The sequence below is a fragment of the Gottfriedia sp. NPDC057991 genome, from assembly GCF_042886615.1.
Lineage (GTDB): Bacteria > Bacillota > Bacilli > Bacillales > Bacillaceae_G > Gottfriedia.
The window spans coordinates 1-115,343 of the sequence record NZ_JBHVQN010000002.1 but is presented as its reverse complement, the minus strand read 5'-3'; the positions used below and the strand labels follow the sequence as shown (position 1 = coordinate 115,343).

At 32.7% G+C, this 115,343-nt stretch carries 108 protein-coding genes, 1 pseudogene and 1 other annotated feature (1 of these 110 running past the window's edge); of the genes and pseudogenes, 41 read left to right on the top strand and 68 right to left on the bottom strand.

What is annotated here, in order from left to right:
* Both opp3C and opp3b read right to left on the bottom strand, forming a co-directional pair.
* Nucleotides 1-922 carry the 5' portion of an oligopeptide ABC transporter permease gene (gene opp3C, locus ACFVR2_RS08315; RefSeq protein WP_387360662.1) on the bottom strand. It extends 98 nt beyond the left edge of the window, so 922 of the gene's 1,020 nt are visible here — the first part of the coding sequence; the start codon lies at nucleotides 920-922; its stop codon lies off the left edge, out of view.
* 3 nt (nucleotides 923-925) lie between these two features.
* Nucleotides 926-1,852, bottom strand: a complete 927-nt coding sequence (gene opp3b / locus ACFVR2_RS08310; protein ID WP_387360660.1) for an oligopeptide ABC transporter permease — start codon at nucleotides 1,850-1,852, stop codon at nucleotides 926-928.
* Between the two features lie 810 nt (nucleotides 1,853-2,662).
* Here opp3b and ACFVR2_RS08305 point away from each other — a divergent pair.
* Both ACFVR2_RS08305 and trpS read left to right on the top strand, forming a co-directional pair.
* Complete coding sequence (locus ACFVR2_RS08305; protein ID WP_387360658.1) at nucleotides 2,663-3,037, top strand: DUF3899 domain-containing protein; 375 nt, start codon at nucleotides 2,663-2,665, stop codon at nucleotides 3,035-3,037.
* 58 nt (nucleotides 3,038-3,095) lie between these two features.
* Nucleotides 3,096-3,324 (top strand) — a binding site (T-box leader).
* A 60-nt stretch (nucleotides 3,325-3,384) separates the two neighbouring features.
* A complete protein-coding gene (trpS, locus tag ACFVR2_RS08300) occupies nucleotides 3,385-4,383 on the top strand; it encodes a tryptophan--tRNA ligase (protein WP_387360656.1) in 999 nt (332 codons plus the stop codon).
* Nucleotides 4,384-4,555: 172 nt separating this feature from the next.
* Here the strand turns inward: trpS and ACFVR2_RS08295 are convergent, their stop codons facing one another.
* The 6 genes from ACFVR2_RS08295 to ACFVR2_RS08270 all read right to left on the bottom strand — a co-directional run bounded on the left by ACFVR2_RS08295 (nucleotide 4,556) and on the right by ACFVR2_RS08270 (nucleotide 10,537).
* Nucleotides 4,556-5,308, bottom strand: coding sequence for a YjbA family protein (locus tag ACFVR2_RS08295; RefSeq protein ID WP_387360654.1), 753 nt, complete (start codon nucleotides 5,306-5,308; stop codon nucleotides 4,556-4,558).
* A gap of 216 nt (nucleotides 5,309-5,524) precedes the next feature.
* Nucleotides 5,525-6,166, bottom strand: a complete 642-nt coding sequence (locus ACFVR2_RS08290; protein ID WP_387360652.1) for a DUF2268 domain-containing putative Zn-dependent protease — start codon at nucleotides 6,164-6,166, stop codon at nucleotides 5,525-5,527.
* A 275-nt stretch (nucleotides 6,167-6,441) separates the two neighbouring features.
* Entirely contained in the window at nucleotides 6,442-7,680 is a 1,239-nt protein-coding gene (gene fabF, locus ACFVR2_RS08285) for a beta-ketoacyl-ACP synthase II (RefSeq protein WP_387360650.1), read from the bottom strand.
* Nucleotides 7,681-7,705: 25 nt separating this feature from the next.
* Nucleotides 7,706-8,641 carry a beta-ketoacyl-ACP synthase III gene (locus tag ACFVR2_RS08280; protein ID WP_387360648.1) on the bottom strand — a complete coding sequence of 312 codons (936 nt, stop codon included), beginning with the start codon at nucleotides 8,639-8,641 and terminating at the stop codon, nucleotides 7,706-7,708.
* A gap of 316 nt (nucleotides 8,642-8,957) precedes the next feature.
* Entirely contained in the window at nucleotides 8,958-9,764 is an 807-nt protein-coding gene (locus ACFVR2_RS08275; protein WP_387360646.1) for a hypothetical protein, read from the bottom strand.
* Between the two features lie 47 nt (nucleotides 9,765-9,811).
* A complete protein-coding gene (locus tag ACFVR2_RS08270; protein WP_387360644.1) occupies nucleotides 9,812-10,537 on the bottom strand; it encodes an alpha/beta hydrolase in 726 nt (241 codons plus the stop codon).
* Between the two features lie 164 nt (nucleotides 10,538-10,701).
* Here ACFVR2_RS08270 and ACFVR2_RS08265 point away from each other — a divergent pair, with 164 nt between their 5' ends.
* Entirely contained in the window at nucleotides 10,702-10,890 is a 189-nt protein-coding gene (locus ACFVR2_RS08265; RefSeq protein WP_387360642.1) for a YjzD family protein, read from the top strand.
* A 237-nt stretch (nucleotides 10,891-11,127) separates the two neighbouring features.
* Here ACFVR2_RS08265 and ACFVR2_RS08260 read toward each other — a convergent pair whose 3' ends face one another.
* Nucleotides 11,128-11,310, bottom strand: a complete 183-nt coding sequence (locus ACFVR2_RS08260; RefSeq protein ID WP_056473610.1) for a YjzC family protein — start codon at nucleotides 11,308-11,310, stop codon at nucleotides 11,128-11,130.
* A 152-nt stretch (nucleotides 11,311-11,462) separates the two neighbouring features.
* On the opposite strand from ACFVR2_RS08260, the gene ACFVR2_RS08255 reads away from it, so the two are divergent.
* Both ACFVR2_RS08255 and ACFVR2_RS08250 read left to right on the top strand, forming a co-directional pair.
* Nucleotides 11,463-12,278, top strand: a complete 816-nt coding sequence (locus tag ACFVR2_RS08255; RefSeq protein ID WP_387360640.1) for a Cof-type HAD-IIB family hydrolase — start codon at nucleotides 11,463-11,465, stop codon at nucleotides 12,276-12,278.
* A gap of 190 nt (nucleotides 12,279-12,468) precedes the next feature.
* Nucleotides 12,469-12,612 carry a hypothetical protein gene (locus tag ACFVR2_RS08250; protein ID WP_387360638.1) on the top strand — a complete coding sequence of 48 codons (144 nt, stop codon included), beginning with the start codon at nucleotides 12,469-12,471 and terminating at the stop codon, nucleotides 12,610-12,612.
* Nucleotides 12,613-12,715: 103 nt separating this feature from the next.
* Here the strand turns inward: ACFVR2_RS08250 and ACFVR2_RS08245 are convergent, their stop codons facing one another.
* Nucleotides 12,716-13,219 (bottom strand): BsuPI-related putative proteinase inhibitor, encoded by a 504-nt coding sequence (locus ACFVR2_RS08245; RefSeq protein WP_387360636.1) that lies wholly within the window; start codon nucleotides 13,217-13,219, stop codon nucleotides 12,716-12,718.
* Between the two features lie 283 nt (nucleotides 13,220-13,502).
* On the opposite strand from ACFVR2_RS08245, the pseudogene ACFVR2_RS08240 reads away from it, so the two are divergent.
* Both ACFVR2_RS08240 and ACFVR2_RS08235 read left to right on the top strand, forming a co-directional pair.
* A pseudogene (locus ACFVR2_RS08240) lies at nucleotides 13,503-13,664 on the top strand (cytochrome P450); the annotation flags it as partial.
* Between the two features lie 81 nt (nucleotides 13,665-13,745).
* Nucleotides 13,746-14,117 carry a YetF domain-containing protein gene (locus ACFVR2_RS08235; RefSeq protein WP_387360634.1) on the top strand — a complete coding sequence of 124 codons (372 nt, stop codon included), beginning with the start codon at nucleotides 13,746-13,748 and terminating at the stop codon, nucleotides 14,115-14,117.
* A 47-nt stretch (nucleotides 14,118-14,164) separates the two neighbouring features.
* Here ACFVR2_RS08235 and ACFVR2_RS08230 read toward each other — a convergent pair whose 3' ends face one another.
* The gene (locus tag ACFVR2_RS08230) at nucleotides 14,165-14,974 is read right to left on the bottom strand and encodes a YitT family protein (RefSeq protein WP_387361725.1); all 810 of its coding nucleotides are present in this window, start codon (nucleotides 14,972-14,974) and stop codon (nucleotides 14,165-14,167) included.
* Between the two features lie 213 nt (nucleotides 14,975-15,187).
* Between ACFVR2_RS08230 and ACFVR2_RS08225 the strand changes: the two genes are divergently transcribed.
* Nucleotides 15,188-15,316, top strand: a complete 129-nt coding sequence (locus ACFVR2_RS08225) for a DUF3941 domain-containing protein (RefSeq protein WP_082459548.1) — start codon at nucleotides 15,188-15,190, stop codon at nucleotides 15,314-15,316.
* Nucleotides 15,317-15,552: 236 nt separating this feature from the next.
* On the opposite strand, the gene ACFVR2_RS08220 is transcribed toward ACFVR2_RS08225, so the two are convergent.
* The gene (locus ACFVR2_RS08220; RefSeq protein ID WP_387360632.1) at nucleotides 15,553-16,404 is read right to left on the bottom strand and encodes a YitT family protein; all 852 of its coding nucleotides are present in this window, start codon (nucleotides 16,402-16,404) and stop codon (nucleotides 15,553-15,555) included.
* 99 nt (nucleotides 16,405-16,503) lie between these two features.
* Nucleotides 16,504-17,379, bottom strand: coding sequence for a CvfB family protein (locus ACFVR2_RS08215; protein WP_387360630.1), 876 nt, complete (start codon nucleotides 17,377-17,379; stop codon nucleotides 16,504-16,506).
* 124 nt (nucleotides 17,380-17,503) lie between these two features.
* On the opposite strand from ACFVR2_RS08215, the gene ACFVR2_RS08210 reads away from it, so the two are divergent.
* Complete coding sequence (locus ACFVR2_RS08210) at nucleotides 17,504-17,995, top strand: YajQ family cyclic di-GMP-binding protein (protein WP_387360628.1); 492 nt, start codon at nucleotides 17,504-17,506, stop codon at nucleotides 17,993-17,995.
* A gap of 62 nt (nucleotides 17,996-18,057) precedes the next feature.
* Here ACFVR2_RS08210 and ACFVR2_RS08205 read toward each other — a convergent pair whose 3' ends face one another.
* Nucleotides 18,058-19,101 (bottom strand): LacI family DNA-binding transcriptional regulator, encoded by a 1,044-nt coding sequence (locus tag ACFVR2_RS08205; protein ID WP_387360626.1) that lies wholly within the window; start codon nucleotides 19,099-19,101, stop codon nucleotides 18,058-18,060.
* 227 nt (nucleotides 19,102-19,328) lie between these two features.
* Nucleotides 19,329-20,831, bottom strand: coding sequence for an alpha-amylase family glycosyl hydrolase (locus ACFVR2_RS08200; protein WP_387360624.1), 1,503 nt, complete (start codon nucleotides 20,829-20,831; stop codon nucleotides 19,329-19,331).
* Between the two features lie 216 nt (nucleotides 20,832-21,047).
* Here ACFVR2_RS08200 and ACFVR2_RS08195 point away from each other — a divergent pair, with 216 nt between their 5' ends.
* The 3 genes from ACFVR2_RS08195 (at nucleotide 21,048) to ACFVR2_RS08185 (ending at nucleotide 25,183) form a co-directional block, all read left to right on the top strand.
* Complete coding sequence (locus ACFVR2_RS08195) at nucleotides 21,048-22,820, top strand: glycoside hydrolase family 13 protein (protein ID WP_387360622.1); 1,773 nt, start codon at nucleotides 21,048-21,050, stop codon at nucleotides 22,818-22,820.
* A 761-nt stretch (nucleotides 22,821-23,581) separates the two neighbouring features.
* Complete coding sequence (locus ACFVR2_RS08190) at nucleotides 23,582-24,808, top strand: ammonium transporter (RefSeq protein ID WP_387361723.1); 1,227 nt, start codon at nucleotides 23,582-23,584, stop codon at nucleotides 24,806-24,808.
* 12 nt (nucleotides 24,809-24,820) lie between these two features.
* Nucleotides 24,821-25,183 carry a P-II family nitrogen regulator gene (locus ACFVR2_RS08185; protein WP_387360620.1) on the top strand — a complete coding sequence of 121 codons (363 nt, stop codon included), beginning with the start codon at nucleotides 24,821-24,823 and terminating at the stop codon, nucleotides 25,181-25,183.
* 469 nt (nucleotides 25,184-25,652) lie between these two features.
* Here the strand turns inward: ACFVR2_RS08185 and asnB are convergent, their stop codons facing one another.
* Nucleotides 25,653-27,500, bottom strand: a complete 1,848-nt coding sequence (gene asnB / locus ACFVR2_RS08180; protein ID WP_387360618.1) for an asparagine synthase (glutamine-hydrolyzing) — start codon at nucleotides 27,498-27,500, stop codon at nucleotides 25,653-25,655.
* 438 nt (nucleotides 27,501-27,938) lie between these two features.
* On the opposite strand from asnB, the gene ACFVR2_RS08175 reads away from it, so the two are divergent.
* Nucleotides 27,939-28,502, top strand: coding sequence for a DUF2777 family protein (locus ACFVR2_RS08175; protein WP_387360616.1), 564 nt, complete (start codon nucleotides 27,939-27,941; stop codon nucleotides 28,500-28,502).
* Nucleotides 28,503-28,543: 41 nt separating this feature from the next.
* Here ACFVR2_RS08175 and ACFVR2_RS08170 read toward each other — a convergent pair whose 3' ends face one another.
* Nucleotides 28,544-28,918, bottom strand: a complete 375-nt coding sequence (locus ACFVR2_RS08170; RefSeq protein ID WP_098427745.1) for a DUF1516 family protein — start codon at nucleotides 28,916-28,918, stop codon at nucleotides 28,544-28,546.
* A 464-nt stretch (nucleotides 28,919-29,382) separates the two neighbouring features.
* On the opposite strand from ACFVR2_RS08170, the gene ACFVR2_RS08165 reads away from it, so the two are divergent.
* The 7 genes from ACFVR2_RS08165 to ACFVR2_RS08135 all read left to right on the top strand — a co-directional run bounded on the left by ACFVR2_RS08165 (nucleotide 29,383) and on the right by ACFVR2_RS08135 (nucleotide 31,879).
* Nucleotides 29,383-29,538 carry an aspartyl-phosphate phosphatase Spo0E family protein gene (locus tag ACFVR2_RS08165; protein ID WP_088012099.1) on the top strand — a complete coding sequence of 52 codons (156 nt, stop codon included), beginning with the start codon at nucleotides 29,383-29,385 and terminating at the stop codon, nucleotides 29,536-29,538.
* A 204-nt stretch (nucleotides 29,539-29,742) separates the two neighbouring features.
* Complete coding sequence (locus tag ACFVR2_RS08160) at nucleotides 29,743-29,964, top strand: spore germination protein (protein WP_098427746.1); 222 nt, start codon at nucleotides 29,743-29,745, stop codon at nucleotides 29,962-29,964.
* Nucleotides 29,965-29,977: 13 nt separating this feature from the next.
* Nucleotides 29,978-30,175 (top strand): spore germination protein GerPB, encoded by a 198-nt coding sequence (locus ACFVR2_RS08155; protein WP_098844317.1) that lies wholly within the window; start codon nucleotides 29,978-29,980, stop codon nucleotides 30,173-30,175.
* Between the two features lie 37 nt (nucleotides 30,176-30,212).
* A complete protein-coding gene (gene gerPC, locus ACFVR2_RS08150) occupies nucleotides 30,213-30,824 on the top strand; it encodes a spore germination protein GerPC (protein WP_387360613.1) in 612 nt (203 codons plus the stop codon).
* The gene (locus ACFVR2_RS08145) at nucleotides 30,821-30,997 is read left to right on the top strand and encodes a hypothetical protein (protein ID WP_056473579.1); all 177 of its coding nucleotides are present in this window, start codon (nucleotides 30,821-30,823) and stop codon (nucleotides 30,995-30,997) included. The genes gerPC and ACFVR2_RS08145 overlap by 4 nt, the downstream gene beginning before the upstream one ends.
* A complete protein-coding gene (locus ACFVR2_RS08140) occupies nucleotides 30,997-31,647 on the top strand; it encodes a spore germination protein GerPE (RefSeq protein ID WP_387360611.1) in 651 nt (216 codons plus the stop codon). Before ACFVR2_RS08145 ends, ACFVR2_RS08140 begins: the two co-directional genes overlap by 1 nt.
* 16 nt (nucleotides 31,648-31,663) lie before the next feature.
* Nucleotides 31,664-31,879: a spore germination protein gene (locus tag ACFVR2_RS08135; protein ID WP_335407552.1), complete on the top strand. Its 216-nt coding sequence runs from the start codon at nucleotides 31,664-31,666 to the stop codon at nucleotides 31,877-31,879.
* A gap of 38 nt (nucleotides 31,880-31,917) precedes the next feature.
* On the opposite strand, the gene addA is transcribed toward ACFVR2_RS08135, so the two are convergent.
* The 8 genes from addA to ACFVR2_RS08095 all read right to left on the bottom strand — a co-directional run bounded on the left by addA (nucleotide 31,918) and on the right by ACFVR2_RS08095 (nucleotide 44,066).
* Nucleotides 31,918-35,655, bottom strand: a complete 3,738-nt coding sequence (gene addA / locus ACFVR2_RS08130; protein ID WP_387360609.1) for a helicase-exonuclease AddAB subunit AddA — start codon at nucleotides 35,653-35,655, stop codon at nucleotides 31,918-31,920.
* Nucleotides 35,648-39,154: a helicase-exonuclease AddAB subunit AddB gene (gene addB, locus ACFVR2_RS08125; protein ID WP_387360607.1), complete on the bottom strand. Its 3,507-nt coding sequence runs from the start codon at nucleotides 39,152-39,154 to the stop codon at nucleotides 35,648-35,650. Before addB ends, addA begins: the two co-directional genes overlap by 8 nt.
* 141 nt (nucleotides 39,155-39,295) lie before the next feature.
* Nucleotides 39,296-39,847: a signal peptidase I gene (gene lepB / locus ACFVR2_RS08120; RefSeq protein ID WP_335407548.1), complete on the bottom strand. Its 552-nt coding sequence runs from the start codon at nucleotides 39,845-39,847 to the stop codon at nucleotides 39,296-39,298.
* Nucleotides 39,848-39,880: 33 nt separating this feature from the next.
* Nucleotides 39,881-40,522: a TVP38/TMEM64 family protein gene (locus ACFVR2_RS08115; protein ID WP_387360605.1), complete on the bottom strand. Its 642-nt coding sequence runs from the start codon at nucleotides 40,520-40,522 to the stop codon at nucleotides 39,881-39,883.
* Between the two features lie 830 nt (nucleotides 40,523-41,352).
* Nucleotides 41,353-41,724, bottom strand: coding sequence for a hypothetical protein (locus ACFVR2_RS08110; RefSeq protein ID WP_107900123.1), 372 nt, complete (start codon nucleotides 41,722-41,724; stop codon nucleotides 41,353-41,355).
* 15 nt (nucleotides 41,725-41,739) lie between these two features.
* Nucleotides 41,740-42,258, bottom strand: a complete 519-nt coding sequence (locus ACFVR2_RS08105; protein ID WP_107900124.1) for an acyl-CoA thioesterase — start codon at nucleotides 42,256-42,258, stop codon at nucleotides 41,740-41,742.
* Between the two features lie 245 nt (nucleotides 42,259-42,503).
* Nucleotides 42,504-43,400 carry a cidABC operon transcriptional activator CidR gene (cidR, locus tag ACFVR2_RS08100; protein WP_387360602.1) on the bottom strand — a complete coding sequence of 299 codons (897 nt, stop codon included), beginning with the start codon at nucleotides 43,398-43,400 and terminating at the stop codon, nucleotides 42,504-42,506.
* A 141-nt stretch (nucleotides 43,401-43,541) separates the two neighbouring features.
* Nucleotides 43,542-44,066 carry a hypothetical protein gene (locus ACFVR2_RS08095; protein ID WP_387360600.1) on the bottom strand — a complete coding sequence of 175 codons (525 nt, stop codon included), beginning with the start codon at nucleotides 44,064-44,066 and terminating at the stop codon, nucleotides 43,542-43,544.
* Between the two features lie 295 nt (nucleotides 44,067-44,361).
* Between ACFVR2_RS08095 and ACFVR2_RS08090 the strand changes: the two genes are divergently transcribed.
* Genes ACFVR2_RS08090 through ACFVR2_RS08070 form a run of 5 tightly spaced genes read left to right on the top strand, consistent with a single transcriptional unit; the run spans nucleotide 44,362 to nucleotide 46,677 of the window.
* A complete protein-coding gene (locus tag ACFVR2_RS08090) occupies nucleotides 44,362-44,607 on the top strand; it encodes a spore gernimation protein GerQ (protein ID WP_335538550.1) in 246 nt (81 codons plus the stop codon).
* Nucleotides 44,608-44,623: 16 nt separating this feature from the next.
* The gene (locus ACFVR2_RS08085) at nucleotides 44,624-44,992 is read left to right on the top strand and encodes a spore coat protein (protein WP_387360597.1); all 369 of its coding nucleotides are present in this window, start codon (nucleotides 44,624-44,626) and stop codon (nucleotides 44,990-44,992) included.
* Nucleotides 44,993-45,010: 18 nt separating this feature from the next.
* On the top strand, nucleotides 45,011-46,147 hold the full coding sequence (locus ACFVR2_RS08080) for a zinc-dependent alcohol dehydrogenase (RefSeq protein ID WP_387360595.1): 1,137 nt from the start codon (nucleotides 45,011-45,013) through the stop codon (nucleotides 46,145-46,147).
* A 17-nt stretch (nucleotides 46,148-46,164) separates the two neighbouring features.
* Nucleotides 46,165-46,359, top strand: coding sequence for a hypothetical protein (locus ACFVR2_RS08075; protein ID WP_387360593.1), 195 nt, complete (start codon nucleotides 46,165-46,167; stop codon nucleotides 46,357-46,359).
* An 18-nt stretch (nucleotides 46,360-46,377) separates the two neighbouring features.
* Nucleotides 46,378-46,677, top strand: coding sequence for a spore coat protein (locus ACFVR2_RS08070; RefSeq protein ID WP_387360591.1), 300 nt, complete (start codon nucleotides 46,378-46,380; stop codon nucleotides 46,675-46,677).
* A gap of 153 nt (nucleotides 46,678-46,830) precedes the next feature.
* Here ACFVR2_RS08070 and ACFVR2_RS08065 read toward each other — a convergent pair whose 3' ends face one another.
* The 9 genes from ACFVR2_RS08065 to ACFVR2_RS08025 all read right to left on the bottom strand — a co-directional run bounded on the left by ACFVR2_RS08065 (nucleotide 46,831) and on the right by ACFVR2_RS08025 (nucleotide 59,080).
* Nucleotides 46,831-47,928: an L-dopachrome tautomerase-related protein gene (locus ACFVR2_RS08065; RefSeq protein ID WP_387360589.1), complete on the bottom strand. Its 1,098-nt coding sequence runs from the start codon at nucleotides 47,926-47,928 to the stop codon at nucleotides 46,831-46,833.
* Nucleotides 47,929-48,527: 599 nt separating this feature from the next.
* Nucleotides 48,528-48,866 carry a DUF5655 domain-containing protein gene (locus tag ACFVR2_RS08060; protein WP_387360587.1) on the bottom strand — a complete coding sequence of 113 codons (339 nt, stop codon included), beginning with the start codon at nucleotides 48,864-48,866 and terminating at the stop codon, nucleotides 48,528-48,530.
* 277 nt (nucleotides 48,867-49,143) lie between these two features.
* A complete protein-coding gene (locus tag ACFVR2_RS08055; protein ID WP_098427758.1) occupies nucleotides 49,144-49,719 on the bottom strand; it encodes a competence protein ComK in 576 nt (191 codons plus the stop codon).
* Nucleotides 49,720-50,028: 309 nt separating this feature from the next.
* Nucleotides 50,029-51,318: an isocitrate lyase gene (aceA, locus tag ACFVR2_RS08050; protein ID WP_387360585.1), complete on the bottom strand. Its 1,290-nt coding sequence runs from the start codon at nucleotides 51,316-51,318 to the stop codon at nucleotides 50,029-50,031.
* 18 nt (nucleotides 51,319-51,336) lie between these two features.
* Nucleotides 51,337-52,923, bottom strand: a complete 1,587-nt coding sequence (gene aceB / locus ACFVR2_RS08045) for a malate synthase A (RefSeq protein ID WP_387360583.1) — start codon at nucleotides 52,921-52,923, stop codon at nucleotides 51,337-51,339.
* An 809-nt stretch (nucleotides 52,924-53,732) separates the two neighbouring features.
* The gene (locus ACFVR2_RS08040; RefSeq protein WP_387360581.1) at nucleotides 53,733-55,010 is read right to left on the bottom strand and encodes a M48 family metallopeptidase; all 1,278 of its coding nucleotides are present in this window, start codon (nucleotides 55,008-55,010) and stop codon (nucleotides 53,733-53,735) included.
* Between the two features lie 654 nt (nucleotides 55,011-55,664).
* Nucleotides 55,665-57,197 (bottom strand): fatty acid--CoA ligase family protein, encoded by a 1,533-nt coding sequence (locus ACFVR2_RS08035; protein ID WP_387360579.1) that lies wholly within the window; start codon nucleotides 57,195-57,197, stop codon nucleotides 55,665-55,667.
* Between the two features lie 148 nt (nucleotides 57,198-57,345).
* Complete coding sequence (lplA, locus tag ACFVR2_RS08030) at nucleotides 57,346-58,335, bottom strand: lipoate--protein ligase (RefSeq protein ID WP_387360577.1); 990 nt, start codon at nucleotides 58,333-58,335, stop codon at nucleotides 57,346-57,348.
* A gap of 10 nt (nucleotides 58,336-58,345) precedes the next feature.
* Nucleotides 58,346-59,080, bottom strand: a complete 735-nt coding sequence (locus ACFVR2_RS08025; protein WP_387360575.1) for an MBL fold metallo-hydrolase — start codon at nucleotides 59,078-59,080, stop codon at nucleotides 58,346-58,348.
* 180 nt (nucleotides 59,081-59,260) lie between these two features.
* On the opposite strand from ACFVR2_RS08025, the gene yhfH reads away from it, so the two are divergent.
* Nucleotides 59,261-59,392, top strand: coding sequence for a protein YhfH (gene yhfH, locus ACFVR2_RS08020; RefSeq protein ID WP_387360573.1), 132 nt, complete (start codon nucleotides 59,261-59,263; stop codon nucleotides 59,390-59,392).
* A 146-nt stretch (nucleotides 59,393-59,538) separates the two neighbouring features.
* Here yhfH and hemY read toward each other — a convergent pair whose 3' ends face one another.
* From hemY to ACFVR2_RS08000, 4 genes are all read right to left on the bottom strand, one after another.
* Nucleotides 59,539-60,960: a protoporphyrinogen oxidase gene (gene hemY / locus ACFVR2_RS08015; protein WP_387360571.1), complete on the bottom strand. Its 1,422-nt coding sequence runs from the start codon at nucleotides 60,958-60,960 to the stop codon at nucleotides 59,539-59,541.
* Nucleotides 60,961-60,987: 27 nt separating this feature from the next.
* Entirely contained in the window at nucleotides 60,988-61,920 is a 933-nt protein-coding gene (gene hemH / locus ACFVR2_RS08010) for a ferrochelatase (RefSeq protein ID WP_387360569.1), read from the bottom strand.
* Between the two features lie 23 nt (nucleotides 61,921-61,943).
* Nucleotides 61,944-62,987, bottom strand: a complete 1,044-nt coding sequence (gene hemE, locus ACFVR2_RS08005) for a uroporphyrinogen decarboxylase (RefSeq protein ID WP_387360567.1) — start codon at nucleotides 62,985-62,987, stop codon at nucleotides 61,944-61,946.
* Between the two features lie 851 nt (nucleotides 62,988-63,838).
* The gene (locus tag ACFVR2_RS08000; protein ID WP_387360565.1) at nucleotides 63,839-65,974 is read right to left on the bottom strand and encodes a transglycosylase domain-containing protein; all 2,136 of its coding nucleotides are present in this window, start codon (nucleotides 65,972-65,974) and stop codon (nucleotides 63,839-63,841) included.
* A 197-nt stretch (nucleotides 65,975-66,171) separates the two neighbouring features.
* Between ACFVR2_RS08000 and ACFVR2_RS07995 the strand changes: the two genes are divergently transcribed.
* Entirely contained in the window at nucleotides 66,172-67,371 is a 1,200-nt protein-coding gene (locus ACFVR2_RS07995) for a M20 family metallopeptidase (RefSeq protein ID WP_387361721.1), read from the top strand.
* Nucleotides 67,372-67,414: 43 nt separating this feature from the next.
* Here ACFVR2_RS07995 and ACFVR2_RS07990 read toward each other — a convergent pair whose 3' ends face one another.
* The 3 genes from ACFVR2_RS07990 to ACFVR2_RS07980 are packed head-to-tail and all read right to left on the bottom strand — an operon-like array spanning nucleotide 67,415 to nucleotide 70,110.
* Nucleotides 67,415-68,143, bottom strand: coding sequence for an EcsC family protein (locus ACFVR2_RS07990; RefSeq protein ID WP_387360563.1), 729 nt, complete (start codon nucleotides 68,141-68,143; stop codon nucleotides 67,415-67,417).
* A gap of 12 nt (nucleotides 68,144-68,155) precedes the next feature.
* Nucleotides 68,156-69,376, bottom strand: coding sequence for an ABC transporter permease (locus ACFVR2_RS07985; protein WP_387360561.1), 1,221 nt, complete (start codon nucleotides 69,374-69,376; stop codon nucleotides 68,156-68,158).
* A complete protein-coding gene (locus ACFVR2_RS07980) occupies nucleotides 69,373-70,110 on the bottom strand; it encodes an ABC transporter ATP-binding protein (protein WP_098233652.1) in 738 nt (245 codons plus the stop codon). The genes ACFVR2_RS07985 and ACFVR2_RS07980 overlap by 4 nt, the downstream gene beginning before the upstream one ends.
* A 1,924-nt stretch (nucleotides 70,111-72,034) precedes the next feature.
* On the opposite strand from ACFVR2_RS07980, the gene ACFVR2_RS07975 reads away from it, so the two are divergent.
* Nucleotides 72,035-72,472 carry an HIT family protein gene (locus ACFVR2_RS07975; RefSeq protein WP_387360559.1) on the top strand — a complete coding sequence of 146 codons (438 nt, stop codon included), beginning with the start codon at nucleotides 72,035-72,037 and terminating at the stop codon, nucleotides 72,470-72,472.
* A gap of 353 nt (nucleotides 72,473-72,825) precedes the next feature.
* Nucleotides 72,826-73,386: an HTH-type transcriptional regulator Hpr gene (locus tag ACFVR2_RS07970; protein ID WP_097973757.1), complete on the top strand. Its 561-nt coding sequence runs from the start codon at nucleotides 72,826-72,828 to the stop codon at nucleotides 73,384-73,386.
* A 279-nt stretch (nucleotides 73,387-73,665) separates the two neighbouring features.
* Here ACFVR2_RS07970 and ACFVR2_RS07965 read toward each other — a convergent pair whose 3' ends face one another.
* Together ACFVR2_RS07965 and ACFVR2_RS07960 are read right to left on the bottom strand one after the other, a co-directional pair.
* Nucleotides 73,666-73,755 (bottom strand): YjcZ family sporulation protein, encoded by a 90-nt coding sequence (locus ACFVR2_RS07965; protein ID WP_097973758.1) that lies wholly within the window; start codon nucleotides 73,753-73,755, stop codon nucleotides 73,666-73,668.
* 98 nt (nucleotides 73,756-73,853) lie between these two features.
* Complete coding sequence (locus ACFVR2_RS07960; protein WP_387361719.1) at nucleotides 73,854-73,937, bottom strand: YjcZ family sporulation protein; 84 nt, start codon at nucleotides 73,935-73,937, stop codon at nucleotides 73,854-73,856.
* Nucleotides 73,938-74,356: 419 nt separating this feature from the next.
* Between ACFVR2_RS07960 and ACFVR2_RS07955 the strand changes: the two genes are divergently transcribed.
* Entirely contained in the window at nucleotides 74,357-75,178 is an 822-nt protein-coding gene (locus ACFVR2_RS07955) for a peptidylprolyl isomerase (protein WP_387360557.1), read from the top strand.
* A 215-nt stretch (nucleotides 75,179-75,393) separates the two neighbouring features.
* Here the strand turns inward: ACFVR2_RS07955 and ACFVR2_RS07950 are convergent, their stop codons facing one another.
* Complete coding sequence (locus ACFVR2_RS07950; RefSeq protein WP_056472082.1) at nucleotides 75,394-75,597, bottom strand: sporulation YhaL family protein; 204 nt, start codon at nucleotides 75,595-75,597, stop codon at nucleotides 75,394-75,396.
* A 68-nt stretch (nucleotides 75,598-75,665) separates the two neighbouring features.
* Nucleotides 75,666-76,604 carry a 3'-5' exoribonuclease YhaM gene (gene yhaM, locus ACFVR2_RS07945; RefSeq protein ID WP_248266758.1) on the bottom strand — a complete coding sequence of 313 codons (939 nt, stop codon included), beginning with the start codon at nucleotides 76,602-76,604 and terminating at the stop codon, nucleotides 75,666-75,668.
* Nucleotides 76,605-76,942: 338 nt separating this feature from the next.
* Here yhaM and ACFVR2_RS07940 point away from each other — a divergent pair, with 338 nt between their 5' ends.
* Entirely contained in the window at nucleotides 76,943-77,128 is a 186-nt protein-coding gene (locus ACFVR2_RS07940; RefSeq protein ID WP_056472075.1) for a YhzD family protein, read from the top strand.
* A 188-nt stretch (nucleotides 77,129-77,316) separates the two neighbouring features.
* Here ACFVR2_RS07940 and ACFVR2_RS07935 read toward each other — a convergent pair whose 3' ends face one another.
* The 5 genes from ACFVR2_RS07935 to ACFVR2_RS07915 form a co-directional block, all read right to left on the bottom strand.
* A complete protein-coding gene (locus ACFVR2_RS07935) occupies nucleotides 77,317-77,865 on the bottom strand; it encodes a YrrS family protein (RefSeq protein ID WP_387360555.1) in 549 nt (182 codons plus the stop codon).
* 388 nt (nucleotides 77,866-78,253) lie between these two features.
* Nucleotides 78,254-79,042 carry an enoyl-CoA hydratase gene (locus ACFVR2_RS07930; protein WP_387360553.1) on the bottom strand — a complete coding sequence of 263 codons (789 nt, stop codon included), beginning with the start codon at nucleotides 79,040-79,042 and terminating at the stop codon, nucleotides 78,254-78,256.
* A 72-nt stretch (nucleotides 79,043-79,114) separates the two neighbouring features.
* The gene (locus ACFVR2_RS07925; RefSeq protein ID WP_387360551.1) at nucleotides 79,115-80,602 is read right to left on the bottom strand and encodes a coproporphyrinogen III oxidase; all 1,488 of its coding nucleotides are present in this window, start codon (nucleotides 80,600-80,602) and stop codon (nucleotides 79,115-79,117) included.
* 254 nt (nucleotides 80,603-80,856) lie between these two features.
* The gene (locus ACFVR2_RS07920; protein WP_387360549.1) at nucleotides 80,857-81,726 is read right to left on the bottom strand and encodes a Cof-type HAD-IIB family hydrolase; all 870 of its coding nucleotides are present in this window, start codon (nucleotides 81,724-81,726) and stop codon (nucleotides 80,857-80,859) included.
* A 212-nt stretch (nucleotides 81,727-81,938) separates the two neighbouring features.
* Nucleotides 81,939-82,295: a YlbF/YmcA family competence regulator gene (locus tag ACFVR2_RS07915; RefSeq protein ID WP_387360547.1), complete on the bottom strand. Its 357-nt coding sequence runs from the start codon at nucleotides 82,293-82,295 to the stop codon at nucleotides 81,939-81,941.
* A 173-nt stretch (nucleotides 82,296-82,468) separates the two neighbouring features.
* On the opposite strand from ACFVR2_RS07915, the gene ACFVR2_RS07910 reads away from it, so the two are divergent.
* From ACFVR2_RS07910 to ACFVR2_RS07885, 6 genes are all read left to right on the top strand, one after another.
* The gene (locus tag ACFVR2_RS07910) at nucleotides 82,469-83,563 is read left to right on the top strand and encodes a YheC/YheD family endospore coat-associated protein (RefSeq protein WP_387360545.1); all 1,095 of its coding nucleotides are present in this window, start codon (nucleotides 82,469-82,471) and stop codon (nucleotides 83,561-83,563) included.
* 18 nt (nucleotides 83,564-83,581) lie between these two features.
* Nucleotides 83,582-84,667: a YheC/YheD family endospore coat-associated protein gene (locus ACFVR2_RS07905; RefSeq protein WP_387360542.1), complete on the top strand. Its 1,086-nt coding sequence runs from the start codon at nucleotides 83,582-83,584 to the stop codon at nucleotides 84,665-84,667.
* Nucleotides 84,667-86,022 carry a YheC/YheD family endospore coat-associated protein gene (locus tag ACFVR2_RS07900; protein WP_387360540.1) on the top strand — a complete coding sequence of 452 codons (1,356 nt, stop codon included), beginning with the start codon at nucleotides 84,667-84,669 and terminating at the stop codon, nucleotides 86,020-86,022. Before ACFVR2_RS07905 ends, ACFVR2_RS07900 begins: the two co-directional genes overlap by 1 nt.
* Entirely contained in the window at nucleotides 86,019-87,194 is a 1,176-nt protein-coding gene (locus ACFVR2_RS07895) for a YheC/YheD family endospore coat-associated protein (protein ID WP_387360538.1), read from the top strand. The genes ACFVR2_RS07900 and ACFVR2_RS07895 overlap by 4 nt, the downstream gene beginning before the upstream one ends.
* A gap of 229 nt (nucleotides 87,195-87,423) precedes the next feature.
* Nucleotides 87,424-88,344 carry a PucR family transcriptional regulator gene (locus ACFVR2_RS07890; protein ID WP_387360536.1) on the top strand — a complete coding sequence of 307 codons (921 nt, stop codon included), beginning with the start codon at nucleotides 87,424-87,426 and terminating at the stop codon, nucleotides 88,342-88,344.
* 134 nt (nucleotides 88,345-88,478) lie between these two features.
* Nucleotides 88,479-89,576: an ABC transporter ATP-binding protein gene (locus ACFVR2_RS07885; RefSeq protein WP_387360534.1), complete on the top strand. Its 1,098-nt coding sequence runs from the start codon at nucleotides 88,479-88,481 to the stop codon at nucleotides 89,574-89,576.
* A 54-nt stretch (nucleotides 89,577-89,630) separates the two neighbouring features.
* Here ACFVR2_RS07885 and ACFVR2_RS07880 read toward each other — a convergent pair whose 3' ends face one another.
* From ACFVR2_RS07880 to ACFVR2_RS07845, 8 genes are all read right to left on the bottom strand, one after another.
* Nucleotides 89,631-89,882, bottom strand: coding sequence for a hypothetical protein (locus ACFVR2_RS07880; protein ID WP_387360532.1), 252 nt, complete (start codon nucleotides 89,880-89,882; stop codon nucleotides 89,631-89,633).
* 77 nt (nucleotides 89,883-89,959) lie between these two features.
* Nucleotides 89,960-90,154: an alpha/beta-type small acid-soluble spore protein gene (locus tag ACFVR2_RS07875; RefSeq protein WP_056472044.1), complete on the bottom strand. Its 195-nt coding sequence runs from the start codon at nucleotides 90,152-90,154 to the stop codon at nucleotides 89,960-89,962.
* Between the two features lie 190 nt (nucleotides 90,155-90,344).
* Nucleotides 90,345-91,079, bottom strand: coding sequence for an amino acid ABC transporter ATP-binding protein (locus tag ACFVR2_RS07870; protein WP_069033859.1), 735 nt, complete (start codon nucleotides 91,077-91,079; stop codon nucleotides 90,345-90,347).
* A 14-nt stretch (nucleotides 91,080-91,093) separates the two neighbouring features.
* Nucleotides 91,094-91,780, bottom strand: a complete 687-nt coding sequence (locus tag ACFVR2_RS07865) for an amino acid ABC transporter permease (protein WP_387360530.1) — start codon at nucleotides 91,778-91,780, stop codon at nucleotides 91,094-91,096.
* Nucleotides 91,767-92,564, bottom strand: coding sequence for an amino acid ABC transporter substrate-binding protein (locus tag ACFVR2_RS07860; RefSeq protein ID WP_387361717.1), 798 nt, complete (start codon nucleotides 92,562-92,564; stop codon nucleotides 91,767-91,769). The genes ACFVR2_RS07865 and ACFVR2_RS07860 overlap by 14 nt, the downstream gene beginning before the upstream one ends.
* Nucleotides 92,565-93,195: 631 nt before the next feature.
* Nucleotides 93,196-94,077 (bottom strand): hemolysin family protein, encoded by an 882-nt coding sequence (locus tag ACFVR2_RS07855; RefSeq protein ID WP_387360527.1) that lies wholly within the window; start codon nucleotides 94,075-94,077, stop codon nucleotides 93,196-93,198.
* A 403-nt stretch (nucleotides 94,078-94,480) separates the two neighbouring features.
* Nucleotides 94,481-95,797, bottom strand: coding sequence for a hemolysin family protein (locus ACFVR2_RS07850; protein ID WP_387360524.1), 1,317 nt, complete (start codon nucleotides 95,795-95,797; stop codon nucleotides 94,481-94,483).
* Between the two features lie 163 nt (nucleotides 95,798-95,960).
* Complete coding sequence (locus ACFVR2_RS07845) at nucleotides 95,961-96,377, bottom strand: MerR family transcriptional regulator (RefSeq protein ID WP_097973794.1); 417 nt, start codon at nucleotides 96,375-96,377, stop codon at nucleotides 95,961-95,963.
* A gap of 467 nt (nucleotides 96,378-96,844) precedes the next feature.
* Between ACFVR2_RS07845 and ACFVR2_RS07840 the strand changes: the two genes are divergently transcribed.
* Together ACFVR2_RS07840 and ACFVR2_RS07835 are read left to right on the top strand one after the other, a co-directional pair.
* Nucleotides 96,845-97,141, top strand: coding sequence for a hypothetical protein (locus tag ACFVR2_RS07840; protein WP_387360522.1), 297 nt, complete (start codon nucleotides 96,845-96,847; stop codon nucleotides 97,139-97,141).
* A 13-nt stretch (nucleotides 97,142-97,154) separates the two neighbouring features.
* Complete coding sequence (locus tag ACFVR2_RS07835) at nucleotides 97,155-97,643, top strand: aminoglycoside phosphotransferase family protein (protein ID WP_387360520.1); 489 nt, start codon at nucleotides 97,155-97,157, stop codon at nucleotides 97,641-97,643.
* Nucleotides 97,644-98,276: 633 nt separating this feature from the next.
* Here the strand turns inward: ACFVR2_RS07835 and ACFVR2_RS07830 are convergent.
* Entirely contained in the window at nucleotides 98,277-98,585 is a 309-nt protein-coding gene (locus ACFVR2_RS07830) for an HD-GYP domain-containing protein (protein ID WP_387360518.1), read from the bottom strand.
* A 10-nt stretch (nucleotides 98,586-98,595) separates the two neighbouring features.
* Nucleotides 98,596-98,937 (bottom strand): hypothetical protein, encoded by a 342-nt coding sequence (locus ACFVR2_RS07825; protein ID WP_387360516.1) that lies wholly within the window; start codon nucleotides 98,935-98,937, stop codon nucleotides 98,596-98,598.
* Nucleotides 98,938-99,197: 260 nt separating this feature from the next.
* Between ACFVR2_RS07825 and serC the strand changes: the two genes are divergently transcribed.
* Entirely contained in the window at nucleotides 99,198-100,292 is a 1,095-nt protein-coding gene (gene serC / locus ACFVR2_RS07820; protein WP_387360514.1) for a 3-phosphoserine/phosphohydroxythreonine transaminase, read from the top strand.
* Complete coding sequence (locus tag ACFVR2_RS07815) at nucleotides 100,289-101,449, top strand: phosphoglycerate dehydrogenase (protein WP_387360512.1); 1,161 nt, start codon at nucleotides 100,289-100,291, stop codon at nucleotides 101,447-101,449. The genes serC and ACFVR2_RS07815 overlap by 4 nt, the downstream gene beginning before the upstream one ends.
* A 221-nt stretch (nucleotides 101,450-101,670) precedes the next feature.
* Here ACFVR2_RS07815 and ACFVR2_RS07810 read toward each other — a convergent pair whose 3' ends face one another.
* From ACFVR2_RS07810 to ACFVR2_RS07775, 8 genes are all read right to left on the bottom strand, one after another.
* Nucleotides 101,671-102,861 carry an acetyl-CoA C-acetyltransferase gene (locus ACFVR2_RS07810; RefSeq protein WP_387360510.1) on the bottom strand — a complete coding sequence of 397 codons (1,191 nt, stop codon included), beginning with the start codon at nucleotides 102,859-102,861 and terminating at the stop codon, nucleotides 101,671-101,673.
* 53 nt (nucleotides 102,862-102,914) lie between these two features.
* Nucleotides 102,915-104,333: a sigma-54 interaction domain-containing protein gene (locus tag ACFVR2_RS07805; RefSeq protein WP_387360508.1), complete on the bottom strand. Its 1,419-nt coding sequence runs from the start codon at nucleotides 104,331-104,333 to the stop codon at nucleotides 102,915-102,917.
* A gap of 86 nt (nucleotides 104,334-104,419) precedes the next feature.
* Nucleotides 104,420-105,196 carry a 3-hydroxybutyrate dehydrogenase gene (locus ACFVR2_RS07800; RefSeq protein ID WP_387361715.1) on the bottom strand — a complete coding sequence of 259 codons (777 nt, stop codon included), beginning with the start codon at nucleotides 105,194-105,196 and terminating at the stop codon, nucleotides 104,420-104,422.
* 30 nt (nucleotides 105,197-105,226) lie between these two features.
* Nucleotides 105,227-105,883: a 3-oxoacid CoA-transferase subunit B gene (locus ACFVR2_RS07795; protein ID WP_387360506.1), complete on the bottom strand. Its 657-nt coding sequence runs from the start codon at nucleotides 105,881-105,883 to the stop codon at nucleotides 105,227-105,229.
* A gap of 12 nt (nucleotides 105,884-105,895) precedes the next feature.
* Entirely contained in the window at nucleotides 105,896-106,597 is a 702-nt protein-coding gene (locus tag ACFVR2_RS07790; protein WP_025568519.1) for a CoA transferase subunit A, read from the bottom strand.
* 40 nt (nucleotides 106,598-106,637) lie between these two features.
* The gene (locus ACFVR2_RS07785; RefSeq protein WP_387360504.1) at nucleotides 106,638-108,068 is read right to left on the bottom strand and encodes a GntP family permease; all 1,431 of its coding nucleotides are present in this window, start codon (nucleotides 108,066-108,068) and stop codon (nucleotides 106,638-106,640) included.
* Nucleotides 108,069-108,440: 372 nt separating this feature from the next.
* Nucleotides 108,441-109,316, bottom strand: a complete 876-nt coding sequence (locus ACFVR2_RS07780; RefSeq protein WP_387360502.1) for an NAD-dependent epimerase/dehydratase family protein — start codon at nucleotides 109,314-109,316, stop codon at nucleotides 108,441-108,443.
* Between the two features lie 572 nt (nucleotides 109,317-109,888).
* Nucleotides 109,889-115,072, bottom strand: coding sequence for a S8 family serine peptidase (locus tag ACFVR2_RS07775; protein WP_387360500.1), 5,184 nt, complete (start codon nucleotides 115,070-115,072; stop codon nucleotides 109,889-109,891).
* Nucleotides 115,073-115,343 lie beyond the last annotated feature (271 nt).

Here is a 115,343-nt window from a genome sequence, read left to right as displayed (position 1 = left end):
TATGTGGGAAAGTTTGTAATGACTTGAAGCCATCACTTACTAAAGAACCTAATGATGCTTTCGGAGGTGCAATACCTAGACCGATAAAGCTTAAGAATGCTTCAGAGAAGATTGCACTTGGAATCGTGAACATCATCATTATGATGATTGGACCCATAATATTTGGAATTAAGTGTTTTGCAATTAATTGAGCATTTGTTGCACCTAATGTTCTTGATGCTAATACGAATTCTTGATTTTTTAGTTTTAGCATTTGACCACGTACGATACGGGACATACCTACCCAACCAGTAATTACCATCGCTAAAGCGATAGAAAGTATACCTGGGTTTTTAAATACTAAGATGAATAAGATTACTACGATTAGATATGGAACACCCATTAGGACTTCAGCAATACGCTGCATGATTGTATCTGTCCGGCCACCAAAGAATCCTGAAATACCACCGAAAGCTACACCAATTACCATATCAATTACTGCTGCTAATAAACCGATTAAGATTGATACTCGAGCACCAGCCCATGTTCTTGTGAAAAGGTCACGACCTAAATCATCTGTACCAAACCAATAGTTTTCTTTAATATTTTTGTTTTTATATACATCGTTTCCATATTGATCAATTCCGTCAAATGGTAAGAACTTTACATTTTCTAATACACCAATTTTTGGTGGTAATTTCGATCTTTTTAAATCTTGGTCTTTATAAGAATGTCCACTCATCATTGGACCAAATAATGTGAAGAATAATAAGATGCCTAGGACAATAAAGCCTAACATTGCACCTTTATTTTTTCTAAAACGTCTACGAGCGTCTTTCCAGAATGAATCTGAAGGTCTAGAAATTTTATCCGCGTTATTCAAATCTACATTTGCAGGTTGGAATAAATCAGATGAAATTTTTTGAGCTGTGTTGTTATTCATTATTTATTTACCTCCTGCTAAACGGATACGTGGATCAATTACACCGTATAAAATATCTACTAAGAAAATTACGATTAATAATAATGCACTATAGAAAATTGTTGTACCCATAATTACTGTATAGTCATTTGTTACGATTGATTGAACGAATTGAGAACCTAATCCAGGTACAGCAAACATATTTTCAATAACTAACGTACCAGTCATTAAGTTTACAGCCATTGGACCTAAAATTGTAACAACTGGGATTAATGCATTTCGCAGGGCATGTTTAATGATTACGCCTACTTGAGAGATACCTTTTGCTTTTGCTGTTACGATATACTCTGAGTTCATAACTTCAATTAACTCAGTTCTTGAGAATCGAGCTACAGTTGCTGTTACGAATACTGACAATGCAATTGTCGGTAAAATCGTGTATTTAAAGCTTTCCCAATATGCTACCGGGAACCAATGTAATTTTACTGCTAAATAATACTGTAAGATTGCCCCGAATACGAATGATGGTATCGAGATACCTAAAACTGCTAGAACAGTAGAACCATAGTCCCATATCGTATTCTTTTTTAATGCAGCAACAATACCGAAGATTAATCCGATAAATGTTCCTAATAATAGTGCCTGTGCACCTAATTGAGCTGATGGACCAATACGAGTTTTGATCATATCAGTTACTTGACGATTATCGTATTTATATGAAACACCTAAATCACCTTTTGCTAGATTCTTCATGTAATTTGCATATTGAACTGGAACCGGCTTATCAAGCCCAAATTTAGCAAAGATAATTTGTTTTTGTTCAGGCGTTAATTTCTCTGGATTTTTCAAAGGTGAACCAGGTAACAACTTCATTAAGAAAAATGTAACAGAACAAATCAAAAATAGTGTGACCAACATGTAAATAAATCTTTGTAGCACGTAACGTCCCACAACAGCACCCCCTTATTTATTTAAAAAATATTTATTTTTTTTATTTTTTGATAATTCTCTTGTAAAAATGAGAGCATTTGGATTTTTCCACATACTCTTAATATCAATTATAAATCTGTAACATTTTCGATCGATTTAATTCCTTGTCCATATTATTCTCAAACATGGGTTTTATCATTTAATCCAGTTTTTTCATTTCTTGTAAAAATGGTGTAGATTTTTGCTTAAGCTTTTTTTTCCAACAATGTAAGCGTATTCGCAATGACGCTTTTGGTCAATATTTTTTTTACTGGAAAATTCTAAATTATTATTCTAAACTGATTTTTTCTGGCAATTTCTCCCTATTTAAATTGACTGGGAACCTTATAAAAAATTGTTTATTTAGATATTTATTCATAAATTTAGTAAATAAATGAATGTCTAATTTGAATTCCAATTTCCGATATCAATATAGCAAATTTATTTATCGTAACATATCTCACAATCCATGATGTATACCCCCTAAGATGCTAATGCAATGTAGGTTAAAATACAGAAAGTTAATATACAATTCTGAATTTTTATTGTAGAATTTTCGATAAGTATCGATTTTTTTCTACAAATTTTATTATACAGTTTTATTAGAGTTTTACAACAATTTTGACAAATAAAATTAAATAATTTATTAAAATAAAGAGAATTGTCTTAAAAATGCTAACAATTTAAAAATATTTTGTAATGATTAGTTGAAACTGTTTACAATATTATTATAGTATAGCATTATTAAGTCTACAATATATAATTCTTTCCAATAGGAGGATCACAAATTAAATGTCGAAACACTTTATTATTGTCGTATTATCAGCGATAGTACTAGCAGCAATCTTTTCTCTTATCCAAGGAACATTAAACTTTTTCCTTCATTTCACGAACACAATATTCTATATTGGACTAACATTATTTGTTATTGGTGGTTTTTTATTAATTGTACAAAGTGGATTTTTTAATATCACTCGCTTTGGAATGCGTAAAGTTTTCGGAACGAGAGACCAACAGATGGCAGAAATGACTGGTGATGAATCACTTACTGTTAAAAAGGATATGATTTATAGAAGATATAAGTTTTCAGTTACAAAACCATTACTTATGGCTTCAATCACGTTAGTTATTGTTTCATTTTTATTCAGTTTTATCATTATTTCTTAAATGATGTATCAACATCTTGAAAGTTGAATATAATTAAGATATTATCTATAGAAAGTATATATTAGCTATGATGAAGAGTAGTACACAGATTTAGCATGTTAAGAGAGCTTGTGGATGGTGAAAACAAGTCATGCTCCCTGTCGAATGGACTTCTGAGCTTCGAACCGAACATATAGTATAAGTAGGCTTCGACGTAACTCAAACGATAGATGAGAGCATGATTTCATGCATGAGTGATTCCTTATTTGGAATAACTAGAGTGGTACCGCGGTTTAATCGTCTCTATGTAATAGAGAGATTATGCCGCTTTTTTTATTTTATTTAGCTTTATTTAGGAGGATTTTAAGATGCAAACTATTTTTAGTGGAATTCAACCAACATCATCTGGAGGTATTACTTTAGGAAACTATTTAGGTGCCGTAAAACAATTCATTGAATTACAAAATGATTATAACTGTTATTTCTGTATTGTTGATCAACATGCAATAACAGTACCGCAAGACAGACTTGCTTTACGTAAAAATATTCAAAGTCTATCTGCAATCTATGTTGCTGCTGGATTAGACCCAGAAAAATCAACTATTTTTATCCAATCTGAAGTACCTGCACACGCACAAGCAGGATGGATGATGCAATGTGTATCTTATATCGGTGAATTAGAGCGTATGACACAGTTTAAAGATAAATCTTCTGGTAAAGATGGTGTATCAGCTGCTTTGTTAACTTACCCACCTTTAATGGCCGCAGATATACTTTTATACGGTACTCACTTAGTTCCAGTTGGAGATGACCAAAAGCAACATCTAGAGCTTACTCGTGACTTAGCGGAGCGTTTTAATAATAAATTTAATGAGATCTTTACGATTCCTGAAGTCAGAATTAGTAAAGACGCAGCTAGAATTATGAGTTTAGCTGATCCAACTAAAAAAATGAGTAAATCCGATGAAAATCAAAAAGCTACAATTTTTGTTTTAGATGATCCTAAAGTAATTGAAAAGAAAATTAAAAGTGCTGTAACTGACTCTGAAGGCATTGTTAAGTATGATAAAGAAAATAAGCCTGGTATTTCAAATTTATTAAGCATTTACTCAGCATTTACTAGTGAAACAATTCAAGAATTAGAAAATAAATACGCTGGTAAAAATTACGGAGAATTCAAACAAGATGTTGCAGATGTAGTAGTAAACGGATTACGTCCATTACAAGAACGCTATAAAGAAATTATTACATCGACTGAATTAGATGATATTTTAGATGCCGGAGCTGCAAAAGCAAATGCCGTTGCAACTAAAATGATTAAAAAAATGGAAAATGCTATGGGATTAGGTCGCAAGAGAAAAAAATAATCCCGGTTTTCCGTATAAATGAAAAATAGGAATGGGTGTCTTAAAAGTCAAAGAACTTTTGGACACCTTTTTCTTTATTTGAGGAAAATCAAGAAATCACTAAAAAACCCACAAGGAACTTATATCACCTTGTGGGTCTGCTTCGTTTTGAGGCCCTTTAAAATAACCTCTTTTAGTTTACTTTTTGTTCGTGTTCCATTTCCCATAGTTTTTCAAAGAAAGGTTGACCTTTAACGATTCTTCCACATAATTGCTCATGTTGCTCTGACCAACCACTCTTTATTTCGTCATATAACTGGGACCAAATATCCTCAAATGACAAATCCTGAATTTGTTGATACGATCTTGGATTCCACTCAGTGTACCAATATCGAATCTCCGAAGGATTTTTTGATGAATGGAGTTGATCTAACGCCATAAATAATAACTGCTTTAGTTGTCTTTCTTTTCTTGTTAGTCCGCTCATAATAATTGGCGACGGTGACAGTATATGATGTTCTTTTGTTTCATCATTTACTATGTTTTGAAGATTATAGTGACATTCTTCAATCTCGGCTGTCATATCATACACCATTTGTTCTTGCCTTGGTATTAAACGACTTTTTCGAATTGGAATATTATACCCAATTGTGTCAACCGCAATAATACCATTACCGTCAGTTACTACAAAGCAATAATCTAGCTGAATACGCTCATGATTCTTTCTTACATAAGACTTTTGAAACACTTCAGTTAATAGACCGGAAGGAAGCTCTAATAGTTCATTTTCAATATACTGATATATCTCCGGAGTAACTTTAATGACTGGAACTTGGTCTAATAATTCAACACTATCATCTTTTCTCCATTCAAAAAAATGACAGACATTGTAACCATTTTCTTCACCTTCAAACCAATTGACCCATACATCATGTAAATACAACATTTACTACCCCTCACTTCACAACTGTATGTAACTTTCAGTATGGTCAGTGATTCACTAATTTATTCCATTTTCCACTGAATTACAAAAAGTGTTTAACAAACAGAATGAAAAATCGTCAATAAATCATTAAAATATCACAGATTAAAGCTTCTCTGATACATTAATTACAAAGCAATACACTAAATACAATCTGATGTGCCCTGGAATCGTTTGCATTCAAATCGAAATATAATGTATTGCATTTTCCTTAATCTTTTTACTTGGCGTTCGTAAAAGGATATCAGTTGACCATTGTGTCTGCTCTGTACAACTTTTAACAATGTCATATCCAACACTGTAACCCAATAATTTTGGAATTCCGTTCCCACCATACAAGTATCTTGAAAAATTATCATCATTACTTGTTATCTCAAGTTTATCAATTAAATATTTTTTATAATATAATTCACATTGCTTGGAAGAATACTGATTTGTCCATGGTGCTTGAACTACTTCTCCATACTTATCTAAAACTGCAGTTTCGGCTAAACCTTCTAAAATCATTGCATCAAGTAATGTGACTTTTTTGTTTTTATATAACTTTGACAATCTTACAATATGATGATACTCATGTAATAATACTGCTTTATGTTGTAAAATTCCTTCTAAAGGGGACAAAAATAAACAAATACAATTTTTATGTGCGATCCCACCTCTTTGATAAGTCATGTTTCTAAACATATTTCCTGTTCTATGACAAGGTAAAATAAATATAGGTAGGTCAGGTCCATTAAATTCTCTTTTTAACTTCTCAAACTCTTCAGAAAGGCTTTTCCATATACTTTTTTCATCTAGTTGTTTCAGATCATCTTTACTCAAGGTTGACAACCTCGATAAACCGTGGGAAAGAAGATATTTATATAAACTCTCCTCATTATATTTCGGAAAATATGGTAAAAGTTTTTTCATTACCATTTGTTTATCTTCAATAAAATCAATCCATTTATAAGTTGGTATTATCCCAAGTTACTCACCTCAATTTACTATAAAGTATGATAATCAACTAGTGAAAGTTACTTTTTTTTACATTATGATTTCAAATAAAAAAAAGCTTAGGTACAGACCTAAGCTCTTCGTATTTGAACATTTTAAACTTATTTAGAGAATTCTTTAAATGCTAGGGTTACATTATGTCCACCAAAACCTAATGAATTAGAAATTGCTGCTTTTACATTAAATGGTCTAGCAACATTTGGAACATAATCTAAATCACATTCGCTATCAGTTTCTTGGTGATTAATCGTTGGAGCAATTACTTTATTATGAATTGTTAATGCTGTAATAATTGCTTCAATTCCACCTGCTGCTCCTAGCATATGACCAGTCATAGATTTTGTTGAACTAATTGGTACATTGTATGCATGTTCGCCAAATACTTCTTTAATTGCCATCGTTTCAAATTTATCGTTTAATTCAGTACTTGTTCCATGTGCATTAATGTAATGAATATCTTCAACTGATAAACCAGCATCATCAAGTGCCATTCTCATAGCACGTGCGCCACCTTCTCCACCTGGAGCTGGTGCTGTAATATGGTGTGCATCACCAGTTGTTCCGTATCCAACGATTTCAGCATAAATCTTCGCTCCACGAGCTAATGCGTGTTCTAATTCCTCAAGGAATACAATACCAGCACCTTCACCAATGATAAAGCCATCACGAGCATTGTCAAATGGACGACATGCTTTCTCTGGATCTGGATTTAATGATAAAGCTCTTGCAGCACAGAATCCAGCAAGGCCCATATCAGTAATCGGTGCTTCTGCGCCACCACTAATCATTGCAACTGCATCGCCACGTTGAATAATTTTGAAAGCATCACCAATCGAACTTGCACCAGAAGCACAAGCTGTAACTGTACAACCATTTGGACCTTTAGCACCTGTTAAAATAGATACTTGTCCAGATGCCATATCAGGGATTAGCATTGGAATAAAGAATGGGCTTACTCGACGTGCACCTTTTGTTTGGAAAGTATTAAACTGTTCTTCATATGTTTCCATACCACCGATACCAGAACCAATCCAAACACCAACTTTTGGCGCAATTTCTTCATCAATCGTAAAGTTTGCATCTTCTAAAGCCATTTTTGAAGCTGCAATCGCATAGTGAGTAAAACGGTCCATGCGTTTTATTTCTTTTTTATCAATATATTTTTCAGGATCAAAGTCTTTAACTTCTCCCGCAACTTTAACAGGGAAATTATCAGGATTTTTTCGAGTCAGAACACCAATCCCACTCTTTCCATTCATTAAACTTTCCCATACTGTATTTATATCATTACCAATAGGTGATACCGCACCTAAACCTGTAATAACAACTCGTTTTTTCATATCAAAAAATCCTCCTTCAATTAGATTATCTTCCGAATCGAAGTGCAATTGCACCCCAAGTCAATCCGCCGCCAAATCCAACTAATACTAATACATCGTCTTCTTTAACATTTCCGTTTTTATATTCTTCAACTAATGCAATTGGAATTGAAGATGAAGATGTATTTCCATGACGATCAATAATTACACTCATTTTTTCTTTAGGAAGCTGTAATCTTTCTCTTGCTGCGTCCATTATACGAGTATTCGCTTGGTGTGGAATTAAGAAATCCACTTCTTCTTTTGTTAATCCTGCTAATTTTAATACAGTTTCACAAGAATCTCCCATTTGACGAACTGCAAATTTAAACACTTCTCGTCCGTTCATTATTAAGTGATCTCCACCTTTATAAAGATGTTTACCACCAGTACCGTCCGCTCCTAGTTCATAAGAAAGAATTCCTCTACCTTCACTTACTGGACCGATAACCGCAGCACCTGCACCGTCACCAAATAAAACTGCCGTATTTCGATCTTCCCAGTTAACAATTTTAGTTAACTTTTCAGCTCCGATTACTAGAATTCTACTGTAAGTACCAGTTTTTACAAACTGAGCTGCTGTAACAACTCCATATATAAATCCAGCACAAGCAGCACTAATATCCATTGCAGCAGCATTTTTAGCTCCAAGTTTTTCTTGAATTACACATGCCACTGATGGAAACGACTTATCTGGAGTAACAGTTCCAACTAAAATTAAGTCAAGTTCTTCTGCTTTTACATTTGCATCTTTTAAAGCTTCTACCGCAGCTTCGTATGCTAAATCAGAAGTGTCTTGTTCGTCACTAGCAATTCTTCTTTCTTTAATTCCTGTACGACTAACAATCCACTCATCTGAAGTATCCATCATTTGTTCTAAATCATAATTGGTTAATTTTTTTTCGGGTACGTATGAGCCAATACCTAAAATTCCAGCATTCATGAATATCCCCGCCTTACTTTATTATTTTTATGTCTTCTTATTATTACCTGGTACTAATTTTATGAAATAATATGTACTTTGTCTACATTTTTATCTTTTAAAAGCTAGGCTATGTAAAAAAGTTTGATCATTTCTTAAAAAGAATACCACTTTGGAAGAACTTCAAATCCAAAGCAAATTTTTAAACGAATAGTATTCTACTACAAAAAAGGAAATAGTTCAAAAATGAACTATTTCCTTTTATCATTCTTTAAATATTAGATAAGTAAGTATTTTCTTCTTACTCCTGAACCATATATCCAGTATTGTATTTTCATTAGTAAAGATGAAAATGCTGTTGAATTTGCTGTTTTTGCTTTTGGATACCGTCCTCAAGTGAAGTTGTATTAATAATAACAAAAGGAGTTGCATCTATATAGTTTCTCATTTGAGCGAACTTTATTCCATCAATCATATTTTGTAATCCAGTGAAATTCCCTTCTTCTGGTAAGCACATACATTGTTTAGCTGTAATGATATATTTATGTTCTTTTAATTCCTTTTCAGAAATAATCCGAATTGCTTTACCTACATCTTCTACAAATAGAATTTCATTAGAACCGTATACATTTTTTATGGAAACATTTCTCTTTCCTAGGTCTTGAACAATCAATTCATGTAATAAACCTGCCGATGGCTCCCAAGGTCCATATAAAGATGGAATTTCAATATAAGTAATCTTGCAATCAGTATCTTTACTCAATTCATTAACAGTTCTTTCTAAATCTGCTAATTCTTTTTTTGTAGATAATAAAAAGATAATATCCTTACTTTTACCAATCATCTTGTTAAATAGTTTTTCTGTAAACTCTATACTATTAATTGTCCCTTTTAACTTTAGTTCGTCATAAAAATGACAAATAAAAATGGTATCATATTTCTCATCCTCTAATAAAAATTGCTCTTCATCCAAAAAGATGACCTTTGCATTTCTTCCAATTGAGAAGATTTTTTCTTCACTTATTAAATCACTTTCATTTCCTTTTTCCATCACAACGGCTGAAACATCATTATATTCCATTAGTTGGCAAACCAATTCATATCCTATAAATCCACTTGATCCAATAACAGCACACCTTTTCATTATTAACCTCCTTCTTTTAGGAAATTTATTCAAAAAAAATATAGAGACTATAAAACATCCTGATATTTTTTTAAAAACCTTATTAAGTTTTTTCCACAATCAAATTTTTTCTCTTCTAATGAAATCAAAATCGAAAGCGGTAAATTATTTTTATGTCGTTCTTCTTCTAATAGTCTAATATCGCTTTTCCATTTATAATGATTTCTTGTTGTTGTGTAAATTTTAATTGGTGAGATTGTTTCATAAAAAAAACATTCTCTATCTATAACCATATATATATCCGACGCTTTATATGCTTTTAAAATTTCATGAACTGTTCTTTTATAGAACAGTTTATTTTCTCTTTCTAAATCTAATTCATTTTTTAAATTTAACGAAGGATTTAATAATGAAATACTTCTGACTTTTCCCTTTAAGAGGCCAAGTAATTTACAAACGACTAATGCTCCAGTACCTTCCCCAATTATATGAATTGATGAATTCAAAATTTCTTTTCTCATAACTGAATGATATAAGCTTTCTGCTAAATCGACAGCGTCATCTGAACCCCAATTTTTCCCATATAAATTTGAAGTGAATACTGTGTACCCTTCATCCGTTAATGTTGATAATAGCTTTCTTTTATCAAAATGCTGCAATAAGCAACTATGTGCATTATCTACGTAATGTGTATTCCCACCGACATAGAGTACTCCGAAACCATTCGGTCTAATAGGTAGATGAATAACTGCATATTGATCCTCTTGTTTAAAAAATCTCTCAGTTACAGGCATTCTTATCACCTTATTATTAATGTAGTATTTTTGGGTAATTATAAAATAGGTATAAAAAAATTCTTAAGTTACTTTTTTTAATTAAAACTTTTTAATTATAACTTCAATTATCAAATTTCTAGGTATATAATATGATAAGAACTAACTAGATAGGAGTGATTAGAGTGCGTTTTATTATGACATTGTTCTGGAGCTTTGTTTTATGCCAAATGGGAGCTTACGTTTTAAGTTCAATGACTGGCGGAGAATATAATTTCACATCTGCTTCAGTTATGGCTGTAGTATTATCTATAGCTATTTCAGTTCTTAGCGAAGCAATAATTCCTAATGAACCTGTTGCAAAACACCACTAAAATCTATATATAACATATGTTGTCGCACCCAAAAACGTTCAACTTGGTATATACATATGTCATCATTTATGGATTTAGATAATTTATAAAATACTAAAATTTTGATAAATACATTCAATATTTTGTATATTGTAAACGCATAAAAGAGCGCCCTCGATCAATTAATCGAAAGCGCTTTTTTTATATCTCTTTTAAGGTTTTAATGTTACTGACCCCATTACACAAGTTTACAATCAATTATTTAAATTTAGATTTATATGTCCATTTTCTGTTATGGTTTTGTGTATCTGGAAAAACTTCTCCAGCCTGAAGCTTAATTTGTTTTGGACGAGTTACGTTGCTTCCTGTTTCACCGATTTCCACGTATACCCCATTATTTGGTGCTTTGTCGCCTGGTCGAAATTGATGTGCTTGACCCATAATCCATTCCTCCTTCTTTTTAGGTTCTTATTGTTCCTCTAAAAATAAAGTTTTTTCTTTTAAAAAGATGGTATTATTAGTAATTATTGGCTTTTTACCCAATAATATTTTTTCTTAAAAAGATTCACATTAAAAAATAAAAGGTGATGAATATGAAAACAAAACACTTAATTGCACTAGATTTAGACGGCACCTTATTAACGGATGAAAAAATAATATCCGAACGTACTTTAAAAGTGATCCAACAGTTAAAGAATCAGGGTCATGAAGTATGTATTTCAACCGGTAGACCTTTTAGAGCTAGTAAAATGTATTATGAACAATTAAAACTTACAACTCCAATTGTAAACTTTAATGGTGCTTATGTTCATCACCCTCTAGATGATTCATGGGGAGTTTATCACGAATCATTACCTTTAGAAGTTGCCAAAGAGGTAATTAGTTCTTGTAGAGAGTATGAATTAAAAAATATGTATGCGGAAGTAATGGACGATGTATACGCAGATAAACACGAAGAAGAGATTCTCCCACTTTTCCACTACTTAAAAGAAGATATAATCCACGGAGATTTAGTTATAAATCTTTCTCAAGCGCCAACATGTCTTCTAATCGATAGTGAAGAGTCTCATGTTGCAAGTATTCGTGAGCACTTATCAAATGTCCACGCTGAAGTAATTGATCACCGTCGCTGGGCAGCACCTCATCATATAATCGAAATTGTTAAAGCTGGAATGAATAAGGCAATAGGACTACAAAAAGTAGCGTCTTACTATAATATACCTCGAAAAAACATTATAGCTTTTGGGGATGAGGACAATGATTTGGAAATGATTGAATATGCGGGTCATGGTGTTGCAATGGATAATGCAATTCATCAATTAAAGAATATTGCAAACCACACAACATTATCTAATCAAGATGAAGGAATCGCGATTTTTCTTGAAGATTTTTTTAACTTAAAATTATAATTATCAGCACTTTCTTTGTCATTAATTTCAAAGATAACTAATAATAACCACTAATAACAATTTGCTAATTGTGCATTCTATTAAGGACTTCACCAAACAGGATTATCCACTTTTTGATATTGATCAATTACTATTGGAAATTCTTGAGAAGTCAAAAACAAAAAGCTTTCCTATTTAGGAGGGAATCACGATGGGCAAAGGTAATAAGTCTAAGCGCTTTATTCAACAAAGTTCTGATTCTGTTACAAAGTACTCTGAAAAATTCCCTTATCACTTTACATTAGCTGAAGCAGAAGAGCGAAAAGCTAATAATAGACAAAACTTTAATGCTTAATTTAAAGCATTAAAAACAAAAAACAACCATTGGAATAATCCTTTGGTTGTTTTTTTATTTATGAAATGCTCTGTTTTATATCATTATTTACTGGAGAAAGTTTCTAGTAAGAAACTGTTTGAGTAACTGGTTTAATTTCTCCATTAAGATCACTCTCATTGACCTTTGATGCAACGAAATTTGCAGTTATTTCATAATTCCCTTTTGGAAGGTTTTTATTTACAAAATTAACTTGCTCTTGCCAAACTTGCGCTTTTCCACTAGGAACCGCAACATTTGTAATGACTTGTGCATATGCCATTTCTCGGGATGATTGATAAACTACTTGTCCACTCTCATCTTTAATTGTAAAATCAACTGTTTGTGATGAAGGGAATGTAAAATTTGCAGGGATTTTATTATCATTACGTATTGAATATTTCATCGTTACAAGCCCATTCGCTTCTGTAACTTCAAGATTTGGTGAAAGCTTCTCCACATCAATCTCATTAATTTGACCTACAGTTTGTTTTGTACTTGGTGTTGGTTTTATTTCCTTGTCACTCTTTGCACCACAACCAGAAAGAAGTAATGAACAAGCTAATAAGAGAATCGATCCCTTTTTCAAAATAATCTCCACCTTTTTAGTTTCCTTCCTAAATTATACCAAAAAGCTGAGAAATTACTTGAACAAAAAATTAGTTATTAAACCACCTTCTCACACAAAAGTAAAAAATTAAGCTCCTACTATTGCCACCTTATACAATTCCAATCATATTCCATATACCGCTATCTTGTACTCTATAAAAAATACTCTGACTAGATTAATGTAGATTAGGGAGTAATGAAGTTATGATGATCCTAAAAATATAATTTGGGTTACGTAATCCAATTTTAAAGGGGAACACAGTATGAATAAAGAAGTCATTCCAGTTAATGAAATCACAAATTTCAAATCACGTTCAGAAGAGTTTTTTCCAATTAAATGGTATAAAAATATGTTACTACATCAACCAATTTATTATCATGAAAAAACGAACACATGGAATTTATTTAAATATGAGCATGTTAAACATTATTGAAAAAGTTTAAGTAAAACAATTATTGCTGCATCAGTTTTTGTGATCACTCTAATTGTATTAGAATATTTGCAGATGAAATCGAATACGCTTGAAAAATTTTTTACAGGAAAATCAAAAATTGTAGTAGAAAACGGCAAGTTAAATATTAAAAATTTAAAAAAGTTACGTTTAACGGTTGATCAATTAGAAATGCGTATTCGAAATGAAGGAATTAATAAATTTGATGACATTAAGTTTGCTACAATTAAACCAAATGGCTTATTAGGATTCGAATTAGCCGAGGATGCGAAACCATTAACAATTAGAGAGTTTAAAACACTAATGGAGTCGTACGGATTTCAACCTAATAATAATCATTTAAGCGAGAATACTCAAAGTTGTTCTGTTTCAATTTTTAATGAAATAAAAGGAAAGCAAAAGCCCGAAAATCCTAAATTTAAATAATTCAAAAAAAGACTAGCAAATTTCAAATTTTGCTAGTCTTTCTCTATTTAAATCTTTCTAAATTCCCCTAATACATCAACGGTTTGTACTACATTCGTAAAAGCTTTCGGGTCTACCCTTTTAATAATTCTTTCCAAATCATATAATTCATAACGAGATAATACGATCATTAAGATATCTTTATCTTGCTTAGTAAATGCTCCAGTAGCATTCATTTGCGTAATGCCTCGCACAAGTTTCGCATGAATTTCTTTTCTAAGCTCTTCACCTTTTGTAGTGACAATCATTGCCGTTAGCTTAACATGACTTGTATGAACACTATCGATCACACGAGTAGTAACATATAAATTGATTAAAGTATAAAGAGCTTTTTCCATTCCATATAGCTGGCCAGCTGTAATGATAATAATTGCATTAAACAAAAAGAAATACGTTCCAACCGGTTTCCCTTTTGATTTTGAAAGAACTAAGGCGATTATATCTAACCCACCTGTAGATCCACCAAATTTTAATGTCATTCCAATACCAATCGCAGCAATTAAACCACCAAAAACTGCATTAAGAAGAATATCATCAGAAAAAATCGGTTTAACAGGTAAAATTTCCAAAAATAACGTCATTATCCCTACACTAAAGAAACTAAAATACGTAAAGGAACGTCCAACTTTTTTCCATGCTAAAACGATAACAGGAATATTTAATAACGCTAAAAGAATCCCCGTCGTTGCTGTAAACGGAGTGTAGTCAGTAATAATATTTGAAAGTAACTGCGCTAGACCTGCAAAACCACTTGAATAAACATTAGCAGGAATTAAAAAACAATTCATTGCAAACGCATTTAAGAAACCACCAACCATTACTACAACCAGCTTAAATAAAAGCTCTTTATTTCTTTCCACCAACTCTGCTTCCTCCTCAAAAAAATAAAACTTCTCTCTATATTAAAAAATTGCATCTGTAAAAACATCATACTTGTTTAACAAAAGCTAAATGTAAAAACGAACACTCATACATAATTAAGGTGATAAAGGCAAACCTAACATTATCATTTCTTATAAAGGAGCTTAAATATGCCTACTAGTGATAATGACAAAAAAGCAAAAGATAATAACGCTGTAAGAGAAAAGAAAAATGCACAAGAAAGTAAAAATGCACAGGCTGGTAAGAAATCTTTTTCTAAAAGTGTCGATCATCTTTAATATTTTAAAAATGTTTTAATTGATTAAAAAACATGTAAAATTTCATCTATTAGTTTAAGTATATTTAAATCTTTCTGAAAGACAATAAGAACTTTCTAAACTTGAAAAAGCCTTATTATTAATAAGATTCAAAAAATAAAACTGTTCAACTTTTCCATTAATTTTGGTAAAGGTTGAACAGTTTTTTATGAATTTTTTTAATAAATAGATCAGAGCTTAAGTTCATATTCCCATTCTTAAAACTTCCTAAATTCTCCAAATATATCAATTGTTTGAACGATATTCGTAAACGCCTTTTCATCAACTGATTTAATGACTTTCGATAGATGATATAGCTCATAACGCGATAACACCATCATTAAAATTTGTTTATCTTGATTCGTAAAGGCACCTTTTGCATTGATTGCAGTAATTCCACGCACTAGCTGCGAGTGGATTTCTTTACGCAATTCATCACCTTTTGTTGTTACAATAAAGGCAGTTACTTTAATATGACTAGTATGGATTGCATCAATGAATCTAGAAGTTACGTATAGGTTAATTAATGTATAAAGTGCTTTTTCCATTCCATAAATATAGCCTGCTGTTAATATAATTAACGCATTAAACAAGAAGAAGTATGTACCAACTGGTTTTCCTTTCGAACGTGATAATACTAGAGCAACTATATCTAACCCACCTGTTGAAGCACCAAACTTTAATGTATATCCAATCCCAACTGCTACAATTAATCCGCCAAATACTGCATTTAGTAAAATATCTTTTGAGAATAGAGGCGTTACTGGGATTACTTCTAAAAATAACGTCGTGATTCCAACGCTTAAAATCGTAAAATACGTAAAAGATGGACCTATTTTTTTCCATGCTAAAATGATTACAGGAATATTTAATATCGCAAGTAAGATACCAGTAGAAGCCGAAAAAGGTGTAAAATCATTTAATAAATTAGTAAGCAATTGAGCTAAACCAGAAAAACCACTTGAATAAACACTCACAGGAATTAAAAAACAATTCATCGCAAATGCATTCATAAATGCACCAAATATTACTACAAGAACTTTTATTAACAATTCTTTTTTGTCATTCACCTACAAGCCTCCTAAACATTCATATGTTTAGTATGCCTGTAAATTGTAAAAAAATAGCAAAAAAACCACTTCACTCAGTGAAATGGTTTCAAATCCTAATTATTGCTCTTTCTTCTCAAACAGTTCTTTTGCGTATGTCCAACCGTCTTCTTGATAGATTTTATTTTCCTTTAATAATCTACCCATCGCACGTTTAAACGAAGCCTTACTAAGATTAAATCTTACTTTAATATCCTCTGCATCACTCTTATCCCAGTAAGGCATTGCCCCACCACGGCTCATCATATATTCATAAATTTCATTTGCTTCTTGATCTAATCCTTCATGCACCCTTGGTAAAAGTGACACGTTAATACTACCATCATCTTTCACATCAATAATACGTCCACTTACCCTTTCACCAATGCGAGGTTCAGTTTTTCTCTGTGATTCATGGATAAATCCAATGAATCGTTCATCAGTTAAGATATAAGAACCCACTCTTAAAGTACGATAAATAATTCCTGTAACATTTTTATTAAGCATACTAGGTTCAGCCTCTACAGAAAACTCTTTCATGACTGGTTCGGTAGCAATTTTAATTAATAGTCTACCTTTGTTTGTTTGCTTTAACGTACAAAAAATTTCATCGCCTTCTTCTGGCCAAACTTCTTGAAGCGGTGGAAGGTCACCTTTTTCTAATAGAATATCTTTTGAAATGCCGATGTTTACAAAAACACCCACTCCATCAAGTTTATCTACTACTTTTGCAAATCCATAACCTTCTGTTGTAATGAATGGCATTTCCATCGTTGCAGAAAGTCTACCTTTAGAATCATGATATAAAAATACAGTTACTTCTTGATCTATTTCAACTTCACCAGATGCCTCATTTTTATGTAAAAAAACTTCTTCTTGATCTTGGACAAGCATATACCCAATATCCGTTTCTCGACTGCAAACTAATGTTACAATCTCTCCTGCTTGTAAACTCATTTTTTGTTACATCCTCTCTTAACTTTCAAACTAAAAATTATTATATCACGCTTACCTGAATGTTTGTTACTTCGTCTATCATACACTATAATACAAGTATTAACGAATTGGAGGGATTCTATCTATGTCAAAAGAAAGTTCATTTGATATTGTTTCAAAAGTAGACTTACCAGAAGTCTCGAATGCGATTCAACTTGCTACAAAAGAAATCGCAACTCGCTATGACTTTAAAGGAAGCAAAAGCTCAATTACATTAGAAAAAGAAGAACTAGTTTTAGTTTCTGATGACGATTATAAATTAGAGCAATTAAAAGACGTATTAATTAATAAATTAATTAAGCGTAATGTTCCTATTAAAAACTTAGACTACAGTAAGGTTGAAGGTGCTTCAGGTGGTACTATAAGACAAAGAGCTAAATTAGTTCAAGGGATTGATAAAGAAAATGCAAAAAAAATCAATACAATCATTAAAAATAGCGGATTAAAAGTAAAATCACAAATTCAAGATGATCAAATCCGAGTAACTGCAAAAAGTAGAGATGATTTACAAGCAATTATCGCTGCTGTAAAAGGTGCAGATTTATCTATTGATATTCAATTCCTGAATTACCGATAAACTTATACATAGAAAAAGAGGATGAAAGTAATCATCCTCTTTTTTAATTTTTATATATTTAATTAGCTACTAACTAACGTTAATCTCTCATTCTTTACACATGTATCACGGACTACTATTTTATACGGAACGATAATACTTTTTTCAGTACCATCTGGTTCTTCAACTTTTGAAATAATATTTTTTGCTGCTTCATTGCCTAATTGATAAATATTAATATCTACAGATGTTAATGGTGGATTTGCTAATTCTGCAAAAATTGCATTATTAAAACTAATAATTGAAATATTATTCGGGACTGAAATGTTATGTTCGCTTAATACACTTATAATTCCTAATGCCAATACATCATCAGTTACAACAATTGCAGTTGGAAGCTCCTTTAGTTCGAGCATTTGATTTACTGCTTTCCTTCCACCGTCTCTCGTAAATGATGTAAATAGTATTTCTTCTTCATTTACAGTAAGTCCGTTTAATTGCATTGAATCTTGGAAACCACGTAATCGGTTTTGAGTTACTAGAAGACTACTGTCTCCTCCAATAAATGCAATTTGTCGATGTCCAAGATCAATTAAATAATTAGTCACATCTCTAGAAGCTCCATAATTATCATTGTCAATATACGTTATATCATCCATTGAATGAACAGGCTTCCCTACTAATACAAAAGGAAAATTATTTTCATTCAAATAATCAATAATCTTATCATTTTCCTTAGAGTAAAGTAGAATAATTCCGTCGACTCTTCTACCCCTGATAGTTTTAATCACAGTTTGCTCAACTTCATCCTCGTTGTTACCTGTAATAAAATAAAGAGAGTAATCTTTTTGATTCGAATACGCTGTCACACCTCTAATTACTTCTGCAAAAAAAGGATTATGAAATGATGTATCTAATGCTGGTGGCAAAACTAATCCAATTGATTTCGTAGATCGATTAGCCAATGACCTTGCATTTAAATTTGGATGGTAATTTAGTTCATCCATTACTTTTCTAACTTTTCTTTTTGTTTTTTCACTAATTCTTGGGTTGTTTGAGATAACTCGAGACACCGTTGAAGGCGCTACATTCGCTTTCTTCGCAACATCCTTAATTGTAATAGTCATTTTTATTCCCCTTATTTACGAATGAATGTAAACGTTATCATTTTTTCTTTAGATGTAGACTCTATTTAAAAGATTATTGATTCTTGATAAAATCCACATCTTCCTCACAAGTCGATGTCCCGTTAATTTTACTGGAATCTAGTGGATTAAATCTTTTACTAATTTGCTTAGAATACTAAAAAAGACAGCAATCATTTCAAGTATTCTAAGCTTAGGCAAACTAGTATTTATTTCACTTCATTATTACGTCTTCTTGCAAACCATAAAAAGATGATAAACGCAACAAAAATAGATGGAATTGCAATAATCACTCCAATGTTTAAACTAGTTTTAGGTGCAACTGCATAAACATTTGAAGATTCTCTTTTAAGGACTATATCAAATCCTTTTTTATTTGGACGAACCAAATCATCATTTAACATCCCTCTTAATTCATTAGATTTTTTAACGACATCAAAATCTAAATGAACCTTTTGATCAAGAGAAGTATTATTTATTGCAACGATCGTAGTTTCATCATTATAATGTCTCTTAATTAAAGTCATACCTTTAGAATCATCATAAAGCACTTCAAAATCCCCTTCAGAAAGAGACGGTAAAGTTCTTCTTAATTCAGTCAGTTTTTTTATATATTTTGAAAAATCTTCATCCGTACGGAAATCCATTCCTTTTCGATTATCAGGGATGTTTCCACCATTTAGTGCAATTTCTGTCCCATAATACGTCAATGGGATTCCTGGTGTTGTAAATAAATAAGCAAGTGCCAACTTTAATCTTGAAGGTGGATACTGCCCTTTTGATACAGCTATTGAGACAAAGCGCTTAGTCATTTCATCATCTAAATAGTTAATCATTAATGTCGAGCCTAACTGCTTACTTAAATCCGCTTGTTGCTTCATTATGTCAGTTAATGATTGATTTTGTGAAGAAAATGTATTTGCTAAATCGGCTACTGAATCAACATTATAAATTCCATTAAAACCTAAATTTTTATATTTATTTAGATCTATATCACTTGAATCATTTAAATCAGCAAATAAAATGAAATTTGGATTTTTCTTTTTTATTTCTTTGTTAAATGATTCCCAAAATGAAACAGGTACATTATTTACTTCTTGTAAATTATATCCGTCAAAATTAGCTTGATCCATCCAATACTTAGCTGTTTCGATTAAGTAATTGGCTACTTCATTGTTTTCTTGATTAAAGTCAGGTAACCCATTTATCCATTTCTTTTCTGAACTTGTACTATTTTCAGGATTAAACCAATCCGTTTTTTTAGCAAGTTCACTATTTGGCGAAGCATTATTTGTAACAAAATCAATATAAACTTTTATTTTACGTTTATGCGCTTCTTTAACTAACTTCTTAAGTTCTTTATTTGTTCCGAACCTTGGATCAATTTTTCTAAAATTAACGACTGAGAATCCATCATATGAATTTAAGTCATTCTCAAAAATAGGTGAAATCGAAATAGCATTATATCCAAAATCCTTAAGATAATCTAATTTTTGGGTAATACCATCTAAATCCCCACCCTGAGATTTATTTAAATCTTTCGGGTCTGTATTTTTATCATTCATAGGATTACCATCAAAAAAACGATCAACTAAAATTCGATAAATCATTTCTTTGTTTAGATCTGTTGTATTTTTTTCTGCAAAACTAATACTTGGTAATGTACTAAAAAATAGTACAGACGCTAGTATTAATAAACCAAATCGCCTCATTTTTTCTCCCCCTGCAAGACACTCGCATGTACATAAATTTCACTCTCTACATTATTTTGCAAAATATTACAATGAAATTCAAATGTTAATTTAAATTTCATAAAAATGGAAGCGATTGCACACACTATTTAATTATACTGTTACTAAATTAGATAGCAAGTTAATTCCTTAAAGACATTTATAATAACATTTTACTAAAAAATAAAGGGTGGGATCATGCAAATTGAATCAATATATCATCAGCCATATGATCATTATGCTTTTTCAATAGATGATAAAACCTATCGGTTAAGAATTCGAACAAAAAAAGGTGATTGCACAGAAATTATTTTTTATTTCGGAGATCCATTCAAATTTAATGATTCAGGTTGGCAAATAGAATCATCACTCTCCATGTATCTTGCATTTTCCACAGAACTTTTTGACTACTGGGAAGTAAATGTTATCCCTCCAAATAAACGAATGAAATATCAATTTCTTTTAAAAAATGAGCAAGATTCTCGATTTTATGGTGAGGGTGGATTTTCAAACAATTTTAATCCCAATGATCAGTCGAACTGTTTTACATTGCCATTTCTTCATAAAAATAATTTAATATCACCTCCAAGTTGGATTAATGGTACGATTTGGTATCAAATTTTCCCCGATCGTTTTGCTAGTGGAAATAACAAGAATAATCCTAAAAATTCTACTCCATGGGGCTCTACTCTCCCAACGAGTTCAAGCTATTTTGGTGGTGATTTAGAAGGTGTTATTCAAAAAATAGATTATCTTAAAAATTTAGGAATATCCGGAATTTATTTAACTCCTATTTTTGAAGCAAATTCAAATCATAAATATAATACAATTAATTATTTTAGAATAGATCCTACTTTTGGAGATGAAAAAGTCTTAAAAACATTAATCGAAAAATGTCATGAAAATAATATTCGAGTAATGCTTGATGCAGTATTTAACCATACAAGTGCATCCTTTCCCCCATTTCAGGATGCCTTGCAAAACGGAAGGCAATCCGCCTTTTTTGAGTGGTTTCACTTTTTTAAAGATGAACAAAACAATGCAGCATATGAAACTTTTTCTTTTGTAAAGGAAATGCCAAAACTAAATACAGAAAATAAAGAAGTACAGAATTTTTTAATCGAAATAGGTTCTTATTGGATAAAAGAATTTAATATAGATGGTTGGCGTTTAGATGTAGCAAACGAAATCGATCATTATTTTTGGAAACTATTTAATAAAAAAATGAAGGAACTAAAAAATGATTTATTTATTGTAGGTGAGATTTGGCACCATGCAATGCCTTGGCTAAGAGGTGACGAATTCGATTCTGTTATGAATTATCCTCTTATGCAATCACTTTTTGCTTATTTCGGTTATCAATCGATTTCAAAGATACAATTTCAATATTCGATTAACGATTTAATTGCTCAGTACCCATTACCTGTAATCAAAGCACTCTTCAATGTATTAGGTTCACATGATACACCAAGAATACTGACACAATGTAATCAAAATGAAAAAAGAATGATACTATTATATGTCTTTTTATTTACTTTCTTTGGAACTCCTTGTATCTACTACGGAGATGAAATTGGTCTACAAGGTGGAAATGACCCTGAATGCCGAAGCTGTATGCTTTGGGACAAATCACAATATAACTTAAGTATCTTTGATTCAATCAAAAAATTGATTTCTATAAGAAAAAAGTACCCAGTTTTAGAAAATGACGGTGAGTTTAATTGGGTACAAACTGACCAACCTGACATTGTTATGTATGAAAGGAAAAATAATCAATTTCATTTTTTAATCTTAATTAATAACTCAAGCGAAAAACAGTCAGTTAAAGTACCAATAAATTTAGGTAAGAAAAGAATTACAAATGTATGGAATGGCGAACAGTTTGCAACTGAATCTGATTCAATTGGTGTTGATCTACTAGAAACTGACTTTTTAATTTTACAAATTGAAGATACAGACTCATTTACGTGAGTCTGTATTTTTACGTTGTTGAAAAACAACCTTGTCAATTAAACTACCAAATTTTCGCAAAAGGAGTATAGTGATGTTGATTTCCACTACAGGATGCTCGCTTTCCATGGGGCGAGATTCTTTTGCCTCCTCGGCAAGCCTGCGGGGTCTCAGCCTTCCCGCTTATCCCATAGGAGTCGAGCACCCCTTTTGTTCCAATCAACTTATTCTTAAAAAAAGTCTGCATTAAATCCTAATCAAATAGCCTTTACTTAGAGAAACCTAACAGTTATTTATTAATCAGTTCGTTGGTCAATTAATATCGAACATTAATTAAACTAATCAATTGAATTTGTTTTTCTAAAAGTTAGCTCATAATTTTTCAACTTCTGAAAAAAAACATTTCTAGTGTTATTGGAATCATAAATTGCTCAAACAAATTAACATTTAAAACCATTATTTATCATCCAAAAAATGATAATTTCATCATTAAAAATGTTCATTTAATTTCCGTTTTCCCTATTGACCAATTTATATTTCAACACTCTGAAGATACAGACTCATATAATTTGAGTCTGTATTTTTATTCACTCATTTACGTAACGTTAGATTTTCTAACAAATTAGATGTATGTTAGCGTTTTCATAATTATTTTATATATTTTTTTGGATTTTTCGTGAAATTATTATTGAATTTTGCATATATTCTGAATATGATAACTTATATAACATTCAATGTTATAAAAACTAACATTAAAGAAATGGGGAATGAAGATGAATAGTATTCAAGCTGCGGATAGTGTATTTCTTTTTATTTCAACTGTTTTAGTCATGATCATGACACCTGGTTTAGCACTTTTTTACGGCGGTATGGTTAAAAGTAAAAACGTTTTAAGCACCACAATGCATAGCTATTCTGCCCTGGCAATTGTATCAATCCAGTGGGTGTTAATTGGTTACTCTTTAGCATTCGGTCCAGATTTTCATCATTTGATTGGTAACTTTTCTTGGGCAGCATTAAAGGATGTTGGTTTTACTCCAAATGAAAACTACAGCGCAACAGTCCCTCATAATCTTTTCATGATGTTCCAGCTAATGTTTGCAATTTTAACTCCTGCTCTTATCTCAGGTGCCTTCGCTGAGCGCATGAAATTTTCAGCGTTTCTATTATTCACTCTTTTATGGACAACATTTGTTTACGATCCATTAGCTCACTGGGTTTGGGGCGTGGATGGCTGGCTTCGTAATCTAGGTGCTTTAGACTTTGCTGGCGGAACAGTTGTCCATATTTCCTCCGGTGTTTCAGGTTTAGTTCTGGCTCTACTTCTTGGTAAAAGACGAGATTTCGGATCTACATCACCTCATCATTTACCACTAACTGTTTTAGGCGCTGGACTATTATGGTTTGGATGGTTCGGATTTAATGTTGGTAGTGCTTTAACATTAAATGATGTGGCATTAACTGCATTCATTAATACAAATACTGCAGCTGCTGCAGCTTCAGTTGCTTGGGTGCTTGTGGAATGGTACGTAAATAAAAAACCGACTATTTTAGGTGGAGTTAGTGGTGCCGTAGCTGGATTAGTTGCAATTACACCTGCTTGCGGATTCGTCACTCCCCTCTCTTCAATCGTGATTGGATTTTTAGGTGGCGTCATATGCTTTTTAGCAGTAACATACTTAAAATACAAATTCGGATATGATGATGCTTTAGACGCATTCGGTTGTCACGGAATCGGAGGGACATGGGGAGCTATTGCAACAGGATTATTCGCCACAAAATCAGTAAATAGTGCTGGTGCAAACGGACTTTTTTACGGTGACATATCACTTCTTTGGAAACAACTACTTGCTATCGGAGCAACCTATCTTTTTGCAGGAGTTATTACTTTTTTAATTGTAAAAGTTATAGGCTTTTTCATCAGCATACGCGTCGATCAAGAGGAAGAAAACCTTGGCCTTGACTTAAGCATTCATGGAGAAAAAGCATATCACGACGCAAGTATTTAAGGAGGGATAAAAATGACTGCAAAATTAACGAAAATTGAAATCATTACTCGGCCAGATAAATTTGATGTATTAAAAGATGCCCTTTCAAAAGTAGGGATCACAGGAATGACCGTAACGAACGTTTTAGGATGCGGAATGCAATCAGGTTATACGGAAGTGTATCGAGGAAAAAAACGAACGATCAATCTACATGAAAAAATTAAAGTTGAAATAGTCGTATGTGACGTACCTGTTCAAGCCATAATCGATGAAGCAAAAAGAGTTTTAAAAACAGGAAAACCTGGAGATGGAAAAATATTTGTATACCCTATCGAAAACGCGATTAAAATCCGCACTGGGGAAGAAGGAAGAGACGCATTACAAAACGATTATTAGAATTTTAAAGCCTAGTCGTTCTATATGACTAGGTTTTTTATTTGTTAGTTCACGATTTTCATATGAGTAACCACTACTCCAAGGATTTTGTAGATGTGATTGGTGACCAAAATTTTTATTGAATATAAGATTTTTTTGCGAAAAGTGCATTGATTTTTAATATAGGTATTTGCTTTCAATCTGTTTCTTGCAATTTTCCATTGAAATCTTATTAAAGACTAAATGAAATTTATGTTTATTTGCAGTTACGGGCTTTTTAATTGCACTTATCACGTTTTTAATTGCACTTTCTGACTTTTTATTTGCAGCTCTCCCCTTTTATTTGCACTTTCAAGCTTTTTATTTGCAGTTATCATGTTTTTAATTGAACTTTCCGACTTTTTATTTGCAGTTCCACGTTTGGCTCTGCTCTAGCTTCTTTATTTAATCAAAAACAAAAAAAAGAGGTGAAAAAGATCACCCCTATACTTTAAGCTTTCACATTAATATTGAATTTTTTAAACCAAACATGAATTTGATATAAATGAGCAAGTAATTGAGGTCCAGACATTAATTGTCCGTACCATGGAACTTGAAATGCTTTTCCTTCACTTTCAACTAAACTATTTAATTGCTCTTTATCGAGAAACTCGTAAAGAGCTGAGCTTTTATCTTTTAAAGCTTCTTTTAATTTTTGAACAACTAATTTTGTATAAACTGGATTATGTGTCTTTGGATATGGGCTTTTTTTGCGGTATAGGATATCATCTGGTAACAGACCTTCAAGTGACTTTCTTAAGATACCTTTTTCGCGATCACCATACATTTTAAGCTCCCAAGGGATATTCCATACATATTCGACAAGTCGGTGATCTGCAAAAGGAACACGCACTTCAAGACTTGCTCCCATACTCATTCGATCTTTTCGATCTAATAATTGCGCCATAAACCATTGACGATTTAAATAAAACAGTTGTCTTCTTTTAGCTTCTAATGGACTTTCACCTTCAAGGATTGGCGTTTCTTTTACAGTCTCGTTGTATCGATCTTGAACGTACTGAGTTAAATTCAGCTTTTTACTCCATTCGTCTTTTAAAAGCTTTTGACGAAGTTCTGTTGATCTCATCCAAGGAAACGCTGGTCTATTCAAGTCATCTTCTCGGTGAAACCAAGGATATCCACCAAAAATTTCATCAGCACATTCTCCAGATAAACCTACTACAAAGTTCTGTTTAATTTTTTGGCAAAACCATAATAATGAAGAATCGACATCTGCCATACCTGGAAGATCACGACACTCTGTAGCCTCGTCTAAATATTGAACCAGTTCTTCGTTTGTAATGACACATCTTTGATGATTCGTATTAAATGTTGAAGACATTAACTCAATCCAAGGTGCATCTGAATTTGGTTGGAATACACTTGATGTGAAGTATTTATCATTTTCCTCATAATCGATTGAATAGGTGGTTAATTGCCCTTTTCCTTCTTTAGCGTAATGATTTGCAGCGATGGCTGTAATCGCACTAGAATCCACTCCACCTGATAAAAACGTACATAAAGGCACATCAGAAACCAATTGTCTTACGATTGCATCTTCAACATAAAAACGTACTTTTTCAATGGTTTCAGCAACTGAATCCGTGTGTATATCACTTTTAACATCCCAATATTTCCATATTTTTAGTCCATTTCTTGAGAATGTCATAGCATGACCACCACGGAGTTCTTTAATTCCATCAAAAACACCATTTCCAGGCGTACGAGATGGACCAAGTCCAAATACTTCCGAGAGCCCTTCTTCAGTTAATTCAGCCTTTACTCCAGGGTTTGCTAAAATTGCCTTTACTTCTGAAGCGAATAATAATCTTTTATAATCTTCTTTATAAAATAGCGGTTTAACACCTAAACGATCTCTTGCAATGAACAAACTTTCCTTTTCTTCATCCCAGATTGCAAAAGCAAATATTCCATTAAATTTGTCTACACAAGCTTCCTTCCACTCAATATAGCTTGTAAGTAGAACCTCAGTATCTGAATGCCCTTGAAACGTGTAGCCTCTTTTTAAAAGTTCTTTTCTAATATCCTCTGTATTATACAACTCACCATTGTAGCAAAGCGTATACGTGAAGTTACCTTTCGTTTTACGCATCGGTTGTTTTCCACCTAATGGATCGACCACAACTAATCTTTTGTGGCCAAAACTACAATGATTCGACGTCCAAATATTCGTATCATCTGGACCTCGTTTAGACAATGTTTCAGCCATTTTTTTTGTCTCTGAATTTACATTGGATAAATTCTTTTGAAAATCTGCCCACCCAGTTATCCCGCACATGTTTTTTTCTCCTTTCTGGGCTATTTCCCTATAAAACTAAAGTTAATTCTATATCGTATTATTGTTTTTAAAAATAGGTGCATTAATCCTCAAAAAAAGTTGGTAACTTATCATTATTTGTCCATACGTTTTTTAAATTTTTGCATAGTTATAAAATAGTTAAGTTATGTCAATAAATGAAAAAAGTAGCAGCTTTATTAAAATCGAAATAAACGCAGCTAGCATGATTTATAAATCCTAATACCGGTCGGAAAATAGAGTAAAATTTTTAATTCATTTAAAACAATATTCGAGATTCAAAAAAAGGTTCGAACGAAAAAAAGATTCTATTAGATACTTAATTTTATGATTCAATAAAATGTCCAAATCACTACTTTTCACCTGAACCTATGTAAATAAACAATGAACAGCAGAACGCTTGTAACTGGAGGTTACTTAATGCAATTTAAGCACCGATCACAATTATTTCAAAAGCAACCTCGCGCTTTCACTATTGGAGCAATTGAAGAAATAAATGATGAATGGGTCTTTTTCGATGATGAAACTGATGAGGCATTTTTACTTGAGGATCTTATCGATGAAGATTTTGAAGTTTCTATAAATAAAGAGTGGGTTCCTGCTTCTTTAAAAAATAGTAATTTTCTTATTCAGTATTCAAAAAAGAAAAAATTACAAAATGGCGATATCCTTCGTATTCAAAGAAAGCTTTTATATAGCTTCGATTCACTCTTAAAAAATTTGAGCGATGAATCATTTTACACTTTAGCTTACCTACTAAACACACATAGTTTTTCCCTATACGATTGCTTGTACTGTCATAACTTCCTTTCATTTCAACCTGAAGGTTCACCTACAGAAGGAGTAAATTTCATCGTATTTGATAATGGAGAACTTGTTTGTTCAGTATATCACCAATTTAGGATTTCATCTGAAGAACAAAACCATCGATTTGAACTTACGAAAGCAACAGGTAACCGCTACCTATTAACACAGCTTTCATAAATACAAAAAACTGCCACAAGAAAATTGTGACAGTTTTTTTATTAAGCAAAGAAGTGAAAACCTTGTGGTAATCTAAATCCTAAATATAATAAAGCTAAAATAAATACTGTAAAAATAGTTGCAGGAACAACCATTTTACGGTGTTTCTTAGAAGACACTGTGAAATATTCAAACACACCTAACATAAGAATACCAAGTGTCATTTTTACGTTATAAAGCATCATCATATTAGACGGCATATTTTCTTTATTAGAAATATGAATAAATAAATACAGTCCAGTTCCTAAAATAACGAAGTATAAAAGACGTAAAATCATATGAGCAACTTTTACATTCCAACCATTTTTGTATCCATGCCCAACAATTAAAGCTAAAATAATAGCGATTACCCACGATGTAATATGTAAGTGAATCATTTCATTTCCTCCCAAATATATATTCTAAATAATCATAACATAAGTGCTTGAATAAGGAAAAATGTAGATGAAATGGAAATGGAAAAGATTTTAAAAAATTCACAAATTGTTCAAAATATAAGCTATGATTTTATACCTATTAATCGTTATTAAATGCATGACAAAATATTCATTTTTAAAAATCATAAATTATATTAATCTAGGATTGTAATCTACTGTCGAAAATAAATTCAATATCATCTATAGCTCCTTACAATTCGACACTTCGTATAGTTTATCCTACAAAAACCTTTCAATTTCCACTATCCCAAGATGGAATGCAGATGAATATTGTAGTATTTTGTAAGTTTTACACTTCTTTTAGCGAATGTCTTCTCATATGAAAATGATTTTGTATAATAGCATTACATACATCGTGAGACCTAGACATAATTCCCTATTCTTGAACAAAGTTGGTGACTAAATTGCTGCTTCATGTTATAGAGAAAAAACGGGCCCGAATGGTATATTATGCGGGACGATATGGCTTTACGAACAAGAAAACAGTTTTATGTAGCCAGGAATTGGACAGGCTCATGAATATGATCTCGACCTTTACCTCTTCTAAAAGGAGAGCCTAATAGCTAGCTTGCGATTAGTTTATTCTAATTGCAGCTAGTATTTTTTTTATAGAATAAGAGATCTCATCTCTTTTTTATTCCCCTTCCCCCCTTTTCTTCCTATTATAAAAATTAATACTTCTTAACAATACATAGTCTACAATCACGTTTTAGGTTAAATGGCCATATAATACATAATCATAAAAGAACAAAGGGTGTGCAGTCATGCCTGCTTATGTTGGAGTAATAAATATTGTCAGTATCGGTAGCAGTGCTGTAGTTAACGTGGGTGACGCATATAATATCATACCTAAAAGTAATGCTCAAACTTATGCCGGTGCTGGTTCGTTTAATACAGGTGATAATGTAACAGTTTATAACAATAAAAGTATTTCGACCGTATATGATCAAGATCAAGTGGATCAACCAATGGTTGGCAACATGTAAAGGAGGGTGTCGTTTGAATATATATATACATCAAACAATTATTATTAATCAGCTCAAAACTGGTGGGATCGTAAACTCATCTGTTTTTCAAATTGGAACAACAGGAAATATAAATGCAAGAACGGTAACGAATAATACTGGAGATTATTTAGAACCAGCACCACCAATTACTGAACCAGGTCAAATCGTTCAAACTTCGCAAGAAACATAATTTTATTCCTGTAGCAAATTGAAAGCGAGGGAATTCTATGAATCAACTTGAAATAAGACAGACTCAAATTGAGCAATTACTATATGAGCAGTCCCAAATAATTGAAGAATTAAAAGCTAAAATAGCTCAACTTGAGGTTACTGTTATTGAACTTTCTCAAAGACCTGAGACAAAAATTGATAAAATCGAATATAAATTTGACCAATTAAAAGTAGAAAATTTAAATGGTACGTTAACAATCGGGCTGAATCCTCTTCAAGCCCCAACATTCGATGATTTAACAGTGGAAAACCAACAAATTGATATTAAACCTGACAATCATATGAAAGCTTTGAAATCATATATAGAAGACCGAATCCATTTCCATTTAAAGGAAGAAGCACTAGAAACCATTCTCCAATTAGAAACAGAGCTTAGAGTGGCAGTAGATGATTATTATCGTCAAATGATGATCGATGATATTCGAAATCAAATGGATATCAGGATTCCTTACTATATTGATTTATATAAGAATAAACCAAACTTCGCTGATAATCCGCTACGATATTCTGAAGAAGTCGTTTTACACATGTTAAGAGATATTCGAACTGCCTATAGTGCCTTTTTACAAAACTTACCTCATAATATCGGAAAGGAGAATAAAGGATGAATTTAAATGTAACAAATTGTAATTTACAAGTAGAAGAAATAAAATTTACGGCTATTTCATCATCTTCATTATTTATAATTGGAGATGCTCATAATATTTCACTATCCTCTATATTTGACACACCACCAGAATCGTTAATTGTAGGACCTTTTGTACCTTTATCTGTAAGCTAATGTTTAAAATCGATCCAAGATTTCGTTTAGCCGCCTTAGAAAGTTACAATGTAAATACAGTACTATTTTCAAGCGTTTTGCAGTTTGGGGATGCATTATCAATGAATGCAGAGTCAAATGCTCTCGCGCTACAGGAACAAGGAAACGTATTAGCTAAACCAGGAAAAGATGTTTTTGAAACTTATCCTCTTTATAAAGTAATGCCAAAACATCTTCCTTATGTTCCGAACGTGAATTTAAATCGAGTGAATCTTAACCCTACAATCCAAGTTGGTTCAGTTAATTATAATGGTATAAGCTCAGCCAGCGCTTCCGTTATTGGCTCAATTTATAATGCTTTTATGATATCACGAGTACATCAAATACGGCATTTTACCACACCACCTACATTACACTACCAAACTCCGGGCGTTCATACACAGCCTACTTTTGCTCAGTTAATGCAACCACTCATGTCACATCCAATGCAGCCAGTTCAATCAGATGTACTTGTTCAACCTACATTTGCAGTTTCGCCAGCAGTAACGGCACACGCTGTAGTACCAGTAGCACCTGTAGTTCCGGTACACACAGTAGTACCAACTGTGCCTACAGTACCTGTAGTGCCAGCACGAAAACAAGAACCATCAGAACCAAAATTAACAGAATAAGAAAGGAGAATACTTCATGCCAACATTTCTTGGTGCAATCGTGATCACAAGCAATGAAGGAAATATAAATACAGGAGATCTTAATAATATCTCACCAAAAACAAACACAAAATCATATTTCGGATCAGGTTCAGGTAATACTGGGTTTATCCCAGCAACAATAAGCGGTGCAAGTGCCACTAATACTGTAGATGCCGATTTAGTGGATCAAAATGAAATCGCAACTCTATAATTTAAAAAGAAAAGCGATGCAAACAGCATCGCTTTTTTCTATAACTCTACAATATGACCACCATCGAAAAAGTAAAGATATTTAGCTTTAACCTTTTTATCCATACCCGCTTCAATTGCCTTTGAATAAAGATCGAGCTGAACACCATATCTTCTAATTGCTTCTTGCTTCAAGGCATCGCTTGTTGCAAATGCACCAGTTCGATCGGTTTTATAATCAATTAAGATAACCTCGTCGCCATCAATTAAAAGTAAGTCAATGATCCCTTGGATTAATACGACTTCCTCATCATCTTCCCAATCTTTATAAATTTCATTTGTTGAAACACCATAACTAAAAGGTACTTCGCGCAGATTTTGATTTGAATTTGTCACTAATTGACCAAGATCTGACTGACAGAATTCAAAAATCTCCAAGCTATTTACAGCTTCCCCTTGCTCTTGGGTAATTAATTCTTTTAAAACCATACTATTTATCTGATTTATTATGCCTTCATGAGATGAAACAAATTGATAATCTAAATTTTGCATAACAGCATGGGTAGCAGTTCCTTTTTCAGCTGAGTTCATTTTTTGTTCTGACATAAATTTCGGTCTTTCAAGTGGAAAATCTTTTGTTTTAGTCGCTGTAAAACTTTGACTATATGGATCCTCCTCTTGCATTTTTCTTTTTAATTCTGTAACAGATTGTTTTGGTCGATATAGAGTTGATTGACTATGATGATATTGCCAGTTTAATTGATTCTCTAGTTTTTCATGGAGCTCATCATGATTAATTTGTATCGGTTCCTTTAACTGAAAAGCTTGAAATACTTCAACTTTATTATTTTCTACTTCCTCAGCTTCCAATGATTGAATTGTAGAAGCATCTACAATAGAATAATTCCAGCGACATGGGTAGAACTGAATTTCATTTTTTGTGTGCCACAAATCATCTTCGAGTCTAATTGCATTACTAGAATCGTGACGAATGATCGAAGGACCAATCCAATCAAGATAACTTTTAGCACCACTAATAACGTTTAATGGCAAAAGCCACTCTTTATGGTTTTCAACTTCCTTCCAACTTTCAATCTTTTTTTGTGCATCATTTACTTTACCTACTAAAATAAGCTTTTCTCTTGCACGAGTTAATGCAACATAAAGAATTCGTAACTCCTCCGAAATTAACTCTTCTTGTTCCTTGCGCTTGATTGTTTCCTTCAAAAGAGTTGAATTAGTCGTACGATACGCAGGATGTACAAAATTCATACCTAGACCTAATTCCTTTTGTAAAATGAATTTTGCCCTTAAATCCTGCATATTAAATTGCTTAGAAGTATTCACGACAAACACGACAGGAAACTCTAATCCCTTACTTTTATGGATTGTCATCATTTGTACGACATTTTCTTGATCACTTAAAATACGAACCTCATCTAGCTTTTCATCTCTTTCTTGCATACGATCTAAAAATCTTAAAAACTGAAATAGACTTCTATAATTTGATTCTTCTAATGCTTTAGCACGATCAAATATCGTAATTAAATTTGCTTGCCTTTGTTTACCGCCTGGTAAGCCTCCGACAAAGTCATAGTATGTAGATTCCTTTAATACCTTCCAAATAAAGATCGAAAGTGTCTCCCTTTTAACGAGTCGTTTCCATTCCTTTATTTGTGCAAAGAAATTTACTAATTTAATTGAAAGTTGTTTATGACGGTTTTCATAATTATTTAGATAATCTTGGCATGCATCATAAAAGGATCCATTTTTATGATTTAGTCTAATCATCGTTAATTCCGGTTCCGAAAGACCTACAATTGGAGAACGTAAGACAGATGCAAGCGGAATATCTTGAATCGTATTATCGATTAGCTTTAATAAATTTAAAAAGACGGCAACTTCAATTGTTTGAAATAAGTCCTTTGATTTCTCAGCATATAGCGGTATACCTAACGCTTTGCATTCTTCTATATACAAATCAGCATTCGATAATGAACGACCTAAAATAGCAATATCATTATATTTTACTGGTCTCATTTCTCCAGACTTTTCCGTTACTAAATATTCACTTTCAACTAAATCCTTTATTCTTCTCGCTACGTACCTTGCCTCTATTTGTTCAAGCTTTTCTTCAACAAGATCATCATCTTCTTGTTCACTGTACCCAGGCTCATTTTCATCTTCATCCGAATTCGTTAGTAAGATTAATTCAGCAGCGCAATCTGAGTATTCAGGATAGCTCGCACCTAGCTTTAACATCGCATCTTCATCATACTCAATTCCACCAATTTCTCTTCCCATGATTTGTTGAAAAATAAAATTGGTTGCATCTAATACTTCCGCTCTACTTCTAAAGTTTTTAGATAAATCGATTCTCAAGCCAGTTCTTTCATTTTTCTCTTTTTCATATAAATTGTATTTATTTATAAATAGCTGTGGTTCTGCTAATCGAAAGCGATAGATTGATTGCTTAACGTCTCCAACCATAAAAAGATTACCAGAAGCTCCCGTGCCTTTTGTGATTAATCTTAAAATCGATTCTTGTACATAGTTCGTATCTTGGTATTCATCAACTAACACTTCACTAAACTTTTCTTGGTAAACTCTCGCAACTGACGAAGGTAATAAATCTTCTTCGTTTTTTTCCTTTAAAATTTCAAGTGCATAATGTTCTAAATCATTGAAATCTAAAATTCCATCTTCTAATTTTGCTTGTTTAAATAACACGATAAAACGATTAACAAGTTCAATTAACTTTTCAACTAAAGGCTTTAATTCACTTATTTGTTTTAATTGAAGGTCAATACTTCGACTAAAATACTTATCTCTTATATCATCAATCTTCTTTTTAACATCTTTACGGAAATTCGCTACTAATTCCTTTTTCTGTTGATCTCCCTCTGTCTTTTTAATCGTTGGCAATCGATTAAATCCTATTTTTTGTAGACCAACATTAATTTCTTCCCATGATTTTTCTGAAGCATGGAATAAACATTCTAAATTACAATATTCCTCTTTAAACACATCAGCATACTTAATTGGGCCATCAGGACTTTCTATTATTTCTAATGCTTGTTTATAAGTGTTTATACAAGCAATCATATCATTTTGAATAAATTTCTTAAGCTCTTGAATAAAAGGAATCTCATCAACTGGTTTACCCACTACATTATATTGATGAATGAACGCATTTAAAAACTCACTTGGGTTTGGGTTAGAAATTGCATGACGATATAGCTTTAATATTAATTTTGGTAAATCATTATCATCTCGATCGCTAGTATATCGATCAACTAAATCAAAGAAGACTATATTAGATTCATCACTGTATTCTGACTCCATCAACTCTTCTAACACTTCATCCATCAGTAATTGAATCTCAATTTCTTCTGCAGTACGGAAGTTCGGATCTAGTTCTACCATATAGTAATTTGATCGAATGACCTCAGTACAAAAAGAGTGAATAGTTGAGATTGAAGCTTTATTTAACAAAGAAGCTTGTTTCCTTAAATGATCAGATTCAGGATTATTTACAAGTTGTTTCTCTAATGCAATCCCTATCCTTTCTTTCATTTCCTGGGCACTTGCTTTTGTAAAAGTAACAACTAGTAATTCATCAACATTTATTGGATTTTCATCGCGAATGATTTTTTGAATAATTCGTTCAACAAGAACAGCCGTCTTTCCAGAACCAGCGGCAGCGGCTACAAGAATATCTGACCCTTCAAAATCGATCGCTTTTTGCTGGTCGACAGTCCATGTTGTTTTACTTGCGTTATTTTCTTCTTTACTCATCTTTATTCACCACCTCTATCATTTTTTGCAATGCTTCGATATCTTCTAAAGGAGGTAGAACACGATATTCATTTCCTTTTACATTTGCATCAAATTGACATACTGATTGGTACGAGCAATATGTACATGGTATTTTATCCTTTTGCTGATATGGATTTGCTTCTACAAAACCGTTGTATATTTGCTGACCAGCTTCAGTAAATTTTTGCTTTATATAATTCGTCATCATTGGGTATTGTTCAGGCTTTACCGTTTTTGAATATTTTGCCATGTACTCTCCGGTTTTTTTAAGCCTAATTGGCACAATTTTTGAAGAGCTTCCGTCTTGAATTAATGCTTCATCCATTAACGTATTACTTTCACGATCTTCTAATAGTAATCCATTCATTTTAAACTTTTTAAAGATTTCATCCTGAATTTCATCGAATTCGATATTATTTTTAACTTTAACAATCGGATTTTGAACATGGAAATAAAGAATACCAGCCGGGTCGGCGTGTTTTCCAAGTAAAGTTGTTGAATTTGCTACAGCTATATCTAAATAAGTTAATAACTGTAAAGCAAGTCCATAGTAAACATCTGATAACTTTAATTCCTTTTTCGTTGATTTATAATCCAAAATTCGTAAGTAATCGCCTTTTTCACTTGTTGCTTTATCAATTCGGTCAATTCGGCCATTTAATACCATTCTTCTCTTTCCATCAATCGGAAGTTCATAAGAATTCAACTGTTTACCCATACCAAATGGTACTTCTAAAGCAACAGGGACGAATTTACCTGCATGTTCTTGTTGACTTAAAATTGAGGATACTTTAGCAATAACATCCTTCATTTTTTTCTTTAAAAACATATATCGATTCGTACTTAGTAAAATCTCACGTTGAAACTTTGGAGAGATTTCATCTACTACTTTTGCTGCTAATTCATCACATTCTGAATTCGTTAAACTACTCCAGCTTTTCCCTGCCTGTAAAAGATTCTCTCCAATAATTGTTAAAGCACTATGGAATAATTGACCCATATCAAATGATTCAAACTTATAGATTTCACGTTCTTGTAGCTTTAGTCCATAACGTGCAAAATGGGCATATGCGCATTGATGGAAAAGCTCAATTCGTGATACCGATCCACTCAATTCTTCCCCATATAATTCTGTACTTAAATCTTCTCCAAGATCTTTCGCAATATTGTTATACATTACGCTACTTATCACTTTATACAGTTTATCTTTTGAATCAGGATTTTCTCGTAAAACATTATATAGCACCCACCATAAATCCATATTCGTTTCAGTTTCCCTAGTCGACCAAACTTGAAGCTGAGACACTAAATTCGTTAATGCTGTACCATAATTTGTAATAGATGTTAGCTGTTCTTCTACGGAACTAAATGTTAAGTCTCCACTTTCAAATCGTTGTTGTATATTTGGAAAAATCGATTTTATCCTTTGGATGAGACTTGATGGGGCAAGACTTTTCCCATCATCACTTGCTAACGGATAACTAATAATTAACTCATGACTTGCTCGGTTAATTCCAGTATAGATATTAAAATTTTCTACAAATAATTGGTGCTTACTTGTTGGTGCTACTTCCACTCCAAATGATTGTAAAAACTCTCGGGCAGTATCACCTAATAAACCGTCTTCATTAGCCTTCCTTGGAATAACGCCTTCAGTTACACCAATGATATAAGCACACTTTACATTTTGTAATCTCGAATGATCAAAATCAGCTATGTTTACTTGATCTAATGATGCAGGAACATTCGCAAATTGAAGTGATTGAAAACCAGTTTGAAGAATTTCAAAAAATGTTTTACGTGAAAGCTTTTCTTCTCCAATTAATTCAACGCATTCATCTAAAAGTTGAATAAACCCTTTCCAAACTTGCTCATGATCTTTGCTTTCAATTAAATTGGATCGATTTTCAGCATCATCCTTTAAACGTTGGAGCTTCCTTGAAATATCCAGTGATTCAACAAATTCATATAATGCTACACACATTTCTCTCGCATTTTTTGCTTGCTTTAGATTGCTTTGGAATGTAAGAATTGGCTTTACTAATAAATCTCTTACTGAATTGATTAATGCCTCGAATTCTAACTCTTCGTTTGTTATCCCTCTATCAATACCATCAGTTGAGCGATACTTTCGATACTTCCATGGCTCTTCAATCGTCCACCTTTTCCCTTGCTTTCCATACGCTATACAATAATTCTCAAATAACTCAAGCTGTTCACGATTCTGATCACGATTACTTTCAAATGGGTAAACTAATTCCGTTTTATATGCATTGAAAACTGATTCATATCTCCAATTTTTTTGAATGATATCGAAAGTAGCTTGTAAAAACGTAAATAATGGATGCGTTAGCATTGAACGCTTTTCTTCTATGAAAATGGGTATTTCATACGCATGAAAAATAGTTGAAATCAAATGTGAATATGAATCTCCATTTCTTAAGAAAATTGCTATATCACGATATCGGTATCCTTGATCACGTACCTTATTAATAATGTCTTTCGCAATCCCATTAACTTCAGCTCGACGATTAGATGCCGACATAATCTTAATTCCATCTGATTCAAACGAAGGCTTAACTGGTCTGTTATCAAAATTCGTTTCGAAATACTTCAAATCATTCGATTGATTTCTAAAGTTATGATGACAAATAGCAGGTTGCTCTATTGTTTGCTTTGTATTTAAAGCAATCTCTTTAATTTGTTGATATAGAAGCGCTGGTTTATAAAATAGATTTAATTCATGTGGTAAAAAATCATCATATGGTCGGTCGATTGTTAAAGAGAAATTCACCTCACTACAGTATCTTATTAGCTCCTCAACTACATTTCGCTCTTGAGGTGCCAAGTCATAATATCCATCTATATAAATAATACTGTCTTTTATATAATCACTTTTAGGTAATTCTTGAATCAACAAATTTAAATAGTCTTCCGAATCAAGATACTTATCTTTCATATATGTATTAAAAGCATCAAACACTATTTGAATATCATTTATCTTTTGTTGGATAAAGATATGATCCTTTGATGAATTTTGCTCCATTTGTAAAATAACGGAAGATAATTCATCTGAAGAAACTTGAAAACCTTTAAACTCAGCAATAAGACCTGTTAGTTCCTTATAAAATCCTTGTCGATCAGCAACGTGATGAAATACTTTCAATTCTTCTTTCTTTTCTTCAATAATCTTTCGAAGAATCATAGAAATCCCAATTTCACCAATATGAATCCGACTGATTCCACCCGTTTCTTGTAAAACCTTCCAAGCTAATCGAGTAAAACTAAAAACTTGGGAATTAATAATTGCCTTCTTTTCCTGCCTTCTAACTAATTCATATTCCATCTGAAAGGTCATTTGATCAGGTACAATAAAGATGATGTTTTTTGCTTCATTCTTTAATCTATCTGTAATTTCATTTAAAATATAATGCGTTTTTCCACTTCCTGCACGTCCTAATATAAATTGAAACGACATAAACTAACTCCCTCCTTAATGTATTAGAATATTGTTTTTGGTAATAAGTGTTTTGTTGTTTTTCACTTCACGGACTCGTTTTATATTACAATCTAACAGTGTTTAAATGTTTAATTAATAAGAAAAGCCCCCATAAGGAGCTTATTTGTTAAAATTCGTATTCAAACTTGAAAGTGGCCAATAAAGTAGGTCGACCTTCCCTACAATTTTATCAATTTTTACAAATCCAAACAAACGACTGTCATAACTTTTTGGTCGATTGTCCCCTTCAACAAAAACATAACCTGGTGGAACTTTCGTTTTACCTGTAACTTCGTTTAAATTAAAATCAGGTGTAAAAGCTGTTCCTTTTAAAGAACTCTTGTAATCATTTAAATATGGTTCATTCCATTTTTTATCGTTAACATAAAGCTGATCATCTTTATATTCAATTGAATCTCCAGGTAAACCAATCACACGCTTAACATAATCTTCTTTCTTATTTGCATGAAATACAATTACGTCAAATCTGTTAATATCACCAATTTCATATCCAAATTTATTTATAACTAGTAAGTTTCCATCCTTTAATGTTGGCATCATAGATTCCCCATCAACTACATATGTAGAAAATAAGAACGTTCTTACAATAAAAGCAATTGCAATCCCAATAATGATCGCTTTTCCCCAGTCAAATACTTCTTTTCTTAGCATAAAGTTGCTCTCTCCCTTTTGAGTAATAATGCTTTATTGCTCATCAGATGATTGAGGCGCACTCTTTTTCTCTGTTGTATTTTCTTTGATGTCCATACGTTTCTCAATCACTTTTCCAACAATCCATAATACGAATATAAAAATTCCTATGTACAATGCTTTAATTGGGTTTTGAAACACTGAAGTTAAATCTTTCCCTAAATAACTAATCATCGCAATCATAGTAAACTTCCCAAGTACTAATGCGATTAGAAATTGCGATATTTTAATGCGTGACAAACCAGCTACAATATTTATTAAAAAAGATGGTGAAAACGGAAATGCAAACATAATAAAAATTGGGCCAAATCCCCTTTTTTCAATCCACCCTATTGATGATTCTACTTTCTTATGCTTACTTACAAATGAAAAAAATCGTTTCTGACCAAATTTTCTAACAACATAGAATAGTAAAATGGAACCTAAGCAAGAACCAATCCATGAATATAAAAAACCTAATAAAGGCCCAAATGCTGCAGCATTAGCAAATACAAAAATGACTAAAGGTAAAATTGGACAGATTGCTTCAATAAAAGGGATTGATATTCCAACTAATGGACCATAGTCTTTGTACTGTTGAATGAGATGTAAAAAATGTTCTTCTGTAAAAAAAGCCTTTAAGTCAAAAACGTTCATTTAAATATGAATCTCTCCTTAAGCCATATTTCTAAATAGATATCCTTACTGTTAACATTATCACATATAACTATTTATTCAATAATAATAAATGATTCTCTCTAGTATTTTTTGTAATAATTTGACTGTTGATCTTATAAATATTTTTTTACTAATTTGTTCCTAATGATGCTTAATGAAATTCTAATAAACTGTTTTTAAATAAATAAAAAACTACTTCATTGAGTGGCAAAGTAGTTTCGTGTATTACAAAGTCCTAAAAGCTTGATTTCCAGACTGAAGTTGTCAAATAAATAAGTAATTTCTTGAAAAATTTAGAAGAAGTTTCAAAAAAATGCAAATAAAATATTGGCTCACGTTCTTCAACTAAAGCACGCGTTCGTATTATAAGGTCAACCAGTTAAATTTCTGGTTGACCATTTTTTATATGGTTTTATGATTAAAGTAGTCGGGGCAGAACGAAGCTTGCGTGGGGCTTAGACCCCGTCAACTAAACAGTTCACCCCCTACTTATAGAAACATGCTTTGGGCTGGTTGGGACAGGGATTCCGCATAACAAGCGAATGCCATTAGTGCAATAAAAAATAGACTACCTTATGATATTATCCCCTTATAGTGACACTCAAAAAAGCCTATAAAGTCCATTTTTAAACTTAAGATAGTAAAGAAGGTAAGTCAAAGATGCCTTGAATCGATTTTCATATTATTAAAGCAAAAAAAAAGAAGCAAAAATCATGAAAATGATTCCTACTTCTTTAAATAGGAGAGATGCAAAATTTATTTTAAAATACAACATAATAGTTGTATAGTAAAAGCTTAGAAGTCTAAATTTATTTAATGCTGGAAGAACCTAATAATGATTCAGGTTTCATATCCAGTGCTAAAAGGCTAATTTTTGAGTAACCTGTATTTTTATTTTCAGAAAAAGTACGTTTCAATTCTTGGAAATTAGGATCATTTAATAAGTTTTTTAATTCTTTTTTATACAATTTTAGAACTGAATCTTCCACGAATTTTGGCGTATATTGACTTGGATCTTCATCCATAATTAAACATCCTAGAAAATGGTATTTAAATTGAAATGCACGAGTAAGATTAACCATATATAATAGTTTTTCAAAAAGGTTAGGGTATTCAAATTTTAATTTTTCAAGGGTTTCTTTAGTGGTTTTTAATTCATCTATACTAGATAAAGTAATCATTAATTGTTCCTCCTCTTATTTGTCCCAAGGTTTATCTAAAGAAATATACTCAGCTAATTCTTTACTTTTTTGTCTTCTTAATTTACGCATTTCTGCTCTTTCTTTGCCTGTTTTGTAGAGGAATTTTTCTTCTTCTGTCTCTGGTATAATACTTGGAACTTCAACTGGTCGTTTATTTTCATCTAAAGCTACAAAAGTCAGAAATGCAGTAGCAGCAATTAGTCGCTCACCATTTATCATATCTTCTGCGATAACTTTACAAAAAATTTCCATTGAGCTTTTACCTGTATATGTTACAAACGATTCGACACAGACTGAGTCAGTTTGATGAATTGGGCACAAGAAATCGATATGGTCAGTAGAAGCAGTGACGCATTCCTTTACACGAGAATGTCTACGGGCAGATAGAGTTGCCGCGTCATCAAGCTTTTTCATTAAAACTCCACCGAACAGAGTATTATAGTTATTTAAATCGCATGATAATACTTGTGCGGTATTAATAATACGACTCTCTTTCACTTTTTTTGCTTCCATTTTTAACTTCCTTTCATGTTTGGAATCTAAATGTAAAAATACCTTCCACATCATTTAAAGGTTGTTGTTCCATATACAAAGTTTACGTCTGGATGTAGTGGAAGTAAAATGGTTAGTTTTCATCATTATTATAACTTTTATCTATGTAAATGCTTTCAATTATGCCGTTTGTAAATAATTGAATAGTTAGAAAAAAAGACGGTTCAATTAAAATGAACCGTCTTTTTAAGTATAGGTCATATAAATTAGTTTTTTAAAATTCCTTTTTTGAGTTGCTCGATCGTGAACTTCAACCATTCTTTTGCAGCATAGGAGAAATACTGATTATTCCCCCAAATAATTCCTAAGTTCCAACTAATTGAAGGATTAGTTACTTTAACAGATTTAACATTTTCGTTTAAATTATTGCAAATACTTTCAGGCAAAAGTGAAATTCCAAGTTTGGAAGCCACCATTTCTTCAATAAAAGATTGCTGAGAACTTTCAGATATTATGTGTGGATTAAAACCTACGTTGTTACAAGAAAGTATAATTCGATCATTTAAAACAAAGTCCTTATTAAACAAGATAAAAGATTCATTAGCTAATTCTGATAATTCAACTTCATCTCTTATTGCTAATGGGTGTGATGGGTGAAGGATAAGCTTTAGGTCCTCTTCCATAAAAGAATAATGGTCGAAAATGTCATTTTTAGTAGGAAGAACAATGATACCAACATCAAGTAACTTGTTGCCTACATCTTCTTCTATTTTCTTTGAACCATCTTCTACTAATTGAAACGTAATCCCTGGATACTTTTCATGAAAATTCCCAACAATCTTTAGAAAAAAATGAGCATTAAAAATTGGTGGCAACCCAATACGAATATGTCCCTTTTTTAATCCTGTAAGATTGTCCAATTCCGTTTTTAAATTATTAAATGCTTTGTCAATTAATGTTGCTTGCTCTAATATAATTTCCCCTGCATCGGTCAATGTTAATTGCTTACTAGAGCGATCAATTAAAGCAACTCCTAACTCTGTCTCAAGGTTCTTAATCATTTTACTAATTGTCGGTTGAGTGATAAATAAATGGTCTGCTGCTCGGGAAAAACTATTAAATTTAGACACCTCAATAAAATATTGTAAATGTTTGATATCCAATTTTGTACACCTGCTTGTGGCTATATTTAGTTAATTTCTTTAACTCTATTTTAATTGATAAAAGTATATCCTTTTTTAATAAAATGGCCCTTTATACTACGATTGAAGGCAATGAAGCCAATGTTTCAACCATATAGCCAATTACTCATAAACACATCTAAAGGTATGGAGTGGGTTTGTTATAAGACCTTTCATTAATTGCACATTTTCGTGCATATGCTGAATTTCAAAACAAAAATATCCAAATGCTATATCTTCTTCTTTTAATACCATTTCTAATTTTGCAATGACCATCATTTTGGGCAGAATTTCTTTTAAATCTTTATATTTCTCAAGTGCATTTTTATAAGAATTTACATCGTTTTTTCTACATAATGGATATAATATTGCACCTAGCCTCAAATCAGTAAGTGCTCTCTGTTTATCTACTGAATCAAGACATTCTAAATAAAACATATATTCTCCGAATTCAATTTGCATATTCAATTGTTCATTTATATAGAATGGCGTAATTCTAATGTAATCAGTAGTTGAATCAGAACTAATGATTTTATCTAATATACAATTTAAATCCGTTATGGTCGGATAGTATCGGTACTTCCCTTTATAGTAGGCAGTACTATTGTATATTATTTCGTTAATCTTTCCTTTGTTTCTCTTTAACATTATTCTCCACCTACTATTAGTAATTTTAACTACATATATTTTATCATTTCTAATTCAACTAATCTGCCAGTTACTCCATTAAATAAAGCCGCGATAGCGACTCGTGATCTTGTTCAACTAACGCTCTCGTTAGTTAAATAAGGATAAGGAACTATTTATTACAAATGATACGTTATTTTGTCATCTAAATTTGCTATCAATTACCCTCTTAAAAAAACTATTAAAGAATGATTCATTGTATATTTGGAACAATACCTATGTATTTGTATAGTTAGACAAATAGGAGGGGACCAAAATGGATATTCAAAAATTAGCCGATCATGAATCATTGGATCTACATGAAGTTATTAATTTCAAAACCCTTTGCTTAGCGAAATCAAAACTAATGCAAGGACTGGTATTTGATGATGATTTGAGAGCATTAATGCAAAAAGATGTTGAACAATCTATGCAAGCGCTTGGAGAATTACAGGCAATTTATCAACGTGCACCTTTTGAAGCTCCAGTTCCTCAAAACCGGCCAACGCCAATAATTAATTGAAAAGGAGTCAAATGCATTGAACCATGACTATTTAGACCCTATAAACTCGTTACACGTACCAGAGCTAGCAGATACCACATTTGCGATGGATTTACTTCTTCGTGCTAAAGAAGGTGTTCGCAATATTGCGGTCGCATTAACGGAGTCAGCATCACCTGATGTTAGAACGCTCTTACGAAACCATTTGATGCAAGGAATTGCCATGCACCAAGAAATTACAGAACTAATGATTAGTAAAAAATGGTTCCATCCATACGAACTAAGTGAACAATATCAATTAGACCAACTCTCTGCTAACAATACATTGATGATTGGCAAAATGAATCTATTTCCTGTTGATAACAATAGAAAAGGTATGTTTGACCGGACACCTGATGAACATTAACACTGGAGGCTGTATAGCATGAAGGCAGTAACGTATCAAGGTATTAAAAATGTTGAAGTCAAAGAAGTTCCAGATCCAAAGATTGAAAAACCAGATGACATGATTATTAAAGTAACGAGTACAGCTATTTGTGGGTCTGATCTTCATCTAATTCATGGCATGATTCCTAACCTGCAGGAAAACTATATTATTGGCCATGAACCAATGGGAATCGTAGAAGAAGTAGGTCCAGGTGTGACTAAGCTAAAAAAGGGAGATCGAGTAATTATCCCCTTTAATATAGCATGCGGTGAATGCCATTACTGTAAAACAAATTTGGAAAGTCAATGTGATAATTCTAATGATAATGGTGATATGGGTGCCTATTTTGGATATTCTGGTAATACGGGTGGCTATCCAGGTGGGCAAGCCGAATATTTAAGAGTGCCATTTGCCAACTTTACTCATTTCAAAATTCCAGAGACTTGTGAAGAACCAGATGAAAAGTTAGCAGTTATTGCCGATGCGATGACTACTGGTTTTTGGAGTGTTGACAATGCAGGCGTAAAGGGTGGAGATACAGTTATTGTTCTTGGCTGTGGTCCGGTTGGTCTTTTTGCTCAAAAATTTTGTTGGCTAAAAGGAGCAAAGCGTGTCATTGCCGTAGATTATGTAGACTATCGTTTGCAACATGCCAAACGTACCAACAAAGTTGAAATTGTAAATTTCGAACACTTTGAAAATGTGGGAATGCATTTGAAAGAAATAACGAAGGGCGGCGCTGATGTTGTCATTGATGCAGTTGGAATGGACGGTAAAATGACTGATTTAGAGTTCCTGGCGAGCGGAATGAAACTTCAAGGTGGAGCATTCAGTGCGTTTATCATGGCTTCACAAGCAGTGCGTAAAGGCGGGACAATTCAAGTTACAGGTGTTTACGGTGGCAGATATAATGGATTCCCAATGGGAGATATTATGAACCGAAACGTCAATATTCGATCTGGACAAGCACCTGTGATTCATTATATGCCATATATGTTTGAATTAGTGTCGACCGGGAAAATTGACCCAGGAGATGTCGTAAGTCATGTACTTCCACTTAGTGAAGCAAAGCGTGGCTATGAGATTTTTGACACAAAAATGGATAATTGTATAAAAGTCCTGTTGAAACCTTGAGGAAGGAGGTATAAAAAATGAACTACGCCTTACATGAAGTTCTTGAGGTCCATGAGATGGCTGCATTTAAGACAACTTGTTTAACTAAATCCAAAACGATGAAAGCATTAGTTACAGATCAGCTATTAAAAGATATTATGCAGCAAGACATTGATATATCTACGAGACAATTACAAGAATATGCTTCTATCCTATCCAACGCTAAGCAGTAAATTAGGAGATGAATAAACATGAATCCAATCATTGAAACTTTAACTGGCATGAACGCACTATCAGATCAAGTGGTTGCAATGGATCTACTTATTTCAGCTAAAAGTGGAATTAGAAATTATGCCATGGCAGTTACGGAGGCAGGAACACCGGAAATTAAAGAAATGCTCACTCGCCATTTAGTAGAAGCTCTTGATATGCATGAACAAATATCCACATATATGGCAGAAAAAGGATGGTACCATCCTTGGGATACAAACGAACAGATCAGTTTGGATTTAAATAATATCAATACAGCATTGAACTTACCGACACTATAAAAAATTTCCAGGAACAGTTTAACACTCACCAAATAAACTGTTCCTATTAAAGTATTTTGAGTTTATTTGGCAGAAGTAAATAATGTTAATACTTCTTGCTTACTCGTGTTTGTTTTACACTATATAATGAAACCAATTAATTGACTATTTTTATTATGAAAAGGTCGGAGAAGGGAATTCATTAATTTTGATACGAAGTAAACTATAAGGTTTCTGTCGTAAGTCTTTTCCATAATGAAATCTAGGCTGTCGATGTAATTGATTCACAATGACATACAAATATTGATCCGGACCAATTGAAAAAGTATCTGGCCACAAAATTCTCGGATCATGTACAATAGTTTCCATTATACCATTTGGAAATATCTTACGGATACAGTTGTTTTCATAATCTCCAGCATAAACAGTTCCCTTTGCATCGGTGATCATTCCATCAGACGCACCTTTTTCTCCCCAATACTTCACATGATAAGGTACATCCATGTCCGATATCGTTCTGTCTCTCAGGGCTTCTGTTGAAATCGAGAACAAGTGACGACTGGTTAGTGGAGCAAAAAATAATATCTTTCCATCGGGAGAAATTGCAAGACTATCAGACGCCAATCTAAATGGAGAAGTTGAACCGTCTTTGTTTCGATTCATTAAAATTTGACCTTCTACTTTCGGTAAAAAATAGGGATCGGGTGAAGTTGAATTTGCCCCATTTAATCGTCTAAAGGCGTTTCCATTTGATAAATCTACGACGATAATAGCTCCTGGTCCTCTTGAAGAAGAATCCGTTATATAGGCATAACCTGCTTTTCCAACACGAAAATCAAAACGGACATCATTCAGATAAGTTGTAGGTAGGACAACCTCTTCTGTAAAGGTATATACTTTTATTATTGTATTAGTTTCTAAATCAACAGCGACTAATTTTGCTCCCCCTTTAATAGGTTCAGAAAAATTGGGTGCCGCTGTATCTAATATCCAAAGCGTTCCCCTTCCATCAGCAACTACACTTTGGACGCTGATGAAAGTCATTGTGATATTCTCGGGGTTAACCAAATTGGTTTGTAAATTAGGATAAGGCTGCAATTTATCGCCAACAATTTCCCCCACTGTAAATTTAACATCGTCTCCCCATTTCGGAAAGCAAATAAAAATACGACCGGTTTCTGTAACAGTAACACCTGTAGGCATAGCCCCATAAAATTCATAAACTAGTTCTAAATTACCGAAATATTTTTCACTAGGTAATATAGGTTTCATAATATCCTCCTCTAGTATTCAAACGGGATATCTCCTATATATGATTTATATTTTTTCTAGTGCATGTTTCTTAATAAGCTTTTTTCACTATAATCCCACATTTTTACCCAAGGATAAGTTTAAGTTTTTTCTGGTAAAAAGAAAGTACGCTCTGCTAGTGGTTTTATTACACTCATATCACATTTTATAAATCGACTATTCAGCCGATCGAGTTGTTCTAATAAAGCACTGCGTAAGTTAAATTTAGATTACCGAAACGACCCTTCCAACAACCTTTGCCAATAAAACCTCCAATAATAATAGCTCCTCCGATTACTCCTAAGCCAATTATTAGTATATAGGATTTTGTAATCAGTGCGTCTGGGAGGCTAATTAACACCCCTAACAAAATTCCTTTTGTCCAACCATACATTGGAAGAACAGTTATTGATATTAAGAAACCAATTGTAAAACGATCAATAAATGAAAACCGATCATAGCAATGAGCTTATCTTCAAATTTCGTCGGGAGCATTAATGTTACAGATATAGACCAAATATTAGACCAGATATAAATCCTAAGAAACTGATATTCATTGGTAATAAATATCCTTTCTCTAACTAACACATCAATTGATATGATTCTTTTAAAAGAACTAAAAACTCTTGATCTAGCTCGTCTACACTATGGAATCTAAAATTATTGTGAAATCGGTTTTTGGAAACTTGTTCAATTTTAGTAATCTTTTCGTGTTCAATTTGATGGTTTGTTACTAAATTAAAATCTAACCATTTCTTTTTTGGATGAACTCCTCCAAAGGAAGATTTATTCAAAAGATGAATAGAAGTCTTTTTAAACTCAATTTCAAATGCACCTATTTCTTTCAATAAATCGAGGATCTTTGAATATATTTCATAAACATTAGATGCCTTATTTGAGAATAATTCATCTTCTGACATATTGTCATCTCCTTATTTCTTCTTACCACAGAAGACTGTATTACCATTTATTTTGCCTATTTTTACATCATTTTACAATTATCTTTATTCAACTAATCATTCTTTTGTTGAATAAGAAATCAACAATCTACTTTAACAGAGCCTTCTTATTAAGAATTAAAAGGACTAAATTTCGGAATTTCTCAATAATCTTTTCTTCTACACACTTGTTCAAATAATCCCCATAAAAAAACTACTTCACTAAATGTTAAGTAGTCAAAAGTTTAATCTTACACTTTTATTTTTCGTGTATTGATATTCCTTTTATATATGAAGTAATTTCGTTATCAGGGATTAATTTGTAAGTTTTTTGTTGGGTATTTTCAGGGTTGAGCCGGTCTTCATAAATAGCCCTTAAATGTGCAGTTCGGTATAATTGGTTTTCAAATGAACCACGAGATATTTCTAATGGAAGTTCAACACCGTTAAAAAATTCAACAACTGATCGATTATATTTACCGCCTCTGAAATTAGCAACATGATTGTAGGAGATCCAAGAACATTCTACTTTTAAAGAAGATGAAGTGGGGAAAAAGAAAATTTGATTCATTGAGCTGATCGCTATTGGTGGTTTATGAGTGATGGAAATCATTTGTTTAGTTCCTTCACGCCTACCCCGGTAACTACTCCCGAAATAAGCACAGCTTCTTTCAATAATTTCAATCGGTTTCATTAAAACATAAAAACTATCATCTGTTTCATATACCTTTGAAATCACAACTAAATCGACCGTAAATTCTGGGATGATTGCCATTGTCGACTTATTAATCTCGTACTCATTTAATACTTTAACTTGTCCTTTCACATGATTCATCCTTACAACTCCTTCTGTTATTAGTATTATGAAATGTTAAATCTTGTTGGCTTCAATACAGTCTCTCTCTTCCTTAATTAAATAATTAAAATTAAAGGCCAACAATTAAGTTTAACAAGTTCAGATAAAAAATTTTTAACATGAAGTATAGTAGCAACATTGATGTTAGAGAAATAATATCACAAATCTTTATTTGTAAAATCATTTTTTAAATACTTTAACAAAAGTGTCATTGTTTACTAAATTTTAGGATAAAAAACAATAGAAAAACCACCTATCTCACAATTGAAAAAAGTGGTTTTTTACTAATTAATTAGATGAAAATTGTTGTTCTTCAGTAGAGCCTTTAAGAGCTGTTGTTGAAGAAGTTCCTCCAGTAATAATTTGAGCTACTTGATCAAAATATCCTGTTCCAACTTCGCGTTGGTGTCTTGTTGCAGTATAACCATATTGTTCACTTGCAAATTCAGCTTGTTGAAGTTCTGAATATGCTCCCATTCCACGATCTTTGTAGTTTCTAGCTAATTCAAACATGCCAAAGTTTAATGCATGGAAACCAGCAAGGGTAACGAATTGGAATTTATAACCCATTGCTGCAATTTGTTGTTGGAATGTCTCGATTGTTTCGTCATCTAGTTTCTTCTTCCAGTTAAATGAAGGTGAGCAGTTATAAGCTAGTAATTTTCCTGGGAATTTTGCATGAATAGCATCTGCAAAACGTTTAGCATCTTCTAAGTTTGGCTCTGACGTCTCACACCAAACTAAGTCTGCATACGGTGCATAAGCAAGACCACGAGCAATTGCTTGATCTAACCCTGCTTTCGTACGATAAAAACCTTCAGGTGTTCTTTCACCTGTAATAAATTGTTGGTCGACTGGATCAATATCACTTGTAATTAAATCTGCTGCATCTGCATCAGTTCGTGCAACAATAAGGGTTGGAACTCCCATTACATCCGCTGCTAAACGAGCAGAGATTAAGTTGCGAACCGCCGTTTGTGTTGGTAATAATACTTTCCCACCTAAATGGCCACATTTTTTCTCCGAAGACAATTGATCTTCAAAATGTACACCTGCCGCTCCCGCTTCGATCATACTTTTCATTAATTCAAATACATTTAATTGTCCACCGAAGCCAGCCTCTGCATCTGCCATAATCGGTGCGAAGTAGTCGATTTCTTCTCCACCTTCAACAAATTGAATTTGATCTGCACGTTGGAAAGCCTGGTTAATTCGTTTTACAACTGCTGGTACAGAATTTGCTGGATATAAACTTTGATCTGGATACATTTGACCAGAAAGATTTGCATCAGCAGCTACTTGCCAACCACTTAAATATATAGCTTTCAAACCTGCTTTTACTTGTTGAATTGCCTGATTTCCAGTTAATGCTCCTAGTGCATTAACATAGCTTTCTTCATTTAAAAGCTTCCATAATTTTTCTGCACCTTTTTTTGCTAATGTTTGTTCAATATCGATTGATCCTCTTAACTTAATCACATCTTCAGCAGTGTATGTTCTTGTAATACCATTCCATCTAGAATCAAGTTCCCAGCTTTCTTGTAATTCAGCAATGCGCTTTTCACGATTTTTCGTCATATTCATTTCCTCCTAATTTTATAAAAAGTTATATCCTTTTAAAGTCAGAAAGTCAGCAAATTCATCGTTGCTAATTAACTCATCAAATAATTCAATTGCTTCATTAAACCGTTTTGCTTCAAATTGTTCTTTCCCTGTTTCTAGTTGAAGCTTCATCATTTCTTCATTTTTTAATGAATCCACTACTTGTAAAGTAATGTTTGTACCATCCTCTAAAACACCTTTTTCATGACGCACCCATTGCCAAATTTGCGCACGCGAAATTTCAGCAGTCGCAGCATCCTCCATTAAGTTGTATAGCGGCACCGCGCCTCGACCACTTATCCATGCTTCAATATATTGAATTGCAACTGTTATATTTGTTCTGAGACCTTGTTCAGTAATAACACCACTAGGAATCTCTAAAAGATCAGCTTCAGTTACATTAACATCCTCACGTTTTCTATGAATCTGGTTTGGTGTAGGCATATATTGATTAAATTGTTCAAGAGCAACAGCTACTAAACCAGGATGCGCTACCCATGTACCATCGTGTCCATCCTTTGCTTCACGCTCTTTATCTTTTCTTACCTTTTCAAACGCAACTTCATTTCGCTCTTTATCATCTTTAATTGGAATTTGAGCTGCCATTCCTCCAATTGCCGGAGCATTTCTACGATGACAAGTTTGAATAACTTTTTGAGAATATGAACGCATAAAAGGTACTTCCATCGTCACAACAGATCGATCAGGTAAAATAATTGATTTATCGTAACGCATCATTTTTATAAAACTAAAAATATAATCCCATCTTCCGCAATTAAATCCGGCTGAATGATCCTTTAATTCATATAGTATTTCATCCATTTCGAATGAAGCTGCAATTGTTTCGATTAATACAGTTGCTTTAATCGTTCCAACAGGTATATTCAATTCATTTTGAGCAAATAAAAAAACATCATTCCATAATCTTGCTTCCAAATAACTTTCCATTTTTGGTAAATAAAAATAAGGTCCTGAGCCATTTTTAATTGCTTGTTTCGCATTATGAAAGAAATAAAGTCCAAAATCTACTAAGCTCCCAGACATATTTTCACCATTTACAGTGATATGTTTTTCTTCTAAATGCCAGCCTCTTGGTCGAACTAATAGGACAGCTGGCTTCTCTTTTAACTTATATGTTTTTCCTTTTGAATGAAGTGAAATTGTTCGATTCACAGCATCTCTTAAATTAACCTGACCCGTAATTATATTTTCCCAAGTTGGAGAAGTAGCATCTTCAAAATCAGCCATGAAAACAAACGCATCAGAATTCAATGCATTGATAATCATTTTTCGATCAACTGGTCCCGTTATCTCTACTCTTCGATCTTGTAAATCTTCTGGAATAGGTGCAATTGTCCATTCACTATCACGAATGTGTTTTGTTTCCTCTAAAAATTGAAGCTTACCTCCATTTTGTAACAAATACATTCTTTCTTTTCTGTTTAATAACAGCTGTTGTCTACGTTGATCAAATTTCAGATGTAATTGCTCTAAAAAACTTAATGCTTCGGTCGTAAGAATGTCAGTTGAACCCTCTACATGATTACCGAGAACTTTAATTTTTGAAAGTTCAGTTGTCATATGATCCCTCCATTCAGTTATATAACAGATATTGATTACTTACGTTATTATATAACAATATATTCGGATTTGATATTAAATTCTGAAAATATTTCCAAAAGAATTTTCGACAGTTTAACCTTTTAAAGAATGGAATTTTATTTCAATTAAATAAAAAAGACCCTTAAGGATGTTTTTAGACGAATGTCATCTATTGCAAGAATTAGTAATAAAAAATAATAAAAATGAAGTACTGTTCCAAAAAATATGGACAGAAGTACAAGATACATCTGGAACTAGTTTCTTTCATTAGATCGGACTAAACTTTACTATCTTGGTAGTCCACTGATACCCAAATTTTTTTATTTAGATCGAGAGGTCCCTCATATTTTTCCATTTTCTGTGATTCTGCATTAATTACATAGCCTAAGTGAAAATCTTTAATTTGTGTTCCATTATCTTTGATAAAGTTTAGTAAAAGAATAATAAAGGGAACACACGAAACAATTAGTATACATATAAACAGTATTCTTTTAATAAGATCGCCTCAGTCTTTAGAATTAGATTATAATTTTCGTTATTCATCTTTAGTAATGAAAAATTAACTTTTACTAAATTTAACGACCGAAACGTAATTTATCCAATAGAATAAATGTGAAACTTTTAATAGAATTTATAACTTTTGATCATTTGACACACTTAAAGAATTTAATACTATGTACTATTAAGACATTTGAAGGGCTTCTATATTTTTCATAACACAAAAAAAACTTGTAGAAATTGGTACAAAACCAATCTCTACAAGCCGAACATTCAACAAAAAATTTAATCTATTTATTGTTGTTTCTTTTTTCAGCTGCCTCTAAATAATTCATTCTTTCCAACATAGTCGGATGATCATATCTAAACAATTTCACTAAAAATGGTGGATTTACTTGAGACAAACTGTTTTCGGATAACTTTTGAAACGCTATAATCCCTGACTCCGGATCATGTGTTAGCTTAACTGCATATAAATCTGCTCTTTTCTCAGCACTTCTTGAAAATGCATTTGATACCGGATCAGAAATAGAGCTTACAATTCCACTAATGATTAAAAATAACGTTAGGATGACGGCCATTTTTTCAGTAGAATTACTGCTCCTATTCTTTGATCGTACATACTTCATTAATAAGTGAATGATATACAGACCGACTAAACTACCTGCTAACATACCAAACATTGATTTATAGATATCTTTATGGACGTAATGTGACATTTCATGAGCCATGATGAACATAATCTCATCTTCAGTTAATCCTTTAAGAGTTGTATCCCATAATACAATTCTAGCGTTTTTACCTATACCTGTAACATATGCATTATAAGTAGTTGTCTTAGTGGACATATTTACTTCATATACTCGATGTGCAGGAATATTTGCTTCTTTAGCTAGGGTAATAATTTTCTTTTCTAAATTTTTATCTTTTAATGGGTAAAAATCATTATATAAGGGATCAATTACTACAGGCTGAATAAATGTTAAGAAAATCGTAAAAGGAATACTTAATAGCCATGCAGTTAACCACCATTTTTTTGGTTGTTTTTTGATTAATAAATACACAACATACATCACAAAAAACATCATGGCAAAGTTTATCCAAAAACCAATCATTTCATCCTTCATCCACGCATTAAATGTTTGAACAGACAATCCGTATTTCGTCGATAATTTAAATCGATAGAAATCAATTGGAAATGAAACGATATATGTAACGACCGAGACAAAGAAGAAATATAAAAGAACTTGTATAAACTTAAACCTAGTCAACTTAGATAATGAGTCACCTAATCTTTCAATTGATCCACTTAATAATAAAAGTGATAATACAATCCAATCAATCGGTAAGGTAATAAAGTAAAGAACATTCTTTAAAGTGCTATAACTAGAACTTAGATTAGCTTCCTTATGATTCATAAATGTATGTGGATCAACAAATGTTCCTTTATATTTTGAAGGTAGGTCAGAAGTCGTAAAAACATAAAAGTATAACAGGACTAAAATGATATAAATGAGATAGCCTAGACAGATAAATTTGGTTAATTTAGATTTAGTTGCTTTTTTCATAAAATCTCCCCCCATTCTATATTATCAACTTTGTCCAATTTTTTAGAACTTCAACCTGTTATATTTTTTAATACTTTTTTCTATTTTAAAGGGATTTTTAGGAAAATAAAGATACAACCTTTATCAAACGTAAAAAGTTCCGTCCCTTATAGAATAAATTGAGTAGACCGTAAACAATTTTTATAAATGATCAGGAATTAGTAATCTATTTTAGTGGAGTAGAATATAAAATGCGAGGTGGGTATATCGGAAGTACTTTTCATTTCTAGTAAAAATTAGTTTTATTTTATAGAAAATTAACAGACTTGAATCAATTTTCTATTTAAATTTGAAGAATTAGAACAGATTTGCATGTTTTCCATTTGAAAGGATCAACTACTGTCCATTTTTTAGTGTGTAATACCTTAACTGGTATGGGTAATCTTTTATCTTATTTGCAGATTTGTTATTTTTATTTGCAGTTTTAATATTTTTAATTGCAGCTTTTCCACGTTTATTTGCACAGTTGAGGCTCTTATTTGCAGTGCACTAGGATTTATTTGCAGATCAGACATTAACTGCACTATCAGTTTTTAAAAGATTAGTATTACAACTTTATATCCCAATTAAAAAGGAGAGATCCCCTAAAAGAGCTCTCTCCTCTGTTACCACGTGCTATTGTCTAACTGAATCTTTCAATGCTCTTCTAAGTATTTTACCAGTTGCATTTTTTGGTAGCTCTGGAATGAACTCTATTGATCTTGGTACTTTATATTTTGCTAAGTGCGCCTTGCAATATTCTGACAAGGTCTCCACACTTAATGAAGGATTTTTTGAAACAACATAGGCTTTTACACTTTCTCCAAAATTATCGTCTGGTAATCCGATAACCGCACATTCCATAACATCTGGATGATTATAAATTACCTCTTCGACCTCACGAGGGTATACATTATAGCCGCCAACAAGAATCAATTCTTTTTTACGATCGACAATATAGAAATAACCATCTTCATCTTTTCTTGCTAGGTCACCTGTATATAACCAGCCATCTCGAATCGTCATTGCTGTTTCTTCTGGCATATTATAATAGCCTTTCATAATATTAGGTCCGCGGGCGATTAATTCACCAACTTCACCTACTGGAACTTCTTCCCCAAGTTCATTAACAATTTTATTTTCAACATTGCTAATATTTGTCCCAATTGATCCTGCTTTTCTTGGGCGATCTAACGGATTAAATGTAGTAACTGGTGAGGCTTCTGACAATCCATAACCTTCTGAAATAATAACTTTAAATTTCTTTTCAAAATTCTCTAAAAGTGCAACCGGCAATGATGAACCACCCGAAATGCATAGTCGAATTGACTCAAAGTCTTCTGTCTTTCCTTCAGGGAATTGATATAAGAAATTATACATTGTTGGCACACCTGCAAATACAGTTGCTTTGTATGTACGAATAATGTCAAATATTTCTTTTGGGCTAAATTTAGGCACTAAAATAACAGTAGCTCCATACATTAAAGGCGCGTTTAAAGCTACAGTTAAACAAAATACATGGAATGCAGGTAAAGTTGCAATTACCTTTTCTGTACTTGAAAAGCTTAAGAAGTGCCCAGCATCCATAGCATTCGAATATAGGTTTTTATGCGTTAACATAGCTCCTTTTGGTTTTCCTGTTGTACCAGAAGTATATAAAATGACTGCTAAATCATCATCATGTAATTCAGGTCCTTTGAAATCTATATCTCCAAGTCCAACTACATTTGTAAACGATTTCAATTTATTGTTCTTAAATTCATAAGGATTTTCTTGTTTTGTTTCACAAATAATGAAGTGATCGATATTAGGAAGAATCGGTGAAGCTTTTTCTACTAGTGGAAGAAATAAGTCTAAGGTGATTACTGCTTTTGCGTCGCCGTTTGTTAATATGTATACTAATTCATCTGGTGCATAAAGAGGATTAACCGGTATTACAGCCGCTCCAACCTTCAGCGCACCATATAGTGCTATAATAAAATGAGGAGAATTACCAACAACTAGAGCTACTTTATCTCCCTTTTCAATTCCTAATTTTGAGAGGCCACTCGCAAATTTCGTAATATAAGTCTCTAGTGTTGAGTATGAAAATGTCTGCCCTTCAAAGATAATAGCAGAATGATTTGGATGCCTAAAAGCTGATTGTGACAGTGTTTCAACTAAATTCAAGAAAAACTACCCCCTTTAAATACAAAAATTTAAAATATTCTAAATATATTATATTGCTAGAATACAATTCTGACAAGTGAGAAAACTAGCACTTTTTAGACTTCTAATTATTTAACAAACAAAAAAAGAGTAGTTTCCTACTCTTTTTTTAAAATAATAAACTCATAAATTCTTCTTTCGTTACATTACCAAAATAATGTTTAAAATCAACTTCATTTAGCTTATTTTCAATCTCTTGTTGATCAAATTTACTGCCAATCAGTAGCTGTTCTATATCAGATACATCTCCTACCCCAAAGAAGTCACCATAAACTTTAACATTCTCAATGATTCCTTTGTTTACATCTAAACGAAGATCAATCGAACCAGCTGCAAATCTTTTACTTTGTTGAATATTGCATTTAGGAGATTTCCCAAAATTCCAATCCCAATTACGGTATCTATTCTCAGCAAGTTCTTTAATATTTTTTATATCCTCTTCTGTCCATTCGTAACGTTCTATTTTCCCATGTTCTTTAAAAATAGATTGTAAAATTAAATCCTTAAATTCTAGGATTGTTAAATCGTCTTTTAAAAATTCCTTAATGTTTGCAACTCTACTTCGGACTGATTTAATTCCTTTAGATTGAATTTTTTCCAACTTTACATTTAATGCATTTACAACTTCATCTATATCACTATCAAACAACAATGTACCGTGGCTAAACATTCTACCTTTAGTAGAAAATTGTGCATTACCTGAAATTTTTCTACCTTCTGCTAATATATCATTTCTTCCACTAAGTTCAGCATTTACACCTAGTTCTTTTAATGCCTCGATTACTGGTTCAGTAAACTTTCTAAAATTATGAAAGCTGTCTCCATCATCTTTTGTAATAAAACTAAAATTAAGATTCCCTAAATCATGATATACCGCTCCACCGCCAGATAATCTTCGAACTACATGGATGTTATGATCATTTACATATGAAGCATTAATCTCCTCGGCAGTATTTTGATTTTTACCAATAATGATTGATGGTTCATTAATATAAAATAAAAAATATGTATTTTCAGGATCTAGATTTTTTAGCGCATATTCTTCCATCGCTAAATTCAATGTTGGATCCGTTATTCCCCTATTATCTAAAAATAGCATGTGTGTCCTCCTAGAGTTTTGATTTCCATTCATATCCTGTATAAGCTAAATGAACAAGTCCATTATAATACTTTTTGGCCTCAACTTTTAAATCTTTTGTATCTCCTTTATGAGGAAGATGTGATAAAAGTAATTCTTTTACATTTGCTTCATTAGCTATTGTCGCAGCATCTTTACTGCTCATATGTCCCACTTTAGCTCCATCTTGGTTTTCATACATATTACAGTCACTTATAAGTAAATCCGCGTTGGAAGAAAACGGTATGAACTCTTCCGTAAAGCTTGAATCCGCTGTATATACGACCGAATGATTTGCAGTTTCAATTCGCATCGCGAAACAATCAACCGGATGAACAGTCTTAAGAAAACGTATTGTAAATGGACCTAGATCGAGGGCCTCATTTGGTTTATATTCATATCCCTTAGTTGCTTCTTTATATGTTAATGAATTAAATTTTTCGTGATCAAAGTTATGTCCATAAATAGGTAAGGCAAACTTAAGCTTACCTGAATTTACAAGTTGGAAGTATTGTAGTACTCCTATATCTGCAATATGATCATGATGATAATGTGACAGGATTACAGCATTTAAGCAATTAGGATCTATGTAATTTTGTAAAGTAGCTAATGCACCTGAACCACAATCAACCAATAGATTAAAATTTTTTGATTTAAATAAATAACATGAAGTTGCCTCACCTTTACCTGGGTAGCCGCCCCAATAACCAATAACGGTTACTTTCATAAAACAAACACACTCCTTTGTACTTATTATTTCTATGAAAATTTAAATTTATAAGCTTGTCCTTACTGTTTATAAAAAATAGGCGTTTAGATTATTTTTCAAAAATTGTACTAATACAGATTGACATAAAATAAGTTGTAGTAATACAATACTAATAAGTTAACTAAAGGAGAGGGTAACATGCTTGTAAAAATGTCCGAATTTTTAAAACTATTACCAAAGAAATTATGTAAACAATGTAATTCGACGATTGAAGAACAACATGATTGCTACAATAACACTTGCTCAAATTGCTTAAAAGATAGTTTTTAAGTTAAACTTCTTTTAGGAGCATCAATTTTCTTGCCGGAATGATTAAACATATTATTAGTACAGAGGCATAATAAAAAGAGCAACCTAAAAGTATCGATATACTTTTTTGGTTGCTCTATTCTTTACTAGATTGTATTAAATAGGCCTTAATAATTTGGAACAGCTTGTTTTTCACGTGAGAACAAGTATTCAATGGTATCTGAAACTGCTTTTTCACCTTGATCTATGCAGTCTGGTAAGCCAGACCCATAAAATGAGCAACCGATCACCGATACACCAGGCATTTCTTTTTGTAAATATTGTTCCATATTTTTCGTACGCTCTTTATGATTAATCGTATATTGAGGCATAGCATCTTTCCATCTTGAAACAATATAAAACTCTGGTTTTTCAGTTATATCCATCGTTTTTCTTAAATCTTCTAAAACAATTTCAACAAGTTCTTCATCTGTTTTATCGACTATTTCTTTATTGTAAGGACGTCCAACGTAACAACGTAATAGGACCTTACCTTTTGGACAAGCATGTGCCCATTTTTTATGAGTCCATGTACACGCTGTTATATTATAATCATTGTTACGTGAAACAACAAAGCCTGTACCATTTATATCCTTCTTAATTGCATGCTCAGGAAATGCAATTGCAACATTCGCAACTGATGTAGAAGGAACTTTTTTGAAAGGCTCAAATACAGGTTTATTGTTAAATAATTGTGGAATGAAACGATGAGGTACAGTAACGATAATTGAATCTGATTCAATCTTTTCATTATTGCTAAGTACAATCTCATATTTTTTTCCAACTTTATTTATATTAACTACTTGTACACCTTTTAAAACTTCTTCTGGATCTAACTCTTCTTCAATTCGTTCAACGATTGTTTGAAGACCTGTACTTACAGTCTGGAAAATTCCTTTTCTCGGACCTTTTGATTTCTTCATAGGCATCTCTTTTTTCATACCTAAAACAATACTTTGATGTTTTTGTTCAATTTGGAAAAATTGAGGAAATGTTGCCATTAAACTCATTTGGTCAATGTCGCCTGAATAAATACCAGATAAAAGAGGCTCAATTAGATTCTCAACTACTTCATTACCAAGTCTTCTTCTAAAAAATTTACCTAAAGACATATCCCCTTGGACGTGCGTTTTTGGTAAAACAAAATCTAAACCTGCACGGATCTTTCCAGCTGGTGAAAATAGACCTGAAAAAATAAAAGGCTTGATTTGTGTAGGAATCCCCATGTTTGAACCTTCTGGCATACCATGTAATTTATTATGAGCTAAAACATAGGATTTTCCAGAAGAATTAAATACGATTTGGTCTTGAATTCCTAAGTTTTCAGCTAATCGATATGCACTCTTTTTCCTTGCCAAAAATGAGTCAGGACCACGTTCAATAACAAATCCATCTTTTCTAATTGTTTGGATTTTTCCGCCAAGTCTTGATGAACCTTCAATTAATTGAATATCAATTGGAAGGTTATTTTTTAATTTTTCTTGTTTTAAATAGTAGGCAGATGTCAATCCAGTAATACCGCCACCAATAATGACAACCTTCTTATTCACTTCTTAACCTCCTATTTCAAAACCATATTATTGTTCGTTTAATTTTCTTAATACAACCGTACTAAGTCCACTAATAAATAATGAATCCGTATTAGGCATCGGTGGACGAACATATGCTTTTTGAATTTCATCTGTTACATGTTTACATTCTATGTCATTATCATAAAGTACTTCTAAATGCTCACTTACAAAGCCTAATGGTAGATAAACGTATGTTTCAAAATCATAATTATCATTCAATTCACGTGTTAAATCTTGTACATCAGGTCCAAGCCAAGGGTCTGGTGTATTACCAGCACTTTGCCATCCTAGAAAATAATGACGAATATCAGATTGCTGAACGACTAACTCGGCAGTTTCCTTAAGTTGCTCCGGATATGGATCTCCATAAGTAAGAATTTTTTCAGGTAAACTGTGCGCTGAAAAAATAAACGCCGTTTTCACACGTTGCTCTTCATTCATTGGTTCAAGAATTGCTTCTACTTCACGTACCCAATATTGAATAAATCGTTCTTCTTTATACCAATCATCTACATGTAGTATTTTAGGTCCGTCAACTTTTTCAGAATGACTTGTAGCACGTTCGTTATACGATTTTACACTAAACGTAGAATAATGTGGTGCAAGCACGATACTAACTGCTTTCGTTATACCATCTTTTTTCATTTCATCTACTGCATCTTCAATGAATGGTTCAATATGCTTCAGTCCAATGTACATTTTGAATTCTACTTTGTCTTGGATCTTATTTAAATCTTCTTCTAATGCTTTTGCTTGTTCGATTGTTATTTTTGCTAAAGGAGAGATTCCTCCAATTGCACGATATCGTTCAGTCAGTTCTTCTAGCGCCTCTTGTGAAGGCTTTCTACCTCTACGAATATCTGTATAATAACGCTCTATATCTGATTCTTTATATGGCGTGCCGTAAGCCATAACTAATAAACCGATTTTTTCTTTCATGTCATCACCATAGTCCTTTTATATTAAGCTTTAACCCTTGATGAATACTCATGTACAAAACTTGTTAATCGTTTAAGAGTATCAGGATTTACTTCAGGGAATACCCCATGACCTAAATTGAAAATATGACCTGGATTTGCCATACCTTCATCTAATATTTCCTTCGCACGTTTCTCAATTTGTTCCCATGGTGCTAATAAAAACGCAGGATCTAAATTACCTTGAAGTGTTTTCGTAATCCCTAAAGAGCGAGCTTCCGTAATAGAAGTTCTCCAATCTAGACCAATTACATCTACAGGCAGTTCATTCCATTCATGAATTAAATGGCTTGCTCCAATTCCAAACATAGTAGTTGGAATATTGTCTGTTTTAAGTGCTGCAAAAATCTTTTCCATGCATGGTTTAATATAAATGCGATAATCATTAGCATTCAAAGCGCCAACCCATGAATCAAATAATTGAATTGCACTTGCCCCTGCTTTAACTTGTGCCTTTACGTATTTTATTGTCATATCTGCTAAATGATCCATTAAAGCAAACCATGCTTCTGGCTCTGCGTACATAAATGATTTTGTTTTATTATAGTTTCTTGACGGTCTACCTTCGATCATATAGCTAGCAACTGTAAAAGGTGCCCCTGCAAATCCAATTAATGGAACAGAAAGAACCTCTGTTGTTAATAATTTAATCGTCTCATAGATATAAGGTAGTTGCTCTTCCGGATGAAGATCAGTTAACTTTTTTACATCTGCTAATGAACGAATAGGATTGCTTATTACCGGTCCTACTCCTGATTGAATTTCTACGTCTACTCCAATTGCAGGAAGTGGAGACATAATATCTTTATATAAAATAGCTGCATCAACATTATATTGGTCCACTGGTAGCGCTGTTACGTAAGCGCATAATTCAGGTTGATGAGTAATTTCAAATAAAGAATATTTTTCTTTAATTTTTCGGTATTCTGGCTGAGAACGCCCTGCTTGTCTCATATACCAAACTGGTGTATGCGTTACTTCTTCTCCTCTAATCGCTTTAAGAAATGTATCGTTAAAATCTTTTTTCATCCTTCAAAGTCTCCCTTTCACTTTTCCAAACTCTACTATTAAATATACTGATTGAACCATTAATTGTATAGAAAACTCGAATTTTGACACATAATGTTCACTGATTTTACAATTTTTCTCAATTAATAGGTCTATTTCACTACCAGACTTTTCCCATTAAAAATTATATCAAAATATGTCTAAAATATCGAATTAATAATCTTTATTTAATAATACTTTTTATAAAATAAAGGCGTTTAAAAATTCGTTATTAACTCATGCTGTTGAAAAAAGAATTTGTCAATTAAATTGTTGATTGATCATTGATAAGTAAGTTGTGTGTTATGATTTCCACTACAGTTTGCTCGCTTTCCATGGGGCGAGATTCTTTAGCGGCCTCGTCGCCGCCTGTGGGGTCTCAGCCTTCCCGCTTATCCCATAGAAGCCTGGCACCCTTTCGTTCCAATCAAGCTCTTTAAAAAAAAAAAAAAAAAGAATAATCTTAAAAAAATAGAATAGTCAATTGAACGAATGAATTACCCTTTAATAATAAAATTGTAACTTATGATGACGACTTACACATCTTTACAAATATTGATCGTTTAAAAAAGATAGTTTAATTTTTGCAAGTTATTAAAGCATTTATCTATCAACCAAAATCACTTGTTTTTAATAAGGTGACAGGTAAAACAATAATAATAAATAAATCTTTTTTAACTATTCAATCAAGCGTTATTTCATTGTTCAATCTTCTTAATCTCTTAACTAATCTTTTTAAACAGATACTATTTTTAGGAACATAGTTTTAGTAGTAATAGGAAATAAAAAACTCCCCTTCAAATCATTTGATAAGAAGGAGAGCCTTAAAATGTTTATTCCTTATTTCTTATGTTGGGTTTGACAAGTTTAGACCTCTCACCTTCTTCTTTTGTTTGCGGATTGTACGGTACTACATAATAAGAAGGTACATTAAATACATTTACAAAGGAATCTTTGTACTCATCTAAACCAGTAACAGTATCTATTAATTTCTCTTTGCCATTCTTCACTCGATAGATTCGATATTGTTGTCTGTGATCAGTTGGTGCATTCCAATTAATGACGACAGTGAATAATCCAAATGGAGAGAATGATACTTTCGATTGAACATTAGAAATAGGCTCTAAATTTATCGGTGATTCTAAATCGTCTATATTTTTTGGCTTTTTAAATTTTGTTGATGGTTCTCTTCCTGCTTCCCTTAAAATCTTTTTAAATAATATGGTTGGATATGTACTACCATTTCTTAAAAAATGTTTTGAATCTGTTTTATCATATCCCATCCAAATTGCGCCTACAACGTCTGGTGTATAGCCTACAAACCAAGCATCTTTGTTTCCATTTGTTTGGCCAGGTATATTTGTAGATCCCGTTTTACCCGCTAAATCACCATTGAAACTTCCTCTGCTAGCTGTCCCTTCATTTACAACACCTTTTAGCATTTTTGTCATATACCAAGAGGTTTGTGATGAAAACACTTTATATTCCTTAATTTTCGCTTCGGCTACTAATTCATTGTTCCGATCATAAATTGCATTAATAACAAAAGGCTCTAATGCATCTCCATCATGATCAAAGGAACTATATGCTTTTACTAGCTCTAATGGTGTTAAACCAATCTTAAGCCCTCCAAGCGCCATACTTAAACCTTTATCGGGAATATTCAAATCCATTTTTTCTAGATACTCTTTTGCATTATCAATTCCAATATCATTTAATAACCAAACTGCTGGTACATTTGCTGACTGAATTAATGCATTAAACATCGAAATCGTTTTCGTATAAACTCCATTATAATTTTTCGGTTTATAGTCTCCTAACGCACTCTGTTCATTAGGTAATAAAGAATACGGATTGTAGTTTCCTGTTTCAAGCGCTGGCGAATAAACAAGTAAAGGCTTCATTGTTGAACCAGGTTGTCTTTTCACGTTAATACGATTTAATCCTTGAAAATAGTAATTTCTACCTCCAATTGCCGCCTCTACACCGCCTGTTTCGGAGTTTATTAATACAAAGGCTCCTTCAGCATTTTGATCAGTTCCCGGAAAATAGTTTCCATTTTTAAAATATTTATAGGCGGTTAATTGTGTTTTTTTATGAATTGGAACGACAACTTTGTATCCACCATTTAAAAGTTGGTCATAAGAAATTCCATATTTCTCTTTTGCTTCTTTAATAACCATATCAATATATGTAGCATATCCGTTTTCAAATTTTTGTTCCGTAATATGCAATACTGTTGGTTTTATTTTGGCTTTCTGATACTCAGATTCAGTTATATAATGCGTATCTAGCATTTTATAAAGAACAAGATTCCTACGTTCTAAAGATCGCACTGGTTGAGTGACTGGATCATAATGTGATGGAGCCTTTAATAAGGCTGCTAAAGAAGCACTTTCCTCAATAGTCAAATTTTTAACATCTTTCCCGAAATAATATTTTGCAGCTCCGCCAATACCATATACCCCGTGACCGAAATAAACCTGATTTAAATACATTTCTAGTATTTGATCTTTTGTATACTTTCTTTCTAGATTAATTGCTATAATTACTTCCTTTGTTTTTCTCATAAATGTTTTGTCGTTCGTCAAAAATACATTCTTTGCAAGTTGTTGAGTAAGTGTACTCGCACCTTGTACTTTACTAAATGCTTTTATATCATTTACTATAGCCCGAAAGATTGATTGAGTATCAATTCCATGGTGCTTATAGAAACGTTCATCTTCAATTGAAACTACTGCTTGTTTAGTATAATCAGGTATATCACTAATTGAAACGATTTGATGATTTTCATTATATAGCCTTGATACAAAATTCCCCTCTAAATCTACCATTTCCGATGATGAATGGACGACTAACTTATCTTCATCTATAACATAATTACCTAAGAAAACGATTAGTAAAAATCCTACAAAGCTAATTAACAGGACACTTAACAGTCCTATTGCTAAATATCCCCATTTTTTCAATTATTTCACCTTCATTTCTCTTACCATATAACAAATAGTATATCCATTTATTCCCATGAATAAGTCATTATTTCCTTTTTTTCGATGTATATTTCCTTGGAAATACATTTTTCGTCATTTCCTACTTGAAGATAATTTTGAAGGATATCAATTACATTTCTTGAATAGGTTATATAGATAGTAAGTAGGAGGGTGAAATAATGTCAGATTTATTTTCTTTATTAGATTCATATTATCCGGAAATGGTATCTACACGAAGATACCTACATGAAAATCCTGAGCTTTCATTTAAAGAATACGAGACAGCAAAATTCATTCAAAACTTTTATCAACAATTAAATATTCCATTTAAATCAAATGTCGGTGGAAATGGTGTTGTTGCTACAATTAATGGTCGAAACCCTGGGAAAACAATCGCTTTACGAGCTGATTTTGACGCACTACCGATTCAAGATGAGAAAAATGTTCCTTATTCCTCAAAAGTACCTGGCGTTATGCATGCATGTGGTCATGATGGTCACACTGCTACACTATTATATTTAGCAAAAGCAATTCATGAGCAAAAAGAGTCATGGGACGGTAAAGTTGTGTTACTTCACCAACATGCAGAAGAATATGCACCAGGTGGAGCAATTTCTATGATTGCTGATGGATGTTTAGACGGTGTTGATGAAGTTTATGGAACTCATTTGTGGGCAATTGAAGAATTAGGAACAATTGGTTATCGAAAAGGACCAATCATGGCGGCAGCTGATCGTTTTTCAATCACAATCCAAGGTCAAGGTGGTCATGGTGCGGAACCCCATCGAACAAAAGACAGTATTGTAATTGCTAGTCAACTTGTAATGGCACTTCAACAAGTTGTTAGTCGAGAAACAAATCCAATTGACACAGTAGTCTTATCGATTGGAAGTTTCGAAGCAAAAAATGCTTTTAATGTAATCGCCGATCGAGCAACATTAATAGGAACGGTTCGTACGTTCAAAAAGGAAACACAAGAAAAAGTAAAAAAACAAATAGCTAGAATTATTAAAGGAATTTGTCTAGCAAATGATGTTACATACGAATATAAGTACGATGATGGATATCCTCCAGTAGTAAATCATGAAATAGAAACTGATTTGCTAGTTAAAGTAGCCGAATCAATTGATGAAGTTAGTCACTTAAAAGAAATGGACCCTAAAATGGGCGGAGAAGATTTCGCATACTACTTACAAAAAGTACCAGGAACTTTCTTCTTCACAGGAGCAAAACCTCCACAGGCTACAGAAGCATATCCACATCACCATCCAAAATTTGATTTTGACGAAAAAGCTATGCTAATTGCAGCAAAAACACTAGGGTCTGTGACATTAGCTTCATTAAAACAATCACAAAAATTAGTTGAGCAAAAATAAAAAAAAGGAGAACTTTTTAGTTCTCCTTTTAGTATGTAACTCTCTAGATAAGATCTTCCTTCTTCTTCATATACCTTAATCGATAAGCATTTTTAGCAGTTTCACCTAATTGTTCAAGAAGTTGATAATTTACATAAGCTCCAACCGGGGCTCCAATTATCGGTACTAATTGTAGAAGTTTTGCTAAATCGATATGATCTCGATATTCTAGTTGCAATTGCTCCCAATTGACTTGGGGATTTTCATCCACTTTATCTTCCCACTTTTCAATAACCTGAAATACTTTTTTCCGGTGGCTATCACTTGAAAAAGCAAGTTGAAAAATATACAGCATGAATTGTCGTTCAAGCTCATCTTTAGGCGAGTAGCCATATATTTTTGCTGCCTCAACTAAAAACCTAATTTTTATTCCTAGTAATAACGGAAAATCGGCAAGTCCGAGTAATATTCCACCAGCTCCAGTACCAGCACCTTCTACAGCTGAAATCTTTTTGTACTCGTTTAACTTTTTATCTAAGATTAAATCTCTTTCTCTAAGTGTTAATGCTTCATACTCTTCACCACTGCCATTAAAAACAGTAGATCCTCCCATAAATAAAACCATCATATTTTTAACGGTTTTTGTAAGCAGTTCTTGGATTTGTTCTGGCAATAATGATTGAAGCTTTAACTGAACTTTTTTTGCAGATGTTTGAAAAATATTTGAATCGGACATTACTTTTTGTTTCCATCTAGATAGTTCGTACTGAATACGAAGTTCATAAGAATCCATTTTGTCCACCCTTTACAATTTTTGTGGCTTACTTAACCTTTTATGCACATAAAATTTAATTAACCACATTGAAAATAAAGTATACACAACGATTGCAATAATAAAGTTTAAAATTGATAAGCCCTTTATTAAACCAATGATACTAAAAACTAGACTACATATTATTAGTAGTATATACAAAAGTGTCGAAATAGATTTTTTATTTTCTTCATTTGTATAAGGATAAATTTTCCACAACAAATGGTAGTTATACTGTTTTAAAATTGACATATTCTGTAGGGAGATTACGTAAAGAAATAAAATGCCCATCAATATTTTACCAATTGTAGTTGGCACCAAGTAAACTACAAACCCACCTACGAAAAGTTGTCTTAAAAACATACTTAAATAGTTACCATTTCTGATAAATGTACGAACTAGTAAATAATTCGCAGCATTTCTCATTTTAATTTTATTAATGATTGGATCGGCCCATTTTCTTCGCTTAACTTGTTGTTGAATAGACGGTACATCAGTAAACATATTCGCAAACCGATAGAAAGTCGATAATCTTGAAGTATCAAGTTTAACATTTCTTTCCCATTGTACTCTTTTATTTTTACTACCTATTTGAATCGTTAATGCATAAACAGCTAAAATTACGATCATTATTAAAAGGAAAAAACTGCTCCATTTACTTAATAATCCATAAATAAATAAGAAAGTACCTAGAAACCTTAAACAATAATCAAAAGCTCGGTTTAATACACCACTATTTGTAAGATGTAAGAATGAAACAAAAAGATTATATCCTTTTAATAACAAAATTATTACCATAAAGACGATAAAACTTGTTGTTTGTCCTAGCGAAAATTTCTTATAAATTGGATAAATCACACCTAACATCATTAACATTAAATAAACTTGAACGACGTACGTAATTAAAAAAGATCGGACAAAATAATTTTTCATCTTTTTTTCTAAAGGTAGTAAATAATGTAAATCAGGTCCTTTAAAAAAAGTAGTTACTTGACCTGTTACAACAAGAATACTGAAAAGGATAGAGATTAATATAATAACCGGAAAGTCTGGAGAAATTGTTTTTAGCATTTGTTGATAATAATATGCTCCTCCTCCAAACCCAAAAACAATCACAAATTTTATATGATCATTAAAAATATAACGACCATATTTACTCATTTCCTTTATGAAGCTCCTAAACCGTGCCAACCATAATTCTTTTATCGTATTCATATTTCTTTTTCCTTCGTTGCAAAAATATAAATTTCGTCCAATGAGGCATTTGGCATATTATATTGAGTTTGTAATTCGTTTAATGTACCTTTTGCAATAATTACTCCTTCATGCAAAATAATAAATGAATCACAATAAATTTGAGCAGTCGATAAAATATGAGTAGACATTAAAATGCCTGCTCCTTTTTCTTTTTCATTGTTTAAAATCTCAAGTAAATCATTAATCGCGATTGGATCAAGCCCTAAAAAAGGTTCATCTATTATGTATAACTGTGGTTGGACAATAAGGGCACAAATGATCATTACTTTTTGTTTCATCCCTTTAGAGAATGTCGAAGGAAAATATTTTCTTTTATCATATAACCTAAATGTTTTTAATAACTCTTCACTACGTTTTTTAAAATCCTTTTCAGGAATATTATATGCCAAGGCTGTAATTTCAAGATGTTCCTGTAAAGTTAATTCATCATAAATCATCGGTGTTTCAGGAACATATGATATGCTGGCACGATATGCAGTTGGATCTTTATCAAATGATTCACCATTAATTAATATGTCACCTTTAGATGGCTTCAAAAGGCCTAAAATATGTTTTATTGTCGTACTCTTACCGGCACCATTTAACCCGATTAATCCAACTAGCTCATTCCTATTTATCGTAAATGAAACATCTTTAATGACAGGCTGTCTAGTGTATCCACCTGTGACATCTTTTACATGTAATAAAGTCATTCTTTACAAATCCTTTCAAATGTACTTTTCCTCTAAATTTTATTGTATCAAATAATAATCTTAACTTCCTTATTATCATATTTATGGAATAGTAAAAAAAAATCCTTCTTTTTTTGAATACTATTTTAGGTTAAGGGTATTATAATTCTTGAAGGGAAAGCAACACACTTTCCAGTTCAAAATTTGAAATGAGGTGTGTGTTAAAGGAAATTTAATTTGCGTTCAAACCTAAGTCAGATAATTGTTTAAGTGAAATGAGGTATCTCCAAAGATTAACATCGTTGTCATATTCAGCAATGCAAAAATCTAAGGAGATGGTGCGCTTGAACATGATCTATAAAAACAAAGGTCATTAGTATACCAATTTGTAAATGAGGTGTCTCGAGCAGAACATATAATTTATTTATAGGTGTACCAATTTATTGAACATTAAAGCAAATGAGGTGTCTGTTAAAGACAATTTAACTTATTAACCTAAAATCTTTTCTATCATCTTTCCCCTTCATCAAGGAGCAACTATTGGTTGCTCCTTGTTTTATGTTGATTAAAAAGAACCTCATTTAAATTACCAAATATTCGTAAAAGGAGTAGAGTGATGTTGATTTCCACTACAGGATGATTCTCGCTTTCCATGGGGCGTGATTCTTTAGCCTCCTCGGCGAGCCTGCGGGGTCTCAGACTTCCCGCATTTCCCAAAGGAGTCGAATATTCTTTCGTTCTAATCAACTTATTTATAAAAAGATGTTTACATTAAGCTACTTCCTTCTATTATCTATACTCTTATTGATCCGATTAACTAATAATTAACTTAAAGGTATATTTCTTTAAATCATGTCTTCTTTTCAAGTCCCACTCGGTTTTCTAGCCATTCACCTTATCCTTCGATGACTTTGAAATTTTCTTCTGCTTTTGAGAATACTTTCTTTACTGCAGGGCATCATAATTCTTGAAGGGAAAGCAACACACTTTCTAATTCAAAAAATTGAAATGAGGTGTGTGTTAAAGGAAATTTAATTTGCGTTCAAACCTGTGCAAGGATAGTTCGTTAAAGTGAAATGTCTCCCAAGATAAAACATCGTTGTATAAACAGCAGTGAAAATATCAAAGGAGATGGTTAGCTTGAACATTATCACTTAAAAACAAAGGTTTTAGTATACCAATTTGTAAATGAGGTGTCTCGAGCAGAGCATATAAATTTATTTTAAGGTGTACCAATTTATTGAACATTTAAGCAAATGAGGTGTCTGTTAAAGACAATTTATAATTACTCCAATAATCTTTCCCCTTCATCAAGGAGCAACCTAGGTTGCTTCTTGTTTTATGTTGTTGAAAAGAAGCTGTAAATTAAATAAATAAAGTCATGTTGATTTCCACTTCAGGATGCTTCATTCCTTCTTGGTTCTCCCTACTTTCACGACTTTTAAAAGTTTTTCATTGTTTTTGCATACTTTCTTTATTACAGGGCATCATAATTCTTGAAGGGAAAGCAACACACTTTCCAGTTCAAAATTTGAAATGAGGTGTGTGTTAAAGGTAATTTAATTTGCGTTCAAACCTATGCAAGGATATTTCGTTGAAGTGAAGTGTCTCCAAAGATAAAACATCGTTGTACAAAACAGCAGTGAAAACATCAAAGGAGATGGTTAGCTTGAACATTATCACTTATAAACAAAGGTTTTAGTATACCAATTTGTAAATGAGGTGTCTCGACCAGAGCATATAAATTTATTATAAGGTGTACCAATTTATTGAACATTTAAGCAAATGAGGTGTCTATTAAAGACAATTTATAATTACTCCAATAATCTTTCCCCTTCATCAAGAAGCAACATAGGTTGCTTCTTGTTTATTTTCCCCTGACCTATTTCCACTTTGACCTACCCCTATGTTAAAATAAGGAAAAAAGTGAAAGGAAGTATAAAAAATGGCACATGACGCTAATTGTATTTTCTGCAAAATTGTTGAAGGTAGCATTCCAGCTTCAAAAGTATACGAGGATGATGATGTTTTAGCTTTTTTAGATTTAAGTCAAGTTACAAAAGGACACACATTAGTCATTCCAAAGGATCATGTTGAAAACATATTCGAAATGAGTGAAGAGACAGCTAGTACATACTTCCGAAAAGTACCTCATATTGCTAATGCAATGAAAGAAACTTTTAATGTTCAAGGTGTAAATATTTTAAATAATAGCGGTGAAGTTTCAGGTCAAACTGTATTTCATTATCATATGCATATTTTACCACGATACGGAAATTATGATGGCTTTGATGTAAAATGGCTTTCAAATCAAAATCAATACACAAATGAAACGCTTCAAGAGATTGCAAAATCTATCGAAAATAACATTATTAAAAAATAATAAAATAGTCCCATTTAAAAACAAAAACAGGAGAGTGAATATCTCCTGTTTTTGTTTTTTTCATTTAAATTCCATCTAAATTCTGCATTTTATACTATATTTTTAAAGATTTATATTATATATTTACTATATTACCAATAATATTTTATCGGCAATCACTCTATAGTTTCACTAAAATTATTATATAAACATAATTTTTAAAACCCATAACACTTAATTATAATATAAAAATGTAGAATTTTATCAACTACTTTGTGAAAATTTTTAAAAATTCTAACTAAAAGTTCTTTATTTCTTCACATATTATTGGCATAATAATAAATAGATAGTTAAATAGAAAAGAAGGTGAATTGATGAAAACTGAACAAAAATTATACACAATGAAAGAAGCTTTGATTTTTAGTCAAAGAATTGCCCAAATTTCTAAAGCATTATGGAAGTCAGTTGAAAAGGACTGGCAACAATGGATCAAGCCCTATGATTTAAATATCAATGAACATCATATTTTAATGATCGCCTTCCACTTAAAGGGTGCGTCTATTTCTGAAATTGCTAAATTTGGTGTAATGCACGTATCGACTGCTTTTAACTTCTCTAAAAAGCTAGAAGAACGTGGTTTATTAGTGTTTTCTAAGAAAGTAGAAGATAAACGTAATACGTATATTGAATTAACAGAAAAAGGTAAAGATATGCTATTAGAGATCCTAGGAGAATTTGATCCAGAGACAAATTCAGTTTTTCAAGGTACTTTACCATTAAAAGAATTTTATGGTAAATTTCCAGAAAATATGGAAATTATGGCTATTTTACGTAATATTTATGGAAAAGATTTTATGGATATATTTGAAACAACGTTAGGTAATATAGATAAAGAATTTATTGAAGAAGATAATCGTTTAATTAAGAAACCTTAATATCTTCTTTAAAGTTACAATTTCAGTTTATATTTCATTGAAATTGTACAATCAAATAGAAGCGGGGTAAGATTAATTAAATCCTTCCGCTTTTTATTTCGGCCACTTTTGTTCAAAATTTCACATAAATACCTCTTTGAAACCCTCAACCCATTACCATTTCAATTTCTAAATTTCTATAAACAAAGAATATGTAGATCATTAACTAATTTTAATTCTGGAATAAAAACTCAACCGGAGGTACAATACCTCCGGTCGAATATTTGTCTTATTTACGAATTAGATGCAAGCTGCTCCTACGATAATTAATAAGATGAACAATACAACGATTAACGCAAATCCTCCACCATGGAATCCTACGCCCATCATTCACACCTCCTTTTGCTACATATCTTATCTTATGCGTGTAGTAAAAAATGGTCTGGGCAAATGTATAAATAACCTTCATTTTTGAAGATTCATACTACTTATAAAAATGAACACCCAATAATGATTAATAAAATAAACAGGATCACGATTAATACAAATTCATGCGATGTTTTCCCCTCCATTTTTCCACCCTCCTAAAAGTAATCCATAATAATATATAGACGAATGCCTTAATTGATTGGGCGAATGTCACGATTGACAAGTTTTTAATTTAGAGGATAAGCATGATTTTTAGGCAAAGTCAGGAGATAAAATATAAAATTCGATCTAAATAAAATTGAAATCTACAATTATTTATTAACCTTACTCTCATATTGCCTATATTTCATTTAAAACTAGTTCAAGATTCCTTAAAATTGACTAATTTTTAATTAAAAAGTATACCAAATTATTCTTTTTTTGGATAAACTTTGTCACATTGAGGAAAAATATGTTATATTAAGTGAAGTAATTTCCAGTCAAAGGTATGTCTAAATAAAGGAAAAATTAAGGTTTACGCTCTATACTTTAATAAGCAAAATTTTTTTTAGGAGATGTTTAAATGAAAAAGTTAATCGTATCTGCAGTTTTAGCTACCTCAGTATTCGGACTAGCAGCATGTGGATCTGCTGGTATTAGTAACGATGTTGTTGCTACATCTAATGCGGGAGATATCACATCTAAAGATTTATATAATAAGATGAAGGATACAGCAGGATTAGCAATGATTAAGCAAATGGCTATTGAAGATTATTTAAAGAAAAACTACAAAGTTAGTGATAAAGATGTTGACGCAAAGTTCAATGAGTATAAAACACAAAATGGTGACCAATTTAAAGCTTTCTTAGCTCAGTACGGATTTAAAGATGAAGCAGCATTTAAAGATCGTGTTAAAATTGATTTATTAACTGAAAAAGCTGCTGAAGCTTCAGTAACAAAAGCTGACCTTGCAAAATATAAACCAGAAATTAGAGCTAGTCATATTTTAGTAAAAGATGAAGCTACAGCTAAAAAAGTCGAAGAAGAATTAGCTAAAGGCGCAGATTTTGCTGCAGAAGCAAAAAAATATTCTACTGACACTGGTTCAAAAGATAAAGGTGGAGATTTAGGCTATTTTGGAGAAGGTGCTATGGTACCTGAATTCGAAGCAGCTGCTTATAAATTAAAAGTTGGGGAAATTAGCCAACCAGTTAAATCTCAATTTGGATACCATGTTATTAAATTAACTGGTAAAAAGACTGCTAACGAAAAAGATGCTCGCAAAAAAATTGCTGAGTCTAAGCTAAGCCAAGAAAACTTCTCAGCATTCTCTGATGAACTTCTTAAAAAAGCTAAATTTAAAGTAAAAGATAAAGACTTAGAAAGCCAAGTGAAAAAATCATAAAAAAAAACCTGCCTAATTGGCAGGTTTTTTAGTGTGTAGACAAAGTATACTAAAAACTTGATTTTCAGACTGATTGCAAGCGCTTGTCTTTCGAGGCGCGAAGCCTGGTGAGGAGCGGAGTTACCTTAGACGGTAATGAGCACCGCAGACAGGCGAAGCAACGAAGAAAGCGAGCGTTTGTCAACAGTCTGAAACCTGCCTAATTGGCAGGTTTTTTAATTAGATGAAATCTCAGAGTTAATAAGTAATTGCTCTCTTCGTTCTCTTTCTTCTTTAATTCTTTGTAAGTAAATTTCTCCCTCTTTTTCAATGAAAGCTTCATCTGCATCTCTTTCTTGTTTAGAGGTGTAAAGCACCATAAATCCACTTACAAAAATTCCTAAGATCACGATATACATCCAAAATGGTAATATTGGCATTGATTTTCCTCCTTAGTAGACAAGCATTTGCTTCATTATATGGCTAATAAAGAGGAAGTATGATTAATTTAAAATTTTGGTTTGTAAAAACTACGATTTTCTAATGGGAAAATACGCTCTGTATATTCTCCCGGTTCAACTCTTTCAAGTGCGCGGTCTAACATATTCATTTTTGCATCAATATTATCAATATAATGTAATATTTCAGCTTCTTTAATTAAAGGTAGTTTGGGACTACCGTACTCATACTTGCCGTGATGACTTAAAATAAGATGCTGCAGAACAGTAACCTCTTCTCCCTCAATACCTAGTTCGATTGAGGCATTTCCAATTTCAATTGCCATAAGTGAGATATGGCCTAACAAATTACCTTCGACAGTATACTTTGTTGAAACTGGACCAGATAATTCTCTTACTTTTCCTAAATCATGTAGTATGATTCCGGCATATAGTAAATCTTTATTAATCGAAGGATATAAATTCGCAATTGATTCACCTAATTTCAACATACAAAATACATGGTATGCTAAACCAGAAACAAATTCATGGTGATTCTTAGTTGCCGCTGGAAAATCAAGAAAATCCTCCTGATTTTTTAATACTAGATATTCAGTAAGCTTTTTAAGTTTTTCATTGGTCATATTATTAATGTATGAAGTAATTTTCTCATATAATTCTTCTTTAGAAACTGGTGCTCTTGCGAAAAAATCTTCTGGATTAACTTCGTCCGTATCTTTAGTTGGACGAATTTGGCGTAGCTTAAGTTGAAGTTTTCCTCTATAATCGTGTAGCTCCCCTTCAACTTTTACAACAGTTCCTTCTACATACGCTTCTTCTTGCTCTGAAGAAATATCCCAAAGCTTCGCCTCAATATCTCCACTTTGATCTTGTAAAGTTAAAGATAAGAATGTTTTTTGATTACTTGCTACACCTTTCGTAACAGCTTTGACAAATAAAAATGTTACAAAACGTTCGCCAACTTCATAATCATATACTTTTTTATCCATAAGTACCTCCATTTTGTATATGCTTCCTAAAGCTCTACTTAAGTAATTAGCTTAAAATATTTTGGAAAATCAATTTCACAAAATAAAAATAGGAAAATCAATTTATGTATTAGTCGTTTTACTTATCCTATTATACGTTAAAATAGATACTTAGCCCAACAATGTTCATACAAAAAATTAAGACATAATCTAACAATTCTTAAAATCTGTTAAAACCTCCAAATGCCAAAATTTCAAATCTGCACTGAATTTTTTTATAATTCAAATTATTACTTTACACAGCTTTTCAATTTATGCCAAAATAGTAATATCGTAACTACTTTAGGGAGGTCTAGGACATGGCAACTTATCGAATTACTGCTTTTGAAAAAAGTGGCGAATCAATTGTCGATGAACAATTTGAAGCTAATTCTGACTTAGAAGCAAAAAATATTGGTACAGAAAAACTTACTACAATCGGTGCACTTGATAAAACCCACCGTTGCATTAGTCAAACTGGTAAACTTCTTTTATTTCATCCATAATAAAAAAGAAGCTGCGAACATTTATCGCAGCTTTTTTGTTTTTTATCAAAATTAGTTTAAAGTACCAATCCAAGTGACCACTCTTTGAACTTCTGCTTCTGAAGACAATTAATAATCATTTAAAAATAGACTGTCGAGAATTTCTCGACAGCCCTTTGGATTAGCTTTAAGTGCATCCTATTTACATTTTATGAAGTAGGTTCAACTTTTGTAGCTTTATAGCCGGAGCCATCCCATATAAGATATACTCGATATTTTTGCGATCCTCTTGTCTTTGCTGATACAGTCCCGACTGAGCCGCCTGGATTACTTTTGTCACTTCCTAAAAACCATACAGTCATATTGCTTGAATCTATTCCAGCAGCAGAAGAGATTGTCTGTAACATTGCCTGCCAGTCTTGGGAATTTCGATCATAGCTTGTAACATGCTTCGCACCATTTTGCCCACCCGTTTGTTCCGGTGTTTCCGGTGCCGTGCCATCTGAATCGTCATCATCAACTGTTTGAACAGTTGTTGATGTTTCTTTCACACCATTATCATCATTCTTTTCGCTGTTTTTTGCCGATGCATAAGCACTTTTTTGAGTTCCTGCCTTATTATCATTCGACGAAAAAATGGAATACGAAATAAATGCTATTAGGATCAGTACGATTCCAATTGATCCAAATAAAATGACTTTAGTTTTTTTTCTTTTCGCTCTTGACGTAGTACGTGAATTGCTTTGAATCTTTTTCAATCTAACCACTCTCCCAAAACTGAGAATGTCAACATTCTACCATGTGTGGAGAAAAACTTGTAGTCTTGTATTTTAAAATTAACCATTTCGTAAAACAACTGTTAAGTTTATTTTTCATTTTTAGACAAAATTTAACTAACAAAGACTAGTGCATAATAGAAAATAGACAATCTAATTTTTATTGATTTAATCTTATTTATATTAAAAACATAGAATTACAGAAAGAAAATAGTGGTGTGATAGTAAATAGTCATTAAAAGATTATAACAAATTTATTGTTAATTACTATTTCGGGTTATTAAATTTTACTTTTGTTGATTTTATTTGTACATCTTTTCTTTCCTTCTACACCAAAAAAATCGACCGAAACCAGTCGATTTTACGATCCTTATTTACCAGTAAAAACCGGCAGTCTCTTTTGTAAAAATGCCTGTACACCTTCCTGATGATCTGCTGTTCTTCTCATTGCACTTTGTCCTTCTTTTTCAAATAAAAGTACATTTTTTAAAGACTCTAAGTTACCGTTACAGTATATTTGTTTTGTTTGAATCATCGCACTTACAGGTTTTTGAAGTATAGACTTCACTCTTTCATTAATTTTTTGTTCAAAGTCACCACTAATTACTTCATCAATTAAACCGATTTCAAGCGCTTGAGTTCCATTTAGTTTTTTACCTTCCCAGATCAGTTGTTTAGCTTTTGCTTCACCTAGTCTTTTTTCTAAAAAGTAATGTGCACCACCATCAGGTATTAAGCCAATTCCAATAAAGTTCATTGCCAATACACCTGATTCGTGAGCAAGAACAAAATCACTAGCAAGAGCAAAACTTAGACCTATACCAGCAGCTGGTCCATGAATCGCACTAATAACGATTTTAGGTAAAGTATATAATTTAACTACCACATCTGTAATTAAATCCATTACTGGACCAAAAGCAGACTCATCTGTATTACTTAGCATCGATTTTAAATCCCCACCTGAAGAGAAACCTTTGCCATTTCCACATAGAACGACCACATCAACATCTGAGCTAGCGATTTCATCCAATACATCTCGAAATTGTCTGAATGTATCTTCATTCATTGCATTCAATACTTCAGGACGATTAAATACAACAGTTGCAACTCGTCCCTCTTTTCTTAATAAAACATGTTCTGCCGTGTTCGAAATTGACATAAAAAAATCCCCCTTAATTTCATGGTTAATTTAAACATTAAACATCACAAGGGGATTTTCCTTTATTTTTCATTAATTTGATTGATTACTTTTCGAAAATAACTCATCTAAAATCTTGATTTTTGCATTTGTATAATGCTCATAACCCTCATTATATGATTTAGGATCTTTCGCATTAGCAAAACGTGTTATTTGGCGAGTTTCTGGATTTACAAATTTACTAGATGCACCACAGCCTAAACCAATAATTGTTTGTTCTTCTTCCATAATTAATATATTATACAAGCTTTCTTGACCATCAACAGAGTATCCAATATTCTCAAGATTACCTAATATATTTTTTTGACGATATAAATAGTATGGATGATAGTTATGATTTTTTGTCCAAACCGTTGCTTCATTCATCATTTGCTGCACTTCATCTCGATCTGCAACTTTATATTTTTGTTTGTTTTGTGTCATTTCTGAAGCTCTTTTAAATGAAAGTGTGTGAACAGTCAAGGATTCAGGCATTAACTTTTCCGTTTCATCTAATGTATATTGGAATTCTTTTAAACCTTCTCCAGGTAAACCAATAATCAAATCCATATTTATATTATTCATCCCCATTTCACGGGCTAAATGATACTTTGTTATTGTTTCATCTACAGTATGATGTCTTCCAATCGCTTTTAAAGTTTCTTGAATATAAGACTGTGGATTAATACTAATTCGATCAATATTCCATTTATTTAAAACATCTAATTTTTCGGGTGTAATTGTATCAGGTCTACCGGCCTCCACCGTAATTTCACGAACCTGCTTCATATTTGGAAATGATTCGTGCATTTTAGCATACAGTAAGTCCATTTCTTCTGCTGTAATACTAGTAGGTGTCCCTCCGCCATAATAAATCGTAGTAATATTAATTCCACGTTCCTTTAGAAATTCGCCGACTTTTTCCATTTCATAATGTAATCCATATAAAAATGAATCGACTGCACCTTGTTTCCCTTGAATAGCATAAGCAGGGAATGTGCAATAAGCACACTTAGTAGGGCAATAAGGGATCCCTATATAAAGACTAACTTCATTCTGCAAGTTATATAAATCTGGTATTACTTTTAATTGACGATCAACGATTGATTGCATTAATTCAATTTTTTCGTCATGTATTAAATAGTCATTTCTTAGCTCTTCATGAGCCATTTCCTTTGATACACCAGCTTTAAGTTTGGAATGAAGGAGCTTCGTTGGTCGAATACCAGTTAAGATTCCCCACTTTTGCTGAATTCCAGTATGCTCTTGTAGTAATGATAAAAAGACAAAGTTAACTGCTTTCTTTTTAAATTTAAATGATTCTCTAGCATCTTTACCATCTACATAGCTTGTATTTGCTTGGAATTGCGTACCTAATTTACCGGATACTTGTTTATTTATTTCATCTAACTCAAAACTTACTTCTATATCTACATCTATTTTTTCTAACGATACATCACAGTCTTCAAAAAACAGTTGAGCTAAAAGCTCTAACGGTCTTTGAAAACGAATATCCTCTAACCCATTAATATATATTTTCATTTTTTATCACCTTTTTAAGTTATCACTTAAGTATAAAATTAAAGAGTAACGAGGTCAATTATTTAAAATAAGGCAAAGAAAACTCGCCGATTGGCAAGTCTTTTAGGTAAAAACAGAGGAGTAGTTGCACTTATACTTTATTCCTAAAATTGGCCCCCACGTCGAATTAACTTCCTTGTTGCCAATCTATACTTTCTTAAAGTGTAAAAAAGCCTGGTTTTCGAAGAGGATTCTCTTGAAAGCCAGGCTTATATTTATTTTTCGATTTTTAAATGTGTTTTTAAGAATGGTAGTGGGAATTGTTTCCTGAAATGCTCCTTGATCATATATGGAACACCATTTTGATCATTTGATCTTGTAATCCAGTCTGCAACTTTTTTAATCTCTACAGGAGCATTTGACATAGCAACTCCTAAACCTGCATGCTCGATTAATGGTAAATCACTATAATTATCTCCGATTACAACCATCTCGTGATAAGAAATTCCGAGATGTTCACCTAATCGTTTTAAGCCTGAATATTTTGAAATTCCTTTTCGAACGATTTCAATTTTGCGATCTTCATCACATAAGCAATCAAGATGTGGATACTTTGCATTCAATTCTTTTTTCACATTATTTTTCTCTACTTCATCGGAGAAATAACATTCAATTTTTAACGGAGATATTGAATTTTCCAGAATGCTATCTGAAAGTGATTCAACAAATTGGATTGGATAAAAGACAGGATCAGCATTTGATAAAACTGCTTTTGCCACTAAGTTAGATTGTAATTTTTTTCGATTTCCAATTGAAAAATGTTCATGTGACAAACGAATATTACAATCATATTTTTCTAGTTTTTTAACGATTTCATAAGCTTCTTCCTCTTCAATTCTCTTTTCAAATAATGGTTCATCAAGCTTTGAAGAGATAAAGGCACCTGAGTGAGAGACCAAAAGGTTATTAACCTTAAGAGCTTTTGCGATTTTTTTTGTAGCTTGGAAATTTCTACTTGTATATAAGGTTACATAAATCCCTTTGTCTTGAACGTATTCAACCGCTTCTTTCGATTCTTTTGAGAGTTTTCCATTGGATTGCAATAAAGTACCATCTATATTAATTGCAAGTAACTTATAAATCACTTAATCTCCCCCATTTCGCGAAGAAATACCTTACTAGAATATATGACATGCTTCATTTAATTAGAACAATGTAGGCTGTTATTATATCCATACTTATATTAAAAAAGACTCCAAATCAATGAAGTCTCTCTTATTTATAAACAAGGATTTTAAGTAAGGCAGGAAAAAGAAAAAGAATTAAAAGATCCTTTTCTTATCCTGCCTTTTAAATATTAAAGTTCAAGTAAAGATTTATAAAATTCTTCTAATGGACTCATGACAATTTTATTTACATCTTGGATGACTAAATTAAGTCTTTGTTCCACTTGCATTAAGTTTGCAATTAAAGGATTTTGAGACACTCTTGCAACAATTTCTTGACCTTTTGCATTTTCTTCAGGTGTAACCGCTTCACCTGAATACATTTTTTGTTGCATCACTTTTTGGAAATTTTGAAATTCCATAAATAATGGTTTCGCATTTGGATCAGCTAATACTTGTGAGTATAGTGATTGTAAGTTTTTAAATTCTGGTTGCTCCTTAAAAGCGTTTTGTAGTGAGTATGCAATATCATAAATATTTACAGACATGTTACTACCTCCTATAAACTTTTGTATCTCCACTATAGCAAACATTCTATTATATGTCAGTTTTTCTAAAACAAATCAAACTTTCTTCCCTAAAAATTTCCTAAAGGCATTCACCAACTAGGCGAATATCACATAGTATACAACGACAATTATTTTGGAAAGGAGGAGAATCATTGCAATCTTTTCCTAAAAATCAAGAACCCCAATCTTTTGTTGTAGTAACTGATTCAATCAATGAGGAGTCATTAAATCCACTCGGTTCAATATCGACACTTTGTGAGGAACTATCAGAGTTATGCGGAGACTCTGAAATTGATTTCTATGTAACTACATTTAAAAAACTACTAACGAATGAATTAAAAGGATATAAGCGTTCAGAAAATGGCTGGACTTTAATGAATGTATCTGCCCCTTCAATCATCCATAATCGAATTCATTCGAGAAGACTTGAACGAACGAAAGAGTTTAAATTACTTAATTCTTCGCTAACAAGTCAACAAGTACCTTTTTTTAATGCTCGCTTCTTAAATAAGCTTGAAGTTTTTAAAGCACTAATTGATACAGCCTATATAAAGCCATACGTTCCATACACTGAGGAATGCTGCTCAGTCGAACAATTAGAAAATTTTATCCAAAAATATGAAACGGTTTTTATTAAACCAATTCACGGTAGTCAAGGAAGAAACATTTTTAAAGTTACAAAAGATACAGATTTGTATCGTTTAAAAAATAGTCAAAATTCTGAAGTAGAAGTTGAATATAAATCAATTTCTCAACTATTTCATCCAATTAAACAGCAATTAAATAAGCGGACTTTTATCATCCAAGAAGGCTTACCTTTAATCAGTAAGGATGATCGACTCGTTGATTTTAGATTTTTATGTCATAAAAATAAATTTAATAAATGGGAAGTAACTTCAACTGTAGCAAGGATTGGTCATCCTACACAGTTTGTGAGCAATTTGGCCCGCGGGGGAGACATTCAAAAAATTGATGAATTTTTAGGTCAATATTTACCAAAGAAAGAGCGAATTCACTTTAAAAAGTTATTGATTGAGTTAGCCATCGAATGCTGTATATGTATAGACTCCTCCTTTGATGGATTATTCGCTGAGTTTGGTGTGGATCTCGCTATAGACAATCAATTTAACCCTTGGGTTATCGAAATAAATTCAAAACCATCTAAGGAATTACAAGTTTCAGACCCTACTCAAAAAATTAGACCTTCAACAAAAGCTATTTTTTCTCTTGTTCAATCATATTTATAAGTACAAGGAGTGAAAAGAATGAGAATAGGTTATTTATCTCTTAAAGAAAGACAAGAAGGTGAATACGTTCAACATATGGCGAAAGAAGCAAGTAAACTTGGTTATGAATTCGTTCAATTTACCCCTTTTAATATTCAACCAGGTTCTGAAGAAATTATGGGCTGGAAGTATATAGCAGAAACAGAACAATGGGAGAAAACAACATTTGAAATACCGAATTATATTTATGATCGATGCTTCTATTCCCCAAGCATTAAAAGTAAGCAGGCAAAGCCTATTGTTGACTGGCTAAAAAAACGTAAAGACATCACTTTTTTAGGATATGGATTACCTGGAAAATGGGAAACTTATCAGGCTCTAGCAAATGATGAAAGTTTAAATCCATATATCCCTAAAACAAAGAAACTATTACACCTAGCTGTATTTTTTGAAGAACTTAGAAAAACGCGCAAGCTCGTCATTAAACCCATCCATGGCTCAAGAGGAATCAATATTTATTTTATTACGTTAAGTGCATATTCAATTAGTGTTTCAACTCAAAAACAAAAGGAAGTAATTGAAACTGTTTACGAAACAAGAGATGAATTTTTTGAGTGGCTACAACCGATTGTTGAATCAAAAGGTTATGTTTATCAAAATTATTTAGACCTCCAAACAAAATCACGTGAAGCATTTGATTTAAGGATCCTTTTACAAAAAAATGAAAATGGTGAGTGGCAAGCAGTTGGAAAAGGTGTTCGCATCGGTCAGCCTAATTCAATTGTTGCAAATTTAAGTGCAGGAAGTAATGCAGTTCCATTTGAGGAATGGATCACTCAATTCAATCAAAGAACTGCTTTAATATTACAGCAAGATATTGAGACAATTTGTAAACAATTACCAATCACCCTTGAAAAGAATTTTCTTCCTTTATTTGAAATTGGTTTAGATTTAGGCATCGATTCAAATCAAGCCATTTGGATTTTAGATGTGAATTCAAAGCCTGGTAGAAAAGTTCTTCTTCAAACCGACCCTTCTATCCAACAAAAGCTTTACTCAGCACCAATTCAGTATTGTTTACATTTACAATCGAAATCTAAAAGCGAAAGAAGTGAAATTAAATAATGAATGAAGTTTATAAAATCGTTACTCATCGACAGAGTAAGAACCTAGTATGTATACCTGAAGAGCTTACTACTTCTAGAAATATTGAATATCTTGCTTTTGGTCAAAAAAAATACCCTTGTCAACTAGTTACGATGAATACACTTCACAATATTATTTCGATATCAGAGCATTTAGCCGAAATGCTCTGTATACCTTTTGAAGGTTCTATTGAGCCAATTATTATCGGAAATACTTTACAACTTGGACCATTAGTCGGAATTTTCACCGCCGGCTTTACTGAGTCACTACTTCGCCCTATCGGTGATCGTAGCTTTATGTTTGCAAACTTAATAGCTGAAAATAATCAAAAAAATAGCTTTATATTTTTATTTGGTACTCATGGAATCGATTGGGAATCTGAAACAATTCAAGGGTATTTCTTTACAAATAAAAGATGGACCAAAGAGGTCGTTCCTTTTCCAACGGTTATTTATAATAGGTTACCAAATCGAAAAGTTGAGGTTCATAAATCAATTAAACGTGTACGTCAAAAACTAGAAAAAGAATACAAAATCCCATGGTTTAATCCTGGATTCTTTAATAAATGGGACTTATATTTAAAATTAAAAAATGAGGAATCAGTTGCTCATTATCTCCCGAAAACAGTAAAGTTCCATAATTTTGACACGATTGAAGAATTATTATCACAATACCAATTTGTATATGTTAAACCTGAAAATGGTAGCCTCGGTTCAAAAGTCATTTTAATTCGATACCATCGAGAAGAAGGAATTTATTATTGTAGATATCGTGATTTTGAAACAAATAAACTTCAAAAATTCTCATCACTCCAATCTTTAATTAATCATGTTTTTCGTAGCTCAAAGTTACACGACTTCATTGTACAACAAGGTATTTCACTAATTCGTTACGAGCATCAGCCTGTCGATTTTCGAGTTCATACAAACAAGGATGCTTTAGGAAAGTGGCATGTAACGGTTATTGCCGCAAAAGTAGCAGGAAAAGGTAGCACAACTACTCACTTAAATAACGGTGGTCGAGTGAAGACGCTTGAAGAATTATTTGATCAAGAAAAAGCGAAAAGAATACATGATAAATTATCTACTGCAGCATTAAAAATTAGTGAATCTTTAGATCGTCAAGTAGATGGACATATCGGAGAAATTGGATTTGATATAGGTGTTGATAAAGATGAAAAAATTTGGCTTTTCGAAGCGAATTCTAAACCTGGAAGATCAATCTTTTCAAATCCTAGTTTCCAAGAAAATGACAAACAGATCAAAAAACTATTTTTGGAATATGCTACTCATCTTTCCAAAAAGGGTAATGAACTCGAGGTTTCAATGAAATGATCTCTGTTTTTTATCATCTTGATAAAAATACTTGGTCACATGACCATAGTGAATCAAGATATTCCATAGGTCATAATCGGCTTCCTATATTACCATTTCAAGACGATTGTTCAAATTCCATTCAATTTCAGGTGAAAAAAATTGGAACACATTTAGGCCCTATTATCGGTATATTAACAAATGATGATCGGCTACCTTTTAGTGGAAATATTAAGACCTTTAAAAGAATTTGTAAGAAGATATTAACTGATGGCGGTATACCTATCATATTAACCCCCACCGCCCTCTCTAGTAATTCGGTTACATGTTATACGTTTTGTTTTAAAACAAAAAAATGGCTTAAACTATTTTCCCCTTTACCAGACGTAATTTATAATCGCATCCCATCTGTACAGTACGAATCGAACGCTGATTATAAAAATTTCCGAGAAAAAATCTCAGAACTAAACATTCCTTTTTTTAACGAATCATATCTCTCAAAAATACAAACAACGTCAATATTATCTTCAAACGATTTTTTAAAAAGTTATATTCCAAAGACAATCGAATTAACTAACGAAAAAGATTTATATTTCTATTTAAAAAAATGGAAATTTCTATATATAAAGAAACATAATTCTTCAAAGGGATTTGGCGTGTTTAAGCTCTCCTTGAAAAGTGACAAAGAAGTCATAATCCGTAATGCATTTCATGTAGAATTGGTGAAATCAATTAGTGATTGTTGGAAATTTCTTAGTTCATTAAGCGAGGATTTTATTTGTCAACAAGGTATAGTGAGTGAATTACCAGATGGAAGAAAGTTTGATCTACGAATTCTTGCACATAAAAATGAAAATAATTATATCCTTTCCGGTGTCGGTGTAAGAGTAGGTACATTTAATGGAATTACAACTCATGTACCTAGAGGTGGCAGCATTATTGCTATTGAAGAACTACCGATTGAATTAAATTATTCTTTATTACAAGAATTAGTCAGACAAACTGGAAATGCATTAAATATGGACGATGCACATTTTTTTGAATTCTCAATGGATATCGGAATTCAAAACAATCATTACTATATTTTTGAAATTAACTCTAAACCAATGGTCTTTGACGAGATTGCGATCAAAGAACAAGGACTTGAAAACTTAATACGACTATTTTATGAACTTTCAAATTTTAAACAGTAGTTTACAGGCTATTGTATCAAAATACAAAAAACTTGAGTCTCAGACTGATTGCAAGCGTTTGTCTTTCGAGACGCGAAGGCTGGTGAGGAGCGGAGTTACCTTTGACGGTAATGAGCACCGTAGTCAGGTGAAGCAACAAGAAAGCGAGCGTTTGTCAACAGTCTGAGCTTTTTTATTTTAGTTAACAATGATAAACTAATATGAAATAATGCTTCGGAAGGTATAGAATATGATTGAAAAAATTAAGACATTATTTGGGAGTGAGTCTGTTTCAGTCACACCTGATCAGAGTACATATATGGATTATTCTTGGTTTTCTACTGAGAATCAAGAAATTTTCGGGATTAAAAAAGTTTCAATATCAGAGGAACAAAATAACCTACTGGAATGTCTTTTTACAAAAATAGAATCAGATGCAATTTTGATGCCATCAGCACAAAGTGAATGGTTTCACTATTTATTTTTCAGTAAAGGACATAATCCTTTCGCTTTCGAAAGCGAAGTTTCTCTCCCTACTTCAATTCGTTTTATTCATTTTTATAGCAATCAGTTATTCTCGAGTAAAAATGAGTTTGAAGAAGCAATCAACGCATTCTTTCATAAAGAAGTAATAGTGGTTTGGAATTCTGCTAAGGAAGGCGTCATTATTGAAAAAATAATCGATCAACCATTTAACAAAGAGTTTTTAGAGCATATGCAAGAAATCATTGCAGCTGACTTGTACCATGATGTTACCTTTTTTGTAGGAAAACGTTATTCACCATTAGCAAATCTAAGCCTTTATTTTGATATTGAACATCAATGTTTTAAAAAAGCATTATCCGTAAAAAAGCAAAAAAATATTCTTTGGTTTTCAAAAGAAATGCTTTATTACATCCTTTCCTTTTTACCAGATGATTTACAAAGGGAATTACCTAATTTATTTTTGAATGATATGAAAATTAATGATCCAATTCTTTCAACGGTAAAAATCTTTCTTCAACAAAATTTAAATGTTACTGCTACTTCAAAAAAAGCTTTTTTACATCGAAATACTGTCCAATATCGTCTTGATAAGTTTTCGGAACAAACTGGTATAGATTTAAAGCATTTTGAGGATGGACTAGTTATATTTTTAGCAATTCATCTACTTGAGATCGTGAATGAATAGTAATAAAAGCCTTTTTTGTGCACCTTGTACAAAGTAGGCTATTTTTTTTGTGAACCTTTGCCATTGTTTATAAACTTTTAAATGTTTACAATTTAATCAATGAAACCGATTACAAATAGTTGGAGGTAGTAATAATGGCAGAATTAAAATTAGATCACATTTATAAAATTTATGACAATAACGTAACAGCTGTAAAAGATTTTAATCTTCATATTGAAGACAAAGAATTTATCGTATTCGTTGGTCCTTCTGGATGCGGTAAATCAACAACACTTCGAATGATCGCTGGTTTAGAAGATATTTCAAAAGGTGACTTCTTGATTGATGGCAAGCGTGTAAATGATGTTCAACCAAAAGATCGTGACATCGCAATGGTTTTCCAAAACTACGCACTTTACCCACATATGACTGTATATGATAACATGGCTTTCGGATTAAAATTACGTAAGTTTGACAAAGCAGAAATTGATCGTCGTGTAAAAGATGCTGCTCGTATTTTAGGTCTTGAGGAATATTTAAATCGTAAACCAAAGGCTTTATCTGGTGGACAACGCCAACGTGTAGCTCTTGGTCGTGCAATTGTACGTGATGCAAAAGTATTCTTAATGGATGAGCCATTATCAAACTTAGATGCTAAATTACGTGTTGCAATGCGTTCTGAGATTTCAAAATTACATCAACGTCTTCAAACGACAACTATTTATGTAACACACGATCAAACAGAAGCAATGACAATGGCTACACGTTTAGTCGTAATGAAAGATGGTATTATTCAACAAGTAGGTACACCAAAGGAAGTTTATGATCGCCCAGAAAACGTATTCGTTGGTGGATTTATTGGATCACCTGCAATGAACTTTGTTTCAGGGAAAGTTGAAGATGGTCACTTTAACTTTGGCAGCAAAAAAGTTGCTATACCTGAAGGAAAAATGAAAACATTACGCGATAATGGATATGTTGGAAAAGAAGTTATTTTAGGAGTGCGTCCTGAGGATTTACATGATGAACCGGTATTTATCGAAGCATCTCAAGGTACAGTTCTTGATTTAAAAATTGAAGTTGCTGAGCTTTTAGGAGCAGAATCAATGCTTTACACTAATTTTGAAGGAAATACATTAGTAGCAAGATTAGATGCACGTTCAACATTTACACATGGACAAGTGATTAAATTAGCAGTAGATATGAACAAAGTTCATTTCTTTGATAAAGAAACTGAATATCGTATTCGATAATTAGGTAATGAATTAAACATAAAATAACGCGGTACCATCTTAATTGGTACTGCGTTATTTTATTTTCTCAATTATTTTAAGAAAACCTTCATTACAATCTCGACAATTAAACATATGAGTACAATACTGATTTGAATTATGTTCAGTTAATCCATCAGCTTTTGCTGAAATGTCATAATCTAAATATGGACTATATTTATCTTCATAATCAACAGCTCTGCCTTTATCTTCACAATGATTTTCACATATAGGACATTTTAGTTTATAATGCTCAATTCCATTGCACAGTGGACATATACCATCCATATAAAGCTCACTCCATTTTCATTGGCCTTCATTAAGAAAGGATGGAGAATAATCTCCACCCTTATTAGCCATAGCTATTATTTTGAATAACCACCTAAGCTTTGTTCAGCCATTTGAACTAAACGTTTAGTGATTTCCCCACCTACAGAACCGTTAGCACGAGCTGTAGAATCAGGACCTAAAGTTACTCCAAACTCAGAAGCGATTTCATACTTCATAGAATCTAATGCTTGTTGTGCACCATTTACTACTAAGCTGTTGTTGTTTGCCATGTTGTCTCACCTCCTTAAGTAGTGTAATGATAGTATGACTCTAATCGATTAACATATGTATGTTTAGCTAATGTAAATTTTGGAAAAAACAATTTAATTCGTTCTTCTTCCTTTTTCCCATAAAAAAAAGCACTAGATCAACATCTAGTACTAGTTTTCTACACGAATTTGTAAATTATTTAATCTTGAATTACTGGATTAATTGTAAAAATTGTTTTGTTCTTGCATGTTTAGGATGCTCTAAAACATCTTTAGGATGACCTTGTTCAACAATATAACCACCGTCCATAAAAATGACTTCATCAGCAACATCACGAGCAAATTTCATTTCATGTGTAACGACAATCATTGTCATTCCCTCTTCAGCTAACTCTTTCATTACCTTTAGAACTTCTTGTACAAGCTCTGGATCTAACGCTGAAGTTGGTTCATCAAATAAGATGACTGTTGGCTCTAATGCTAACGCTCTAGCAATCCCTACACGCTGTTGCTGACCACCTGAAAGTTGATGTGGTAATAAATTTATTTTCTCTTCTAATCCTACTTTTGTAAGTAAGTCAATTGCTTTCTTTTTTGCAACATCTTTTTTTACTTTTTGTACTGTTACTAAACCTTCCATAACGTTTTCTAACGCTGTTAAGTGAGGAAATAAATGATGTTGTTGAAAAACCATACCTGTTTTACTTCTTAATGAAATAATTTCTTTTTTTGACACCTTATTTGAAAAATCAATTGTCTGTTCATCAATTGTTATTTTTCCATCTGTCGGTTGCTCTAAAATATTAATACATCTTAAAAATGTAGTTTTCCCAGAACCAGAAGGGCCAATAATAGCTGTAACAGTACCTTTTTCTACATTTAAGCTTACATCTTTTAATACTTCTAATTCACCAAAACTTTTTTTAATGTTTTCTAGTTTTATCATAAGTTCTTCCTCCCTTACTTAGCAACATAGCGTGCAACTCGTGCTTCTAATCGACCTTGAATGATTGAAAGGAAGAAGCAGATTATCCAATAAATGATTCCAGCTTCCGTATAAACAACTAAGAATTTATAGTTAGTTGCAGCTATCTCCTGAGCTGTTCTAAACATCTCAGTTACTAATATTAAGGAAGCCAAAGAAGTATCTTTTACTAAACTTATAAAGGTATTTGATAGTGGCGGTAATGAAACCCTCGCCGCTTGAGGAATAATAATTCGTTTTAATGTTTGATTATATGTCATGCCTATTGATGAAGCAGCTTCCCACTGCCCCTTATCAATCGACTGGATTGATCCTCTAATAATTTCAGATGCATATGCACCAACACTTAATGAAAAACCAATAATAGCAGAAATATAAGGTGATATTGTTACATTTATTGAAGGTAATCCATAAAAAATAATAAATAATTGTACTAAAAGAGGTGTTCCTCTAATAATTGAAACATAAAATCTGGCTACACCATTTAAGAATTTATTACCTGATAGACGGAAAAGAGCGGTAATAAATGCTAAAACTATACCAACTATAAAAGTAATAATTGTTAATGGAATAGTACCGATTAAAGCAGTTTTAACCATTGGAAGGAAAGAATCCTTCACAATGGTTAAATTTTCTTGGCTGAATATACTATTTAAGTCCATCTTTACCGAACCATTTTTGTACTATTTCATCATACTTTCCGTCTTTTTTCATATCTTCAAGCGCTTTGTTCACAGCTTTTACTAAAGAATCATCATCTTTACGGAACATAAATCCACTGTTAGAAGCATCATTTTCTAAAGCTGCAATTTTAACTTTATTGTCACCTGTTTGTTTTAAATAGTTTTGAATTGATAATTTATCGTTTATTGTAGCATCAGCACGGCCAGATTCAATTAATTGAATTGCTTGGCTAAATCCTTCTACTCCAACTAATTTAGCTCCATATTTTTTAGCTAAGTCGCCATAATTACTTGTTAAAGATTGAGCAGCATTTAAACCTTTAATATCATCAAATGATTTAACTTTTGAATCTGATTTTACAACTAATGCACCTGATGATGTGATATATGGGTCAGAGAAATAATATTTTTTCTCACGATCTGCTCTAATACCAACTTCATTTGCAATGATGTCAAAACGTTTTGCATCTAAACCTGCAAACATTGCATCCCATTGAGTTTCAAAATATTTTGGTTTTACGCCTAAACGTTTAGCAACTTCATTTGATAAATCAACATCAAAACCTGTTAATTTACCAGATTTATCATGGAACGTGAAAGGTGCATATGTACCTTCAGTACCAATTTTTAACTCTCCGCTATCTTTCACTTGAGTTAATAAATCTTTTCCTTTTGCAGTTTCTTCTTTTTTATTTGTATTGCAGCCTGCCATAACACCTGCTGCTAAAAATAACGAACCTAATGTTAAACCAATTTTCTTAATATTCATTCTTTAATCTCCCTTAACCTTATCGGAATTGTTTGTTTTGAAATGTGTGTCTTAAATATATTGCATGTATTAAAAAATTACAACAAAAAAATCTTATATTTTTATTATTTTTCTTTTTGTCTTTTTAATTCTATTTTTATGATTGAAAAGCTCAATTTCTAAAAACCGATTATTTCACTTTGTTTTAGGTGGAAAAAAATTAATCAATTACAAAAAATGTATATGTGGTTGATTTCCACTACAGGATGCTCGCTTTCCATGGGGCGAGACCTGAGTTTCCTCGGCGAGCCTGCGGGGTCTCAGCCTTCCCGCATATCCCATAGGAGTCGAGCATCCCTTCGTTCCAATCAACTTATTCATCAAAACAAGTATAAAATTTAAAACGTTTAAAAATTCCATTAAGAGGAAGTGTATTTACACTGTCCAAATAAATTTTCCCGAATCATGATGAAATAGAGTAAAAGAATAAAAAAAAGAAATTACTTTAAAAATTAATAAACATTAGACTCATTAAAATTGAGGTCAAAAATATTTATACCAATAAAGTTCAAAACTTGATCAAATTTCACTCATTGTTCTATTTATAATAATGACTAGGTATTTCAACACATAAAAAACTCGGCTCCTAAGAACCGAGTTTACTTTGCAAATTTTGGTGGTTTATTTTTACAATTACACTTTGTATTCTTCTATTTTGAACTTCTTTAATGATGAAGGTTAAATTTTTATATTGAAGTAATTCTCCATTTTTTGGTATATGTTTAAAACTTTCGAATAACCATCCACCTAATGTTAAATATCTACTACTAGGCTTTTTTATGTTAAACCGATTAAAAAAACTCGATAAGTCAATTGAGGCTTGGAATTGGTATTCATTCTCATTTATTTGGAAAAAATCATCCTCTAACTCGTCAAATTCATCCCTAATTTCGCCAACAAGTTCTTCTATTATGTCTTCAAGCGTAACGATTCCGGAAGTTCCTCCAAATTCATCCATCACAATAGCAAGATGTGCATTTTGTTTTTGAAGAATTTTTAGCACTGTAGAAATTTTCATCGTTTCTATAACAAAAATCGGCTCTCTAATCAGATCATGAATATTAACTGTTTGTTTTTGTATTAGTTGAGTTAAAAATTCCCTTTCAGAAATTACACCGATTATATGATCTATATCCTGCTCATAAACTGGGATTCTAGAGTACCGTTCTTCTAAAAATAAATTACATATAAAGTCCACAGATTCATTAATATCAATCGCTACAACATTTGTTCGGGGTGTCAAAATGTCATTTACTTTTTTTTCTTTAAAAGTGATTGTTCTCAAAAACAATTCATCTTCGTACAAATTAAATTGTTCCTCATCAACAACATCAAATAATTCATTATGAATTAAGAGATGTTTTTCTTTTGAATCTACTTTTTTTCGATCTTTTGATTTCTTAGAAAAAATTCGGTTAATAATGTTTAAAAAATTTTTTATCCCATTACCCGAGGGAGCATCTGACAAGCACTTCACACTCCTATAACAAATTTTTAAATTATTAACTATCGACAATCCTTTACAAATATTTAATTTATATGTATTCAATAAAGGAAAAATTATGCAAAAAAAAGCCTCTAACTTTACAAAAGTAGAGGGGGAAAAATGAGGTATTGAACGAAACGATTAAAAAATAAGCTGATTGAAATAGTTAATAATATAACTAGTAGAAGAATTAGAACTTCTGCTCGAATCAATCTTACAACCTTATTTTATAATAAAAGGAATTGAATTGGAGTTGTAATTTGTTAACGTTTTGTGAATGATTGTACAAAGTATAACAGTATAAGGTTTTAGTATTATTTTGTTTAAGAATCAAAAAAAGAAGGTATAAAGACTTATGCCCTTATCCTTCTTTTTCATCGTATCTTTATGATTTTACTGCCTGAATTAACTCATTTTTTTTTATTTCAACTAATTTAACTTGGTGTGAATCTAATTCAACAACTTTGAATTCAAAGTCCTCAAATATGATAGATTCACCTTGCTTTATGTCATGATTTTGCGTTAAAATCCACCCACCAATTGTATCAACATCATCTTCTTCAACATACAAACCGAATAAGTCATTAATTTCGGTAATTAATACTTTTCCGTCTACAATCTTATGTGATTCTGAAATATGTTGAACAGCTGGTTTTTCATCATCATCATATTCATCACGTATTTCCCCAACAATCTCCTCAAGAATATCTTCCATTGTTAATAATCCCGCTGTTCCACCATATTCATCATACAATATTGCAAGTGGAATACGTTTCTTTTGCATTAACAATAATAAATCATGGATTGCGATTGTTTCAATTACCTGAATAACTGGGCGAGTATAGTTTGCGAAATCGTATGTTTTTTCAACTTTTCCATCCAGATAGCGAATAAAAAAGTCTTTCACATTTACCATACCTAAAATATCATCTTTATCTTCCCCAAAAACTGGGTAACGTGTATATTTTTCATTTTTAATTATTTCAATTTGTTCTTCAATTGGGTCTTCTGCATATAAACCGATAATTTCAGTACGAGGGACCATAATTTCTTTTGCAAGTCGGTTATCGAATTCAAAAATATTATTTAAATATTTATACTCAGCCTGATTAATTTCTCCGCTTTCAAAGCTTTCTGATAAAATAATTCTCAATTCTTCCTCAGTATGAACTTCTTCTGATTCAGATGCTGGCTTAACTCCAAATAATCCAGTAAAAAATCTTGCTGAATTATTTAATGCCCAAATAAATGGATAAGCTATTTTATAGAAAACAATAAGTGGAGTAGAAAGTATTATTGTGATTGATTCAGCTTTTTGAATAGCAACCGTTTTAGGTGCTAGCTCACCAATTACAACGTGAATAAATGTCATAAATGAGAAAGCTAAAATAAACGAAATAGTTGTAGAGATTGTTCCGTTTAAGCCAAGAAATTCTACGACTGGGTGTATAAGATGCTCAAATGTTGGCTCACCTAAATAACCTAATCCTAAAGCTGTAACCGTAATACCTAATTGACAAGCTGATAAATATTCATCCAAACTCGTCGTAACCTTTTTAGCAGCTACTGCACCTCGCTTTTTTTCGGCTACTAGTTGATCAATTCTACTTGATCTAACTTTCACTATCGCAAATTCTGCTGCTACGAAAAAAGCTGTAAGTGCGATTAAAACTGCAATCATAAACAAGTTAACTATGTCCAATGACGAACTCGAGTATATTACTCGAGTATTCACCTCCTGAGAATTTCAATCTACAAAAATATAAAATTACTATTTTACTTACTTAATAGATTACCATAATTTAGTAAAACATACATATTTTATAACTTTAATAAATTGTTATGTTTTAAATTTAATTTAGTCATTATTTTACAAAATGTTTCAATGTTTCAAATAACGGAAATGTATGATGTGACAACGAATCTACTAAAGCATTTTTTTCACAATCATTCATACCCGATATTACTGGTACTAATTGAGCTAATTTAGCTTCAAGCTCAATAATTTGATTTGATATTTGTTGAATTTGTTCAAAAACACAATTTTTTTGATTATAATTAGTTTGCAGTAAATCTTTTATCTCTTCTAAGGATATTCTCATTTTTTTACAATGTTCAATAAATCTGAGAGTCTCAATTGCCTCTGTGGAATAATATCGATAGTTTGATTCAGATCGTTTTGCTTCTAGTAACCCTAATTTTGTATAATAATCAATTGTTCTTTTTGAAACTTGAGCTATTTCAGCTAACTCACCAATGCGATACTCGATCCCAAGTGACAACCCTCCCCTATTTTAAGTAATATTACCATTATATAATTTAGAAACTATACAGTCAAACGTTACAGTTCTACATAAATTTCGTCTTCAAAGTATAAACGGATTAAATATAATTATTGGTTTTTGTGTAATCTTTGTTGTTTTTTAAGAAGTTGGTGTGTTGATTTCCGCTTCAGGATGCTCGCTTTCCATGGGGCGAGATTCTTGAGCCTCCTCGTTCCTGCGGGGTCTCAGGCTTCCCGCATTTCCCATAGGAGTCGAGCACCTTACGCTCCAATCTTTTTCACTATGTTTTGTTGTTTGTACTAAACCGATGAAAAACAACATTAACATTTATATAAAAGAGGTAAAAAAATTTCTGTTGAGCCTCCTAGTTTTTATCTTTTTTGATTTTTGCTAAGATCCTAGCTAAAACTCCTAACTTTACAACAAAATCCTATAAATTAAGAAATATATTTGGTGGTGTAATTTTGAAATTAAACGATAACGTAATTCAAAAAGTTCCATTTTTACAGTCAGCTATTTCTATTTCGCAAGTAAAAAAAGGATTTTCATTTGAAGAGAAATGGATTGTTAAAAGTAATTTGGATGAGGATTTGTTTATTAAAATTTATGATTTTGATCGTACAAATCATGCAAATTTTATTAATACTTATCTGGAACATTTTTATGAAATCGGAGCACTTGTCCCTAAACCAATTCATTTAATTGAATTGCCGGATGAAGCTCTCACTATACATGCTGTCTTAGTCAATTATTGGAATTGATGGTGAGGAATATTTGCCAACGATTTCTAAAGAACAGCAATATCAATTAGGTACTCAAGCTGGAATTGAATTGCTTAAAATTCATTCTTTAACAAATCCAGAGCAACATCAACCTTGGAAAGAAATGAGACTTACTAAATACAATCGATACATAGAGTTACTAATGGAATCTTCTATTTCATTTCCAGAACTTGAATTTATTCTTAACTTTGTTGAGGAAAACAAACACCTTTTATCCAATCGACCAATTACATTTTTACATGATGATTTTCATCCATCAAATTTACTTTTTAAAGATGCACAACTAAAAGCTGTTATTGATTTTGATCGATTTGAATGGGGAGATCCATACCATGATTTTCACAAGGTTGCTCTTTTTACAAAATATATTAGTATTCCATTTGCAATCGGGCAAATGGACGGCTATTTTTCAAACAATCCCCCTGATGATTTTTGGGCCCTTATGCATTATACGCTGCGATGGTTATTCCATCAGATATAATTTGGTCTTATAAAACTACACCACATTTAATCGATTCCATGTGGAAAAAAGTTCGAACGATATTAGATGACCATAGTAATTTTCATCAAATAATACCAAGTTGGTATAAAAAAAAGAGTAGCCAAATTAAATAAGGCTAGTCTCTTTATCGGGGTATTTTTTCATTTGTAGCTGTTATGATCAATCTTTTTTATTGATATTCAGCAGATTTTTATCAAATTAATATTCGAAAAAAAGGTATATTTGCTAATTCCATTTGAAAGTATCTACTAAGTGGACAATTTCCATTTCATAATACCTTAACTGGTATGGGTAATTTTTTAATTTATTTGCGATTCTTTGGAATTTAATTGCGGTTTTGCTAATTTTATTTGCGGTTTTCTAATTTTAATTGCAGTTTTCCTTAACTTAATTGCGATTCTCAGATTTTAATTGCAGTCCCCTGTTCTTATGTACCTTTTCATCATTTATTTGCACAAATGAACTCTTTATTTGCTATTCTATAATACTTATTTGCAGCACAGGACTTTAATTCGTATGATCCTTTTTTAAGTTTTTTTCAAATCTAATCTATATACAAAAAAGAGGATCCCCACTATCCTTTTGGGACACCCTCTATTTTTATGAATTATTTCATTCTCTAAAATCAAATAAACTAAGGAAAACATCAGTAATCTCAGGATCAAATTGGATTCCTTTATTATTTTCTATTTCGTTTAAGCAGTCTTCTAAAGCCATCCCCTTACGATATAATCGATTTGAAATCATCGCATCATAGCTATCGGCTATTGCTACAATTCTAGCAGTTAAAGGAATTTGATCACCCTTTAGACCTTCTGGATATCCTTTTCCATCGTATGGTTCATGGTGGTATAAAACTATATCAAAGATGCCATTTTCATTAAAAATAGCAATATGCTTAATAATGTCATATCCAATCACAGGATGTTTTTTATATTAACTCGATCGATCCCGTTTTTACTCTATGATATTGTTTCATTAAACCGACTGATATGTACGTGATTAAATAATATGTAATTAAGTAACTAATAATATGCCCTGCCTGGGGAACCAAATAGTATCTAGAAACGACTATTATTGTAGAAATTAAAATGATAAACCAATTAGGACGGTTGTAAAAACCAAGACCAAATATTATTGTATCAAGCATGTACAGAAAGTAAAAGCTATCACTTTTTTCAGAACAAATTAGATTAAATAATACACTAACAGCAAAAGTAATGTAAAAAATATTACGAAAGTAAACTGGATTATTAAACCATTTAGAAAACATTTAAACTCCCTTAATACAATATAACGCTTAAATTTTCCATTTTCTTCTAAAACTATGCATTTTATTTATCAATCAAATTATTAACCAACTTAATTTTTTGTTTATATTTAAATAAAAAATTACTAATATTCCCTTTTCATTAATTAGAAAATTAATATTTTTGTGAAATTTTTATGATTTTATTTCATCTTTTATTGACCAACGTATATCAGTAGTTTAAAGTTAGAATATTAAAAAAATAACGAGTGAGGATGATTATTATGGAACGCGTTTTTAATTTCTCCGCTGGTCCATCTGTCTTGCCTGTTCCAGTATTGGAAAAAGTACAAAAAGAACTTGTTTCTTACGGTACTTCTGGTATGTCAGTTATGGAAATGAGTCATCGTTCGGCTGAATTTGAAGGAATTATTAAGAAATGTGAAAGCTTATTACGTGAACTTTTAGAAATTCCATCAAATTATAAAGTGTTATTTTTACAAGGTGGAGCATCAACTCAATTTTCAATGATTCCATTGAACTTATTAAGTAAGTACAAAAAAGCTGCTTATATTAATACAGGAACTTGGTCAAAGAAAGCAATCTCTGAGGCAAAAAAATATGGAGATGTTCATGTTATCGCTTCATCTGAGGATGAAAATTTTTCATATATTCCTAATTTAGAAGATTTAGCCCTTTTTGAACCATACGATTATTTACATATTACAACGAATAACACGATTGAGGGGACAAAATACTCTACTTACCCTAAAACAAATTCTCCATTAGTTGCAGACTTTTCTTCAAATATTCTTTCTGAACCAATTGATGTCTCAAAATTCGGTTTAATTTATGCTGGAGCTCAAAAAAACATCGGTCCAGCAGGGTTAACAATTGTCATCATTAGAGATGATCTTATTGGAAGTGCTGATAAAAATTGCCCAGCAATGCTCGACTACAAAACACATGTAGAAGCTTCTTCCCTTTATAATACACCTCCTACATTCAGCATTTATGTAGCGATGCTAGTTTTGGAATGGATTAAAGAATCAGGTGGCTTAAATAGTATTTATCAAACCAATCTTTTAAAAGCTCAATTATTATATGATTTTATCGATCAATCTGACTTGTTCTCTTCACCAGTTAAGAAAGAGAACAGATCACTTATGAATATTCCATTTACATCAACTTCTGATGAATTAAATAAGCAATTTCTTGCTCAGGCAAATTCAGCTGGCTTGGTGAATCTTGAGGGTCATCGATCAGTTGGAGGAATGCGGGCTAGTATTTATAATGCGATGCCATTAGAAGGCGTTGAGAAATTAGTTCAGTTTATGAGTCAATTTGAAAAGAAAATAGTAGAGGAGATTGTAAGATGATAAAAATTCAAACATTGAATAATATTTCTGAGCACGGAATTAAAGAGTTTCCTTTGGAAAGCTTTTGCGTTAACAATCAATTAAATGAACCAGATGGAATTCTTTTAAGAAGCCATAGTATGCATGAAATGCGCATACCAAGCAGCGTAAAAGCAATCGCAAGGGCTGGTGCTGGTATAAATAATATTCCAATTGATGAATGTACTTCAAGAGGAATTGTTGTATTTAATACGCCTGGTGCAAATGCAAATGCAGTTAAAGAACTAGTTCTGACAAGTTTATTCCTTTCTTCACGACGAATTATTGAAGGAATTGAGTGGACTCGTTCATTATTTGGTGAAGAAAATGTTTCTAAAATTGTAGAAGCTGGTAAAAAAGAATTTGCAGGAGCAGAAATCGCAGGAAAGAAATTAGGTATTATTGGTTTAGGAGCAATCGGTGCACTTGTAGCAAATGACGCTCTTGCGTTAGATATGGAAGTATATGGTTATGATCCTTATATTTCAGTCGAAACTGCATGGCGATTATCTAGGAATGTGCAACGAATCGATAATTTAGAGCAAATTTTTTCAACATGCGATTATATAACAATCCATGTGCCTTTAACACCTGAAACAAAAGGATTTGTGAATGATAAACTTTTATCAGGAATGAAAAAGGGATCAAGATTACTTAATTTTTCACGCTCTGAATTAGTAGATGATGTTGCGCTAGAATATGCGTTGAATAACGGGACTGTAGGTGTTTATGTGACGGATTTCCCAAATGAAAAAGTGATAGGTATGAAGAATGTCATTCCAATCCCTCATTTAGGAGCATCAACAACTGAATCAGAAGAAAACTGTGCCCGTATGGCTGCAAAACAATTAAAAAATTATTTACAAACAGGTAATATTAAAAACTCCGTTAATTTTCCAAATGTAGAATTACCTTATACAGGGAAAAAACGTATTACGATTGCACATAAAAACATTCCTAATATGGTCGGTCAAATTACAGGATTACTAGCAAACTATCAAGTAAATATTGCTGATATGCTTAACCGAAGTAAAGGTGCTTTTGCTTATACAATGATTGACCTTGATGAAACAATCAATGGCCCAGTTGAACAGTTGTTAAAAGAGATTGAGGGTGTTATTTCAGTAAGAGTTATCTAACCTTCAGACTGTTGACAACCGCTCGCTTTCTTCGTTGCTTCGCCTGTCTGCGGTGCTCATTACCGTTTAAGGTAACTCCGCTCCTCACCAGGCTTCGCGCCTCGAAAGACAAGCGCTTGCAATCAGTCTGAAACCCAGGTTTTGGTTTTGTTTTTTGGTTTTGTCTTCACAATAAAGCGGTAGGTCTCATTATAAGAGTCCTACCGCCTTTTACTTATTATTTATTCAAAACAATTTTCAATAATTGTCGCAACGCCTTCTCCGCCACCAATACATAGTGTTGCAAGACCGTATTGTGTCTCTCTTCTCTTCATTTCATGAATCAATGTAACTAGTATTCTTGTTCCGCTCGCACCAATTGGATGTCCCAGTGCAATCGAACCTCCATTTACATTAACAAGATTTTCATCAAAACCGCATTCCTTCAATACAGAAAGCGATTGCACTGCAAATGCTTCGTTAGCTTCAATTAAGCCTATTTCACTTAATTCAATCGATGATTTTTCAAGTGCTTTTTTAGCTGCAAATGCTGCTCCAATTCCCATTATGCTCGGATCAACGCCTGCACTACTATTTGCATTAATTTTTACTAATGGTTTAATACCCAGTTCTCTTGCTTTACTTTCACTCATTAATACAACCGCTGCTGCGCCATCATTTATACCTGAGGCATTTGCTGCTGTAACAGTTCCATTTTTTTCGAAGGCTGGTCGTAGTGATGATATCTTCTCTACTGTAGCACCAAATTTTGGATACTCATCCTCTTTAAAGATGATTGGATCCTTCTTTCGTTGTGGAATTTCAATCGCAACAATTTCATCTTCAAATTTACCGACCTTAATTGCACTCTCAGCTTTTTGTTGGCTATTTACCGCAAACTCATCTTGTTTTTCCCTAGAAACTTCATAACGAACTGCTAAGTTTTCAGCGGTGTTTCCCATGTGATAATCATTAAACGCACACCATAGTCCATCTGCAATCATGCTATCAACAATTTGTTGATTGCCCAATCTATATCCATCTCTTGCTCCTTTAAGTAAATAAGGAGCTTGACTCATATTTTCCATCCCACCAGCAATTATAATTTCAGCATCTCCTGCTATAATTGCTTGAGTCGCCAAATGGACTGATTTTAATCCCGAACCACAAACCTTATTTATCGTCATTGCAGAGACAGTATTTGGAAGTCCTGCCTTTAATGCTGATTGTCTAGCTGGATTTTGACCTAAACCAGCTTGAAGTACATTTCCCATTATGACTTCATCAACCTGACTTTCTTGAATACCCGCTCTATTAATCGCTTCTTTAATAACTTTAGCGCCTAATTCTACTGCACTTACATCTTTCAATGTACCACTAAAATTTCCGATCGCAGTTCTAACAGCACTAACAATTACAACGTTCTCACTCATTTTATTTCCCCCTTTTTATTTCATCCTAAATTAACCAAACCACATGAAATCTTTTAACTTTTTATGTTATAAGCTTTACATTTTTCATATAAAGTTGATTTGCTTATTTCTAATAATTTTGCAGCTTCAATTTTATTACCTTGAGCTTCTATAAGAGCTCTTTTAATTGCTTCCTTTTCAGTCTCCTCGATCATTTCTTTTAACGATTTTAAAGAATTATGATTGTTTAATTGAGATGCATTTTTTTCGAATTCAACTGTATTTTTTTGATTGGTTGGATTTTCATATAAATAAAGAGGTAATTGCTTAGGTGTAATCACTTTACCATTTAGGACATTTATGCATCTCTCAAGTACGTTTTCTAGTTCTCGAATATTTCCTGGCCAATGATGTGACTTAAGAATTTGAAAAACTTCATTTGAAATTTGAATTCCGTTTCGATGAAATTTCCTTTCGAGTTTTTTTATTAATGAATCTGCTATGAGAGGTATATCATTTATCCTTGATCTAAGTGGAGGAATGTCTATTTTAATTACATTTAAGCGGTAATACAAATCTTGGCGGAATTCTTTTAATACGACCATCTTCTCAAGATTTCGATGCGTAGCTGCAATGACTCTTACATCAATGGAGATAGGAGAACTTCCACCAACTCTTTCAATCTCTCTTTCTTGAAGTACTCGCAGTAATTTACTTTGCATATGCAAAGACATATCACCAATTTCGTCTAAGAAAATCGTTCCTCGGTTCGCAATCTCAAATTTTCCTTTTTTCCCGCCTCTTTTTGCACCTGTAAAAGCACCTTCTTCATAACCAAAAAGCTCTGATTCTAGTAAATGCTCTGGAATTGAAGCACAATTTACTCGTACAAACGGAAAGTTTCTTCTTGGACTAGCATCGTGAATTGCATGTGCAAATAATTCCTTACCGGTACCAGATTCCCCAAAAAGTAAGATTGCAGAAGTACTTGCAGATACTTGCTCTGCCAAGTTTTTTGCAGAGTTAAAGATTGGAGTATCACCAATTATTTGATGGAAGCTATATTTACTACTTAACTCTTTCTCAAATTTTCTTTTATAATAGTTTAATTCTTCTACTAAAGGTTCTACTTTTTTGGAATACTCAAGCCACTCTTGCGCATTACGGAATATTACAGTTCCGACAGCACCTACTAATTCATCACCTACATACAGCGGATAACGATTTGCTACCATTTCAGTATTTTTTATTGGATGGATCTCCGCCACCTCTGCCTGACCAGTTTTAGCGACTATATGCATTCTAGAATTTTCAATAACATCGCTTACATCCATACCGATCACTTCATCAGCAGAACGCCCAACAAACTCACAATACGATTCATTCATATACAAAACTTTTCCATCTCGATTAACGACAACAATCCACTCAGTTGCAAGATTAATAATCTCGGAAATCCAATCAAAAGGAAGACTCTCTAACATACTATTCATACCATACCTCACTTAAAGTAGTAGGTAACTAGAAAGGATAAGAGCAGGAATCTCCCCCTGCTCAAAACAAACCTTTCATTCTTATCCTACTGAACTGTATATCCTGCATCTATTACATTTGCTTGACCTGTAACCCCGCTAGTATATTCACTAGCAAGAAATACTGTATAATTTGCAATTTCTTTTACTGTAAGTAATCTTTTTTGAGGTACTAATGGATAAATTACTTCTTCAATTACACTTTCAATTGGTACATTTCTCGATTTTGCTAAGTCAGCCAACTGGTTTTGAACTAAAGGTGTATCAACATAGCCCGGGCAGATTGCATTGACTGTAATACCATCATTTGCACCTTCTAATGCAGCAACCTTTGTTAAACCAATAACGCCATGCTTCGCAGAATTATAAGCAGCTTTACCAGCGAATCCTATTAACCCATTGATCGAAGCCATATTAATAATTCGACCATACTTTTGCTTTTTCATAATAGGAAATACATGTTTGATACTAATAAAAGGTGCAGTTAACATGACCTTAATAAGTAATTCAAATTTTTCAGTAGGGAAATCTTCAATTGATGAAACGTATTGTAATCCTGCATTGTTTATTAAAATATGTAATTCACCAAATTGATCGATTACTTTATGAAACGTGTCAACTACTTGTTCTTCATTTGTAACATCACATGCATAACCCATCGCATTAAACCCTAGCTCTTGCAATGAAGTAGCTGACTTTTGAACATTTTCCTCATTTAAGTCGGTTAAGACAACTGTTGCTCCTTGCTCTGCAAAGGTTTTAGCAATTTCAAAACCAATTCCACTACCAGCACCAGTTATCAGTGCAACCTTCTCAGAAAGCATTTGCTGCATTTGATTGCCTCCTTTAAAAGATTAGTTCACGTTATTTAATAACTTAGGACTAATTGTAAATGTAGCCTCTGTTTTTTCAGTAATTTCTTGAATCGTTGCTCCACCAACGCATTCTACTAAAACCATTCCATTTTCTGTAAAATCAAAAACTGCTAATTCAGTAATCAGTCTATGGACTACGCCTTTTCCAGTTAAAGGTAAAGTACATGCTTTTTTAACTTTACTTTCACCGTATTTATTTGCATGTTCCATGACAACAACGATTTTCTTAGCACCATTTACTAAGTCCATCGCACCGCCCATACCTTTTACCATTTTTCCTGGAATCATCCAGTTAGCAAGATCACCAGTTTCTGAGACTTCCATACCACCTAAAATAGCTAAATCAATATGGCCTCCTCTAATCATCGCAAAAGATTCAGCGCTATCAAAATAAGAAGCTCCTTTAGCCGCAGTTACTGTTTCTTTACCAGCGTTGATTAAGTCAGCATCTATTTCAGCTTCTGTTGGGTATGGTCCAATACCTAGTAAACCATTTTCAGATTGTAGCATTACCTCAATACCTTCTGGAAGATAGTTTGCTAATAAAGTAGGTAGTCCAATTCCAAGGTTTACATACATACCATCTTGAATTTCTTTAACCGCAGTTTGAATAATTAATTGACGAATATCTTTCATGTTATTAGCCTCCTATACTCCTGTAGTCATTCTACGTTCAATTCGTTTTTCGTATGTTTCACCGTGGAATACATGTTGTACATAAATGCTTGGCGTATGAATTGCATCAGCATCAAGTTCTCCAACTTCTACTACTTCTTCGACTTCTGCAATTGTAATTTTTCCAGCCATCGCTGCAAGTGGGTTAAAGTTACGAGCAGTTTTTCTAAAAATTAGATTCCCTTGCTTATCAGCTTTCCACGCTTTAACAAATGCAAAGTCTCCTACGATTCCTTCTTCTAATAAATAAGTTCTTCCATTAAATACTTTATGTTCTTTTCCTTCTGCGATTGGTGTACCTACACCTGTTGCTGTGTAGAATCCTGGGATTCCAGCACCGCCTGCACGAATACGTTCAGCTAGAGTCCCCTGAGGAACAAGCTCTACTTCAAGTTCTCCACTTAAGAACTGCTTTTCAAAAATTTTATTTTCTCCAACATATGAAGAAACCATCTTTTTAATTTGTTTATTTGCTAATAAAAGACCAAGACCCCAATCGTCTACTCCACAGTTATTACTTACGATTGTTAAATCCTTTGTCCCTTTATCTCGTAATGCTAAAATCATTTTTTCAGGAATACCGCAAAGACCAAAGCCACCGACAATAATCGTAGCTCCATCATGAATTTGTGAAACAACCTCTTCAACTGAAGTAATTACCTTATTCTTGCCCATTATTTTGCTCCCTTCAAAAGTAAGATTAGTAGTAACATTCTTAAACAAGTCCTGTAAGTTTAAATACTGCAATGATTAAGAATACTGCAACTGTTTTAATAATTGTTATTGCAAAAATATCTTTATATGACTGGCGATGTGTTAAACCAGTTACAGCTAATAATGTGATGACTGCACCATTATGAGGCAAAGTATCCATACCACCTGATGCCATCGAAATGACACGATGCATCACTTCCGGCGGGATATTATATTTATTAATAGCCTCGATATACTTTTCAGACATTGCACTAAGTGCAATACCCATACCACCTGATGCAGAACCAGTAATACCTGCCAAAGTTGTAGTTGTCACAGCTCCATTTACTAATGGATCCGTAAATGTATGAGAGATTCCTTTACTTACCATTCCAAATCCAGGTAAAGCAGAGATTACTCCACCAAAACCATACTCGGCACCAGTATTCATAGAAGCAAGTAGTGCTCCACCAATGCTTGCATTAATACCTGTCTTTAGATTTGTACGCATATTCTTATAGCCATAAATCATCGCTGAAAGAATCCCAATAACTAGAGCACATTCAACTGACCAAATACCAACAACTGCAGTTATATCAACAACCCCAAAAGATTCCAGTCCAATCGATTTAAAATCAAATCCATTTGGATACCATTTTGGGAATGAAACAACAAAAAATTTATTAGAAAATCCAACTAATAATAGTGGAACAAATGCTAAAATCTGTTTCAAAACTGGTGTAGAAGTATTTGTGTTTAATGAAGGGACTTCTGTTTGAGTTTCCTGTGTAGCAGCTAGTTCTCCATTAAATCCTAAATAACCTTCACCCGCTTTTTCTGCTTTTTTACGTCTTGATTCTAAGTACCAAAGACCAACTGCAAGTACAAAAACAGCAGCTAAAATACCTAGAAATGGTGCCGCATAAATATCTGTTTTGAAAAATGTAGTTGGAATTACATTTTGAATTTGCGGTGTACCAGGTAATGCATCCATCGTAAACGTAAACGCACCAAGTGCGATCGTCCCAGGAATTAATCGTTTAGGAATATTACCTTCACGGAATAAGTTTGCAGCAAATGGATAAATAGCAAATACAACAACAAACAAGCTTACTCCACTATATGTTAAAATTGCCCCCATTAATACAATCGCTAAAATAGCTCTTTTTGCTCCAACTAATTGAATAATTGTTTTTGCGATTGATTCAGCAATTCCAGACATTTCAACAACTTTACCAAAAATTGCACCAAGTAAAAATACAGGGAAATATAGCTTAATGAAACCAACCATTTTTTCCATAAAAATATTACTAAAGAATGGAAGAATATAACTTGGTTCAGTTAAAAGTACTGCAAATAAAGCACAAATTGGTGCAAATAAAATAACAGAAAACCCACGATAAGCAACAAACATTAAAAGTCCTAATGCTAATAAAATAATTAAGATTTCCATAATAACCTCCTTGTTATCTTTACGTATTGGCACTTTTTGATAACGCTTTCATTCAAACTATGTATTAGTTTAAATTCCACTATTTACTGTATTTTGCTCCTTTCAACAGAATGCTCTTCTGCTTTTAATACAAGCAAATAGTGTGCCAAGTTATTATGAGTTTTTAGTAAGACTGTATTTATTATTTCTGGGACTTTGTCTGCACAATAAATATTTTATTTTATAATTCTAATAATATTAAGTTAATTTGTAATTTTCAATATTTTAAAAGTAATTTTTTCCGAAATTTCGGAATTTCTCTCCAATAAAATTCCGAAAACCTGGAAATTCCAAAAATTCGGAATTTTGTTTTTTGAACATTTTGTGAATTTTTTATAGCGAACAATAATGATGAATTAATTCTTTCATCCATTTATGTACTTCTAAAAATTGAAACCCTGCTTTTTTAGCTTTCTCATTACTCAAGGATTGATCGCTATAAGCGTCAAATGGAGATTGTTTTTCATTTGCACCATGAGATTTAATAATAGCCTTTTTACCAGTTTCCATTTCACAAATATTTATTATTTCTTTAAATGTTATTACACCATTAGAGCACGCATTAAAAGGACCACTTTTAATCGATTCATTCTCACCTAACCAAAGTAAAAACTCAGCCGTTTCATCAGAATCGATAAATGTCATCTCTTTGTTTATATCAGATATAATGATTTCTTCATTTCTTGAAATTTTATCAACATGGAAGAGTAATCTCTTCGTATAATCATCTGGCCCTAATACGATTGGAAATCTAGCCGCAAACACTGGAAAATTTGCTTCTTGAAATAAAACAGCCTCACCAAGGCGCTTCCCTTCCGCATAAGAATATTCATTATCATTGTTATACTCAATAGGATAATTATAAGGATCAAAGTCAGTTTCCACATGGTTTAATCCCGTATCATAAACGGCTAAAGATGAAGTGAAAATATATTTTTTAACTTGATTAGTTAATAGTTTAATAATTTCTTTTGCTTCATTTGGAGTATAACAAATATTATCATAGACAAGGTCCCAATTATGATGACTTAAATTCGTTAAAGTCTCAGAATTTCGTCGGTCAATGATATATCGACTAACTTGATCTCCGAAGTCATCTTCTGTAAGTCCTCTTGTTGCGATTGAAACATCATAGCCTTTTTCGATTAGTTTATGAACAAGTCGTTTTCCGAAAAATCTCGTACCACCTAATACTAAAACCTTTTTCATTTTTTGACCCTCCAAAGAAAAAATACCCATATTAATAATTCGCCATAATACTACAAATCACCTTTTTAAATAGGTAACAATATTATTAAAATTATTCTAATAGACTTGAAAATAGTATTTTTATCATTAAAAGAAGGCTGACTCAACGAACGCAATCTGTTTTTAAATGATTACTAATAGTTTTTACAATATATCAACGAGTGTTGGAGGAATATCAACGAATTATAGCGATATATCAACTAAGTTCATAACTTTATTAATATTGTTCACTTAGTGTTCGTATTTCACAAAAGAAACACCTCATAATTTAAAATTTATTTTACATAAGAAAAGGGGGCGTCTTAAAAGCCAATTGGCTTTTAAGACACCCCTAATTTTATTTAGTAGATTTTAATCCCCCTCCAAACAGAACTTGTAACCATTTCGAAAGCTATAAAACTACTAAACACCTTTTTATATAAGAAACCTCTTTTACCAAATTAGTTTTTCTATATGGCTGTTTTTGCGATTTGGACATACTCAATCAAAAAGAGAGCCCCAATATAATGATCAGAGGCTCTCCATTTTTATTACTATTTGTTTAATACGACTGTTTGAGTTGTAGCACTCACATTTCCTGCAGCATCTTTTGCCGTAACATAGATGACAGTTCCAGTGAATGTGCCATTCGCGTTATGAGGTATTTCTAAACTGAAGTACCCATTATTATCAGCTTTTACTTCACTTACTACATTGTTGATTTTTATCATAACCGTTGCATTTGCTTCGGTTTTACCTGTGATCGTTTGATCTTTTTTCGTTACAGTATTAACGATTGGTGCATCTGGTGCTGTAATATCCACTACAGTGATGGTTGTTCCACTACTTACTTTACCATCTTCATTTGAAGCAGTAATTACTAAAACAGTACCTGCTTTTTGTTTTGCAATTGGAAGCGTAAAGTCACCTGCTTCATTTGCCTTACCGCTTGCTACAACAGTATCTCCCGCTTTTACAGTAATAGTAACATTAGGGTCTGCTTTTCCAGAAATTGTTGTATCACTGTCACCTAAGCCTTTGACAACTGGTGCGTTTGGAATTGGCACCACTTTTGTTGTTAAACTCACAGCGTTTGATACACCAGCGTTTAAGCCGCCTGTAATCGATACTCGGAATTGATAATTCGTGTTTTCAGTTAAACCATTTACAGTTACTTTGCCATCCGTCACAGACAATGTGCCGTCTGTTGTTGCTGTTTGCCAGCTTGATCCATTATTTGAAGACTGCTGGATTTTGATCGCTGTTGCATCCACTGCTGGGTCCCATGTGAATGTTGCTTTATGTGCACTGCTATCTACGTTTTTGAATGTGTTTACGCTTGATGCGATGCCAAGCACATTAAAGTAGTCAGTTGCGTATTTTCCATCTACCATCTCTTTTGGTGTGATTAAAGCATCAAAGTTTGATTTATACAAGTTACTTACTAAGAAATTCATATCTTTCTTATCTACAATCCCATCTTGATTTAGATCTTCGATATTGAATTTTGTTGTATTTTGAACTCCAAACATTTTCGCAACTTGTTTCACGTCTAAGACGTCAATCACGCCGTCGCCGTTCACATCACCAGCTAGACCATTCGGTTGTCTCGATGTAGCTCCAATATAGCCGCTAAACGTACCGACATTGTCGCCCCATGGAGTCTGCGTATTCATTGTGATGGTCTGAACGCTCTTTAAGTGCCCTGGTGCTTCGATGATTACTTTGAATGGGTCTTTTGAAACCGGAATGTTTAAAATATTGACATACCCTTTCGCATCAATCGTTCCTGGGTACTTAGAACCATCCGAAAGTAGTGCATATGCTTTCGCATTTAGTTTTGTATAGTCCATCGTTACGTTGTTCGCAAACGCTTGAAGTCTAACAAAGGATTGAACTGAATTATGCGTCGGAAGAACTTGGAAGCTGTTCACTCGACTAAACGCTGTAACGTTGGTCGACTGCGTTTGACCATACTGCATCATGCTGAAGTTGGTCATTACATCATCCTCAACCATATTCCCATATAAAATCGAAGCCGGCCCTTGCGGGTCATCGTTCTTCACTTTTAGAGTTACCTTCAAAAATGGCATATTATCGCCGCTGAATCCTTTGAAGTCTTCTCCGCCGCTTAAATGTGCGCCCACATTGATCATGGTTTTGCTTCCATAAAGAGGGTCAGGCGTTCCAACAGGCGTATCCACATTTACCTTCACGCCATGATCATCAGCCCATTTTTGGAATTCCGGCGCTACCGTCACCCCTTGCAAATCGTACACATCTTTGAAGTACGTTGCATTATATGTCCCTGACATCATTTGCTGAACATTGTGTAAGTTCAGTGTCATCGTGACTGTATCATTCAGGGTCACTTTTTGTTTGTCATACGTCGGCACCATATACGGCGTGCCTTTTTTAACAAATGCATATTGATGGAAATCGTTGACAAGTTCCGCGTTTCCTGCTACATCGTTAGGGAAAAGTGTGACTACTGCAGGACCGTTTTCAATGTCCGTTTTTTCAATCCCGAATTTCGTATCCCCATTTGCATCGGTTGGGAATGCTGCTTCCGGATCGTCAATGCGATTATAGTAATAGTACAACGTGTTATTCGATTGGGTGATGCCTAGAGGAGCCAACTGAGCAGTTCCTTCATCGTATAAGTTGGCATGAACCCAAAACGCATGATAGGTATTACCCTCTTGTTTTTCATCCGTAAAGTCTGAATCACTCAGCTCGTACACGCCTGGAGCATGGTCTTTATATGTTAATTTCGGCAATTGGTTGTCCACTATAAATGGCATCGACTTCTCATACGTTTTCGCATACATATTTGTCGTATCTGTTGCGCGTAATTTAATTGTGTACTGACCTTCTGGCAATGATGCTTTTGTGAACTGGCTTGTCAATTCTTTCGACGGATCGCCGATAAATGGATAGTAATTAGCTGCGTCAAAAGAAGGCATAACTAAAAACTGATCCGTTGGCGCTGTACTTGCACTAAGTGGCGATGGATATGTAGCTCCAAGTGCGTTGCCGTTTTTGTCATAAATGACCGCCCAGACATATTTCATCGGGCTGTTTAATTGGAAGCCGATATTCCGAGCACTGCCAAGATTAAAAAATGAAGGGATGACCGGCTTTCTAGTAGTGGCTGCATTGTCGTCCATTATCAAGTTGCTGATTCCTTTTTCCACCGAACGAACAGCCAATGGCATGCGATACGTTTCACTTGGATCATCATGATTTACAATGTTCAAATATCCTTCGTATCGACCATAATCTGCACTACTTGGTATGTTCACGGTTGTTGTAAAGCTTGTAGATTCACCTGCTTTTACTGTTAGTGATGGTGAACTTGTTGTCACTGTAATGCCGTTTTTAGTTGCATCACTTACCGATGCATTTGGTTTAATAAAAGTAGCAGATATATCAAACGTTTTGTCAGAGTTTCCTCGATTTTTTACTTTCACTGTTCGATTACTCGTATTGACCGCACCGTCTTTTCTATACACTGCGCCAAACGTTAATGAACCTTTTTCGTAATTCATGTTCACAGTATTACCACTACTATCAATGTTTGCAGTTGTGTCTTGTGCTTTAAAGCTCACATCACGTTTTACTGCTTTCACTACATTGACTAAACCAGCACCTTGTTCGTATACAGAGTAATCTCCGTCTAGATTTCCAGAAGTGTTCGACAACGCTGCTTTCACGTCAGCTGGTGTGTAGTCTGGATGTGCTTGTAAGATTAGCGCAGCAATTCCTGCGACATGTGGCGTCGCCATCGATGTACCTGATATACGAGCGTACGCGTTACTATAGTCTACTTTATCTGGGCTATGAACGAAATATGGATAAGTTGAGTACACCGATACACCTGGTGCAACAACATCTGGTTTAATATCATATGTCGAAGCGACTGGTCCTCTAGAACTAAAGCTTGCCAAGTGGTTCCCTTGTGTATTCGTTGAACTTACATTCGTAAAAGTGATTGTATTTTTGCCTGCACTACGTAAACGTTCACCATCAGCTTTAGTCATACGGAATGTTGGGATAAACCCATCGTCACTTGCTAAGTAACTATCAATGTCACCGTCAATATTGTTAGTCATAATCGCTGCAACCGCGCCTGCTTTCGCTGCGTTTGTTATTTTTTCAGCTAACGTGATTGTACCACGTGTAATCAGTGCAACTTTTCCAGTTAAATCGATTGGATTACCGTTCGCATCTTTAAAATCAGCAGCTTGAGCTAAACCAACATCAACGAATTGATAAGTTTTATTCTCAAGATCTGATACATTATCGGTATAACCTTTTCCAAGTAACTTGAAGTTAGTAAATGTTTCATTCCCTACTTTTGCTGATGCAGTCGGGATACTTACCGGGAAATCACTTGCACCAACCGTAATCGCAAGCGCTGATGCACCCGGCGTACCTACTGAGCCTGCACCGGGACCTGCGTTTCCAGCTGCAATTACACATGTTACACCTGCAAGAGTTGCGTTATTAATTGCCACAGCTTCAGCTGATAACGGATCATTATTATTTGCCCCAAGAGATAAGTTGATAACTTTCATACCATCTTTTATAGATTTGTCAATCGCACCAATAATTGCATCTTGAGCCCCTGTACCATAAGGACCAAGAACACGATAAGTATACAAGTTAACACCAGGTGCAACCCCTTGTGCTGGTAAATCTACATTATTTTTCGATTGAGCTGCAATCGTACCTGAAACGTGTGTACCGTGGAACGTATAATACGGTTCCCCACCATCACCTTCAGGTTTGCCAGCTTTTACCCAATCATCAACTGTTGTTTCCATTGGATCAGCATCGTTGTCAACAAAATCCCATCCTTTAACTGTTGCTGGATCGATTTTGCTTGCATCTTCTCCACTTTTTGCACGGTAGCCTTTATATACGTCTGTTAAATCCGGGTGATTGTAGTCAATCCCTGTATCAATAACCCCTACATTGATTCCTTTTCCAGTAGTACCTTCTTTATGCAAATCTTCAATACCTGGTAATGGAATGTAATTTTCTGGTAAATTATTCTCACCTTGTTCACTTTGCGCAGAAGCTTTCAGTTCACTTGGGTCAAGCTTTACTATGTCATCGTTTAATACACGACTTACTACACCAGAATCAAATAATTTCTCAACTAAGTTACCTGGTAGTGTCATTGCCACCCCGTTTAATGCATGTGTGTATTCACGCGTAATTTGAACGGTATCCTCCCCAGCTGTGTCTGTTGTTTCATTAGATACTTCATTTGGTGCGATACTTAATGCTGATACTGCATTTACTGAGTTAGTTTTACTTGCACTATTATTTAACCCATTTACAAATGACTTGAATGTAGCGTGTGATGAATTAACTGCGCTATTTTCTGCGCTTAATGTCGTTTTTTCACCAGCCACTTCTTTTTGTAGGACACTTATTTTTGCTGGTTCTTGTGTAAATTCGACAATAACCTTGACCGGTTTTGAGCTTTTCGTATCAATCTTTGGCGAAATCTTTACATCACTTTCTGTTGATATTTTCTTTAAAGCGTCGATTTGATCAGCTGTTAAGTCTGGTGTGCTTGTTTTTTGTGTATGTGAACCCACGACAGTATTTTCTGTGCTAGCATTTGGTGTAGCTGCTAGTACATTAAATGGAATCATCGAGCCCACGACCAGAGCACTGATCGTTGTTTTAGCTAAACGCTCTTTGAAGTTTCTTTTACTCACACTGTTTTCCCCCATTTTTGAAATTTTTTGACAATTTTCTTTCTTTTTTTTATTTTAACGTTAGCAATCGTTATCGTAAATTGGGGGAATTTGACCAAATAAACTATAAAAAAATCAGAAAATAGGTACAATTTGTAAAATTATTTTTTTAAAGCCCTATAAAACTTAATTTTCAAACATTTTTTATTTGGGGGAATTATCATTTTTTTGTCAAAAAAATAAGAACACAAAATAATTATTATAATGTTCTAATTTTATATTTTTATAATAT

Excerpts from the sequence above, each read along its gene's own strand:
- ACFVR2_RS07870 (WP_069033859.1), bottom strand. The coding sequence starts at position 91,079 with ATGATAAAACTAGAAAACATTAAAAAAAGTTTTGGTGAATTAGAAGTA.
- ACFVR2_RS07925 (WP_387360551.1), bottom strand. The coding sequence starts at position 80,602 with ATGAAAATATATATTAATGGGTTAGAGGATATTCGTTTTCAAAGACCG.
- ACFVR2_RS08140 (WP_387360611.1), top strand. The coding sequence starts at position 30,997 with ATGTTTAAAATCGATCCAAGATTTCGTTTAGCCGCCTTAGAAAGTTAC.
- serC (WP_387360514.1), top strand. The coding sequence starts at position 99,198 with ATGGAACGCGTTTTTAATTTCTCCGCTGGTCCATCTGTCTTGCCTGTT.
- ACFVR2_RS08225 (WP_082459548.1), top strand. The coding sequence starts at position 15,188 with ATGCCTACTAGTGATAATGACAAAAAAGCAAAAGATAATAACGCTGTA.
- ACFVR2_RS07970 (WP_097973757.1), top strand. The coding sequence starts at position 72,826 with ATGAAAACTGAACAAAAATTATACACAATGAAAGAAGCTTTGATTTTT.
- ACFVR2_RS08060 (WP_387360587.1), bottom strand. The coding sequence starts at position 48,866 with ATGTCAGAAGATGAATTATTCTCAAATAAGGCATCTAATGTTTATGAA.
- ACFVR2_RS08280 (WP_387360648.1), bottom strand. The coding sequence starts at position 8,641 with ATGAATGCTGGAATTTTAGGTATTGGCTCATACGTACCCGAAAAAAAA.
- ACFVR2_RS08260 (WP_056473610.1), bottom strand. The coding sequence starts at position 11,310 with ATGGGTCAAGCACATCAATTTCGACCAGGCGACAAAGCACCAAATAAT.
- ACFVR2_RS08115 (WP_387360605.1), bottom strand. The coding sequence starts at position 40,522 with ATGAACGTTTTTGACTTAAAGGCTTTTTTTACAGAAGAACATTTTTTA.
- ACFVR2_RS08185 (WP_387360620.1), top strand. The coding sequence starts at position 24,821 with ATGACTGCAAAATTAACGAAAATTGAAATCATTACTCGGCCAGATAAA.
- ACFVR2_RS07780 (WP_387360502.1), bottom strand. The coding sequence starts at position 109,316 with ATGAAAAAGGTTTTAGTATTAGGTGGTACGAGATTTTTCGGAAAACGA.
- ACFVR2_RS08305 (WP_387360658.1), top strand. The coding sequence starts at position 2,663 with ATGTCGAAACACTTTATTATTGTCGTATTATCAGCGATAGTACTAGCA.
- ACFVR2_RS08160 (WP_098427746.1), top strand. The coding sequence starts at position 29,743 with ATGCCTGCTTATGTTGGAGTAATAAATATTGTCAGTATCGGTAGCAGT.
- asnB (WP_387360618.1), bottom strand. The coding sequence starts at position 27,500 with ATGTGCGGGATAACTGGGTGGGCAGATTTTCAAAAGAATTTATCCAAT.
- ACFVR2_RS08255 (WP_387360640.1), top strand. The coding sequence starts at position 11,463 with ATGAAAACAAAACACTTAATTGCACTAGATTTAGACGGCACCTTATTA.
- ACFVR2_RS08055 (WP_098427758.1), bottom strand. The coding sequence starts at position 49,719 with ATGAATCATGTGAAAGGACAAGTTAAAGTATTAAATGAGTACGAGATT.
- aceB (WP_387360583.1), bottom strand. The coding sequence starts at position 52,923 with ATGACAACTGAACTTTCAAAAATTAAAGTTCTCGGTAATCATGTAGAG.
- ACFVR2_RS07955 (WP_387360557.1), top strand. The coding sequence starts at position 74,357 with ATGAAAAAGTTAATCGTATCTGCAGTTTTAGCTACCTCAGTATTCGGA.
- ACFVR2_RS07915 (WP_387360547.1), bottom strand. The coding sequence starts at position 82,295 with ATGTCTGTAAATATTTATGATATTGCATACTCACTACAAAACGCTTTT.
- ACFVR2_RS07880 (WP_387360532.1), bottom strand. The coding sequence starts at position 89,882 with ATGGATGGTATATGTCCACTGTGCAATGGAATTGAGCATTATAAACTA.
- ACFVR2_RS08235 (WP_387360634.1), top strand. The coding sequence starts at position 13,746 with ATGAAATCGAATACGCTTGAAAAATTTTTTACAGGAAAATCAAAAATT.
- ACFVR2_RS07905 (WP_387360542.1), top strand. The coding sequence starts at position 83,582 with ATGAGAATAGGTTATTTATCTCTTAAAGAAAGACAAGAAGGTGAATAC.
- ACFVR2_RS07940 (WP_056472075.1), top strand. The coding sequence starts at position 76,943 with ATGGCAACTTATCGAATTACTGCTTTTGAAAAAAGTGGCGAATCAATT.
- ACFVR2_RS08095 (WP_387360600.1), bottom strand. The coding sequence starts at position 44,066 with ATGTTAAAGAGAAACAAAGGAAAGATTAACGAAATAATATACAATAGT.
- gerPC (WP_387360613.1), top strand. The coding sequence starts at position 30,213 with ATGAATCAACTTGAAATAAGACAGACTCAAATTGAGCAATTACTATAT.
- ACFVR2_RS08075 (WP_387360593.1), top strand. The coding sequence starts at position 46,165 with ATGAACTACGCCTTACATGAAGTTCTTGAGGTCCATGAGATGGCTGCA.
- ACFVR2_RS07950 (WP_056472082.1), bottom strand. The coding sequence starts at position 75,597 with ATGCCAATATTACCATTTTGGATGTATATCGTGATCTTAGGAATTTTT.
- hemH (WP_387360569.1), bottom strand. The coding sequence starts at position 61,920 with ATGAAAGAAAAAATCGGTTTATTAGTTATGGCTTACGGCACGCCATAT.
- ACFVR2_RS07960 (WP_387361719.1), bottom strand. The coding sequence starts at position 73,937 with ATGGAGGGGAAAACATCGCATGAATTTGTATTAATCGTGATCCTGTTT.
- addA (WP_387360609.1), bottom strand. The coding sequence starts at position 35,655 with ATGAGTAAAGAAGAAAATAACGCAAGTAAAACAACATGGACTGTCGAC.
- addB (WP_387360607.1), bottom strand. The coding sequence starts at position 39,154 with ATGTCGTTTCAATTTATATTAGGACGTGCAGGAAGTGGAAAAACGCAT.
- ACFVR2_RS08065 (WP_387360589.1), bottom strand. The coding sequence starts at position 47,928 with ATGAAACCTATATTACCTAGTGAAAAATATTTCGGTAATTTAGAACTA.
- ACFVR2_RS07785 (WP_387360504.1), bottom strand. The coding sequence starts at position 108,068 with ATGGAAATCTTAATTATTTTATTAGCATTAGGACTTTTAATGTTTGTT.
- ACFVR2_RS07975 (WP_387360559.1), top strand. The coding sequence starts at position 72,035 with ATGGCACATGACGCTAATTGTATTTTCTGCAAAATTGTTGAAGGTAGC.
- ACFVR2_RS07965 (WP_097973758.1), bottom strand. The coding sequence starts at position 73,755 with ATGATGGGCGTAGGATTCCATGGTGGAGGATTTGCGTTAATCGTTGTA.
- ACFVR2_RS08270 (WP_387360644.1), bottom strand. The coding sequence starts at position 10,537 with ATGCCTGTAACTGAGAGATTTTTTAAACAAGAGGATCAATATGCAGTT.
- ACFVR2_RS08080 (WP_387360595.1), top strand. The coding sequence starts at position 45,011 with ATGAAGGCAGTAACGTATCAAGGTATTAAAAATGTTGAAGTCAAAGAA.
- ACFVR2_RS07990 (WP_387360563.1), bottom strand. The coding sequence starts at position 68,143 with ATGGATTCTTATGAACTTCGTATTCAGTACGAACTATCTAGATGGAAA.
- ACFVR2_RS07795 (WP_387360506.1), bottom strand. The coding sequence starts at position 105,883 with ATGAAAGATATTCGTCAATTAATTATTCAAACTGCGGTTAAAGAAATT.
- ACFVR2_RS07815 (WP_387360512.1), top strand. The coding sequence starts at position 100,289 with ATGATAAAAATTCAAACATTGAATAATATTTCTGAGCACGGAATTAAA.
- ACFVR2_RS08210 (WP_387360628.1), top strand. The coding sequence starts at position 17,504 with ATGTCAAAAGAAAGTTCATTTGATATTGTTTCAAAAGTAGACTTACCA.
- ACFVR2_RS07930 (WP_387360553.1), bottom strand. The coding sequence starts at position 79,042 with ATGTCAATTTCGAACACGGCAGAACATGTTTTATTAAGAAAAGAGGGA.
- fabF (WP_387360650.1), bottom strand. The coding sequence starts at position 7,680 with ATGAAAAAACGAGTTGTTATTACAGGTTTAGGTGCGGTATCACCTATT.
- ACFVR2_RS08295 (WP_387360654.1), bottom strand. The coding sequence starts at position 5,308 with ATGTTGTATTTACATGATGTATGGGTCAATTGGTTTGAAGGTGAAGAA.
- aceA (WP_387360585.1), bottom strand. The coding sequence starts at position 51,318 with ATGACGAAAAATCGTGAAAAGCGCATTGCTGAATTACAAGAAAGCTGG.
- ACFVR2_RS07825 (WP_387360516.1), bottom strand. The coding sequence starts at position 98,937 with ATGTTTTCTAAATGGTTTAATAATCCAGTTTACTTTCGTAATATTTTT.
- ACFVR2_RS07980 (WP_098233652.1), bottom strand. The coding sequence starts at position 70,110 with ATGACTTTATTACATGTAAAAGATGTCACAGGTGGATACACTAGACAG.
- ACFVR2_RS07895 (WP_387360538.1), top strand. The coding sequence starts at position 86,019 with ATGATCTCTGTTTTTTATCATCTTGATAAAAATACTTGGTCACATGAC.
- ACFVR2_RS07810 (WP_387360510.1), bottom strand. The coding sequence starts at position 102,861 with ATGAGTGAGAACGTTGTAATTGTTAGTGCTGTTAGAACTGCGATCGGA.
- yhaM (WP_248266758.1), bottom strand. The coding sequence starts at position 76,604 with ATGGATAAAAAAGTATATGATTATGAAGTTGGCGAACGTTTTGTAACA.
- ACFVR2_RS08070 (WP_387360591.1), top strand. The coding sequence starts at position 46,378 with ATGAATCCAATCATTGAAACTTTAACTGGCATGAACGCACTATCAGAT.
- ACFVR2_RS07885 (WP_387360534.1), top strand. The coding sequence starts at position 88,479 with ATGGCAGAATTAAAATTAGATCACATTTATAAAATTTATGACAATAAC.
- ACFVR2_RS08200 (WP_387360624.1), bottom strand. The coding sequence starts at position 20,831 with ATGAGGCGATTTGGTTTATTAATACTAGCGTCTGTACTATTTTTTAGT.
- ACFVR2_RS07805 (WP_387360508.1), bottom strand. The coding sequence starts at position 104,333 with ATGAATAGTATGTTAGAGAGTCTTCCTTTTGATTGGATTTCCGAGATT.
- ACFVR2_RS08105 (WP_107900124.1), bottom strand. The coding sequence starts at position 42,258 with ATGGAAGCAAAAAAAGTGAAAGAGAGTCGTATTATTAATACCGCACAA.
- ACFVR2_RS08145 (WP_056473579.1), top strand. The coding sequence starts at position 30,821 with ATGAATTTAAATGTAACAAATTGTAATTTACAAGTAGAAGAAATAAAA.
- trpS (WP_387360656.1), top strand. The coding sequence starts at position 3,385 with ATGCAAACTATTTTTAGTGGAATTCAACCAACATCATCTGGAGGTATT.
- ACFVR2_RS07875 (WP_056472044.1), bottom strand. The coding sequence starts at position 90,154 with ATGGCAAACAACAACAGCTTAGTAGTAAATGGTGCACAACAAGCATTA.
- ACFVR2_RS08195 (WP_387360622.1), top strand. The coding sequence starts at position 21,048 with ATGCAAATTGAATCAATATATCATCAGCCATATGATCATTATGCTTTT.
- yhfH (WP_387360573.1), top strand. The coding sequence starts at position 59,261 with ATGCTTGTAAAAATGTCCGAATTTTTAAAACTATTACCAAAGAAATTA.
- ACFVR2_RS08170 (WP_098427745.1), bottom strand. The coding sequence starts at position 28,918 with ATGATTCACTTACATATTACATCGTGGGTAATCGCTATTATTTTAGCT.
- hemE (WP_387360567.1), bottom strand. The coding sequence starts at position 62,987 with ATGAAAAAAGATTTTAACGATACATTTCTTAAAGCGATTAGAGGAGAA.
- ACFVR2_RS08175 (WP_387360616.1), top strand. The coding sequence starts at position 27,939 with ATGCAATTTAAGCACCGATCACAATTATTTCAAAAGCAACCTCGCGCT.
- ACFVR2_RS07865 (WP_387360530.1), bottom strand. The coding sequence starts at position 91,780 with ATGGACTTAAATAGTATATTCAGCCAAGAAAATTTAACCATTGTGAAG.
- ACFVR2_RS08215 (WP_387360630.1), bottom strand. The coding sequence starts at position 17,379 with ATGAGTTTACAAGCAGGAGAGATTGTAACATTAGTTTGCAGTCGAGAA.
- ACFVR2_RS07890 (WP_387360536.1), top strand. The coding sequence starts at position 87,424 with ATGATTGAAAAAATTAAGACATTATTTGGGAGTGAGTCTGTTTCAGTC.
- ACFVR2_RS08090 (WP_335538550.1), top strand. The coding sequence starts at position 44,362 with ATGGATATTCAAAAATTAGCCGATCATGAATCATTGGATCTACATGAA.
- lepB (WP_335407548.1), bottom strand. The coding sequence starts at position 39,847 with ATGCTAAGAAAAGAAGTATTTGACTGGGGAAAAGCGATCATTATTGGG.
- ACFVR2_RS08230 (WP_387361725.1), bottom strand. The coding sequence starts at position 14,974 with ATGGTTGGTGGTTTCTTAAATGCGTTTGCAATGAATTGTTTTTTAATT.
- ACFVR2_RS08205 (WP_387360626.1), bottom strand. The coding sequence starts at position 19,101 with ATGACTATTACAATTAAGGATGTTGCGAAGAAAGCGAATGTAGCGCCT.
- ACFVR2_RS07800 (WP_387361715.1), bottom strand. The coding sequence starts at position 105,196 with ATGCTTTCTGAGAAGGTTGCACTGATAACTGGTGCTGGTAGTGGAATT.
- ACFVR2_RS08110 (WP_107900123.1), bottom strand. The coding sequence starts at position 41,724 with ATGATTACTTTATCTAGTATAGATGAATTAAAAACCACTAAAGAAACC.
- ACFVR2_RS08135 (WP_335407552.1), top strand. The coding sequence starts at position 31,664 with ATGCCAACATTTCTTGGTGCAATCGTGATCACAAGCAATGAAGGAAAT.
- ACFVR2_RS08025 (WP_387360575.1), bottom strand. The coding sequence starts at position 59,080 with ATGAAAGTAACCGTTATTGGTTATTGGGGCGGCTACCCAGGTAAAGGT.
- ACFVR2_RS07790 (WP_025568519.1), bottom strand. The coding sequence starts at position 106,597 with ATGGGCAAGAATAAGGTAATTACTTCAGTTGAAGAGGTTGTTTCACAA.
- ACFVR2_RS08040 (WP_387360581.1), bottom strand. The coding sequence starts at position 55,010 with ATGAAAAAAGCAACTAAATCTAAATTAACCAAATTTATCTGTCTAGGC.
- ACFVR2_RS08275 (WP_387360646.1), bottom strand. The coding sequence starts at position 9,764 with ATGAAAAGGTGTGCTGTTATTGGATCAAGTGGATTTATAGGATATGAA.
- lplA (WP_387360577.1), bottom strand. The coding sequence starts at position 58,335 with ATGCTATTTTTAGATAATAGGGGAATAACGGATCCAACATTGAATTTA.
- ACFVR2_RS07900 (WP_387360540.1), top strand. The coding sequence starts at position 84,667 with ATGAATGAAGTTTATAAAATCGTTACTCATCGACAGAGTAAGAACCTA.
- ACFVR2_RS08250 (WP_387360638.1), top strand. The coding sequence starts at position 12,469 with ATGGGCAAAGGTAATAAGTCTAAGCGCTTTATTCAACAAAGTTCTGAT.
- ACFVR2_RS07985 (WP_387360561.1), bottom strand. The coding sequence starts at position 69,376 with ATGAATACGATAAAAGAATTATGGTTGGCACGGTTTAGGAGCTTCATA.